General features: G+C 65.3%; 105 protein-coding genes, 1 tRNA gene and 2 pseudogenes (1 of these 108 only partly in view). 63 read left to right on the top strand and 45 right to left on the bottom strand.

Annotation, left to right across the window (positions count from 1 at the left end; all coding sequences use genetic code 11):
• The 10 genes from BRADO_RS20115 to BRADO_RS20070 form a co-directional block, all read left to right on the top strand.
• On the top strand, positions 1–1800 hold the 3' portion of the coding sequence (locus BRADO_RS20115) for an indolepyruvate ferredoxin oxidoreductase family protein (protein ID WP_011927184.1). Its footprint begins 1692 nt before the window's first position; 1800 of the gene's 3492 nt are visible here — the last part of the coding sequence; the start codon falls outside the window, past its left edge; it ends in the stop codon at positions 1798–1800.
• A gap of 206 nt (positions 1801–2006) precedes the next feature.
• Complete coding sequence (locus BRADO_RS20110; protein ID WP_041756756.1) at positions 2007–2507, top strand: DUF4262 domain-containing protein; 501 nt, start codon at positions 2007–2009, stop codon at positions 2505–2507.
• A gap of 971 nt (positions 2508–3478) precedes the next feature.
• Positions 3479–4627, top strand: a complete 1149-nt coding sequence (locus BRADO_RS20105; RefSeq protein ID WP_011927181.1) for a thiolase domain-containing protein — start codon at positions 3479–3481, stop codon at positions 4625–4627.
• Positions 4627–5016 carry a Zn-ribbon domain-containing OB-fold protein gene (locus tag BRADO_RS20100; protein ID WP_011927180.1) on the top strand — a complete coding sequence of 130 codons (390 nt, stop codon included), beginning with the start codon at positions 4627–4629 and terminating at the stop codon, positions 5014–5016. Before BRADO_RS20105 ends, BRADO_RS20100 begins: the two co-directional genes overlap by 1 nt.
• A gap of 250 nt (positions 5017–5266) precedes the next feature.
• Positions 5267–6127: a MaoC/PaaZ C-terminal domain-containing protein gene (locus BRADO_RS20095; protein ID WP_011927179.1), complete on the top strand. Its 861-nt coding sequence runs from the start codon at positions 5267–5269 to the stop codon at positions 6125–6127.
• 202 nt (positions 6128–6329) lie between these two features.
• Positions 6330–7208: an SDR family oxidoreductase gene (locus BRADO_RS20090; RefSeq protein ID WP_011927178.1), complete on the top strand. Its 879-nt coding sequence runs from the start codon at positions 6330–6332 to the stop codon at positions 7206–7208.
• 157 nt (positions 7209–7365) lie between these two features.
• Positions 7366–8319, top strand: a complete 954-nt coding sequence (locus tag BRADO_RS20085) for a dihydrodipicolinate synthase family protein (RefSeq protein WP_011927177.1) — start codon at positions 7366–7368, stop codon at positions 8317–8319.
• Between the two features lie 2 nt (positions 8320–8321).
• On the top strand, positions 8322–9125 hold the full coding sequence (locus BRADO_RS20080; protein WP_011927176.1) for an NUDIX hydrolase: 804 nt from the start codon (positions 8322–8324) through the stop codon (positions 9123–9125).
• 112 nt (positions 9126–9237) lie between these two features.
• The gene (locus BRADO_RS20075) at positions 9238–11919 is read left to right on the top strand and encodes a PAS domain-containing protein (protein ID WP_011927175.1); all 2682 of its coding nucleotides are present in this window, start codon (positions 9238–9240) and stop codon (positions 11917–11919) included.
• 144 nt (positions 11920–12063) lie between these two features.
• Positions 12064–12519, top strand: a complete 456-nt coding sequence (locus tag BRADO_RS20070; RefSeq protein ID WP_041757615.1) for a hypothetical protein — start codon at positions 12064–12066, stop codon at positions 12517–12519.
• Between the two features lie 12 nt (positions 12520–12531).
• Here BRADO_RS20070 and BRADO_RS20065 read toward each other — a convergent pair whose 3' ends face one another.
• Complete coding sequence (locus tag BRADO_RS20065) at positions 12532–12915, bottom strand: VOC family protein (protein WP_011927173.1); 384 nt, start codon at positions 12913–12915, stop codon at positions 12532–12534.
• Positions 12916–13134: 219 nt separating this feature from the next.
• Here BRADO_RS20065 and BRADO_RS20060 point away from each other — a divergent pair, with 219 nt between their 5' ends.
• The 4 genes from BRADO_RS20060 to BRADO_RS20045 all read left to right on the top strand — a co-directional run bounded on the left by BRADO_RS20060 (position 13135) and on the right by BRADO_RS20045 (position 15500).
• Positions 13135–13836, top strand: a complete 702-nt coding sequence (locus BRADO_RS20060) for a hypothetical protein (protein ID WP_173363509.1) — start codon at positions 13135–13137, stop codon at positions 13834–13836.
• A gap of 117 nt (positions 13837–13953) precedes the next feature.
• Complete coding sequence (locus BRADO_RS20055) at positions 13954–14430, top strand: hypothetical protein (RefSeq protein ID WP_011927171.1); 477 nt, start codon at positions 13954–13956, stop codon at positions 14428–14430.
• 160 nt (positions 14431–14590) lie between these two features.
• Positions 14591–15004, top strand: coding sequence for a DUF3775 domain-containing protein (locus BRADO_RS20050; RefSeq protein ID WP_011927170.1), 414 nt, complete (start codon positions 14591–14593; stop codon positions 15002–15004).
• A gap of 49 nt (positions 15005–15053) precedes the next feature.
• Complete coding sequence (locus BRADO_RS20045) at positions 15054–15500, top strand: host attachment protein (RefSeq protein ID WP_011927169.1); 447 nt, start codon at positions 15054–15056, stop codon at positions 15498–15500.
• A 56-nt stretch (positions 15501–15556) separates the two neighbouring features.
• Here BRADO_RS20045 and BRADO_RS20040 read toward each other — a convergent pair whose 3' ends face one another.
• Both BRADO_RS20040 and BRADO_RS20035 read right to left on the bottom strand, forming a co-directional pair.
• Positions 15557–15763, bottom strand: coding sequence for a hypothetical protein (locus tag BRADO_RS20040; protein WP_011927168.1), 207 nt, complete (start codon positions 15761–15763; stop codon positions 15557–15559).
• Positions 15764–15903: 140 nt separating this feature from the next.
• Entirely contained in the window at positions 15904–16086 is a 183-nt protein-coding gene (locus BRADO_RS20035; protein WP_011927167.1) for a hypothetical protein, read from the bottom strand.
• Between the two features lie 397 nt (positions 16087–16483).
• Between BRADO_RS20035 and BRADO_RS36020 the strand changes: the two genes are divergently transcribed.
• Positions 16484–16723: a hypothetical protein gene (locus tag BRADO_RS36020; protein ID WP_083794924.1), complete on the top strand. Its 240-nt coding sequence runs from the start codon at positions 16484–16486 to the stop codon at positions 16721–16723.
• 66 nt (positions 16724–16789) lie between these two features.
• Here the strand turns inward: BRADO_RS36020 and BRADO_RS20030 are convergent, their stop codons facing one another.
• The 3 genes and pseudogenes from BRADO_RS20030 to BRADO_RS34195 form a co-directional block, all read right to left on the bottom strand.
• Complete coding sequence (locus BRADO_RS20030) at positions 16790–17011, bottom strand: hypothetical protein (protein ID WP_011927165.1); 222 nt, start codon at positions 17009–17011, stop codon at positions 16790–16792.
• A 125-nt stretch (positions 17012–17136) separates the two neighbouring features.
• The gene (locus BRADO_RS20025) at positions 17137–18324 is read right to left on the bottom strand and encodes an acyltransferase (protein WP_011927164.1); all 1188 of its coding nucleotides are present in this window, start codon (positions 18322–18324) and stop codon (positions 17137–17139) included.
• Between the two features lie 469 nt (positions 18325–18793).
• Positions 18794–19251 (bottom strand): annotated as a pseudogene (locus tag BRADO_RS34195) (IS5 family transposase); the annotation flags it as partial.
• 603 nt (positions 19252–19854) lie between these two features.
• Here BRADO_RS34195 and BRADO_RS20015 point away from each other — a divergent pair.
• Positions 19855–20061 carry a hypothetical protein gene (locus BRADO_RS20015; RefSeq protein ID WP_011927162.1) on the top strand — a complete coding sequence of 69 codons (207 nt, stop codon included), beginning with the start codon at positions 19855–19857 and terminating at the stop codon, positions 20059–20061.
• A gap of 30 nt (positions 20062–20091) precedes the next feature.
• A complete protein-coding gene (locus tag BRADO_RS20010; RefSeq protein ID WP_011927161.1) occupies positions 20092–21030 on the top strand; it encodes a TauD/TfdA family dioxygenase in 939 nt (312 codons plus the stop codon).
• 38 nt (positions 21031–21068) lie between these two features.
• Here the strand turns inward: BRADO_RS20010 and BRADO_RS20005 are convergent, their stop codons facing one another.
• Entirely contained in the window at positions 21069–21350 is a 282-nt protein-coding gene (locus BRADO_RS20005) for a hypothetical protein (protein WP_011927160.1), read from the bottom strand.
• Positions 21351–21734: 384 nt separating this feature from the next.
• Between BRADO_RS20005 and BRADO_RS19995 the strand changes: the two genes are divergently transcribed.
• The 5 genes from BRADO_RS19995 (at position 21735) to BRADO_RS19975 (ending at position 26381) form a co-directional block, all read left to right on the top strand.
• Complete coding sequence (locus tag BRADO_RS19995; protein ID WP_011927158.1) at positions 21735–22580, top strand: CmcJ/NvfI family oxidoreductase; 846 nt, start codon at positions 21735–21737, stop codon at positions 22578–22580.
• 152 nt (positions 22581–22732) lie between these two features.
• The gene (locus BRADO_RS19990; RefSeq protein ID WP_041756750.1) at positions 22733–23857 is read left to right on the top strand and encodes a methionine ABC transporter ATP-binding protein; all 1125 of its coding nucleotides are present in this window, start codon (positions 22733–22735) and stop codon (positions 23855–23857) included.
• The gene (locus BRADO_RS19985; RefSeq protein ID WP_011927156.1) at positions 23847–24512 is read left to right on the top strand and encodes a methionine ABC transporter permease; all 666 of its coding nucleotides are present in this window, start codon (positions 23847–23849) and stop codon (positions 24510–24512) included. The genes BRADO_RS19990 and BRADO_RS19985 overlap by 11 nt, the downstream gene beginning before the upstream one ends.
• 21 nt (positions 24513–24533) lie before the next feature.
• Complete coding sequence (locus BRADO_RS19980) at positions 24534–25346, top strand: class II aldolase/adducin family protein (RefSeq protein WP_256374628.1); 813 nt, start codon at positions 24534–24536, stop codon at positions 25344–25346.
• Positions 25347–25604: 258 nt separating this feature from the next.
• Entirely contained in the window at positions 25605–26381 is a 777-nt protein-coding gene (locus tag BRADO_RS19975; protein WP_011927154.1) for a MetQ/NlpA family ABC transporter substrate-binding protein, read from the top strand.
• On the opposite strand, the gene BRADO_RS19970 is transcribed toward BRADO_RS19975, so the two are convergent.
• Positions 26363–27787, bottom strand: a complete 1425-nt coding sequence (locus tag BRADO_RS19970; RefSeq protein WP_041756748.1) for an FAD/NAD(P)-binding protein — start codon at positions 27785–27787, stop codon at positions 26363–26365. The two genes, BRADO_RS19975 and BRADO_RS19970, sit on opposite strands and share 19 nt — an antisense overlap.
• A gap of 449 nt (positions 27788–28236) precedes the next feature.
• On the opposite strand from BRADO_RS19970, the gene BRADO_RS19965 reads away from it, so the two are divergent.
• The 4 genes and pseudogenes from BRADO_RS19965 to BRADO_RS19950 all read left to right on the top strand — a co-directional run bounded on the left by BRADO_RS19965 (position 28237) and on the right by BRADO_RS19950 (position 32411).
• The gene (locus BRADO_RS19965; protein ID WP_011927152.1) at positions 28237–29832 is read left to right on the top strand and encodes an FAD-dependent oxidoreductase; all 1596 of its coding nucleotides are present in this window, start codon (positions 28237–28239) and stop codon (positions 29830–29832) included.
• The gene (locus BRADO_RS19960; RefSeq protein ID WP_011927151.1) at positions 29829–30203 is read left to right on the top strand and encodes a ferredoxin family protein; all 375 of its coding nucleotides are present in this window, start codon (positions 29829–29831) and stop codon (positions 30201–30203) included. The genes BRADO_RS19965 and BRADO_RS19960 overlap by 4 nt, the downstream gene beginning before the upstream one ends.
• A pseudogene (locus BRADO_RS19955) lies at positions 30200–31417 on the top strand (LLM class flavin-dependent oxidoreductase). Before BRADO_RS19960 ends, BRADO_RS19955 begins: the two are co-directional and overlap by 4 nt.
• 139 nt (positions 31418–31556) lie before the next feature.
• Positions 31557–32411 carry an NADPH-dependent oxidoreductase gene (locus BRADO_RS19950; RefSeq protein WP_011927148.1) on the top strand — a complete coding sequence of 285 codons (855 nt, stop codon included), beginning with the start codon at positions 31557–31559 and terminating at the stop codon, positions 32409–32411.
• A gap of 51 nt (positions 32412–32462) precedes the next feature.
• Here BRADO_RS19950 and BRADO_RS19945 read toward each other — a convergent pair whose 3' ends face one another.
• Positions 32463–33290 carry a MetQ/NlpA family ABC transporter substrate-binding protein gene (locus BRADO_RS19945; RefSeq protein ID WP_011927147.1) on the bottom strand — a complete coding sequence of 276 codons (828 nt, stop codon included), beginning with the start codon at positions 33288–33290 and terminating at the stop codon, positions 32463–32465.
• 87 nt (positions 33291–33377) lie between these two features.
• Positions 33378–34721, bottom strand: coding sequence for an LLM class flavin-dependent oxidoreductase (locus BRADO_RS19940; protein ID WP_011927146.1), 1344 nt, complete (start codon positions 34719–34721; stop codon positions 33378–33380).
• Between the two features lie 88 nt (positions 34722–34809).
• Between BRADO_RS19940 and BRADO_RS35090 the strand changes: the two genes are divergently transcribed.
• A complete protein-coding gene (locus BRADO_RS35090) occupies positions 34810–35142 on the top strand; it encodes a hypothetical protein (RefSeq protein ID WP_011927145.1) in 333 nt (110 codons plus the stop codon).
• Positions 35143–35198: 56 nt separating this feature from the next.
• Here the strand turns inward: BRADO_RS35090 and epsC are convergent, their stop codons facing one another.
• Genes epsC through BRADO_RS19905 form a run of 6 tightly spaced genes read right to left on the bottom strand, consistent with a single transcriptional unit; the run spans position 35199 to position 40660 of the window.
• The gene (gene epsC / locus BRADO_RS19930; protein ID WP_011927144.1) at positions 35199–36158 is read right to left on the bottom strand and encodes a serine O-acetyltransferase EpsC; all 960 of its coding nucleotides are present in this window, start codon (positions 36156–36158) and stop codon (positions 35199–35201) included.
• A gap of 24 nt (positions 36159–36182) precedes the next feature.
• A complete protein-coding gene (locus BRADO_RS19925) occupies positions 36183–36749 on the bottom strand; it encodes a flavin reductase family protein (RefSeq protein ID WP_011927143.1) in 567 nt (188 codons plus the stop codon).
• A 35-nt stretch (positions 36750–36784) separates the two neighbouring features.
• The gene (locus BRADO_RS19920; RefSeq protein ID WP_011927142.1) at positions 36785–38014 is read right to left on the bottom strand and encodes an acyl-CoA dehydrogenase family protein; all 1230 of its coding nucleotides are present in this window, start codon (positions 38012–38014) and stop codon (positions 36785–36787) included.
• A gap of 37 nt (positions 38015–38051) precedes the next feature.
• On the bottom strand, positions 38052–39068 hold the full coding sequence (locus tag BRADO_RS19915; RefSeq protein WP_011927141.1) for an NrtA/SsuA/CpmA family ABC transporter substrate-binding protein: 1017 nt from the start codon (positions 39066–39068) through the stop codon (positions 38052–38054).
• 18 nt (positions 39069–39086) lie between these two features.
• Positions 39087–39806 (bottom strand): ABC transporter ATP-binding protein, encoded by a 720-nt coding sequence (locus tag BRADO_RS19910; protein WP_011927140.1) that lies wholly within the window; start codon positions 39804–39806, stop codon positions 39087–39089.
• The gene (locus BRADO_RS19905) at positions 39803–40660 is read right to left on the bottom strand and encodes an ABC transporter permease subunit (RefSeq protein ID WP_011927139.1); all 858 of its coding nucleotides are present in this window, start codon (positions 40658–40660) and stop codon (positions 39803–39805) included. The genes BRADO_RS19910 and BRADO_RS19905 overlap by 4 nt, the downstream gene beginning before the upstream one ends.
• Positions 40661–40954: 294 nt before the next feature.
• On the opposite strand from BRADO_RS19905, the gene BRADO_RS19900 reads away from it, so the two are divergent.
• From BRADO_RS19900 to BRADO_RS19860, 9 genes are all read left to right on the top strand, one after another.
• Positions 40955–42049 carry an LLM class flavin-dependent oxidoreductase gene (locus tag BRADO_RS19900; protein WP_041756744.1) on the top strand — a complete coding sequence of 365 codons (1095 nt, stop codon included), beginning with the start codon at positions 40955–40957 and terminating at the stop codon, positions 42047–42049.
• A gap of 231 nt (positions 42050–42280) precedes the next feature.
• Entirely contained in the window at positions 42281–42682 is a 402-nt protein-coding gene (locus BRADO_RS34185) for a transposase (protein WP_011927137.1), read from the top strand.
• Positions 42679–43536, top strand: coding sequence for an IS3 family transposase (locus BRADO_RS19895; protein WP_011926979.1), 858 nt, complete (start codon positions 42679–42681; stop codon positions 43534–43536). Before BRADO_RS34185 ends, BRADO_RS19895 begins: the two co-directional genes overlap by 4 nt.
• 1085 nt (positions 43537–44621) lie before the next feature.
• On the top strand, positions 44622–45578 hold the full coding sequence (locus tag BRADO_RS35805) for a DUF4129 domain-containing protein (protein WP_244422851.1): 957 nt from the start codon (positions 44622–44624) through the stop codon (positions 45576–45578).
• Positions 45575–46810 carry a hypothetical protein gene (locus tag BRADO_RS19880; protein ID WP_011927133.1) on the top strand — a complete coding sequence of 412 codons (1236 nt, stop codon included), beginning with the start codon at positions 45575–45577 and terminating at the stop codon, positions 46808–46810. The genes BRADO_RS35805 and BRADO_RS19880 overlap by 4 nt, the downstream gene beginning before the upstream one ends.
• A complete protein-coding gene (locus tag BRADO_RS19875; protein WP_011927132.1) occupies positions 46779–47735 on the top strand; it encodes a MoxR family ATPase in 957 nt (318 codons plus the stop codon). The genes BRADO_RS19880 and BRADO_RS19875 overlap by 32 nt, the downstream gene beginning before the upstream one ends.
• Positions 47732–49045 (top strand): DUF58 domain-containing protein, encoded by a 1314-nt coding sequence (locus tag BRADO_RS19870; protein ID WP_011927131.1) that lies wholly within the window; start codon positions 47732–47734, stop codon positions 49043–49045. The genes BRADO_RS19875 and BRADO_RS19870 overlap by 4 nt, the downstream gene beginning before the upstream one ends.
• Entirely contained in the window at positions 48964–50100 is a 1137-nt protein-coding gene (locus BRADO_RS19865; protein ID WP_083794920.1) for a stage II sporulation protein M, read from the top strand. Before BRADO_RS19870 ends, BRADO_RS19865 begins: the two co-directional genes overlap by 82 nt.
• The gene (locus tag BRADO_RS19860; protein WP_011927129.1) at positions 50084–50989 is read left to right on the top strand and encodes an RDD family protein; all 906 of its coding nucleotides are present in this window, start codon (positions 50084–50086) and stop codon (positions 50987–50989) included. Before BRADO_RS19865 ends, BRADO_RS19860 begins: the two co-directional genes overlap by 17 nt.
• Positions 50990–51017: 28 nt before the next feature.
• On the opposite strand, the gene BRADO_RS19855 is transcribed toward BRADO_RS19860, so the two are convergent.
• Positions 51018–51758: a hypothetical protein gene (locus tag BRADO_RS19855; protein WP_011927128.1), complete on the bottom strand. Its 741-nt coding sequence runs from the start codon at positions 51756–51758 to the stop codon at positions 51018–51020.
• 324 nt (positions 51759–52082) lie between these two features.
• Here BRADO_RS19855 and BRADO_RS19850 point away from each other — a divergent pair, with 324 nt between their 5' ends.
• From BRADO_RS19850 to BRADO_RS19830, 5 genes are all read left to right on the top strand, one after another.
• On the top strand, positions 52083–52289 hold the full coding sequence (locus tag BRADO_RS19850) for a hypothetical protein (RefSeq protein WP_011927127.1): 207 nt from the start codon (positions 52083–52085) through the stop codon (positions 52287–52289).
• Between the two features lie 238 nt (positions 52290–52527).
• Complete coding sequence (locus BRADO_RS19845; RefSeq protein ID WP_041756743.1) at positions 52528–53403, top strand: class I SAM-dependent methyltransferase; 876 nt, start codon at positions 52528–52530, stop codon at positions 53401–53403.
• 123 nt (positions 53404–53526) lie between these two features.
• Entirely contained in the window at positions 53527–54435 is a 909-nt protein-coding gene (locus tag BRADO_RS19840; RefSeq protein WP_011927125.1) for a GyrI-like domain-containing protein, read from the top strand.
• A 433-nt stretch (positions 54436–54868) separates the two neighbouring features.
• Positions 54869–55378: an SPOR domain-containing protein gene (locus BRADO_RS19835; RefSeq protein WP_244422850.1), complete on the top strand. Its 510-nt coding sequence runs from the start codon at positions 54869–54871 to the stop codon at positions 55376–55378.
• A 160-nt stretch (positions 55379–55538) separates the two neighbouring features.
• Positions 55539–57170 (top strand): caspase family protein, encoded by a 1632-nt coding sequence (locus BRADO_RS19830; protein WP_011927121.1) that lies wholly within the window; start codon positions 55539–55541, stop codon positions 57168–57170.
• Between the two features lie 18 nt (positions 57171–57188).
• Here BRADO_RS19830 and BRADO_RS19825 read toward each other — a convergent pair whose 3' ends face one another.
• The 8 genes from BRADO_RS19825 to BRADO_RS35470 form a co-directional block, all read right to left on the bottom strand.
• Positions 57189–58748 carry an oleate hydratase gene (locus BRADO_RS19825; protein WP_011927120.1) on the bottom strand — a complete coding sequence of 520 codons (1560 nt, stop codon included), beginning with the start codon at positions 58746–58748 and terminating at the stop codon, positions 57189–57191.
• Between the two features lie 114 nt (positions 58749–58862).
• Positions 58863–60419: an oleate hydratase gene (locus tag BRADO_RS19820; protein ID WP_011927119.1), complete on the bottom strand. Its 1557-nt coding sequence runs from the start codon at positions 60417–60419 to the stop codon at positions 58863–58865.
• A gap of 572 nt (positions 60420–60991) precedes the next feature.
• Entirely contained in the window at positions 60992–62467 is a 1476-nt protein-coding gene (locus BRADO_RS19815) for an ABC transporter ATP-binding protein (RefSeq protein WP_085972889.1), read from the bottom strand.
• 50 nt (positions 62468–62517) lie between these two features.
• Entirely contained in the window at positions 62518–63201 is a 684-nt protein-coding gene (locus BRADO_RS19810) for a cysteine hydrolase family protein (RefSeq protein WP_011927117.1), read from the bottom strand.
• 229 nt (positions 63202–63430) lie between these two features.
• The gene (locus tag BRADO_RS19805) at positions 63431–64357 is read right to left on the bottom strand and encodes an ABC transporter permease (RefSeq protein ID WP_011927116.1); all 927 of its coding nucleotides are present in this window, start codon (positions 64355–64357) and stop codon (positions 63431–63433) included.
• 3 nt (positions 64358–64360) lie between these two features.
• Positions 64361–65470, bottom strand: coding sequence for an ABC transporter permease (locus BRADO_RS19800; RefSeq protein WP_011927115.1), 1110 nt, complete (start codon positions 65468–65470; stop codon positions 64361–64363).
• Positions 65467–66576 (bottom strand): BMP family ABC transporter substrate-binding protein, encoded by a 1110-nt coding sequence (locus tag BRADO_RS19795; protein ID WP_011927114.1) that lies wholly within the window; start codon positions 66574–66576, stop codon positions 65467–65469. The genes BRADO_RS19800 and BRADO_RS19795 overlap by 4 nt, the downstream gene beginning before the upstream one ends.
• 417 nt (positions 66577–66993) lie before the next feature.
• A complete protein-coding gene (locus tag BRADO_RS35470) occupies positions 66994–67149 on the bottom strand; it encodes a hypothetical protein (protein ID WP_011927113.1) in 156 nt (51 codons plus the stop codon).
• 233 nt (positions 67150–67382) lie between these two features.
• Between BRADO_RS35470 and BRADO_RS19790 the strand changes: the two genes are divergently transcribed.
• Complete coding sequence (locus BRADO_RS19790) at positions 67383–68351, top strand: SDR family oxidoreductase (RefSeq protein ID WP_041756741.1); 969 nt, start codon at positions 67383–67385, stop codon at positions 68349–68351.
• Positions 68352–68615: 264 nt separating this feature from the next.
• Here the strand turns inward: BRADO_RS19790 and BRADO_RS19785 are convergent, their stop codons facing one another.
• From BRADO_RS19785 to BRADO_RS19770, 4 genes are all read right to left on the bottom strand, one after another.
• Positions 68616–69095 carry a GcrA family cell cycle regulator gene (locus tag BRADO_RS19785; RefSeq protein ID WP_011927111.1) on the bottom strand — a complete coding sequence of 160 codons (480 nt, stop codon included), beginning with the start codon at positions 69093–69095 and terminating at the stop codon, positions 68616–68618.
• A 77-nt stretch (positions 69096–69172) separates the two neighbouring features.
• Entirely contained in the window at positions 69173–69370 is a 198-nt protein-coding gene (locus BRADO_RS19780; RefSeq protein ID WP_006614936.1) for a hypothetical protein, read from the bottom strand.
• A 1117-nt stretch (positions 69371–70487) separates the two neighbouring features.
• Positions 70488–71414, bottom strand: a complete 927-nt coding sequence (gene ppk2, locus BRADO_RS19775; RefSeq protein ID WP_011927110.1) for a polyphosphate kinase 2 — start codon at positions 71412–71414, stop codon at positions 70488–70490.
• A gap of 108 nt (positions 71415–71522) precedes the next feature.
• Complete coding sequence (locus BRADO_RS19770) at positions 71523–72464, bottom strand: acetamidase/formamidase family protein (protein ID WP_011927109.1); 942 nt, start codon at positions 72462–72464, stop codon at positions 71523–71525.
• A 130-nt stretch (positions 72465–72594) separates the two neighbouring features.
• Here BRADO_RS19770 and BRADO_RS19765 point away from each other — a divergent pair, with 130 nt between their 5' ends.
• Positions 72595–73383 (top strand): YdcF family protein, encoded by a 789-nt coding sequence (locus tag BRADO_RS19765; RefSeq protein ID WP_011927108.1) that lies wholly within the window; start codon positions 72595–72597, stop codon positions 73381–73383.
• On the opposite strand, the gene BRADO_RS19760 is transcribed toward BRADO_RS19765, so the two are convergent.
• The gene (locus BRADO_RS19760) at positions 73380–75227 is read right to left on the bottom strand and encodes a tetratricopeptide repeat protein (RefSeq protein ID WP_011927107.1); all 1848 of its coding nucleotides are present in this window, start codon (positions 75225–75227) and stop codon (positions 73380–73382) included. The genes BRADO_RS19765 and BRADO_RS19760 overlap by 4 nt on opposite strands.
• Positions 75228–75427: 200 nt before the next feature.
• Here BRADO_RS19760 and BRADO_RS19755 point away from each other — a divergent pair, with 200 nt between their 5' ends.
• Together BRADO_RS19755 and BRADO_RS19750 are read left to right on the top strand one after the other, a co-directional pair.
• Positions 75428–76213: a DUF169 domain-containing protein gene (locus BRADO_RS19755; RefSeq protein WP_011927106.1), complete on the top strand. Its 786-nt coding sequence runs from the start codon at positions 75428–75430 to the stop codon at positions 76211–76213.
• A gap of 118 nt (positions 76214–76331) precedes the next feature.
• Positions 76332–77510 carry a trans-acting enoyl reductase family protein gene (locus tag BRADO_RS19750; RefSeq protein WP_011927105.1) on the top strand — a complete coding sequence of 393 codons (1179 nt, stop codon included), beginning with the start codon at positions 76332–76334 and terminating at the stop codon, positions 77508–77510.
• On the opposite strand, the gene BRADO_RS19745 is transcribed toward BRADO_RS19750, so the two are convergent.
• The 3 genes from BRADO_RS19745 to BRADO_RS19735 all read right to left on the bottom strand — a co-directional run bounded on the left by BRADO_RS19745 (position 77507) and on the right by BRADO_RS19735 (position 81688).
• On the bottom strand, positions 77507–78778 hold the full coding sequence (locus BRADO_RS19745) for an O-antigen ligase (RefSeq protein WP_011927104.1): 1272 nt from the start codon (positions 78776–78778) through the stop codon (positions 77507–77509). The genes BRADO_RS19750 and BRADO_RS19745 overlap by 4 nt on opposite strands.
• Positions 78779–78871: 93 nt before the next feature.
• On the bottom strand, positions 78872–80401 hold the full coding sequence (locus tag BRADO_RS19740; RefSeq protein ID WP_041756739.1) for an undecaprenyl-phosphate glucose phosphotransferase: 1530 nt from the start codon (positions 80399–80401) through the stop codon (positions 78872–78874).
• 153 nt (positions 80402–80554) lie between these two features.
• Positions 80555–81688 (bottom strand): glycosyltransferase family 4 protein, encoded by a 1134-nt coding sequence (locus BRADO_RS19735; RefSeq protein ID WP_011927102.1) that lies wholly within the window; start codon positions 81686–81688, stop codon positions 80555–80557.
• A gap of 344 nt (positions 81689–82032) precedes the next feature.
• Here BRADO_RS19735 and BRADO_RS19730 point away from each other — a divergent pair, with 344 nt between their 5' ends.
• Positions 82033–84339: an exopolysaccharide transport family protein gene (locus tag BRADO_RS19730; protein WP_011927101.1), complete on the top strand. Its 2307-nt coding sequence runs from the start codon at positions 82033–82035 to the stop codon at positions 84337–84339.
• On the opposite strand, the gene BRADO_RS19725 is transcribed toward BRADO_RS19730, so the two are convergent.
• Positions 84336–85556 (bottom strand): GNAT family N-acetyltransferase, encoded by a 1221-nt coding sequence (locus BRADO_RS19725; protein WP_011927100.1) that lies wholly within the window; start codon positions 85554–85556, stop codon positions 84336–84338. The two genes, BRADO_RS19730 and BRADO_RS19725, sit on opposite strands and share 4 nt — an antisense overlap.
• Before the next feature lie 284 nt (positions 85557–85840).
• On the opposite strand from BRADO_RS19725, the gene BRADO_RS19720 reads away from it, so the two are divergent.
• A complete protein-coding gene (locus tag BRADO_RS19720) occupies positions 85841–86902 on the top strand; it encodes a polysaccharide deacetylase family protein (RefSeq protein ID WP_011927099.1) in 1062 nt (353 codons plus the stop codon).
• Here the strand turns inward: BRADO_RS19720 and BRADO_RS19715 are convergent, their stop codons facing one another.
• Positions 86903–87121, bottom strand: coding sequence for a DUF2842 domain-containing protein (locus BRADO_RS19715; RefSeq protein WP_011927098.1), 219 nt, complete (start codon positions 87119–87121; stop codon positions 86903–86905).
• Positions 87122–87224: 103 nt separating this feature from the next.
• Between BRADO_RS19715 and BRADO_RS19710 the strand changes: the two genes are divergently transcribed.
• The gene (locus tag BRADO_RS19710) at positions 87225–88313 is read left to right on the top strand and encodes a COX15/CtaA family protein (protein WP_011927097.1); all 1089 of its coding nucleotides are present in this window, start codon (positions 87225–87227) and stop codon (positions 88311–88313) included.
• An 846-nt stretch (positions 88314–89159) separates the two neighbouring features.
• Here the strand turns inward: BRADO_RS19710 and BRADO_RS19705 are convergent.
• The 4 genes from BRADO_RS19705 to BRADO_RS19690 form a co-directional block, all read right to left on the bottom strand.
• The gene (locus BRADO_RS19705) at positions 89160–89498 is read right to left on the bottom strand and encodes a hypothetical protein (RefSeq protein ID WP_011927096.1); all 339 of its coding nucleotides are present in this window, start codon (positions 89496–89498) and stop codon (positions 89160–89162) included.
• An 843-nt stretch (positions 89499–90341) separates the two neighbouring features.
• On the bottom strand, positions 90342–91625 hold the full coding sequence (locus tag BRADO_RS19700) for an O-acetylhomoserine aminocarboxypropyltransferase (protein ID WP_011927094.1): 1284 nt from the start codon (positions 91623–91625) through the stop codon (positions 90342–90344).
• Between the two features lie 226 nt (positions 91626–91851).
• A complete protein-coding gene (locus BRADO_RS19695) occupies positions 91852–92436 on the bottom strand; it encodes a CoA-binding protein (RefSeq protein ID WP_011927093.1) in 585 nt (194 codons plus the stop codon).
• 118 nt (positions 92437–92554) lie between these two features.
• On the bottom strand, positions 92555–93376 hold the full coding sequence (locus BRADO_RS19690) for an enoyl-CoA hydratase (RefSeq protein WP_041757609.1): 822 nt from the start codon (positions 93374–93376) through the stop codon (positions 92555–92557).
• A 70-nt stretch (positions 93377–93446) separates the two neighbouring features.
• On the opposite strand from BRADO_RS19690, the gene BRADO_RS19685 reads away from it, so the two are divergent.
• The 6 genes from BRADO_RS19685 (at position 93447) to BRADO_RS19660 (ending at position 97959) form a co-directional block, all read left to right on the top strand.
• Positions 93447–93875, top strand: a complete 429-nt coding sequence (locus BRADO_RS19685) for a PaaI family thioesterase (RefSeq protein ID WP_011927091.1) — start codon at positions 93447–93449, stop codon at positions 93873–93875.
• A gap of 158 nt (positions 93876–94033) precedes the next feature.
• Complete coding sequence (gene rplM / locus BRADO_RS19680; protein ID WP_008966110.1) at positions 94034–94498, top strand: 50S ribosomal protein L13; 465 nt, start codon at positions 94034–94036, stop codon at positions 94496–94498.
• A gap of 1 nt (position 94499) precedes the next feature.
• Positions 94500–94982: a 30S ribosomal protein S9 gene (gene rpsI / locus BRADO_RS19675; protein WP_006611043.1), complete on the top strand. Its 483-nt coding sequence runs from the start codon at positions 94500–94502 to the stop codon at positions 94980–94982.
• Between the two features lie 787 nt (positions 94983–95769).
• Positions 95770–96996: a diguanylate cyclase gene (locus BRADO_RS19670; protein ID WP_011927090.1), complete on the top strand. Its 1227-nt coding sequence runs from the start codon at positions 95770–95772 to the stop codon at positions 96994–96996.
• A 63-nt stretch (positions 96997–97059) separates the two neighbouring features.
• Positions 97060–97362, top strand: coding sequence for an antibiotic biosynthesis monooxygenase (locus tag BRADO_RS19665; RefSeq protein WP_011927089.1), 303 nt, complete (start codon positions 97060–97062; stop codon positions 97360–97362).
• A 33-nt stretch (positions 97363–97395) separates the two neighbouring features.
• A complete protein-coding gene (locus BRADO_RS19660) occupies positions 97396–97959 on the top strand; it encodes a phosphohydrolase (protein WP_011927088.1) in 564 nt (187 codons plus the stop codon).
• 5 nt (positions 97960–97964) lie between these two features.
• Here the strand turns inward: BRADO_RS19660 and BRADO_RS19655 are convergent, their stop codons facing one another.
• A complete protein-coding gene (locus BRADO_RS19655; RefSeq protein WP_011927087.1) occupies positions 97965–99245 on the bottom strand; it encodes an MFS transporter in 1281 nt (426 codons plus the stop codon).
• A gap of 494 nt (positions 99246–99739) precedes the next feature.
• Between BRADO_RS19655 and BRADO_RS19650 the strand changes: the two genes are divergently transcribed.
• A complete protein-coding gene (locus BRADO_RS19650; RefSeq protein ID WP_011927086.1) occupies positions 99740–100909 on the top strand; it encodes a M20 aminoacylase family protein in 1170 nt (389 codons plus the stop codon).
• 11 nt (positions 100910–100920) lie between these two features.
• Here the strand turns inward: BRADO_RS19650 and BRADO_RS19645 are convergent, their stop codons facing one another.
• A complete protein-coding gene (locus tag BRADO_RS19645; RefSeq protein WP_041756737.1) occupies positions 100921–102069 on the bottom strand; it encodes an AI-2E family transporter in 1149 nt (382 codons plus the stop codon).
• Positions 102070–102288: 219 nt separating this feature from the next.
• Between BRADO_RS19645 and BRADO_RS19640 the strand changes: the two genes are divergently transcribed.
• From BRADO_RS19640 to BRADO_RS35795, 4 genes are all read left to right on the top strand, one after another.
• Positions 102289–103059, top strand: coding sequence for a gamma-glutamyl-gamma-aminobutyrate hydrolase family protein (locus tag BRADO_RS19640; protein WP_011927084.1), 771 nt, complete (start codon positions 102289–102291; stop codon positions 103057–103059).
• A gap of 78 nt (positions 103060–103137) precedes the next feature.
• A complete protein-coding gene (locus BRADO_RS19635; RefSeq protein ID WP_011927083.1) occupies positions 103138–103749 on the top strand; it encodes a hypothetical protein in 612 nt (203 codons plus the stop codon).
• A 35-nt stretch (positions 103750–103784) separates the two neighbouring features.
• Positions 103785–104072, top strand: coding sequence for a hypothetical protein (locus BRADO_RS35800; RefSeq protein WP_011927082.1), 288 nt, complete (start codon positions 103785–103787; stop codon positions 104070–104072).
• A 36-nt stretch (positions 104073–104108) separates the two neighbouring features.
• A complete protein-coding gene (locus BRADO_RS35795; RefSeq protein ID WP_011927081.1) occupies positions 104109–104387 on the top strand; it encodes a hypothetical protein in 279 nt (92 codons plus the stop codon).
• Positions 104388–104526: 139 nt separating this feature from the next.
• Here BRADO_RS35795 and glnA read toward each other — a convergent pair whose 3' ends face one another.
• Entirely contained in the window at positions 104527–105936 is a 1410-nt protein-coding gene (glnA, locus tag BRADO_RS19625; protein ID WP_011927080.1) for a type I glutamate--ammonia ligase, read from the bottom strand.
• 227 nt (positions 105937–106163) lie between these two features.
• Entirely contained in the window at positions 106164–106502 is a 339-nt protein-coding gene (locus tag BRADO_RS19620; protein WP_009027873.1) for a P-II family nitrogen regulator, read from the bottom strand.
• 545 nt (positions 106503–107047) lie between these two features.
• On the opposite strand from BRADO_RS19620, the gene BRADO_RS19615 reads away from it, so the two are divergent.
• Complete coding sequence (locus BRADO_RS19615) at positions 107048–108547, top strand: bifunctional ADP-dependent NAD(P)H-hydrate dehydratase/NAD(P)H-hydrate epimerase (protein WP_011927079.1); 1500 nt, start codon at positions 107048–107050, stop codon at positions 108545–108547.
• Positions 108547–108738 carry a hypothetical protein gene (locus BRADO_RS19610; RefSeq protein WP_041756736.1) on the top strand — a complete coding sequence of 64 codons (192 nt, stop codon included), beginning with the start codon at positions 108547–108549 and terminating at the stop codon, positions 108736–108738. The genes BRADO_RS19615 and BRADO_RS19610 overlap by 1 nt, the downstream gene beginning before the upstream one ends.
• Here BRADO_RS19610 and BRADO_RS19605 read toward each other — a convergent pair.
• Both BRADO_RS19605 and BRADO_RS19600 read right to left on the bottom strand, forming a co-directional pair.
• A complete protein-coding gene (locus BRADO_RS19605; protein ID WP_011927078.1) occupies positions 108726–109808 on the bottom strand; it encodes an enolase C-terminal domain-like protein in 1083 nt (360 codons plus the stop codon). The genes BRADO_RS19610 and BRADO_RS19605 overlap by 13 nt on opposite strands.
• A gap of 24 nt (positions 109809–109832) precedes the next feature.
• Positions 109833–111140 (bottom strand): multicopper oxidase domain-containing protein, encoded by a 1308-nt coding sequence (locus tag BRADO_RS19600; protein ID WP_011927077.1) that lies wholly within the window; start codon positions 111138–111140, stop codon positions 109833–109835.
• A gap of 175 nt (positions 111141–111315) precedes the next feature.
• Here BRADO_RS19600 and BRADO_RS19595 point away from each other — a divergent pair.
• Together BRADO_RS19595 and tig are read left to right on the top strand one after the other, a co-directional pair.
• Positions 111316–111400 (top strand) — tRNA-Leu (locus tag BRADO_RS19595).
• 173 nt (positions 111401–111573) lie between these two features.
• Positions 111574–112929: a trigger factor gene (gene tig, locus BRADO_RS19590; RefSeq protein WP_011927076.1), complete on the top strand. Its 1356-nt coding sequence runs from the start codon at positions 111574–111576 to the stop codon at positions 112927–112929.
• The last annotated feature ends 207 nt before the right edge of the window (positions 112930–113136 follow it).

The following is a 113136-nucleotide window of genomic DNA, read 5'->3' as shown; positions in this document are numbered from 1 at the left end:
CTGGTCTCGGAAAATCCGGACTCGTATCCGAGCGACAGCATTGCGCCGGGCGTCAAGCTCGCGCATCGCGACGAGCTCGACAACGTCATGAAGACCCTGCGCCAGACCAAGGGCGCCTCCGCCATCGTGTTCGTGCAGACCTGCGCCGCCGAGAAGCGCCGCCGCCGCAAGCGCGGCACGATGGAGGATCCGCAGCGCCGCGTGTTCATCAACCCGGCCGTTTGCGAAGGCTGCGGCGACTGCTCGGTGCAGTCGAACTGCATCTCGGTCGAGCCCTTGGAGACCGAGCTCGGCCGCAAGCGAATTATCAACCAGTCCTCGTGCAACAAGGACTATTCCTGCGTGAAGGGCTTTTGTCCGTCCTTCGTCACCATCGACGGCGGCAAGCCGCGCTCGCGCGCGCCGGCCGAGCTCGGCGACATCGGCGAGATGCCGGAGCCGCTGGAGAAGCCCTCGCTCGACCGGCCCTACAACGTCGCCGTCGGCGGCGTCGGCGGCACCGGCGTGCTGACGATCGGCGCGTTGCTCGGCATGGCCGCCCATATCGAGGGCAAGGCCTCGATGATCCTCGACATGTCCGGCCTTGCGCAGAAGGGCGGCGCGGTGCTCAGCCACGTGCGTCTCTCCGAGAACACCGCCGACGTGACCTGCTCACGCATCGTCACCGGCACCGCCGATCTCGTCATCGCGGCCGACGAGGTGGTGGCCGGCGCCAAGGAGACGATCACGCTCTGCGACTCCGAGCGCACCCATGGCGTGATCAACAGCCATCTGATCCCGACCGCCGACTTCGTGCTCAACCGCGACTTCAACTTCCAGAACCGCAAGGTCACGAGCCTCCTGGAGACCGCGCTGCGCAAGGACGCCACCTTCTTCGACTTCACCAAGCCGGCCGAGGCGCTCCTCGGCGACTCCATCGCCACCAACATGATGATGATGGGGTATGCCTATCAGAAGGGCCTGCTGCCGCTGTCAGCCGAGGCCATCGAGAAGGCGATCGCGATCAACGGCGTCGCGGTCAAGATGAACACCGAGGCCTTCCGGCTCGGCCGTCTCATCGTCGTCAATCCCGAGCGCGTCGCGGGCATGATGACCGGCCAGGACGAGACGGTGCCGCCGAAATCGCTCGACGCGATGACGCTCGACGAGATCATCGCCCACCGCATGGCGCACCTCACGTCGTATCAGAACGCCCGGCTCGCCAAGCGCTACCGCAAGCTGGTCGACCAGGTCCGCGAGGCCGCCGACAAGGGCGGCTATGGCGAGGCGCTGCCGCGCGCGGTCGCGATCAACTACGCCAAACTGCTCGCCTACAAGGACGAGTACGAGGTGGGGCGGCTGTTCTCCGACGGCACCTTCGCGAAGCAGCTCCACGACGCCTTCGAGGGCGACTACAAGGTCTCCTTCAACCTGGCGCCGCCGATCTTCAACTCAGGCCTGGACCCGCAGGGCCGCCCGAAGAAGAAGAGCTACGGTCCCGGCATGATGAAGATGTTCCGGCTGCTGGCGAAGCTCAAGGGCCTGCGCGGCACGCCGCTCGACATCTTCGGCTACTCCGCCGAGCGCAAGATGGAGCGCGACCTGATCGCCGGCTACGAGAAGGACGTCGCGACGGTGCTCGGCCTGCTGTCGCCGGCGAATGCCGAGATCGCGGCCGAGTTCTTGTCTCTCCCGGACAAGATCCGCGGCTACGGCCCGGTGAAGGACAAGGCCGTACAGGACGCCAAGGTCCGCTACGCGCAGTTGGCCGCCGACCTCGCCAACCCGCCACCCGCGCCGCGCCAGATGGCGGCGGAGTAGGGCCGTAGGGTGGGCAAAGCGCCGCCGAGGGCGGCGCGTGCCCACCGTCGGACCGTCGCCTGGGAGCCCTATGGTGGGCACGTCGCGCCGCTTCGCGTCGCGCCTTTGCCCACCCTACGGCCTCACCGTCCTTGCGAGGAGCGCGGCGACGAAGCAATCGTTTGGAGCATCGCGAGCAGTCTATGAGTCGATTTGGGGTAGGGCAGATGCGCACGGCGCTCGATGCTGATCCGGATATGCTTGATGAAAAAGAGCAAAGATTCGTTGCGAAAATCCGCGAGCATGGCTGGTTCGCGATTCATGTCGGCGCGGATGAAGAAGGACCAAGCTTTACCTATACGACCGGCTTCTGTCTGAAATTCGATCACCCCGAGCTGATCGTGTTCTCGCTGCCAATGCAGATTGCCCTCGACACCTTCTGGCATTTGTACCGCGAGCTTGACGCCGGACGACGTATTCCTGTCGGCGCTCCCTCATCCGATATATTCATGAACGCTCCCGCCATGCTGCTCCCGGTCTCGAGACGGCACTACGCCGATCATCTGGGATGGAGCCGCTGGTTCTATGGCGGTGATCGATTCGAATGCCTGCAACTGATCTACACCGATCGTGACGGCTGCTTTCCGTGGTCGCCGGTGGCATCGGCGCAGTTCAGGACGGCTCAGCCTGACCTGACCGAGAGTCACTGGTCCGGCATGGCTCACTAGCCGGCGAGCCCGGCAGCGGTCGCAGCGCAGCTCTGCGCAAACTGCCCGTCGGGCAGATTTATCTTTACGAAAACCAGAAAACGTGTTTTGTTGTCCCCATCCCGCCTCACTCGGAGGGGCGTTGCGCGCGATCGTCACGACACGCGGGGCGGGGAGCGATGGCCGCGATCGAGCCGCAGCGTAGCTTGCTACGTGGACGAACGGTTTGGCCGCGGACGTGAAGTCGCAGCGTGCTGGCACCCCGATGCTGGTGCTACGTCCGTCACGGCGCTTGCGCGCCGCGCGGACCATGGTGGCCAACAAGCCCGGCGCACCAGGCAGACTGCGTATAAGCGTGAAGACCATCGCGCAGGGAAGGCCGGGCGTTTCTCGGCTGCACCTGTGGTACCTGCCGCCTGCTTTTTTTCGCAGGCGGGCCGCAGGCGTCAGCCGACGCCTGGCCTTCCCTGCGCCCTCCGACTGATGAGGGTGAAAGAGATCAGCATAACTCGGGCTGAGGTGTCGCGAGGCCGCGGACGTGTGTTTGATGCGACGGTTGTCACCAAGCCCTCAGATGTCATCGCCCGGCTTGACCGGGCGATCCAGTACGCCGCGGCCCATCGATTCAATCACTGCGGTCTCTGGAATACTGGATCGCCCGGTCAAGCCGGGCGATGACAGCGGGGGTGAAGTAGCGGGCAATGTACTACTTCGTGGCTCGCTCGCGCGTCATCGCTGGTGTCGTCCCGGGCTTGACCCGGGACCCATAACCACAGACGGGTGTGAGAGTGCTCGCTGGTCGACCATCGAATCCAACAACATCCGCCGCTGAGTATGGATCCCGGGTCAAGCCCGGGACGACGGCTTAGTGCGAGGTGGCACCGGTGGCCATCTCCACCCTGCGGAATATTTTCCGCGCTTGCCAAGCCACCTGCAACGGTCCAGAAAATCTCCAACCATCGGGCTGGAAACGACGACAAGCGGAGACGGAGTTGACCATCAAGGGCAAGGCCTACATTGCCGGGATCTACGAGCATCCGACTCGGCACGCACCGGACAAATCGACCGCGCAGCTGCATGCCGAGGTTGCCAAGGGCGCGCTGGAGGATGCCGGGCTGAGTGCCAAGGATGTCGACGGCTATTTCTGCGCCGGTGATGCGCCGGGCGGCGCCTGGCCGATGGTCGATTATCTCGGGCTGAAGGTGCGGCACATCGACTCCACCGAGACCGGTGGCTGCTCCTATCTGATCCATGTCGGCCATGCCGCCGAGGCCATCGCCGCGGGCAAGTGCTCGATCGCGCTGATCACGCTCGCCGGCAAGCCGCGCACCGGTCCGATGCCGCCGCGCGCGGCGGGAACCGAGGCCGATTTCGAAGCCGCCTACGGCGCCACCACCCACAACGCCTACGGCATGTGCGCCATGCGCCACATGCACGACTACGGCACCACCTCGGAGCAACTCGCCTGGATCAAGGTCGCGGCCTCGCATCATGCGCAGTACAATCCGCATGCGATGCTGAAGGAGGTGGTGACGGTCGAGGACGTCATCAACTCACCGATGATCTCCGATCCGCTGCACCGCATGGATTGCTGCGTCGTCACCGACGGCGGCGGCGCGCTGATCGTCACGACGCCGGAGATCGCCAAGAGCCTGAAGAAGCCGCTGGTGCGGCTGATCGGCCATGGCGAGGCGATGAAGGGCCCGCGCGGCGGCAAGGATCTCGACCTGACTTACTCGGCCGGCGTGTGGTCCGGCCCGCGCGCCTTCGAGGAAGCGGGGATCACGCCGAAGGACATCAAATACGCCTCGATCTATGACAGCTTCACCATCACCGTGCTGATGCAGCTCGAGGATCTCGGCTTCTGCAAGAAAGGCGAGGGCGGCAAGTTCGTCAGCGATGGCAACCTCATCTCCGGTGTCGGCAAGCTGCCGTTCAACACCGATGGCGGCGGCCTGTGCAGCAACCATCCCGTCAACCGCGGCGGCATGACCAAGGTGATCGAGGCCGTGCGCCAGTTGCGTGGCGAAGCCCATCCCAAGGTGCAGGTGCCGAACTGCGATCTTGCGATTGCTCACGGCACCGGTGGCCTGCTCGGCGTGCGCCACGCCGCCTCGACCTGCATTCTGGAGCGCGTCTGATGTCTGAAGCCAAGAAACTGCCGGCCCCGATCACCAATCCCGAGACCAAGCCGTTCTGGGACGCCGCCGCCGAGGGCAAGTTCCTGATCAAGCGCTGCACGTCGTGTGGCGAGGCGCACTACTTCCCGCGCTCGATCTGCCCGTTCTGCTTCTCCGACCAGACGGTGTGGGAGCAGAGCACGGGCGAGGGCGAGATCTACACGTTCTCGATCATGCGCAAGTCGCCGACAGGACCGTATGCGATCGGGTACGTGACGTTGAAAGAGGGGCCGTCGCTGCAGACCAATTTCGTCGATTGTGATTTCGATGCGTTGAAGATCGGCCAAAAGGTGAAGGTGGTGTTCAAGCCGACCGACGGCGCGCCGCTGCCGTTCTTCACGCCGGTGTAGGCGGGGGCGCACATGCCGCCGCGCGTCATTGCGAGCGCAGCGAAGCAATCCAGGGTGATTTCCACGACTCTGGATTGTTTCGTCGCTTCGCTCCTCGCAAAGACGATAGTGGCTCGAGCTGTGAGCCCGATGAAAAGTGCGTAGGGTGGGCAAAGGCGCGGAGCGCCGTGCCCACCGTGGTCGTTGCTAAGAAGACGGTGGGCACGCTCGCTTTGCCCACCCTACGAAGAAAGAAATTGGGGGAGGCGACATGCCGGTCAACTACGATGAGCTGATGGCGATGAAGGCGATCGGGCAGCCCTATGCCTACACCGATCGCGACGTGATGCTGTACGCCTACGGCATCGGCATGGGCGCCGATCCGATGGATGAGCGCGAGCTTGCCTTCGTCAACGAGGCCACGGCCGAGCCGCGGCTGCTGAAGGTGGTGCCGACCTTTGCGTCGGTCGCGGCGTGGGGCGCGGGCCCCGGCGACATGAAGCTCAACCGCGTGCTCGTGGTCGATGGCGAGCGCGACATCACCTTTCACAAGCCGCTCGCGATCGCTGCGAAGATCACCGCGGACTCCTCCGTCCTCGCCGTGTCCGACAAGGGCAAGGACAAGGGCGCCGTGATCCGCCACCAGACCATCCTGCGTGACGAGAGCGGCGCGCCGCTGGCGACCCTCGTCGCTTCGCGCTTCGCCCGCGGCGACGGCGGCTTCGGCGGTCCGGCCAGTGGCATCCCCGATCCGCATCCGGTGCCGTCACGCGCGCCGGACCGCAGCGTCGACATTTCGACGCGTCCCGATCAGGCGCTGATCTACCGCCTCTGCGGCGACCGCAACCCGCTGCACTCCGATCCCGAATTCGCCCGCCGCGCCGGCTTTGTCAGGCCGATCCTGCACGGCATGTGCACCTACGGCCTGACCTGCCGCGCCGTGCTGCAGACCTATGCGGACTACGACGCGTCGGCGTTCAAGCAGCATGCCGCACGGTTCTCCTCGCCGGTGTTTCCGGGCGAGACTGTCACGGTCGATCTGTGGAAGGACGGCGATGTGATCTCGTTCGAGGCGCGGGTGAAGGACCGCAACATTACCGTCATCAAGAACGGCAAGACGGTGCTCAGTTAGTAAGGTGGCCACTGGCCGTCGGCTCCCTCTCCCCGTTCTTTACGGGGAGAGGGTGGGGTGAGGGGCGGCCACGCCCACCGGACTCGCGGAGAGTCCCCCTCACCCGGATTGCATCTTCGATGCAATCCGACCTCTCCCCGCACGCGGGGAGAGGTGAACAAACGGCAGCGGGGCTGCAACCGTAAAGCGCAGGAGGACACCCATGGGACTACTTGATAGCAAGGTGGCGCTGATCACCGGCGCAGGTGGTGGCCTCGGCGAGGCCTACGCAAAACTGTTCGCGCGCGAGGGCGCGGCGGTGGTGGTCAATGATCTCGGCGGCCCGCGTGATGGCTCCGGCTCCGATCTGTCGATGGCCGAGCAGGTGGTCGCCGCCATCAAGGCCAAGGGCGGCCGGGCGGTTGCCAATGGCGCCGACATCTCGACCATGGCCGGCGGTCAGTCGGTGTTCGACGATGCCATCCGGCATTTCGGCCGCGCCGACATCCTGGTTAACAATGCCGGCATCCTGCGCGACCAGACCTTCGCCAAGTCGAGCGAGGCCGACTGGGACAAGATCATCCAGGTGCACCTCAAGGGCACCTTCTGCTGCACGCTGCCGGTGTTCCGCTGGATGCGCGACAATGGCGGCGGCGTCATCGTCAACACCTCGTCGACATCGGGCCTGATCGGCAATTTCGGCCAATCGAACTACGGCGCGGCGAAGGGCGGTATCTGGGGCCTGTCCAACGTGCTGGCGATCGAGGGCCGCAAGTACAACATCCGCGTCTGGACCCTGGCGCCGGGCGCGCTGACCAGGATGACCGCCGACCTGCCGCGCTACAAGGAGAACCCGGGCGCGGCGCTGACGCCGGAGGGCATCGCGCCGGCCGTGCTCTACATGGTCAGCCACCTCTCCGGCGACCAGACCGGCAAGGTGCTCGGCGTCTCCGGGCCGCGCGGCGTGCGCGAGTTGCGCATGATGGAAATGGACGGCTGGAAGCCGCCGTCCTCGTCCTGGAAAGCGGAGGACATCGCTGAACATGCAGGGGAGATATTCTTTTCGGAGGACGAGATTCGAAAGTCCGCGCGGCGGTTTTGATGTATGTCTGGCGCCGATCCGGACCGCCCGCCCAAACTCGGAGAGCGAGGCGAAAGACAGGTTCCGGAATCCAGAACGATGATCGGCCGTACGCGAGTCCGCGCCTGCGCCGGGCAGCGCCTTCCGAAACGAGGCCAGAGAGATTGGAGACCAGACGATGAAGCTCACCGCCGCCGCCAAGGGCACCTTCGCGATCGCGCCGACGCCGTTCCACGATGACGGCCGCATCGACGAAACCTCGATCGACCGCCTGGTCGATTTCTATGCCGAGGCAGGCTGCGACGGCATCACCGTGCTGGGCATCATGGGCGAGGCGCCGAAGCTGGACGCGGCTGAGTCCGCCGAGGTGGCGATCCGCTTCGTCAAGCGCGCGAAGACCATGCAGATCATCGTCGGCGTGTCATCGCCGGGCTTCGCCACCATGCGCGCGCTGGCCCGCGCCACGATGGATGCGGGCGCCGCCGGCGTCATGATCGCGCCGCCGCCGAGCCTGCGCACCGACGACCAGATCACCGGCTATTTCAAGCAGGCTCAGGAGGCGATCGGCGAGGACATTCCCTGGGTGCTGCAGGACTATCCGCTGACCCAGCAGGTCCAGTTCACGCCGGCCGTCATCCGCAAGATCGTCATGGACAGCCCGTCCTGCGTGATGCTCAAGCACGAGGACTGGCCCGGCCTGGAGAAGATCTCGGCGCTGCGCGGCTTCCAGAAGGACGGCTCGCTCAAGCCGCTGTCGATCCTGTGCGGCAATGGCGGCCTGTTCCTCGATTTCGAGATGGAGCGCGGCGCCGACGGCGCGATGACCGGCTACGCTTTTCCGGAGATGCTGGTCGACGTCGTCAAGCTGTCGCAGGCCGGCAAGCGCGATGCCGCGCATGACCTGTTCGACGCGCATCTGCCGCTGGTGCGCTACGAGCAGCAGCCGGGGGCAGGGCTCGCCGTGCGCAAATACGTGCTGCAGAAGCGCGGCGCGATCGCCTCCGCCGCGCAGCGCAAGCCGGCGTCCGCCATCAGCGCCGCGGCCAAGGCCGAGGTCGACTATCTGCTGTCGCGCGTCGCCCGCTACGACGCCCGTGCCAACCTGCAACCCCGGGCCACTGCCGCGGAGTAACCATGACTGAGGCTGCCGCCGTTCGTCCCGCCTCGACCGTGCTGCTGCTGCGCGACAGCGCGGCCACTCGCGAGATCGAGGTATTCATGATGGTGCGTCACCATCAGATCGAGTTCAACTCGGGCGCCCTGGTGTTTCCGGGCGGCAGCGTGGACAAGGATGATCAGGAGATCGCCGGCACTCCCGAACTCTATGCCGGTGGCCAGGGTCTCGACGCCGAGGCGCTCGGCTTCCGGATTGCCGGCGTCCGCGAGACCTTCGAGGAGAGCGGCATCCTGCTGGCGCGCCGCAAGGGCGCGGTGGCGTTGATCGAGGCCGAGGCAGCCCGTCAGATAGAGGCGGCGCATCGCCTTGCGCTGTGCGAGAGCAAGATCAGCTTCCGCGAAGTCATCGAGAGGCATGGCCTCGTGCTGGCGCTGGATGCGCTTGTGCCTTATGCGCACTGGATCACGCCCGAGGGCATGCCGAAGCGCTTCGACACCTGGTTCTTCCTGGCGGCCGCGCCGCCGGATCAGCTCGGTGCCCATGATGGCCGGGAGTCGACCGACTCGATCTGGGTGTCGCCGCGCGAGGCGCTCGCAGGCGGCGACGACGGCCGCTTCAAGCTGCCGTTCCCGACCACCCGGAACCTGATCCGGCTCGGCAAGCAGCCGGCGGTGGCCGATGCTCTTGCCGCGGCGCGTGTCATGGATATCGTGACGGTGATGCCGGTCATGACCAAGACCGCCGACGGCGGTCGCGAACTGCGCATTCCGCGCGAAGCCGGTTATGATGGGGAAGTGTTCGCGTTCGGTGCGGCAGGTTAACCGCACACGTCATTTTTCGTCTGGCCGTGATGCCCAGATGCCCATTGTTCCTGATTTGTTCTAGTTGCCGCGTGGCGGCTCGTATATACTGCGGTTCCGACAATCGGATCCCATGAGTAAAAACGTTGATTTCGGCTTGGCCTGTGATCGTCTCCGATCTCTCACGATCGGGCGGATGATCTTTGGCAGTTTTTTGCTGCTGCTGGCCGTCATCACCGCGACCAGCATGGCGAGCGTGATCGCCATCCGCCACATCGATTCGACCTTTGCCGAGCTGCAGCGGCTGCAGGGCGTCGGCGATCTCGCCGAGGAGATCGATCAGCGCATGAACGAGCTGCGGCTCGCGGCGCGCGATTTCGTCACCGATCCCGCCTCGCGCTCCGATCGTGTGATGGAGGCTGCGACCGAGCTGAGCGCGCTGCTGAAGAAGACGCGGCTGCAGCTGGCGCCGGAGCAGCAGGCGACCATCGACGGCGTCTCGCAGCGGTTGACGAACTACCGCGAAGGCATCGGCCGGATCAGTGCGTTGATCGCACTGCGCGCCGAGCTGCTCTCCGTTCTGCCGGCGGCGCGCGAGGGGTTTGAAGCGGCGATCGCCGGTGTCACCGATCGCGGCACTGCGCGGGCCCTGTTCCAGGTGCAGAACCAGGTCGGAGCGGCGCTGCTGGCGCGTGATCCGGCCGGTGCCGAGCAGGCGGCCCGCAGCATGCGTGCGCTGCCGATCGAGGATGCGACGTTGCGCAAGGCTGTGGACCGCTATGCCGAGGCGATCATCGAGATCTCCGGCACCGAGGACGAGATCGGCCGGCTCGACAAGGAGGTGCTCGGCATCGAGGGCCGGCTGATCGGCCGCGTCACCGAGCTGTTGCGGGCGCTCAGCGCCAGCCAGGGCAAGGTGCTGTCGCGCGACTTCGCGCGCACGCTCGCGGAAACGAAATGGCAGAGCATCCTCTTCGGCACGTCAGGCGTGCTGATCGGCATCTTTGCCGCGTGGTTCGTGGTACGCCGGACGGTGAAGCCGCTGGCCTCGATCGCGCGCTCGATCCGCGCGCTGGCCGCCGGCGAGAAGGCGGCCTCGATCCCGCAGACCGACGTCCAGAACGAGATCGGCGACATCGCGCGCGCCGCCGAAGTGTTCCGGCAGACGCTGCAGGATGCCGATGCCGCGCGCGAGGCGGCGGTGCGCGCGCTCGCCGAGCAGCGGCTCGCCGAGGAGAGCTATCGCAAGCTGTTCGAAGCCTCGATTGACGGCATCTATGTGACCACGCCGAGCGGCCTCGTGCTCAATGCCAATCCGGCGTTGGCGCGCATCATGGGCTACGAGTCTCCGAGCGAACTGATCCAGAGCGTCAACGACATCGCCGACACGATCTATGTGCATCCGCTGGCGCGCGAGCGCTACCAGCGGCTGATGCGGCGCGACGGCATGGTCCGCGAGTTCGAATACCAGGTGCGCCGGCGCAATGGCGAGATTCGCTGGCTCTCGGACAGCGCCACTGTGGTGCGTGACGAGAGCGGCGAGGTCGTGCGCTACGAAGGCGTCGTTCGCGACATCACCGACCAGAAGCGCGCGGAAGATGCGATCGCCGAAGGACGGCGCCTGCTGCAGCAGGTCATCGACACCGTGCCAGCCGTGATCAACGTCAAGGATCGCGAGCTGCGCTACGTGCTGATGAACCGCTACATGGCCGGAATCTTCAACGTCGAGCCTGAGGATGCGCTGGGGCGCACCACGGGCGAGCTGATGTCGCGCTATGGCGCAAGCAAGACCGACGGCAACGACAAGCGCGTGCTGGCGACCAAGGCCGGCCTCGGCTTCTACGAGGAAGAATACCTGGATTCCTGCAACGTCATGCGCCAGTGGCTCGTCAACAAGCTGCCGCTGCTCGATGCCGACGGCGAGGTCGACAAGATCGTCACCGTGGCGCTCGATATCGGCGAGCGCAAGAAGAGCGAGCACGAGATGCGCAAGGCCAAGGAGGCAGCCGAGACGGCGCTCCGGAACCTGCGCGAGACTCAGGCCTCGTTGATCGAGGCGGAGAAGCTCGCGGCGCTCGGACGCATGGTCGCGGGCGTTGCGCACGAGGTCAACAACCCCGTCGGCATCAGCCTGACGGTGGCATCCGCTCTCGAGCGCAAGACCGAGCGCTTCAGCGAAGCGGTCACGCGCGGCGAGCTTCGGAAATCGAGCCTCAATGAGTTCATCGAGACCAGCCGCAATGCTGCCGCTCAACTGGTCGCCAACCTCAACCGCGCGGCCGAGCTGATCCAGTCGTTCAAGCAGGTCGCGGCGGACCGCAACTACTCCGACCAGCGCAGCTTCGATCTCGCCGATCTCACCGAGCAGGTGGTGATGAGTTTGCGCCCGGGCGTGCGCAGACAGAACCTGACGGTCAATGTCGACTGTCAGCCCAATCTGCTGATGAACAGCTATCCCGGCCCTTACGGCCAGGTCCTGACCAATCTGTTCCTCAATGCCGTCGCCCATGCGTTTCCGGACGGCCGCGGCGGCACGATCGAGATCAAGGCGCGCGAGTCCGGGCGCGACAATGTCGAGATCATCTTTTCCGACAATGGCTGCGGCATGTCGCTCGATGTCCGCCGCCGCGCTTTCGATCCGTTCTTCACGACGCGGCGCGACCAGGGCGGCACGGGGCTCGGGCTGCACATCGTCTACAACATCGTCACCAACAGGCTCGGCGGCCGGCTCGATCTCGAGTCGGAGCCCGGCGCGGGCACGCGTGTTCAGATCATTCTGCCGCGCACGGCGCCGCTGGAGCAGGCGGCCGAGTAGTCACGATCGCGCTTTCGCGATCGGCGCGGCGCAACTACGTCGATCCCCGGATTGACTCTCACGAAGCTGCGATCGAATCAAAATCTGGCCCGGTTGATGCATCATCATTGGCGCACCCTGGAGTGGTGCAGGAGCCAGATGGAAATGAGCAAATGGATCGTGTCACGCGGCCATGCGCCGCATCGCGCTGAGTGTTCGGTTGTCAGTCACACCGCTTCAAGGCGGCAGCAGTCTGGACGCTGGAAGCCTCCCATTCAGATGACGGGCGCGGCACTGCTGATCGCGCTCGCCGCGCCGCCCGCACAGGCGCGTGACCGTGGTCAGTGGGCGAACTCATCGCCCGACATCAAGGCTTGGTTCGACGGATTGCGCAGCGGCAAGGGCCCATGCTGCTCCGATGCCGACGGCAGCGCCGTAAGCGATGTCGATTGGGAGAGCAAGGGCGGCCACTATCGGGTCCGTATTGAGGGCGAGTGGTTCGACGTTCCGGATGACGCCGTGATCACCGAGCCCAACCGCGTCGGCCGCGCCATGGTCTGGCCGATGCGCGGTTATCAGGGTCTCTCGATCCGCTGCTTCATGCCGGGCAGCATGACGTAGGCGGGACCGCGCTCAGGTGTATTTCTTGTCGCGCTCGAGGAGCTCGATCGAGATGCCCTCGGGCCCGCGGATGAAGCAGATGCGCACACCGGGGCGGATCGTCGTCGGCTCGGTCGTGAAGGTGACGCCCTTGGCCTTCAGCTCGGCCGCCACGGCGTCGATGTCCTTCACGCTGAGGCCGAAATGATCGAGGCCCTGGTGTGGCGTCACCGGCGGCGCATGGACGCCGTCGCCAGGCTCGACCTTGGCGATGAACACGCTCGCGCCGCCGAGCTTGACGTCGATGCGGCCGGGATTGCGGACGATCTCGCCGCCGAGAACGTCCTGGAGCCAGGTCGCGGTGGCGTCCGGGTCCGGGCTGCGCAGATGGATGTGGTCCCAGGTGACTTGCAGCATCGTCGAGATCTTTCGAACAGTGAACCGCCAGGGCAGCGGCCGCGTTTGGGCTAGGTCGGCAACAAAGCGCCTGTTTACTGGCTCGCCGGCGGCTACGCCAGTGTGGCTCTGCCGATATCCGGGCCTGCCCTCCAATTGTCGGCTTTGCATGACACACGATGAACATTCGTCAATCGTAGCCCCAAACGCCTCGCCGGGCAGCCGATGGTGCAGACAGCAATGAGCGCGGCTCTCTCTCGTGTATTGAGACGAAAGCTCGGCACGAGGGCGTCACCAGCCGCAAGCCGGCGCGGCGGCGTGCAAATTCCGCTCGAAATCGGATTGCTGGGACTGCTGGCGCTCGCGCTGATCATGTCGGGCGTGGTCGCGTGGCTGGTGCTGTCCATGGACGACGCCGACACGGCCGACGGCAATCTCGCGCAGCTCGTCATGAGCCATGAGCGCCCGCAATATGCGGGTGACGAGGATGGGACAGGTCCTTTGCGCGGCTTTCCGCCTGTCGTTCCGGCCATGCCAGAGAGTTCCAGCGTGGCCCCGGCTTCGCTGGGCGCCGCGCACAGTCCGATGGACGCCAATGCGAGCCTGAGGTCGGTGGCGCAGCCCGAGCGGCCCGCGGCCGTCAATTCGGACGTGTTGTCCGGTCTGCGGATCAGCTCCCAGTCGTGGCGGCGGGGCGGTCTGGGGTCGAAGGCTCTTGTCACCTTCACGCTGCGGAACACGAACGATTTCGCCGTCAAGGACGTCGAAATCAGCTGTGCCTTTAACCGGCGCGACGGCGGCCATGTCACCGACCGCCGCCGCATTGTTCCGGGAGAGGTGCGGTCGCAAAGCCGCAAGACCTTCGCCGCAGTCCATGTCGGATTTGTCAACGTTAATGTCAGCACGGCCAAATGCGCGCTGGTTGCAGCGACGAAAATCTAATTATGTCGCGCTAGTTTCCGTTGGTCGTTGAACCTGATCGGTTGACCCGGGAACATACTGTCATGGCCTCCGTTAAGGTGGATGGTCGGCTCGATCGAGCCGACGGAGCGGTGAATTATGCCTATCTTGCGTTACTTTTTGTGTGTCGGCGGTGCTTTGTTCGCCCTGCTGGTCCTCGCTGACGCCGTCCTTCCCAGCGTACCGCTCCCGGCGAATATCACCTCGGCTTCTGATCTGCCCGCGGTCCGCATCAAATCCAGCCGCCAGTGGCCTGAGCGCATTGTCATGGATACCTCGATCCCGGCGCCGACGCCGGTGACCGTGGCGAAGGCCGAGCAACCTGCGCCCATCTCGGGCGAGCCCAACCGGTCCAACCCGCGCGAGGCTTTCGCACAGATGCATGCCGCCGACACAAAGCGCGAGACGATCGCTGCGGCAGCGGTTGAGGGTCCCCGTGCAGCGACGAAGATGTCAGAGAGCGGCAGCAAGCCCGCAGACAGCAGGAAGCGGAAAGCCGCGAAGGCTCACCCTGGCAAGCCCATGATCCTGGTCGCGCAGCAGCCTCATTTCGGCGGATTCTTCTCGACCTGGTAACAACGCCATGTTCATGGCAGCGCTGATCGCCCGCAGCTGAGAGCGGCCCTTTGCGCCGTCGGACTGCCTTGATCTTGCGCAAAGTGCGCTCCCTTCAGAGCGCCTAGCGTCACCTCGATGGGACAAAGGTGCATTCCCCTTGGCCCCAGGGAGACGCAAAATGACGACCAGCCCGCCCAACCTGTCCATCTCGCCGGAGAAGGTGGCCTTCGTCGTGACGAAGGCTCATCAATATGAGATGGAAGCCGCCGAGCCGGATCTGCTCGCAGATCTGACGGACGACGATTCGGCGCCGGGGACTGGCGGGCGCGGTCACAGCACCGACCGCTCTGAACTCGTCAGCTTCATCAAAGGTCTCAATGTCGACGAACAGATCGACCTCGTCGCGTTGACATGGCTCGGCCGTGGCGATGGCTCGCTCGAGAATTGGGATGAGCTTCGCGCGCAGGCCGCTCAGGCCCATAACAATCGCACGGCCACTTATCTGATTGAGACGCCGATGCTCGGCGACTATCTGGAGGAGGCGCTGTCGGCGTTCGGTCTGTCGCTGGAAGATTTCGAAGAAAGCCTCTAGGGCTTGGCTCGCGTCGCCCCAAGGGCCCGCGCTATGACGGAGTAGGCTCATGGACAAGATGAAGGTCGGAACGGGCGACTGGGTGGTTGTTTGCGACGGGCGCAAGGCGCTGATCCTGGAGAATATCGGCGACAGCATGTTTCCGAACCTTCACACCAAGGAGGTCCACGAGCAGGACAACGACCGGACGAGCGCGCAGGGGACCGATGCGCCCGGCTCGGTACATCAGTCGTTCGGTCATGCTCGCAGCTCCGTGGAGCAGACCGATTGGCATGATCAGGCCGAGCGCGCCTTCCTCAAGCAGATCGCGGACCGGCTTCATCATGCTGTCCTTGCCGGTGAGACCAAAGCCTTGACGATGGTGGCGTCGCCAAGAGCGCTCGGCATGATTCGAGCTGATTATTCCGAAGCCGTGCGCAAGGCCATTCATGGCGAGGTCCAAAAGGACCTGGTCAAGCTGCCGGTCTACGAGATCGAGAAGCAGCTATTGGCGTGAGCGATCAGGTCCACAGCGACCTTCTCTTGGCAATGGCCTCGCCGGTGGTTATCGGGTCAGCCGCTGCGAGACAATTCAGATCTCTCCAATAGCGGCGGCTCGTCTTCCGTTGCAGGGACCAGGCTCGCGTCCGGATGCGCCGCCTTCTCGACGATCTCGTAGCCACAATCGTCAAGCCAAGCGATGAGCCGGTCGGCCATGGCGTAGTCCCAGGTCGGATATGAGCGGGCGATCGCTTGGCGGGGTGTGAGCTTGCGAGACATGCGTTGTCCTTGATCCCGTGACGTTCAATGGCGCTCGGTCATGCTTTGCCTGTTGAACCCCCGGAGAGGTGGCTCGTTCCTGCGACCGCTAAATCTCATGCATCATTTGGCGTCGATCAGCGCACTCGAACTGCTCATCGTCATGCGTCGACCACCTCCGCATGCAACTCGCGCGTGACAGCCTTGGCAGCCAGCTCCTGCCTCTTTTTGACGATTTCATACCCGCAGTGATCAAGCCATGCGATCAATCGATCGGACATGGCAAAATCCCAACTGGGGTAGGATCTCGCGATAACTTCGCGTGGCGTGAATTTTCGAGCCATGATGTTGCCCTGGTGAGCGCTTCACCCCGGTCCATCCGAAACTGTTGTCGCTTCGTGGTGGAAATCAGTTCTTTTTGTTACGTTTGATGTGAAGAGGTGACGTTCACCGTGCCATCGTGTCCAGCCCCGCCATCCGACGTACTATGATTCACATATTTTCGCCGTACCGAACTTTGGCAGATTTCCATATTTGGTTGTGGCTTTGTCATGTAGAGAACAAGGCCGATCTGTGACGGCCTGCGCGGTGTTTCGTCACATGCAACTGGCAGACTTCCCAGCCCGAATGAGGCGCCCTCGAATCGGAGACGTCTTATGTTTTTGCTGGAACGGTCCGAGCACTTTGTGCTTGCCGATAATGCGAGGGAATGAGCCGACCGGCTGACCTTGGAGCAGATCGATGAGGCTGATGTTTCTTGCCGCGGTGTTGATGGGCCTTGCGGCAGAAGGGACGACTGCGATCGCGAACGAGTCCTGTGGTCCCGGATGCCATGTCGCGCGCAACGGCGGCTGCGTCGTAGACGGCTGGGAGACTGGGTCCCCGGTTTGGAATGAATGCCCGGCAGGGACTAGGCCCAGGCCTCCTTGTGGGGCCGGATACAGATGGAGCCGCCAAGCCAGGGCTTGTATCATCAGGTGAATGATCCGGCCCAGGGAATGCGGGCTGGTCGGGGCGCTTCAGGCCTGCCTCCAGGTGCGCCCCGATTTACGCCCCCGCGACTGACCACGCAGGTTCAGCGGTGCCGATGTCGAGCGTGAATAGGCGCTGGTTCTCGACATCGTCGGAAGAGGCAAGAACCTTTTTAAGAAGCCCGATGACGGCGGTCGCGCGCGCCTGCTGATCACTGTCGTCGTAGCAGGTGGCAGCCAGAATCGATCCGTTGGCCTCGCACATCGCCGTGATCTGAACAATCATCGCTTCATCCATGCCTTTCCAATGCGGCGGACAATGCAGTGATCGTCTTAAATTCGTGCAAAATGTTCCGAATAATTTCTCGGTATCATAGTGCGTGATGCACTGTGTTTGACATCGCCTATTTTAGGCTTCTGGTCTCAACCGGCTTTGGCCTGCATGACGTCGCGAGGTGCGCTTGTACCGAAGGCTTGGCGAATTTTGGCCCGCGCGGGAGCCTCGATCAGGACGTATGTGATCCAAGCGACTGCAGTGATGATCGCAACGAACAGGGCAAGCCGCAGGAGGAGTTCAATGACATTCGGCTCGTCGGGCTTGCCGATCATGGCAAGCCGGATCAGGAAAGGATGTAGCAGGTAGATCGAATAGCTGCATTCGCCGCCGAGAATGATGGGACGGGACGACAGCCAGCGAGCATGACCGTAATGGCTGGCGGCGACGAAGAGGATCGAGAAGCCAACGATCTCGATCAGCCTGACCGCGAGTTCGATCGAAAATGACCAGCCCGGTGGCCGCGGCTGCGCGAACAGCAGAACCGGGGCGCAGGCCAGGCTCGCGAGAGACAGCCAGAACAGCGCCGTAACACTGTAGCGGTCGGCCGCGCTGTGTTCGGCGAGTGCCCGGTTTTGATGGATCATCGCCGCAAAGCAACCAACCAGAAACTCTGCTACGTGCAGATAGGGCGCATAATAGGTGAGCCACTGCATGCCGTTATGTTGAAGGCTCGGCGCGAGCACTCGAAGCGTAGCGTCGCCGAACGTGAAGAATGCCAGGATGGCGAGCGCGAACGCCAGGATGTTCAAGGCCGCGAGCAAGATGATCGTCGCGAGTCGCTCGACGCCTGCCAAGAGGACACAGATTAATGGAAAGAGCAGGTAGAAGAACAACTCGACGCTGATCGACCATAGGTGCGTCAATGACGGAACCACGGCCACAAGCATCGTGCCGTTCAAAACCGGAAACCAAGCCTGCGTCATCGTGAGAATGAAGCCGAGCGAGGGAGCGGACAGCCCGCGAGCGATCGAGAGGTAGGCGACGATAGCCACCACCAGGGCAGCGTACATCGGATAGAGGCGGGCGAAGCGGGCGATTGCGAATTCCCGAAGGGCGCCTCTGATGGAAGGCCCTTGAAACCGATGCGCATCATTCAGCCAGAGGACGAACCCGCTCAACACGAAGAACATGGTCATGCCGATGCTGCTGACCTGCGCAATCAGCTCTGCAGGCCAACCGCGACCCAGCGAGGGAGCGCCGTGTCCCACTGCCACCGTCGCTGCGGCGATGAAGCTCAGCCCGGTCAACGACCCGATGAAACGTTGATCACTCACGAAAGACGGAATCCTGCCTTTGGGCGGCCGAGGCAGCCTGCTTGTTCTCGTCGTCGCGTTGTAGAAACACTTGCGTCCGCAGCCGATTCGAGAGCGGCAGCCGGAAAGCGTGTGTGGCCGGACATGTCGCGCTTGCAAATCGACACTTGGCCGTGGGGATCGGCGGCGCAGGCCCTCGTCCTTGATCAATCAAGGATGCTAGCTAACTGTTAGATCTTCGCACGGGGCGGGGGTGGAGCGGCGGACCGCCTTGGCGGCTGCCGAGGGTGCTTCTTCTCTGAGCTAGAACCGCAGGGGTGTCGTCCGGGATGGTAATTGCCGCTTCGTTTTTGCCGGCCTCTTGATAGAGAAGGTGACATTTCCGTCAGGCATGCTGCTTCCTCTTTGCTGCGCGTTTCGTGCCTTTCGGTCGTGTTGCAACCGTATTCTTGCCTCCCCGCGGCTTCACACCCCCGGGTGGTGGCCTCCCCGCAACAATATCTGCGTCCTGGCCCGGAGTGAGATGAAATGCGCAAGGCCTGCAGTCGGGATCGCTCAGCGCGTGGATTTTCGTGGTCCGTCCGCCGCGCGAGCGGCCGATCGCCTGTTCATACTCCCCCCTTTTCCGCCGCTTGCCGAGCGATGTGCCTTGATCGAGGTGGGGTCGATGGACAAGGTCACTCCGTCCTCGCTGCAGCGGGCGAGCGCTTCAAAGATCGCCTGCCAATGTCCGCGCTTGGCCCAGCGGTTGAACCGATTGTAGACCGTCGTGTAGGGGCCATAGTCTGGCGGGCAATCGCGCCAACGCGCTCCGCACTGAAGCATATGTACGATGCCGCTGATGATGCGCCGATCGTCGTCGCGCGCCGGGCCTGTTTGGTTCGTTGGAAGATGCGGCTCGACACGAGCCCACTGCCTATCGCTCAGCCAGAACAGTCCTTTGCGCATCGAATTCCCCTGAGCCGAATCATTTCGGTCCAACAGAATCAGAATGCATCAATTAGGTACAGACCCTATGACGACGTCGCCGCGATCCATCTGGTCGCGCCGGATGGCGTGACGCTGTTCAGCAAGAAGGTCAGGAACCACACGCTCGGCGTGACCGGGATAAATGCAAGCTTCGCCGACGTCTATCTCGACAAATAGACGTCCAGATCCACTTGTCGCCTCGTTCCTGCTTCATGCGGCTCGGAGGCGATCAGGCACAGACGCGACTTCGTCGCAATCCGAACTGGCAGCTCGATCAGCGACAATTTGCTTCGGCATGTCCGGTTCTGAAACAAACGATGCGCGGGCTCGCGATCTTTGAAGTTCCATTTCATTGACCGCACGCGGGCCTGCGACGATATTCACCGCCATCCTCCTTCAACCACGGATCGCCAGATGAGAACCCGAACCGCAGCCCGTTGCCTGGTGCGCAAGCGCCTCGCCGGACGCTGCTTCTCGGCGGCGACCGGGGCCTGTTGCTGATCGCTGCAGCCGAATTCACCTCATTCATCGATTTGCAGATCCGACAGGAGCGCCGCTGTGCAAGGCGGCGAATGATCACCCATGCCGACAGCCTTTGTCATCGAAGTCTTCAACCGCACCGCGGGCATCGTCACGGCCGACGAACGCGGCTTCAGCTTTTTTTCGTCCGAGCGCGCGTTCGACAGCCTGGAAGGGCAATCCTTCACATCGGCACGCGACGCCGAACGCGCCGCTCGTGCGCTCGTGATCAGCGGTCGCGGACATCTGCGCCGCCGCGGCTCCCTTTAACACTTCCATCGCCATCGAAGGACATCACTCATGAGCTTCTATAGGGACTTCAACGACAAGCTCGCCATCCAGGCCTGGAACGGCCGGAAGCGCGAACCTTATGAGACGATCGAGGTCAGGCAACTCGGTCCGACCGTCGGCGCGGAGATCGGCGGGGTCGATCTTGCAAAGGATGTCTCCGAGGCGCAGTTCGCGGAGATCCACCGCGCGCTGGACGAAAACCTGGCGATCGTGTTCCGCGATCAGGACATCTCCAAGGAGGACCACAAGCGGTTCGCGCGGCGCTTCGGCAAGTCGCTGCACCGGCACGAGCTGGCGGCGACGCGTTTCCGTCATGATGGGCCGTTCGATCCGGAATTCCTGTCGTGGAAGACCGACGCCAATTCGCGCTTCACGGCCGGCGACGGCTGGCACCCTGATGTGTCCTGCGACCCGAGCCCGATCGCGGTCTCGCTGCTGCGGGTGACGAAGACCCCGCCGCTCGGCGGCGACACGGCGTTTGCCAACATGTATCTCGCCTATGAATTCCTGTCGGATCCGATCAAGCAGCTGCTCGACGGCTTGACCGCGATCCATGACGGATCATTGGCGTGGACGGCCGGCTATGGCGCCAAGCCCGACCCGGGGAAGACCTATCCGCAATCCGAGCATCCGGTGGTCGTGACCCATCCGCGCACCGGCCGCAAATTCCTTTACGTCAACGCGTCCTTCACGTCGCACATCGTGCAGCTGACGCGGCGGGAGAGCGACGCGCTGCTGCAGCTCCTGTTCCGCCATGTCGAAAGCCAGCTCGCGCTGCAGACGCGCGTGCAGTGGCGGCCCAACTCGCTGCTCGTCTGGGACAATTGGGCGAGCCAGCACCATGCGGTGTGGGACTACTATCCCGAGGAGCGCTGGGGCGAGCGGGTGTCCGTGGTGACCGGCGAGGTGCCGCAAGCGCGGCTCGATTTCAGCGAGGCCGCGGAGTAGGGCGCTTGTGCCGCGGCGGGCACGAGCTCTCCGCGGCGTCAGCCCGGGCCGAGATGAACCAGGAGCAGGCGGGAGATCGCCTCGCAGGCCAGCTCGTCGGCCCGATCGAGATAGATCGCCGCCTCGCCATGGTTCGCTTCGCGGAGCGCGAGCCGTTCCGCCTGCGCGGGACGCCTCAATCGGCAGAAGGCGTCGATCGCACGCAGCAAAGCCGGTGATCGCACCAGGCTCTGCGCCGTCACGTGATCCTTCGCGGCAAACACGAAGGCCGGACGCGGGCCTAGGTCGATGACGAAGACCTGCGGGGCTGCGGCTGACATTGGAAGTGTCGGATGGTGTCTGTTGGGCGTGAGTGCGATCTGTCGATGAATGTAGAAGGATGGCGAATGTCGTCAATGAAATGGGACAGGCGAATTTCAGGATGATCGTGCAACTATCTTCTGCTGAAGCAATCAGCGCTCGATTGCACGAGGACATGATGACCCGCAGGAGCTGGCCGCGGTCATGTCATGCCAGCCATGTCCTGGCGTCGGAGGTGGAGCCCGGAAGAATACCATGGTCGCGAGCCTCCTCCAGCAGGCAAGCTCCTTCTACGCGGGGCCGCCCCGGAAGCAGGAGCGTTGCTATTTCGGGCAGCTGCTTGTTCTGTCCGCCGACGCCGCCCAAGCTCCATGCAATCGCATGAAACTGCCCGGAGACATCCCATGAGCCTGGTCGAGAGAAAGATCGAAGCGCTTCCCTTCGTGCTCGCCGAGCTGAACTACCTCGCGCCCACCGCAACCAAGCCGCGGACCTACGCGTTCGACCCGCCGCCGGGCGAGCCGAAATCGACGGCGCTGCCTGAGCCGCACCGCGTGCCGGTGTTCGACGGCCGCCCGATCGCATCGTCGTTCTCGCTCGATCGCGAGGGCTTTGCGCTGGTGCGGCACCCGACTTTCGTGCGTGACTTCACCAACGAAAAGGAAGTCCGCTCCGTCTACTATCCGGCGGCGGAGGCTTTCATTCGGGCGACCTTGCGCGCCGATCGAGTCGTCATTTTCGATCACACGGTGCGCAAGCGTGTGCCCGGCGCCGCCGATGTCCGCGACGGCGGGCCTAGGCAGCCGGCGACGCGCGTCCATGTCGACCAGACCGTGACATCGGGCGCCAATCGGGTGCGCGAGCACCTCGGTGACGAGGCTGATGCGCTGCTGCGCGGGCGGGTTCAGGTGATCAATCTCTGGCGCCCGATCATCGGTCCGCTGCGCGACAGTCCGCTCGCGATGTGCGATGGCACCACCGTCGCGCCTGAGGATCTCGTCGCCTCCGACCTGATCTATCCGAACCGCAACGGCGAGACCTACTCGGTCACCTATAACCCAGCGCATCGCTGGTTCTATTTTCCGGACATGACGGTGGACGAGGCGCTGCTGCTGAAGTGCTACGATTCGGCGACCGACGGCCGCACCCGGTTCGGGCCGCATACCGCCTTCGTCGATCCGACCACGCCTGCGGATGCCGCGCCGCGCGAGAGCATCGAGCTGCGGACGCTGGTGTTTCACTACGACTGAGTATGCGCGAGGGAGCATGATGTTTCACGGTGCGCCATCAAACGAGAAGCTTTGTCCATGACTTCAGGCATTTCTGAAATTGCCTCGGGACCGATCGCAGGCGATGGTGAATTGAATGCGTGCGCTGCAGCACGTCAAGTCAAGGTCCCCTCATGAATGCCCACTCGTCCCTCGCTGTCGCCGAGCCGATCCGGCCAACGGAGCCGGTCGTGCCCGAAGCAGCCGTCGCGGCGCCAATGGTCCGCTTCGAGGCGCTCTCCAAGACCTATCCCGCCTATCGCGACAAGCCGGCCGTCGAAGCGCTCAAGGAGATCGATTTTGCCATCGCGCGCGGCTCGATCACTGGCGTCATCGGGCGCTCCGGCGCCGGCAAGTCGAGCCTGGTGCGGCTGATCAATGGGCTGGAGAAGCCGAGCACCGGCTGCGTCATTGTCGATGGGCGCGAAATCTCCGCGCTGAGCGGACAGCAGCTTCGGCTCGCGCAGCGCTCGATCGGAATGATCTTCCAGCACTTCAATCTGCTGTCCTCGCGCACCGCCGCCGACAACATCGCGCTGCCGCTCGAGATCGCCGGCTGGTCGAAGGCCGATATCCGAACGCGTGTCGGTGAGCTGCTCGAGCTGGTCGACATCGCCGACAAGCACGACCGCTATCCGTCGGAATTGTCCGGCGGGCAGAAGCAGCGCATCGGCATTGCGCGCGCGCTAGCCACGCGGCCGGACGTGCTGCTGTCGGACGAGGCGACCTCGGCGCTCGATCCGCAGACCACGCGCGCCATCCTCGACCTGCTCGCCAACATCAACCGCGAGCTCGGCGTCACCATCATCCTGATCACCCACGAGATGTCGGTGGTCCGCCAGCTCGCCAAGGAGGTCGTCGTGATCGATGACGGCCGCGTCGTCGAGCGCGGCCATGTCGCCGACATCTTCACCCATCCGAAGCATCCGACGACGCAGACCTTCCTGTCAGAGGTGCTCGGCGATGCCGTGCCGGTGTCGCTGGCGAGCCGCCTCGTGCAGGAGCCGTCATCGATCGGACAGGCGGTCATTCGCGTGCAGGTGCGCGGCACGGATGCCGGCGACACCCTGGTCGCACGGCTCGCCCGCGAGCTGTCAATCGACGTGGGGCTGTTGTCGGCGCGTATCGATGAGATCGGCGGCCAGCATGTCGGCTCGCTGATCCTCGGCATTCCCGGCGGCGAGGCCGCGGCGCGGCAGACGCTCGCTTATCTTACTCAGCATCGGTTCGCAGCGGAGCGTCTCGGCTATGTCGCCTGAACTCATCAACCTGATCGTCCAGGCCACCGGCGAGAGCCTCTTCATGGTGTCGACTGCGGCGCTGGTCGCGACCGCCCTCGGCCTGCCGCTCGGCGTCTTCCTGGCGACCAGCCGCACGGGTGAGTTGTTCGCGGCTCCCGCCGTGAACGCGGCGCTCGGGGTGGTCGTCAATGCCACGCGCTCGACGCCCTTCATCATCCTCGTCGTCGCGATCATCCCGTTCACGCGACTCGTCGCCGGCACCTCGATCGGCTCGGGCGCTGCGATCGTGCCGCTGACGGTGGCGGCGACCCCGTTCATCGCGCGGCTGGTCGAGGCGGCCATCCGCGAGGTCGATGCCGGCCTGATCGAGACCGCGTCCTCGTTCGGCGCGACGCCGCTGCAGATCGTGTTCAAGGTGCTGATTCCGGAAGCGCTGCCCGGCCTGGTGCTGGCGCTGACGCTCGCGGTGGTCAGCCTGCTCGGCTACTCCGCGATGGTCGGCGCCGTCGGCGGCGGCGGCCTCGGCGATCTCGGCATCCGCTATGGCTACCAGCGCTTCATGCCGGAGATGATGCTGGCCGTGGTGGTCGTGCTGATCGCGCTGGTGCAGACGGTGCAGACCATAGGCGATCATCTCGCGCGCCGGCTCAATCGCCGCTTGAGGCAGCGCTGAGCTGACGCAGACACGGATACAATCGTCGCAGCCGAGCAGGAGGAAACGACCATGAACGAGATCGTCGAACGACCCAGGAAGTTTGCGCTGGTCGAGCGCGCGCCCGCAGCCACCTTCGAGGAGGAGCGGCTGCACCGCAAGCAGCGCCTTGCGGCGACCTTCCGCCTGTTCGCGCGCTACGGCTTCGATCAGGGTCTGGCCGGCCACGTCACCGTGCGCGATCCGGAATTCCCGGACCGGTTCTGGATCAATCCGCTATCGACGCATTTCAGCCAGATCAAGGTCTCCGACCTGCAACTCGTCGATCACGACGGCAACATCCTGATCGGCAACAAGCCGATCAACCAGGCCGGCTTCGTCATTCATTCCGCGATCCACGCCGCCCATCCGCAGGTGATCGCTGCCGCGCATACGCATTCGACCTACGGCAAGGCGTTCTCCGCGCTGGGTCGACTGCTCGATCCGCTGACGCAGGATTCCTGCGCCTTCTACGGCGACCACGTGCTCTTCGATCCGTTCACCGGCGTGGTGCTCGATGCCGAAGAGGGCAAGAAGATCGCGGCCGCGCTCGGAGCCAAGAAGGCTGCGATCCTGCAGAACCACGGTCTGCTGACGGTGGGACCCACCATCGAGGCGACGGCCTGGTGGTACATCGCGATGGACAACGCCGCGCGGACGCAATTGCTGGCCGAGGCGGCCGGTCCCACCAAGCCCATCCCGCATGACATCGCGAAGCACACTTCGGGGCAGGTCGGCACCCACAAGGGCGGCTATTTCAGCTTCCAGCCGCTGTGGGACTGGATCACGGCGCAAGAGCCGGATCTGTTCAACTGAGTCGAACCCCCGTAGCCCGCATGAGCGCCAGCGACATGCGGGTTCTCCTCGGCAGCTCGTTTGATCCCGGATGTCGCTTCGCTCATCCGGGCTACCGGGAGGAGCATGAATCGCTCGGTAACTCGGAAAATAAAGAACGTTCGTACGCGAACAACAATAACGGCAGCTAGTCCATTGTTTTGTTCGCAGCTGCGATTGATCCTCCGCAGCGCCAGGGCTAGTCACCAACGGAACTCAATTGTTTGGTTGGAGACTTGAATGTTACGTCCCGTTGTTGCGCTTGCCGCGTTACTGTCCGTCGCGCTTCCCGCGCATGCCGAAACCATCCGCGTCGGTGTCACCGCCGGCCCGCATGCCGAGATCATCGATGTCGTGAAGAAGGTCGCCGCCGAGCGCGGACTCGACATCAAGGTCGTCGAGTTCACCGACTACGTGATCCCGAACCAGGCGCTGGCGCTGAAGGATCTCGAGGCGAACTCGTTCCAGCACGAGCCCTACCTGAAGAACCAGATCTCCAAGACCGGCTGGAAGATCGTCAAGGTCGCCACCACGATCGCCTCGCCGCAGGGCGTCTATTCGCAGAAGTACAAGACGCTCGCCGAGCTTCCTGAGGGGGCCAAGGTCGCGATCGCCAACGATCCGTCGAACGGGGCGCGCGGGCTGATGATCCTGGCGCTGCATGGCGTGATCAAGCTGAAGGATCCGGGCAATGTCGCCTCGACGGTCGCCGACATCACCGACAATCCCAAGAAGCTGAAATTTGTCGAGCTCGACGCCGCGCAACTGCCGCGCGCGCTGGCCGATGTCGATCTCGTCTCGATCAACAACAATTACGCGGTACAGGCCGGGCTCAATCCCGCCAAGGACGCGATCGCGCGCGAGAATGCCGAAGGGCCGTGGGTCAACATCCTCGCGGTGCGGGAGGAGGACAAGGACAAGCCGTGGGTCAAGCGGCTAATCGAGGCCTATCACTCCGAGCCGGTCAAGGCGTTCCTCGACACCCGTTTCAAGGGCACCTACATCGCGACCTGGTGATCCGGAGCGCCGGCGAGAGCCGGCGCATCGACCGGCAGCATGGTGATCGGGCGTGCCTGAAGCAGCCGGTTCGCAAGATCGGCGCATTGGCTCCGGATGTCGGGGATCGCAATGATCTCCCAGAACGCGGCCCGCGTCAGCGGGCCGATCGCGAACAGGCGCTGCGAGGGCGTGCCATCGGCGCCGACGATGGCGCAATCGGCCGTGACCTCGATGCCGATCCGCAAGGCGTCGCAGCGTGCCAGCCCCTGGTCGAACAGGCTGCGGACCGCGGGATTGGCGGTGGCGCGCGGATCCTTCACGATGCCCGTGCAGTCGATCACAGCCCCGACCTCGAGCGTCTCGATCTCGCTGCGGCCGCGCCGGCGATAATGCGCGCGGGCGCCCTGCGTGCCACCGTCGATCTTGACCAGCTTGGCGGCGGCGACGTGGAGCTGGCCGTCTTCGATCGCCTTGGTGATGCGCGCCTCGACCTCGGGCGCCATGCGGTGGCGATGCACGTCCCACCACGCCCGCGCATGCTCCAGGAAGCTGCGCTTGGACGCCGGCGGCAGGTCCTGCCACAGCCGGTGGCTGAACGGCCTGACGGCATCGATGACGGCGCGCCAGTCGCCGCCCTCGGCGATGTGGGCGGCGATCCGTTGCCGGAACCAGCGCAGCAGAACGCTGCCGCGCGCACCGAACGGAACTTCGTCCTCGCTGATCCTGCACGGGGCGATGCGGCGATGTCCCCTGGCCATCAGGCCGCGGCGCGAGATTGCGAGGATCGGGCCGCGATGGCCCTCGCGCAGCAGCGACAGCACGTAGTCCGCCATCGTCAGGCCGGCGCCGAGAATGAGCACCGCCGAGTCGCGGCTGAAGCCGGGTACGGACGGGTTGATCCAGGGATCGGCATGCCAGGCCGAGCGCGGAATCGCAGCGTCATGGCCGGTGGCTAACACCGCGACGTCGGCGAGCTGGCGCGTGCCGTTGGCGAGGCTGACGGTGACCCCATCGCGGCCTTCGCTGACCGCCACGCATTCGCCCTGGATGATAGCGAGCCGCTGTGCACCGTCCACCGTCGCAAGGTACGGCGCGATCAGGCTGGCGATGTAGTCGCCATAGAGGCGGCGAGGAACGAAGCAGAACGGATCGGGACAGAGCTGAAGGCCGTGCTCATGGCTCGAAAGCCAGCGCCAGAAATGGTCGGGATCATCCGGCAGCGCGCTCATGTTGGCTGCACGCACATTGAGCAGGTGATCGGCATTCCCGGTGTGATAGGCCAGCCCACGGCCGACCTCCGAACGCTTCTCGATCAAGGTGACGCGGATATCGGAGTCCGGGTGTTGCAGCAGCTGATAGGCGAGAAGAACGCCGGATGCGCCGCCGCCGACGATGATGATATGTCGTTCCGGAAAACGGCTCATGCAAAGATGCCTTTTCTCTCGCGCGCGGTCGATGCGTAACATTCATAATCTAGCACGTAAATCGGCGGCCGGATTCGGAAAGACGAATATTCTATTTGTTGGCGTGTTCCGGTCGACTTTGTTCCAATGAAGTCCAGATTGTTGTTCCGAGTGTGTCGTCGCGGGTATCTGCGCGTTAGAATTATTACACGCGTCGAGTGATCTGCCGGGCCGCGACGGCGGCGAGGAATGCTCGACCGAATTCTTCTCCGATCACGGATCGCGGCGAGAACAGAGCGTTCGAAAATCGCGCAATTCTGAAATTGCCAGCGGCGGTGCGCTGGATGACCATATCAGCGCATGTGCGTCGTTTGCGCGCAGGGCTGCGGAGTTCGGACCATGATAGCGCGGGCGATGACGGCAGGAACAGCGGGAGCGCGCGCCTTGCGGATGCCGCGTCGGGTCGCCTCGTGACCGCTTCTGCAACTGATCCACTTGCGCTCACCGCTGACGTGCTCGTGATTGGCGGCGGCATGGCCGGCGCATGGGCCGCGGTCTCGGCTGCGCGTGCTGGCGCGCGGGTGATCCTCGTCGACAAGGGCTATTGCGGCACCAGCGGCGTCACGGCCGCGGCGGGCCCGGGCCATTGGTGGGTGCCGCCTGATGCGCGCGCGCAGGCCGTCAGCCAGCGTCTCGCCGCCGGGCTCGGGCTCGGCGAGGCCGCTTGGATGCACGCGATCATCGACGAGACCTGGCGCACGCTGCCGACGCTCGCGAGCCACTATGCGTTTGGCATCGACCATGACGGGCAGACCAATTATCGCGCCGTTCGCGGCCCCGAATACATGCGGGCGCTGCGCGCGGTCGCGCGGGAGAGTGGCGTCACGATCCTCGACCATTCGCCGGTGCTGGAGCTGCTGGCGCGCGGCGACGGCACGATCGGCGGCGCACGAGGCCTTCGCCGGCAGGACGGCGATCGGCCTTACGAGATCGCCGCAGGCGCGACCGTGCTGGCGGCCGGCGGCACCAGCTTCCTGTCGCACCTCCTGGGATCGCGCACCAACACCGGCGACGGCTATCTGCTCGCGGCGGAGGCGGGCGCCGAGCTGTCGGGCATGGAGTTCACCGCGGCCTACACGATCGCGCCGGCGCATTCGACCATGACGCGCAGCATGGCCTATGCGTTCGCGACCTATTACGACACTGACGGCCGGGAGCTCGATCTCCCGTTCGGACCGCAGCAGACGATCGGGTTGGCGAGAGCGCTGCTCGCGGGTCCCGTGTTCTGCTCGCTGCATCGGCTGCCCGACGATATCAAGGCCCGGCTGCACACGATCTCGCCGAACGTGCCGCTGGTGTTCGATCGCTGGGGCATCGATCCCTGGCGCGATCGCTTCGAGGTCACGCTGCACAATGACGGCACCATCCGCGGGCTCGGCGGCGTCAGGGTCGACGACGTCGATGGCCGCACGTCGGTACCGGGGCTGTTCGTCGCCGGCGACAATGCCTCGCGCGAGAAGGTGGCCGGTGCGATCTCCGGCGGCGGCAACATCAATTCGGCCTGGGCGCTGACCTCCGGCGTCCGCGCGGGACAGGCCGCCGCGCGGCTGTCGCGTAGCATCGGTGCAAAAGCCTCGACCTTGACGCCGCTCGGGAAGGCCGGCCTGCGGCCGCACTTGCGGACCCGTGCGCTCGATCACGACGCCATCAGGGCCGGCGTCCGCGCCGAGATGCATCCCTTCGACAAGACCCTGTTCCGGAAGGAGTCGACGCTGGCGGCGTCGCAGCGCGCGCTCGATGGTCTCTGGCGCGAGATCTCCGACCATGCGGGCGGCGATGTCATGCGCTCGCGTGAGACGGCGGCGCTGGTCGCCACGGCACGCTGGTCGGTCGCGACCGCGCGCCGCCGGACCGAGAGTAGGGGCCTGCATCGCAGGATCGATCATCCCGGCCTCGACCCAAACCTGGCGGTGCGCCTCGTCAGCCGAGGCCTCGATCGGGTCGAGATCACAGCCGACACGTGCCACGCGGCGGACGCTCCGATCGAGCTGGAAGCCGCGTCATGATCGAGCTCATCCTTGCCGATCGCTGCACGGATTGCGGCGCCTGTGTCGACGTGTGCCCGACCAACGTGCTCGACCGCGCGGTGTCGGGGCCGCCGCTGCTGGCCCGGGTGGAGGACTGCCAGACCTGCTTCATGTGCGAGCTGTATTGCCGCGCCGATGCGATCTATGTCGCGCCGGATTGCGACCGCCGCGTCGCGACCACACCGGACGAGGCGCTGGCCTCGGGACGCCTCGGTCAATATCGCAAGCATTCCGGCTGGGACGAATGGGCCGGGCAGTTTCCCAACGAGCAATGGCTGATGGAAACGGTGTTTCGTCGCGCCGGCGAGGCCGTGCGCGCAGCCGAGACGGACGACAAGAGGACAGCATGACCATCATCACCCACCGGCCGGGCGCGCTGGTCGGCCTCGACGGCTTTCCCGGGCCTTCCGAGCGGCCGGACAGCCCACTATCGCAAGCGCTGTAACAGCCGCTGCTGCTCGGCCTGTTCCTGCCGATCCAGGCCGGTGGCTGGAGCGCCTCGACGTTGCCGCGCACCACGTCATGGCACTTCGACTACAATCGAGACCTCGTGCTGGCCGCCGAGGACCTCGGCTTCGATCTGGTATTCGCGCTGTCGCAATGGCTGCCGAAGGGCGGCTATGGCGGCGTGTTCACGGGCGAGGCGCTCGACTCCTTCATGACCACGGCCGCGCTGGCGGGCTTGACCCGGCGGATCATCCTGATCTCGACGATCCACGTGCTCTACGGTCCCATGCACCCGCTGCATCTGGCGAAATACGGCGCCACGCTCGACCACATTTCCAATGGCCGCTGGGGCATCAATGTCGTCACCGGCCACCGTGCCGCCGAGCACGAGGCGTTCGGCTGGAGCCGGATCGATCACGACCGCCGCTACGAGCTCGCGGCCGAGTTTCTCGAAGTGCTGCAGCGGCTGTGGGGCGACAGCGAGAACTACTCGTTCTCCGGCCAGTCGTCCTGGAAGCTCAACGGCGCTTTCGTGACGCCGAAGCCGCGCTTCGGCCGTCCGGTGCTGGTCAACGCCACCGGCTCGGATGCCGGCATCGCCTTTGCCGCGCGCTATTCCGACATCGTCTTCATCACGAGCCCCGCCGGCTCGAGCTTCGAGAGCGCGATCCCTGCGTTGCCGGCGCATACCGCGCGGGTGAAGCAGGCGGCGCGCGACATCGGTCGCGAAGTGCGCACTCTTCTCAATCCGATGGTGATCTGCCGCGAGACCGAGCGCGAGACCTGGGCCTATCACGACGCCATCGTCGCCCATGCCGACCCTGTCGGCGACTTCCATCGGCTGGACAGCGACGCCCATGCCTGGCGCGGCCGTGTCGGCGTCGATGCGCCCAAGCGCCGGGCGATCGGCGGCAACATCGAGGTGATCGGCACGCCCGAGCAGGTTGTCGAGCAGTTCGTGCAGCTCAAGAAGGCGGGCGTCGACGGCCTGCAGCTGTCGTTCTACGACTTCAAGCCGGATCTCGACTTCTTCGGCCGTCGCGTGCTGCCGCTCATGGAGCAGGCGGGTTTGCGCAAACCGGTGATTGATCCCACCGCGGCGCAGGCGGCCGAGTAGCTGGGCCTTTCGACATCGCACGCATGATCCGTCGGGGGATTGCCGTTGTCCTCGGGGTCGGCTTTGCTAGGCGGCGACGCGCACGCACTTATCGAATATCGGCCGTCACAATGACGTACGGGCCGGCATGGGGACAGGAATGACGATCATCGAAACGAGGGCACCGACCACTCCAAGCCACGACATCACGGCGGCGCTGCGCAAGCGCTACGGCACTGACATCCCCGCCGTAGCGGCCGGCGCCGATGACATCCTCGGCCATCTCCTGGCGCACCGCTCGATCCGCAGCTACCGCCCCGATCCGGTGCCGCCGCACACCGTGGAAACGCTGGTGGCCGCGGCGCAGTCGGCGGCGTCGTCGTCGAACCTGCAGACCTGGAGCGTCGTCGCGGTCGAGGACCCCGCGCGCAAGCAGCGCCTGTCGGAATTCGTGGGCAATCAGAAGCACGTCCGCGAGGCACCGCTTTTCCTGGTCTGGCTCGCCGATCTGTCGCGCGCCGAGCGGCTGGCGCGGCGGGAAGGGCGCCCCGATGACGGCATCCATTTCCTGGAGACGCTGTTCGTCGCGATCATCGACGCAGCGCTCGCTGCGCAGAATGCCGTCGTCGCGCTCGAGGCGCTCGGCCTCGGCTCGGTCTATATCGGCGCGATCCGCAACCGGCCGCAGGCGGTGGCTGAGGAGCTCGGCCTGCCGCCGAACGTGCTCGCCGTGTTCGGCCTCTGCGTCGGCTATGCCGATCTCGCGGCCGGCGAGGACGTCAAACCGCGCCTGCGCCAGAGCGTGGTTCTGCATCGCGAGCGCTATGCGCCGACCGATGAGATCCACGGCATCGCCGCCTATGACGAGACTTTGCGCGCGTTCCAGACCAGCCAGGGCGTGGCGCCGGTCGGCTGGCGGGACACGGTGCTCAACCGGCTCGGCTCGGCGAAGGCGCTCAATGGCCGCGACAAACTGGCTGAGGCGCTGCGCGCGCTCGGCTTCGGATTGAAGTAACTGCGGACCCGGAGAGATTCGCGGCGACCCGGGACGGACCGCCGCGATGGCTCACTTCATGTAGTCGGGCAGGGTGAAGCCGTCATAGAAGCGATCCGCGAGGATGGCCGCCTTGAAGCCCGGTGACTTGTAGCCGTCGACGATGTCCTTGGCCCAGGCGGTCTCGGCATTGCCGCGCTTGACGGCGACCACGTTGATGTAGGGCGTCGTCATCTTCTCCAGCGCGAAGGCGTTGGTCAGCTTCAGGCCGCTGAAGATCGCGAAATTGCCCTGGATGGCGGCGAAGTCGACATCGTCGAGCGCGCGCGGCGCCTGTGCCGCCTCGAGCGGGACGATCTTGATGCCGCCGGGGTTCTTGATGACGTCGAGTTCGGTGACGTCGATCGGCTTGGAGTCGCGGATCTCGATCAGGCCGAGATCGCGCAGGATCCACAGCGCGCGCTGCAAATTGACGGGATCGTTGGGGACCGCGATCTTGGCGCCCTGGCCGATCTTGGTGCCGAGCGGGTGCTTCTTGGAGTAGATCCCCATCGGCGGCGTCGGCACGTGCACGATGCCGGTGAGGTCGGTGTTCTGCCGCTCATTGTAGGAGTTCAGAAAGATCGTGTGCTGCATCACATTGGCGTCGATCTCGCTCTTGAACACGGCATTGTTGGCCTCGAGGCCGGTCGAGAACTCGACGTAGCGGATCTGGTAGCCCTTCTTTTGCAATTCGGGCGCGACGCCGATCTTGAACTCGTCGATGTAAGGACCCGGGACGAAGCCGACCTTGAGCTCCTTCTTCTCGGAGGCTTGCGCCCATGCGCCGCTGACCGAGACGATCAAGAGGACGGAGGCGGCGAGCAGGCCGACGAATTGCGATCTGGTGATGTGATGCATGTGACTTCCAAGGCTTGATAAGGCTTGAACCAAACGAAAGGCGGCGCGGGCGCCTGTTGGCATTCCGCGCCGCCCGTGAAAAGGCGCTCAGGCGATGGCCTGGACCGGATGGCTGTAGAGGCTGGCGGGTCGATCCAGCCCGTAATGCTCGCGCAAGGTCGTGCCGGTGTACTCGGTGCGGAACAGGCCGCGCTTGCGTAGGAGCGGCACGACGTGCTCGGCGAACAGGTCGAAGCCGCCGGGCAGCCAGGGCGGCATGACGTTGAAGCCGTCGGCGGCGCCGCTCTCGAACCAGCTTTGGATGTTGTCGGCGATCTTGTCCGGCGTGCCGGCGATCACCCAATGGCCGCGGGCACCGGCGAGGCGCTGGATGAGCTGACGGATCGTCGGCTGCTCGCGGTCGACGATGTCGACGACGAGCTTGAAGCGGCTGGCGACACCGCGCGCGCCATCGGTCTCGATCAGATGACGCGGGAATGGCCCGTCGAGATCGAAGCCGGAGAGGTCGAGCCCCAGCATCTGGCGCAGTTGCACCAGCGAGTACTCCGGCTGGATCAGGTCGTTGAACTCCTCCTGCAGCCGGTCGGCCTCGGCCTGCGTCGAGCCGATGAACGGGCTGATGCCGGGCAGGATCTTGACGTGGTCGGGATTGCGATCGAGCGCGCGCGCCTGGCGCTTGATGTCGGCATAGAACTCCTGCGCGCTCGCCAGCGTCTGGTGCGCGGTGAAGATCGCTTCAGCAAAGCGCGCCGCGAAGGCGCGGCCGTCCTCGGACGAGCCGGCCTGGACGTAGACCGGCCGGCCCTGCGGCGAGCGCGGCACGTTCAGCGGCCCGCGGACGCGAAAATACTTGCCGACATGATTGAGCGGATGGACCTTGTCGGTGTCGGCAAAGATGCCGGACGCCTGATCATTGACGACGGCGTCGTCCTCCCAGCTGTCCCACAGCGCCGTGACGACGTCGAGGAACTCCTTGGCGCGCTCGTAGCGCTCGTGGTGCGGCGGATGCTCCGGCAGCCCGAAATTCTGCGCCGCCTGTGCCGCGCTGGTGGTGACGATGTTCCAGCCGGCGCGGCCGCCGCTGAGATGGTCGAGCGAGGCAAACAGGCGGGCGAGATTATAGGGCTCGTGATAGGTCGTGAATGCCGTGCCGATCAGGCCGATATGGCTGGTAGCGGCGGCGATCGCCGACAGCCAGGTGATCGGCTCGAAGCGGAAGCGCTGCGCGTAGCGGACGTTGTCGGCCAGCGCCGGGCCATCGGCAAAGAAGATCGCGTCGAACTTGGCGTGCTCCGCCGTTCGGGCGAGCTGCTGGTAGTAGCCGATGTCGAGCGCGCGGCTGGCGGATGATCCCTTGTAGCGCCACGCCGCCTCGTGATGACCACCCGGATAGATGAAGAGATTGAGGTTCAGTTGACGACGCTGGCTCATGGGGCCCTCGTGGGCTGGATTGTCGGGGGACGCGAAACGATGGCTGGGGGTTCGGCTATCGCGGCGTGGCGATCACGCGGCTCGGCGATTGCGGCCATCGCAGGCGCCGTGCGAGCTCGACCGCAAAACACCCGATGCCGACGCCGAGATTGCGACCGCGCTGGTGAAGCTCGCGACGCAGCGGCCTCGGCTCGGCGGACGTGCTGTGGCGAAGCGCATCGCTGCCATCCGTGGGCGGATCCTGGTGAAGGCTGATCATGGCGAGAGGGTCGAACATCACGGCATCCGTCGAAGCGCGAACATGACGGCATGGCTGATGCCGGCCGCGCGATTGCGAAAATCTAGCTTTTGTGGGCTGAAGCTGTCGATGAAATGGATTTGCATTGTTGTCCGCGGCACGAGCATGAATTTGTCGGGCTGATCAGCAAGCGTGGATCTCCATTTCGACCGCGGGTCTCCGGCAGATCCCACGACGGCTCAGGACTTCTGCAGGTTCGGTCCGCCGACCTTGTTGCGGAGCGTGGCCTGGGTCACGATGCTGTTGGGCGGGACATCGTGTGTCAGCCAGACATTGCCGCCGATCGTCGATCCCTGTCCGATCGTGATGCGGCCGAGGATGGTGGCGCCGGCATAGATCACGACGTCGTCCTCGACGATCGGATGGCGCGCGTCGCCCTTGATCAGCGTGCCGTCCTCCTCGGTCGGGAAGTGCCGCGCGCCGAGCGTGACCGCCTGGTAGATCCGAACATTGTCGCCGATCACGGCCGTCTCGCCGATGACGACGCCGGTGCCGTGATCGATGAAGAAGCCCGAACCGATCTGCGCGCCCGGATGAATGTCGATCCCGGTTCGGGCGTGCGCGATCTCGGCAATCAGCCGCGACACCAGGCGCGCGCCGTGACCGTAGAGCAGATGCGCGAGCCGGTGGTGAATGATCGCGGTCATGCCGGGATAGCCGATCAGGATCTCCGGAAAGCTCTTGGCGGCGGGATCACCGACGAAGGCGGCGCGCAGGTCGCTGATCAGGATTCCGCGCAGCCCAGGCAACCCCTTTGCGAAACTGTGCGTGAGCTCGACGGCGTCCGGCTGGCGAAAGCCGGGGATCAGCTCGTCGCCGACGAACAAGGCGGCGCGGTGGATCTGGTCGGAGAGCAGGTCGAGGCCGATGCTGAGCCGGTGGCCGACGAAATAGTCGATATTCTCGCTATCGAGGTCGTACTGGCCATAGTGGCGCGGAAACAGCGCCTCGGTCAGCGCGGCGACGACCTGCGCCAGCTTCTCGCGCGATGGCGGCCGGTGGATCGTGCCGTCCTTGCGGATGCTATGGGTTTCCTCGCGCGAGACGCGCAGCTCCGCCACCAGCCGATCGAGGCCCCAGCGTTCGCCCGCCGGTGCAGGCGTCTCCGCGCCGGAGCCCGTCACAGGACGATGTCTCATGCCGTCTCCCCCAAAGGTGCGCTGTCACCGCACATGCGCCGGCGGCACGCCGACTTCTGCCAGCAGGTCGAGATCGGCATTGCGGTCGACCTCGACATATTGCTCGTTCCAGTACAGCAGGCTCGACAGCCGCGGCGCCAGCTCGATCGTGTCGGGCCGGCCGACGATGATCGCATGGTCGTAGCGCTCGATGATCTCGTCGACCTCGCAGGCGATCGCCGCCTGCGCATGCTGCAGCAGTGGCACACCGGCCGCGTGACGCGACCACTCGATGCCGTCGAATTTCTGCCGCCCGACGAGGTGCGGGCTGCTGAAGCGGTCCGCCAGCGCGAGCTGATCGGAGCTGAGCACGTTGATGCCGAACCAGCCGTCGCGGGCGATGAGCGGAAACGCGGATGATTGCCGGCCGAGATTGATCATGAGCCGGGGCGGCTCGACCGAGAGCGAGACGAGCGACGCCGTGGTCACGCCGGTGATGTCGTCGCCGTGCCCGGCGGTCACGATGCTGACGCCGGCGGCGACGCGGCGGAGCGCCGAGGAGAAGTGCAGGGGAGTGGACGCAGTCAGCAGATGGAGTCCATGCTTGCTCATTCGTCGCCTCCTTCGGCAGGCAATCCGTGGTCCGGTCAGAAAAATCCCTTGGCCGGGAGCGGCGTGCCGTTGATCAGATATTGTCCGATCGCCCGCTGCTTATAGGTGACCGGATTATGCGACGACAGCGTGCGCGCATTGCGCCAGTGCCGGTCGAAATTGGTGGCCTTCTTGGTCGACGACGCGCCGCCGACGTCGAAGATCAGCCCGCCATTGCGGATGGCGGCGTCGTCGGCGACGATCTTGGCTTGCGCCGACAGCAGCGCGGCCCGATGGGCCAGTGCTTCGGCATCGTCGCGTCCGGCATCGAACGCCTCGGTGGCGGCGTCGAGTGCCTCGGCGGCGACGAGCACGACTGTTTCGGCGGCGTGCGCGGACGCGGCGATCTGGCCGACGGTCTGCTGCAGCAGCGGGTCCTCGGTCGGCTTCTCGTGCGGCGCGTAGTAGAAGGTGCGCTTGCGCGAGCGCACCAGCGCAATGGCATCGCGCAATGCGGCGCGGCTGATGCCGGCCACGGCCGCGGTCAAGAACAGCTGCGCGAACGTGTTGGAGTAGGGCACGCCATAGCCGATATCAGGCGCGTCGAACACGATCTCCTGCCGCTTGACCCGGACGTTGCGAAAATGGGTGGTGCCGGTTGCGGTCAGCCGCTGGCCCATGCCGTCCCAGTCGTCGACCAGCTCGATGCCGGCGCGATCGAGCGGCAGGATGGTCGCGCCGGGACGCCCGGTGGGATCAGCCGCGCGTACCAGGACGAGGTCGGAATAGAGCGTGCCGGTGCTGTAGTACTTGGTTCCGTTCAGCAGGTAGTCATCGCCATCCGGCGTGAAGGTCGTGTTCGGCGTGATGTTGCCGACCTGCGGGCTGTCGAGCTCGGTGGTGGCGAGGCCGATGATCGCGCCGGCTGCGACGCGCTGCTGCCACGCCCGCGCCTGATCATCGCGGGGAATACGCACGAGCCGTTCGACCACGCTGAAATGGTTGCGCAGGATATGGGCGACATTGGCGTCGGCCTCGGCGAGCCGGATCACCATTTCGAACAGCTGGCGGATCGTGCTGCCTGAGCCGCCTGCGGCGACGGGCAGGCGCAGCGCACCGAGCCGGGCCTGTTTGATCAGCGCGATCTGCTGATGTGGCAGGATCCGCTCGCGCTCACGCTCCGATTCGCCATCGGCGATGGCCGCCAGCAACTGATCGAGGGCCTCCGAGGCCAACGGCAATGGTGTTTCGGTGGTGAGTGTCTTGCTGGAGAGCGGCTTGTTCATGACGGACCGGAACAGTTGAAAGGAGAGGGAAGACGGCTCAACGCTGCGGCACCGTGTCCTCGATCGAAGCGAGGTGATCGGCGACCTTGACCGGCTCGGGCAGCACCTTGCGCTCCGCCAGCCAGTCCGCAGCCTTTTGCAGGTCGGCGACGAACTGCTTGTCGTTGACCGAGAAGTAGCGGTACTGGCGGTTCATCGCGATGAACTGGTCGCGCACCGTGTCGCTGTATTTGCCGGCCTTCTGCGCGATGTATTCGGCGTCCTTGCTGTTTTCCGAGATCCATTTGCCTTCGGCGCGGAACGCGTCGTTGACCGCGCGCACCAGGGCCGGGTTCTCGGTCGCGAATTTGCGCGTTGTCAGATAGGACGTGTAGTCGATCTGAAACTCGAGATCGCGGCCCTCCAGGAAGATGTCGTGCGCCTTGTAGTCGAGGCGGGCGATGTCGACGCCCGGGCTCCACATCGACCAGGCATCAACCTTGCCGGAGGCGAGCGCCGGAGCTGCGTCCGGCGGGTTGAGATAGACGAATTTGACCTTGGAGCGGTCGACCTTGTGCTTCTCAAGCGCGGCGACCAGCAGGAATTCGCCGAGGCCGGAGCGGTTCACCGCGACCGACTTGCCGATGAGGTCCTCGACCTTGTTGATGCCGGAATCGTCGCGCGCGATGATCGCCGTGGTGCGCGGCTCGTAGACGACGAACTGGGTGAACACCAGCGGCGAGCCGGCGATGATCGCGGCCAGCGCTGGGGTGGTCGAGCCGCCGAATGAGAAATCGGCGGTGCCGCCGGTGACGGCCTGCAAGGTCGGCGCGTGGTTAGGGAACGGGCCGAGCCATTCGACCTTGATGCCGTCCTTGGCGAGCAGCTTCTCGAACTCGCCGCGCTCCTTGGCGATGTTGTTCAGACCGGCGAGGCCCCAGGTCAGGCGTACCGTGTCAGTGACGCGGCCGGATGCCGACCAGGCCTCATCCGTCAGGGTGAAGCCGGCAAGCGCGCCGATGCCGAAGGCGGCGGTGCCGAGAAACTGGCGGCGGGAGAAGTCATCCATGGACATGTCGATCCTTCCAAAAAATTAACCGTGAGCGGGCGCTGCAAGCACGCCGAGCTCGGCCAGCAGGTCGCCCCGGGCAATCGGGGCGCTGTCGTTCGCGCGGTGCTCATAGGCGATCCGGCCGTCGCGCATCACCAGGACGCGGTCGGCGAGCGTGATCGCCTCGTCGACGTCGTGCGTGACCAGCAGCACGCCGGGATGATGGTTGGCGACGAGCTCGCGCACCAGCGCATGCATGCGGATGCGGGTCAGCGCGTCGAGCGCCGCAAACGGCTCGTCGAGCAGCAGGAGCTCCGGCTGCTGCACCAGTGCGCGCGCGAGCGCGACGCGCTGCGCCTGGCCGCCGGAGAGGTTGCGGGGCCAGTCGTCGATCCGGTCGCCGAGGCCGACCTCGGCGAGCGCGGCCGCCGCGCGTTGCCGGGCATCGGGCACGTCGAGGCCGAGCGCGACGTTGCGCCAGAGGCTGTCCCACGGCAGCAGCCGGTGCTCCTGAAACACCACGGCAGGGCGCTTCGGCGCGATGATCCGGCCGGCCTGGATCGGATCGAGCCCGGCGAGGGCGCGCAGCAAGGTGGTCTTGCCGCAGCCGCTCTCGCCGAGCAGCGCGACAAACTCACCGCGTTCGATGCGCAGGTCGAGGCCCTCGATCACGGTGCGGTCGCCATAGGCGCGGCGCAGGCCGTTGACGATCACCGCGGGCGCGGGGGCGCTCTGGGACGGAGGCGCGAACTGGACGGTCATCGCGCCGCTCCATAGTTCGGGTGCCAGGCGAGCAGACGCCGCTCCAGCCAGCGCGCGATCAGGTCGGCGCCGACGCCGATCAGGGCGTAGATCACGATCGTCAGCACGATGACGTCCGTGCGCAGGAACTCGCGCGCGTCCATCGCCAGGAAGCCGAGCCCCGATTGCGCGCCGATGGTCTCGGCGACGACGAGTGCGAGCCAGGCGGTCGCCAGCGCATAGCGGACGCCGGTGAGGATCGAGGGCAGGGCGCCGGGCAGGATGATGCGGCGGATCAGCTGCAGCGTCGACAAATCCTGCACGCGGCCGAGCTCGATCAGCTTCGGATCGACCTGGCGGATGCCGAGCGTGGTGTTGATGTAGATCGGGAAGGTCACGCCGAGCGCGACGAGGAACACTTTCTCGGCCTCGCCGACGCCGAGCCAGACGATCACCAGCGGCAGCACGGCCAGGAACGGGATCGCGCGGATCATCTGGATGCTGCGGTCGATCAGCGCCTCGGCGACCGCTGAGAAGCCGACGAGAATGCCGAGCGCAAAGCCGGCGGCGCCGCCGATCGCAAAGCCGGCAGCGGCGCGCAACAGGCTGACGCCGAGATCGTTCAGCAGGGTGCCCTGCGTCGTCAGCTTGACGGCGGTGCGCACGATCTTGCTGGGCGCGGGCAGCACTTGAGGTGAGAGATAGCCGCCCTGCGCCAGCGCCTCCCAGACCACGATCAGCAGCAGCGGCGCGAGCCACGACAGCGCCTGTAGAGCCGTGGGGCTCAGCGCGCGGCGTCGGCCGGCGCCGGAGCGAGCACCCTGACTGGCTTGCGGCAGCTCGATCGTTCCGGCGGCCTGTTCGAGATTGCTCAAGAGTGCGTCGTCCTCGCCATGTCATCCTCTGCCGATCGGGATCGCGTCAGATACGTCGACCGGATGCGCGCAGGCCGCCGTGTGACGCAGCTGCGTTGCGCGCCGGCAAAATGTCCCACGAAACATGGCTGATCGGAATAGAGCCGTTTTCCAATTGTCGTTGCGTTCGGAGTTTTTCGATTTCCCGCGCGGCTCAAAAGCGGCAAGAACTTCTTTTCGCGATTTGTTAGTACGGTGGCCGACGACGCACCGTCGGGACGACGATGCGGGACGTTGAGATCGCGAGGCTCGACGATGACACATCCGCTCCGTTTCGGCATTTGGGCCCTCGTCCATGGCCCGCGGGCCGCGCATCAGGATCCGGAAGAGCCTTACGACGCCTCGTGGGAGCGCAATCGCGATCTCGTGCTCAAGGCCGAGGCGCTTGGATTCGATTCGACGCTGGTCGCCCAGCACACCATCAATCCGCATCAGGAGGATCTCGATCAGCTGGAGGCCTGGAGCGCGGCGGCGGCGCTCGCCGCACTCACCAGCCGGATCGAGATCATCACGGCGATCAAGCCCTATCTCTATCATCCCGTAGTGCTCGCCAAGATGGCGCTCGGCATCGAGAACATCAGCCGCGGGCGCTTTGCGATCAATCTCGTCAACGCCTGGAACAGGCCGGAGCTGGAGCGGGCCGGCATCGGCTTCGCCGAGCACGATGAGCGCTACGCCTATGGCCGCGAATGGATCACGGTCGTGTCTCGGCTGCTGCAGGGCGAGCGCCTGACGCACAAGGGCCGGTATTTCGACGTGCAGGACTACGCACTGCGGCCGAAGGATCTCTATCGCGCGCGGCCGCGCATCTATGTCGGCGGCGAATCGCAGCCGGCCCGCGCCCTGGTCGCCGATCACGGCGATGTCTGGTTCATCAATGGCCAGCCGCTCGATGACGTCGCCGGTTTGATCCGCGATGTCGCGGAGCGGCCGAGGGGCGCGGCGCCGCCGCTCGGCTTCGGTCTCTCGGCCTTCGTGATCGCACGGCCGACCGCCGACGAGGCCGAGGCGGCGCATCAGCGTCTACTTGTTCTCGCCGAGAAGGATGCGCCGATGAAGGCGATCCAGAAGCAGAACACCGACCCCAAAGTCGTGATGATGCAGACCATGCAGAAGAGCGCGCGCGTCGGCAGCAATGGCGGCACGGCCGCCGGGCTGGTCGGCAGCTATGAGGAGGTCGCCGACCGCATCATTGACTTCCACGCTGCCGGCATCGAGCTGTTCATGCTGCAGTTCCAGCCGTTCGAGGCGGAGATGAAGCGGTTCGCGGAGCAGGTGATTCCGCTTGTCCGGCAGCGGCAGCGTGATGCAAAACGTGAGAACGCCGAGGCCGGCCGCCGGGTCGGATGATCGCCCGCGAAGGGCCGCACCGGGCTTTATGATGTTCGCGACCGGCAACTCAACCTCGGATGTTTTCATAATTGGGGAAACAGAAAGCTATCAGAAGTTGAATTTCAATGAAGGCCGAAAAGGGGCCAAGCCTCGAAGGAGGGTTACGGTGCGGGTTACGGTGACAGTGCTGGACTGCACCCCTCAAGTGAGACACGATAATCTCAGTGACAGGCATTCCGAGGATGACCTGTGGCAGCAAGAGGGAAGACCCGTCGGTTTCCGACGGCTTACAAATTGAAGGCGATCAAGCGTGTCGAGCGAGGCGAAGGCGTTCTGCCTGTGGCTCGGGACCTTGGGATATCGCGTAAGATCCTGCATGACTGGATCAAGGCCTGGAAGGCGCAAGGTCCGGACGGATTGAACCGCAAGCCGGGACCGAAGCCCGGTCCCCGGAAGCTCAAATCTCTGGCGACCTATGACGATAAGCGGTCAGCACTGGCACGGGCCAATGCCCGCATTGCCGAACTCGAACGGCTTGTCGGCCGTCAGCAGATGGACCTCGATTTTTTTCGGCAAGCCTTGCGCGCACTGGAGCGGCCGGCAGCGCAAGGCAAACCCGTATCCGCATCATCGAAGTCATCAAAAGCATGACCGCGCAGACAGCCGACTCCAGCGCTCATGTGCAGCGCCTCTGCGCTTTGGCAGGGTTGCCTCGAGCGACTTATTACCGGCATCTCAATCGACGCAGCCGCGCCGAGGCCGAGTGCGAGTTGCGCGACCAGCTCCAGCGCATCTGCCTGAAGCATCCGTTCTACGGCTATCGACGGGTGACCGCCGCTCTTCGGCGTCTGGGGATGGCCGTCAATGCCAAGAAAGTCCTGCGGCTCATGCGGCAGGATAATCTTCTCGCGCAGCGCAAGACGCCGTTCCTGAAGCCGCCGACTGAGAGGCCGACTGACGTGATCGTCGTCCCCAACCTGATCCGTGGCCTGGCGCCATCGGCTCCGGATCAGATCTGGGTCGCTGACATCACCTACGTCCATCTCGCCAAGACGTTCGCCTATCTCGCCGTCATTCTCGACGGCTTCTCCCGCAAGGCGGTCGGCTGGGCATTTGACAACACCCTCGACGCCTCGCTCGCCATCGCGGCGCTCGACAAAGCGCTCAAATCCCGGAATCCCAAGCCGGGCAGCCTGATCCACCACTCCGACCGCGGCGTGCAATACGCCTCGATCGCTTATCGCCAGCGCCTCGCCGATCGCGAGATCAAGATCAGCATGAGCAGTCCAGGCAACCCCTTCGACAACGCCAAGGCCGAAAGCTTCATGAAGACGCTCAAGGCCGAGGAGGTCAACGGCAAGACCTTTGCCGACGTCAACGACGCCCGGCGCCGGATCAACAGCTTCATCGCCGAGATCTACAACAAGGAGCGCTTGCATTCGGCCCTCGGCTATCGATCTCCCCTTGAGTTCGAAGCCGCGTTCAAGCAAAACACAATGCGATGACTTCACCCACTGTCACTGAGATTATCGTGTCTCACTTGAGGGGTGCAGTCCAGTGCATCAAACTGACGTCGCATCGCTCATACCGCCCAGTCCAGGACCTGGAGGCCGGGGACGCGACTGAACTGGCCGGTGTTGACGGTCACCAAGGTCTGGCCGGCGCGGCGCGCCTGGCCCGCAATCAGCACGTCCTAGAGACCCGATGGGCGTGCCTTGCCGGTTTAATGAGCGCGGATAACGGCCGCCTCGGCTGAATCCGCATCGCGACTCCTGATGAACAACTCCCGCTCGCGGCGAGTGATATTCCCAAGCGCAGGCGTCTCGGCACCAACCGTCGATTTCCGATGCCGTGGATCGCTTCGATAGCAACGATCATTTCAACGCCGGCATCGGGATTGATCACTACCGGTTACGGTGACAGTGCACGAAAACTGCTGTTGCAGAGCGGCGCTCGCGATGGAGAAGAGGCACCCCACGCGCCGAGCAGGGTCCGGTGGTGTGGCCTGTCATCTCACTTATCATCTGCCCGACGGGCAATCCTCGTATGCCCCGCATGCATCAACTGCCCGTCGTGCCAGTTTGTCGCGCGCTTCCCCCTTGTCACGTCGGGCAAATCACCTCCACATTTCGTCGCATCCCGGCTCGCTGAAGAGGGACGTTTCGCGATCGTCATGAAGCGTCGAGCCGGAGAGGCGACGGGCGCGTTGCTCCGCAGCCGGGTGTCACAGCCCGTGCCGACGAACGGAGCGAGGCGACGGCGAAATGGTGTGGTCCTGGTCTCCCGACGCTGAGACCAAGCCGGTGGTCATGATGATCCGCTGGTGACGGGGGCAAGACAGCCGGTCCCCGGGGAGAGCGCCTATAAGTCGCAAAACCGCCGCGCAGGGAAGGCCGGATATTGGGCTGAACCTGTGGTTCTACCGCGTGCTTATATGCTGCACGCGGACCGCGGGTGTCAGCCGATACCCGGTCTTCCCTGCGCCTCTTCCTCGGAAGAGGAGGTTCACCTGAGGACACAACTCGGGCGGAGTTCGCCGCGAGATCGCTAAACCGTGCCTGTCGATTGAAACGTAGAGAATGCGCACGGCATGATGTCCCGGGCCGGCGCGACCGCTGCCCGGACGGCGCATTCAACCGCCGGAACAAGTTTCGCCTGGAAAAGAGTTGGGAGCAACGTCAGGCGAAACCGCGATATTTTCTTCGGAGTCCTGCATGCAAGGATTGCCTTTCCGGACCGCCGGGCCAGAATACGTCGGCCCTTTTCTAGAGCGTTCGCCCTTCGTGTGATGGCGGCTGAGCCGGATTGCAACTCTTCGATTATGCCAAGATTCGTTTCGTTGTCTTTGGTTGCATTGCTGCTCCTGGTCCTCGCCGGCTTCTCTGCACCGGCGGCCACCGATCAGCGGGCGCTGATCCGCGACGCTGTCGATCGGTACCGGCTGCAGACGGAGATGCCGGGCTCTGAATGGCGCGGGGGCGAACTGGCGCCTGCGCCGGGGTCGTCGGCGGACGCACCGTCCTCGTCGTCAAGGCCTGGCGGCGGCGATGATCCGAGCCGCGAAAGCGAGTTCGAGCTTCCGCCAGAGCTAGTCCGGCTGCTGCTGTGGGGCGCCGTGATCGTCGGAATGCTGGTCATTGCCTGGTCGCTCCGTGACAGCCTGCCGGTGATCAGCCGTTCCAGGCGGGTGGTGGCCCGCGACCCGGATGCACCGCCGCAGACCCAGGCCGATCGGATGGACGAGGCCCAGGTCGAGGCCGATGCGCTTGCTCGGCAAGGCCGCTACGCCGACGCCATGCACGTGCTGCTGCTGAACAGCCTGAGCGAGATCCGCGCGGTGCTCGGAACGAGCTTCGCCGTCTCCCTGACGAGCCGCGAGATTCTCCGCCGCGTCCAGTTGTCGGATATGGGCCGGCAAGCGCTGGCCGCGATCGTGCGCTCGGTCGAGCGGACCTATTTCGGCGGCGGGCATGCCGGCCTCGGCGACTACGCGGCGTGCCGGCAGAGCTTCGAGACGCTGAAACATTCGCTTGCGACCGCTGCATGACCGATCAATCGCCCTTCGAGCCGAGGATCGTCGCAGCGCTTGTCGCCGTCGGCGTTGCGCTGTTTGCAGCCTCGCTGCTGCTGACGGGCAGCACGGAGCATCGCGAAGTCGGCAACCGGGCCGGAGCCAACACTTATTCCAGCTCCGCGGTCGGTCACCTCGGCCTGTTCGACGTGCTGAAGAAGCTCGACTACGAGACCGTTCGCGGCGAGCGCGAGGTCCTTGCGCTGCTTGGCCGCAACGGGATCCTTGTGCTGGCGGAGCCGACCAGGGGGGTCATCGGTGGCGGCAGCGGCGACAATCTGCTCGGCGCCGAGAAGATTCTGGTGGTTCTTCCCAAGTGGACCGTTCAGCGCAGCGCCGAACGTGACGGCTGGATCGCAAGCGCGCAGTTGATCCCCGAGGCGAGGGCCCGGAGCGTCTTCTATTCCGTTGCCGGTGCCGGCGAGATCGTTCGCCTCGAGAGGCCGCCGACGTTCAAGACGAGCCTTTCGATTCCGCTTCCGACCATCGACCGGCAGGTTCAGCTGATCAAGGAGTCCAAGCTGAGCCCGCTGGTGTCCGCCGATGACGGCATCTTGCTCGGCGAGCTGAAGGAAGGTCAGCGCACGATCTGGGTGCTCGCCGATCCCGATCCGATCGAAAACCACGGCTTCGGCAAGGGCGACAATCTCGCTTTCGCCGCCACGATCTTCTACCGGATGCTGGCCGGGAAGCCCGGGGCGCTGGTCTTCGACGAGACGCTGCACGGCTTCAGCCACACCGCGCCGAGCGCGCTCTCCTTCCTGCTCGAGTTTCCCTACAATCTGATCGCGCTTCAGATCGTCGTCAGCGTCGTGCTGCTCTTGATGGCCTCGACCGCGCGGTTCGGAAAGCCGGAGCTCCCGGACCGGGCGTTGCAGACCGGCAAGCGTGACCTGATCAGCAACGCCGCGGTCCTGCTCGACCATGCGGGTCATCACGCGTCGGTGCTGCGGCGCTATGTCGGCATGGTCGTGCAGGACATGGGGCGATTGCTCCGCTCTCCGGCTGGACTGAACGACGAGGAGCTGGCCGCGTGGTTGGACAAGACCGCGGCGCAGCGCGGTTGGCGGACCGGCTGCGCCGCTGCGCTCGCGCGCGTCGCGGCAGCTTCATCGGATCCCGCGTCGCTCCTCACCGAAGCGCGCATCATGCATCATCTGCGGAAGGACATGCTCCATGGAATTTCAGGACGTCTTGGCGATCACTGACCGCATCCGCCAGGAGATCCGCAAGACGGTGGTCGGGCAGGACGATGTCATCGATCTGATGCTGACGAGCCTGTTCTGCGGCGGTCACGTCCTGCTCGAGGGCGTGCCGGGCACGGCGAAGACCCTGCTGGCGCAATCCTTCGCCGCCACCCTCTCGCTGAAGTTCGGCCGCGTGCAGTTCACTCCGGACATGATGCCCGGCGATCTCCTTGGCACGAACCTCTTCAACTTTCAGACCTCCAGCTTCTCACTGACGCAAGGACCGATCTTCACCGACGTTCTGCTCGCCGACGAGATCAATCGCACGCCGCCAAAGACCCAGGCCGCGCTGCTGCAGGCCATGAACGAACGCAACGTCACCGTGGACGGCGTGACCTATGACCTGGGCGACGCCTTCATGGTGGTTGCGACCCAGAACCCGATCGAGCAGCAGGGCACCTATCCGCTGCCGGAAGCACAGCTGGATCGATTCCTGTTCAAGGTGCTGCTCGGCTATCCCAGCCGGGAAGAGGAGTGCGAGATCGTCACCCGGCACGGCACGCGCGCGGCGATGCCGACGCTTGCGGAGTTCGGCCTCGCGCCCGTGGTGTCGCGCGATCATCTGCTGGAGGCGCGGGCCATGGTCGCCGAGATCAGGCTGGGCGATCCGTTGGTCACCTACATCGTCGATATCATCCGCTCTACGCGCAACCACCCGGCGATCGAGACCGGCGCCTCGACGCGCGCTGCGAACATGCTGGCGTCGGCCAGCAGGGCGCAGGCCGCCACGCAGGGCCGCGACTTCGTGATACCCGACGACATCAAGTTCCTGGCGGTGCCGCTGCTGCGGCACCGGCTGGTGCTGGCGCCCAATGCCGAGATCGACGGCCTGACGAGCGATGCGGTCGTGATTGAGATTCTCGATCAGACCGCGGCTCCGAGATGATCCGGCCGACGCTCCGGGCGGTGCTGCTGTTCGCCGCGACGGTGCCGGCGACCCTCGTCGTGCTGGTGCTGAGGCCTGAGCTCTGGGCTGTTGCGATCGATCTCGGGCTGTTCGTGGTCGCGCTCATCGGTATCGATGCTTTGCTCTGCGTCCGGTTCCGCAATCTCGACATCGCCTGTGACGCGCCCGCGCGCCTGTTCGTCGGCACGGAAGCCGAGCTTTGGCTGACGATCACGCTCGACACCGCGGCGCGCGCCGTCACCTTCGAGGCACTGCTCGAGCAGCGGGGAGAGCTCGCGCCGCCCGCGCTCCGGCGTCTGACCGGCGCGCCGCAGCAACCGGCGTCCGCTTCTTTACCGATCGTGCCGAAGCGTCGCGGGCAGATCTTCTTCGATGCGCTGTGGCTGCGCTGGCGCGGTCCATTGGCGCTGGCGGAGCGGATGCGGCGCATTCCGCTCGACAGGACCATTGATGTGCTGCCGGACGTGCGCGGCATCTCCTCCGCCGCCGTGCAGTTCTTCAGCCGCGATGCGATCGAGGGTGTGAAGGTCCAGCAGCAGCGCGGGGAGGGTACCGAATTCGAGTCGCTGAGGGATCATGCCGCCGGCCTCGACAATCGCTTCATCGACTGGAAGCGCTCCGCAAAGCATCTCAAGCTGTTGTCCAAGGAGTTCAGCGTCGAGCGCAACCACCAGATCGTGCTGGCCTTCGACACCGGGCATCTGATGGCCGAGCCGATCGACGGCCTGCCGCGGCTCGATCACGCGATCCACGCCGGCTTGCTGCTCGGATGGATCTCTCTGCGCAACGGCGATTACGTCGGCAGCTTCGGTTTCGACGCGCAGGTTCGCCAGTTCCTGCAGCCTTCGCGGGGGATGTCGTATTTCCTCAAGCTGCAGGCCGGCTCGAGCCAGCTCGCCTATCAGACCGAGGAGACCAATTTCACCCTCGGGCTGGCCGAGCTCAATCTCCGGCTGAAGCGTCGTGCCCTGGTGGTGATGTTCACCGAGTTCATCGATACGACGACAGCCGAGCTGCTGCTCGAAAGCGTGCATCGGATGGCAAACCGCCATGCCGTCATCTTCGTCACCTTGCGCGATCCGATGCTGCCCAACCTGGTCGAGGCGCCACCCCGGCAGTTCCGCGACGCTGCCGAGGCTGTCGTGGCACACGACCTTTTGCGCGACCGTGCCGTCGTGCTCGAACGTCTGGCCCGGATGGGCGTGCATTGCCTGGAGGTGCCGCCGCGCGGCCTCGCGGTTGGCCTGGTCAACCGCTATCTGACAATCAAGAAGAGGGGGCTGCTATAGAGACGATCGCACCCGCCGAAGCCGCGCCGGACGCGTCCGGGCCGAAGATCACGCTGCGCAGTGCCGAATTCCGCAAGAGCCGCGAGGCGGCGTGGCGGACGCTGGATGACCTGATCTCGCGCGTCGAGGGCAAGGGCATCACCCAGCTGTCGGCCGAGGAGTTGCAGAGCCTGCCGCTGCTCTATCGCGCGACAGCGTCGTCGCTGTCCGTGGCGCGCTCGATCGCGCTCGACCGCAACCTGATCCTCTATCTCGAGAACCTCGTGCTGCGGGCGTTCTTCGTCGTCTATGGACCGCGGGTCGGACTCATGGAGGCCCTCGGACACTTCCTGCGCAAGGGGTTTCCGCAAGCGGTACGAGGCGCCGTCTGGCACCTCCTGCTGGCCGCCGCCACCATTGCCGCCGGCGTGGTCGTCGGCATGGTGCTCGTGAAATCGAACGAGGCCTGGTTCATCGCTCTGGTGCCCGACGGGCTCGCGGGCGGCCGCGGGCCGGCGAGCACCGCAGCCGACCTGCACGACAAGGAGATCTTCGCGCCCTGGCCCGGGTTCCTCACGTCGTTCGTGGTGTCGGCCAACGCGCTGTTCAGGCACAACGCCACCATCGGCATCATGATCTTCGGGCTCGGCATCGCCGGCGGGGTGCCGACCCTTCTGCTGCTCGGCTATCAGGGACTGGTGCTCGGCGCCTTCCTGGCGCTGCACGAGGAGCGGGGGCTGCTGATCGACTTCATCGGCTGGATCTCGATCCATGGCGTGACCGAGCTGGGCTCGCTGGTCGTATGCGGCGCGGGCGGCCTCGTCGTCGCCGAGAAGATTCTCTTCCCGGGCCGCTATACGCGCCTCGCCAATCTGGCCCGGCACGGCACCCTCGCGGCGACGCTGGCCGGCGGTGCGGTGCTCATGCTGTTCATCGCCGGAATCATCGAAGGCGGCCTGCGGCAATTGGTCGGCAGCACGCCGGCACGTCTGTCCATCGGGCTCCTGACCGGGGCATTCTGGATGGCCTACTTCCTGTCGAACCGCGAGAGCACGGGCCATGGCCCAGCGACTTGACCGCATCAACAATTTCCTCGAAGGCATCGCGCGCAGCCGCCGCGAGATCGTCAGCCCCGAGGGCATCGTGCTGGACGTCGATGTCGCCAGCCACGGCGAGCGGCTGATCGCATTCATCATCGATTTCATCTTCTGGATGCTGGCGACGGGCCTGCTCTTCCTGATGCTGGCGCTGACGATGGTCGAACGCGTGAGCGGAGCAGTCGCGACGACGATCGTGCTGTTCATCGCCTTCCTGCTGCGGAACCTGTATTTCATTCATTTCGAGCTGGCCTCGCAGGGCTCGACACCTGGCAAGCGGATCACCCATCTCAGGGTGATCGACCGCGCCGGCGGCCCGCTGCTTCCGGGCGCGATCGTCGCGCGTAATTTGACGCGTGAGGTCGAGATCTTCCTGCCGCTCGGCCTGTTTCTCTCTCAGCCGCCCGCCTCGGCCGGAGCATATTTCTGGTACTCGGCAGCCTGCCTCGGCTGGGTGCTGCTGATCGCGGCGCTCCCCTTCTTCAATCGCGATCATCTGCGGGCGGGCGATCTGATCGCAGGCACCATGGTGATCTCGGTGCCGCGCCGACAACTGCTCGCGGAATTGGTCGCGGTGGAGAGCAGATACGCGTTCAGCCGAAGCCAGCTCGACGTTTACGGCGCATTCGAATTGCAGGTGCTGGAGGAATTGCTGCGCCGCCCGATGTCGCTCGACACCTCACAGGTGCAGCAGCAGGTCTGTCGCAAGATCTGCGGCAAGATCGGCTGGACCGAACCGGTGCGGCCTGAGGAAACGGTCGAATTCCTGAAGGCGTTCTACACGGCCGAACGCGCCCATCTGGAGCGCGAACAGCTGTTCGGACGGTTCCGAGCCGACAAGACCGAATTGCCCGCGGCGCGACGGTAGCGGTTCGGCAATGGAATTTGGTTCAGCCTCAGTCGAAAACGAGGGCCAGGCTGTCGACGTCGATGCCTTCCTTCGCCACACGCAGGTCGTGATAGACGACGGCCGCCAGCACCGCGCTGAATGCGGTGGTGACGACCTGCCAGGCGAAATAGGGCAGCCCGCCCCACAATGTGACGCCACCGAACCAGCCGAACAGGATCAGGATGATGAAGGAGACGATGTACACCAGCAGGATCAGACCGAAAATCTGCCAGCGATAGCCCTTCGTCAGGTCGGAGCTGCGGTTGATGCTGTCGAACACGGCCGTCTTCTCGATCACGCAGGCGGGAACGGCGACATAGAGCGCGCAATAGACCATGAGTCCGGGGATCAGGAAGAACAGGGATGCGATTCCGATTCCCAACGACGACAACAAGGCCACGCCGATCACCGGAAAGCACCGGCCGAGACCTGCGCTCAAGGATTGCGCGACGCTGAACGGCTTGCCACCCATCTGCTGATAGGCCGCATAGAGCGTGATCGCCTGCGCGACGATGCCCAGCAGGAACGTGGCAATGCCCGCCACTCCTCCCAGCCAGCCGAAGCGCACAGAGGCCGGGCCGGCGGACGCCATGATCTTGATGACGAGCACGGGGGTGAGTGGAATCAGCGCGAGCAGGAGAAAGCTGCCTGGGCTCCCGCCGAGCACAGAGAAGGTCTTGCTGAGCGCCGAGCCGATGCGAAACGGCGTACCGACCGCAGTCACGTCATTGATAGAAACGTCGCTCATCCGTTCACATGCCCCCATGTTTGGCAAACATCTGACACGGCGGGCGGCCGATTTGCAAATTCGATTTCGGAATTCTGGGGGATGATAACCCGGTTGCTATTTTGTGGAGATGCAACCGTCAAAGTTCTCGGTGTGACCGGTGGTCACCCCGACGTCGCGGGCCGCCAGAGTGTCCCGAAGTGACCGCGGAGCGGTCGTGTTTCCCTTGGAACCGACCCCGTTTCGCGCTATTGTTCTTTCATCCCCGGCTGAAGGCTCTGCCCGTAGGCGCTGGGGGCTGAGAGACCGATTGCGCTCCCGCCTGCATGATCAGGGAGCGCCGCTATGCGGAAGCATGTCCATTTTCCATTGAAGATCGATGCCGAGAACGTCGACCGGATCCGCAAGGCTCTGGCGGAGTCTCTCGAGCTTCTGAAGCAGAATCGACCGGATACGTTTCTGGGTCGAAAGAGCTACGAGCCTTTCCCGAACGAAGCGGCGTCGGACGAGGCTTCAAGCGAGACCGACGGCAGCGGCAACTCTCCGGCCTAGGTCCGGTGGCGGATGAACCCTCTGCCGTCCGCGCCCGGTTCGCGATCGAAGAGACCGCCGAAATGACCGCCTCGGAGCGAGCGGTTGCGCCAAGATGCCCGCTTTTGAAGACGCCGGCTTGTCGAGACGCCGGCTTTTCAAGGCGCCGGGCGCCGCCTAAACTCCCCGAACCCTGGCGTCCGGTGCTCGTTTGGCGGCGGCGCTCGATATTTTTGTTTGATGAATGGTCCAAGCTCTCATGGATGCCGCGGTCGTCGACACTTCCTTCGGGCATTTCGAGAACGCCGAGCAGATCGCCTTCTGGAACGGCGCCGGCGGGGCGCGCTGGGTCGCGCGCCGCGCGGAGATCGATGCGATGCTGGCGCCGGTGCAGGAGGCGCTGCTGGAGCGGGCGGCAATCCGGGAGAACGAGCGGGTGCTCGACATCGGCTGCGGCTGCGGCGCCACCATGATCGCTGCGGCGGAGAAGGTCGGGCCGGGCGGCAGCGTGCAGGGTCTCGACGTATCCGCAGCCATGCTCACCGCCGCCCACGAGGCCGCGCCCGCAGAAGCGCCGGTCAGCTTCGTGCAGGGCGATGCCATGGTGCATCACTTCAAGGCGGCGAGCGCCGATCTCGTGATGTCGCGCCTCGGCGTGATGTACTTCGCCGATCCCGTTCGCGCCGTGCTGAACATTCGCAACGCGCTGCGCTCGGAAGGGCGGGTCGCTTTTGCCTGCTGGGGCGAGCTGCGCGACAACCCCTGGGCGCTCGAGCCGCTGCAGGCGGCCTATGACCACGTGCCCAAGCTTCCGGGGTTGCGGCCGCATGCCCCGGATGATTTCGCCTTCGGCCCGCCCGGGTGGGTCGAAACGGTCATGACCGATGCCGGGCTGCGCCGCGTTCGCCTGGAGCGCTGCGACATCGCGCTCGATCTCGGGACCGGTGGCGGTCTCGATGCCGCCGTGCAGACGGCGCTTGCCATCGGGCCCGCCGGCCGCGCCGTGGCCGGGCAGGCGGCCGAGCCGATGGAAGCTGCCACTGCGGCGGTGAGGAAGGCGCTGGCGCGCTATGCCAGGGGGCAGGGCGTCATGGTCCCAGCCTCGTTCTCTATAGTGACGGCCGTCGATCCCTAGATGTCGACCCCGGGATCAGGGCGAACACCACCACAGCTCCGCGCTTCGCCATAAATCCGCAAGATCGATCGAGCACGGCCGATCCGAGCCTGCTTAAGCTTTGCTGCCACGGAGCACGGACCGATGAAGGCGGCACTGCAGAGCTACCACGCCCGGATGCAGCGGGTGCTTGATCACATCGAGCGCAATCTCGATGACGATCTGACTTTGGACACGCTGAGCAGTATCGCAGCCTATTCGAAGTACCACTTCCACCGCCAGTTCACCGCGACCTTCGGCCTGTCAGTGCATCGCTATATTCAGCTCGCCCGCATGAAGCGGGCATCCTACCAGCTGGCCTATCACGATGCGCAGACCGTCACCGACGTCGCGATGGAGGCCGGCTATGATGCACCGGACGCCTTCGCCCGCGCCTTCCGCCAGCGGTTCGGGCAATCGCCTTCAGCCTTCCGGAAGTCTCCCGACTGGGAGCCGTGGCTTGCGGCCTTCGGGCCTCTCGACGAAGCGAGGAGCAAGCTCATGCAGACGACCTTCACCAATACGGACGTGATCATCCGCGACGTGCCGTCCACGCGCGTGGCGATCATGGAGCATCGCGGCGATCCCGCCTCGCTCGGTGCCACGATCCAGCGGTTCATTGCCTGGCGCAAGGCCGCAGGTCTGCATCCCACAACGAACCCGACCTTCACGATCTGGCGTTCCGAACGACGTCCCGCATCACCCGCCGACTACAGCGTGGATCTCTGCGTCGGTACCGACGAGCCGATGATCGCAGATGGCGATCAGGTCAAGCTCGGCGAAATTCCCGGCGGGCGATGTGCGGTGCTGCGGGTGGTCGGCAACACCCACAATCTGGAACCCGCCGCCCTCTATCTCTACCGCGACTGGCTGCCGGCCAGCGGCGAGGAGGCGCGCGACTTCCCGATCTACTGCCAACGGCTGAGCTTCTTTCCCGAGGTGCCGGAGCATCAGACGGCCGCGGACCTGTTTTTGCCGCTGAAGGCGCGCGCCGATCAGCCGCGGCCAGTCTAGACGGGTTCCAGTTCCCTTCGGGAACTCGGCTTAAGCGTCGACGTTGATGCTGCGGCACAACCAGGGCCACACACCCTGGCATTGAACCTTTGCGCCGACGCGCGCACCAACCTGATGTTCCGGGGCTCGTAAGCGACCCGGATGTTTTCAGGAAATTTTGGACCGGCATCGGGGTTTGTCCCGAAGCAAGAGATCGTGAAGGAGGCGCGTATGGTCCTCAAGACGTTGAAAGTCTCGTTATCCGTATTTGCCGCCGCGACGTCCGTCGTGTCGCTGTTTGCGGTGGGTTGGGTCGGACTTGCCCTGCTGGGCTATTAGTCTCCAGTGCAAGCGAGCGTACTGCACCTTGGCGTGCAGAGTAAGGAGGATGTGGCGCGGATCAGCCTGTACCGCTTCGTGCTGCGGCGCCACACGTTCATCCATGGATTGTCGCTTGCCCGTCATCCCCATCACGAACTTTGGACTGCTGTCTGATGCTGACCCGGATATGCTGCCGGCGCGTTGTTCATCAGGAGAGGTCATGCCGGCCTTGCGGTCCTTCATCATGGTTCTGGTTGCGTCCTTGATCGGTTGCAGTTGGGCGCAGGCCGGGATCACCGTGCCATATCGTGACGTCATTCCTCCGGGGAGCGTGGAAGCCCGGTCGGATCAAACGGCTCAGGCCGTCGCGGCAGGACCTGCGACCGGCGGCGGTTATCCGGTAGCGATCTCGTCGCAGCCCAGCGAGGCCGAGGCCCTGGCATCCTTCAAGGTCCTCCAGGTCAAGTACGCGGCCGTGCTCGGCCAATACCAGCCCATCATCAAGCGGCTCGATTTCGGCGACCAAGGGGGTGTCCGATTCCGTGTCGCCGTCGGCCCGTTCGAGACCAAGCAGCAGGCGAGCGCGATGTGCGGATCGTTGAAACTGGCCGGTGGACAGTGCTTCCCATTCGGCAACCCTTAGGGCCGTCTCATCGCTCCTCACAGGCCTGGATTGCCGGACCGTTCGACCGTCACACGGGTCGACAACGATATCCGACGTGATCCGTGTCACAGACCTTTCGACTGGCGTCTAATCATCTCCCGGCTATGCTGTTCTGCAACTGAATGTCGGGGGACATGGGATGCATGCGCTGCGGTCCATCGCCGTCTTGCTGTGGGCGTTCTGGATCGGCTGCAGTGCCGCGCACGCCGAGCGGAAAGTGGCGCTGGTCATCGGCAATTCCGCCTATCGGAATGTCGCCAAGCTCAAGAACCCTGTGAACGACGCGGCTCTCGTCGCGACGATGTTCAAGAACGCCGGCTTCGAGTCCGTTACCAGCCGGTTCGATCTCAACCTGAATGAGATGCGAAAGGCCCTCCGCGAGTTCGGCGCCAAGGCCCGCGACGCACAGCTGGCCGTGATCTATTATGCCGGCCACGGCATCGAGCTCGACGGCACGAACTACCTGATTCCGACCGATGCGACGATCGAGAGCGATACCGACGTGCTGGACGAGGCGCTGTCGCTCGATCGGATGCTGGTGGCCGTGGAGCCTGCCAAGCAGCTCAGGCTCGTCATTCTCGATGCCTGCCGCGACAATCCGTTCGCGAAGACGATGAAGCGGACGATCGCGTCGCGATCGATCGGCCGAGGTCTCGCGAAGGTCGAGCCCAACGCACCGAACACGATGATCGCCTTCGCGGCCAAGGCCGGATCGACAGCCGCCGACGGTGACGCGGCCAACAGTCCTTTTGCCCTCGCGATCACCGAGCATTTGCCGAAGCCCGGGCTCGATCTCCGCAAGGCGTTCGGCTTCGTGCGCGACGACGTGCTGAAGAGCACCGGCAACAGGCAGGAGCCTTATGTTTATGGCTCGCTCGGCGGCGACGACGTCTCGATCGTGCCGGCACCCGCCGCGCCGGTTGCCGCGCCGAACACGGCGGACAACGCGCGCCGCGATTACGAGCTCGCGCTTCAAGCCAGCGACAAGGATGCCTGGGAGGCCTACCTCCAGCGCTATCCAACCGGATTCTACGCCGACCTCGCGCGCGTGCAGCTGAGAAAGGCGGTCGCGGAGGAGACGCGGCTCAAGGCGGAGCGGGCGAAGCCACAGGAGCCGGGACACGGCGAAGGTGAGAAGCCAATGGTTGTCGACGCCCGGGCGAGGGACGATGGTGGCTCCGGCGAGAAGGTCGCCGCGCTCGCGATGCCGCCGGCTCGGCCGCCTTTCTCCGACTCCGAGCTCGCGACCTCGCTGCAGTTGGAGTTGCGGCGGCTCGGCTGTCTCGATGCAGCTGTCAGTGGCGATCGGGATGCCGCCTCGGCGCGCGCGCTCGGCCAGTTCAACGGCATCGCGCGCACCAGCTTCGAAACGGCGACGCCAAGCCTCGCCGCGCTCGATGCGCTCAAGGCGCGGAGTTCCAGGATATGTCCGCTGTCATGCCAGTCGGGCTATCGCGTCGATGACGACAGCTGCGTGAAGATCGTGTGCCCAAGCAGTTCGGAGCTGCGCCCGGACGGCAGCTGCGCGCGCAGCGAGAAGCCGGTTGCGAAGCGTGACAATGCGCGTCCCGAACCGGCGCCGCGGCCCGCGCCGGCTGCGATCGATCTGAGCCGTCCCCAGCCCGGCGAGCCGCCGCCGGGCTCGCTGTCACTCGGCGCCCGGGTGACCATTCAGAGCAGCGCCTGCGGTCCCGGGAAGGTGCTCGAACTGATCGGTGGCTCCAACCGCGCCAACATTCCGCGGCAGCGGCGCTGCATCGCCGCTAACTGAACACGCGCCTCGCACGGCTCAGGCGAACGCCTTCTCCACGGTCTCGATCAGCACCCGCAACGACTTGTCGTGGCGGGTGATCGGTGGGATCGCGCGGGTGATGTCGAGCAGCTGATACACCGCCATCTGCGCCGCGCGCACCGAATACTCAACCGTGAACACGACGTCGTCGGGGATCTCGACGAACTGGCTGACGAAGGCGAGATTCTTGGAGTTCGCCGGCACAGGCAGGGGACGGTCGGTTTTGTGGCGCGGCATGAACATGCTGGTGATGTAGGGCAGGCGGCAGGGCACGCAGCTCGCATTGTCGAACACCGAGAGCTCGAAATTCAGGTGACCGCAGAGCTCCTTGAGAACCTCGACGCCGCTGCAATCCGCCATCGACTTGGGCACGAAGTTGCCGATGCGGTCCGGATGAAGCGCATAACCCCAGAACACCTGCACGCCCTTCGGCTGTCCGACGAAATGCGGCTGGTGATATAGCACGATCGACATCAGCCAGTTGGAGTCAGTGAAGGTGACGAGGCCGCCGGTGCCGGCCTTGTTGCCGCTGAACGCCTCCATCGCGTCGAAGAAGCGCGGATTCCGGCAGGTGACGGTGAACGACTCCCAGCATGTTTCCGGGATCGAGGAGTTGAAGGCGGCGGGGTTGCCGAACTCCGGACGTCCTTGCGCGATCTTCTCCCATAACGCCCAGCCCTTGCTCTCACGCTTGGTCAGCCGCGGCGGCGGCGCGTATTGCGAGCCGAGGCTGGTGGCGTCGGTCATCGAGCCGTTCTGGAAGAAGACCAGATCGTCGGCCGACAAGGTAAGCGCCTCGGTCCGGCCGTTGCGATCGAGCGTCAGCTGCTTCACGACATGCTTGCCGGCCTCGGTCGCGATCGCCATGTCGGTGACGTCGACGTCGCCCTCGAAACGCGCGCCATGGCCCTCCAGCCATTTCACCAGCGGCACGACGATGGCATCGTACTGATTGAACACCGTGCGCTTGACACCGGCCAGCGTCTCGATACGCGCGAACTCGTTCATGAAGCGGTGCAGATAGCGCTTGAACTCGACCGCGCTGTGCCAGGGCTGGAAGGCGAAGGTCGTCTGCCACATGTACCAGAAGTTCGTAGTGAAGAACGGCGGCGACAGCCAGTCGGTGATGCGCGAATTGCCGAGGCTGTCCTCCGAGGCGTCGGTCAGCTTGACGAGTTCGAGCCGGTCCTGCATCGAGAACCCCATCGTCGAGACGTCGACCTTATGCCGATTACGGTCGACGAGGCGCGCCTGCGAATGCGCGACGTGGTCCTTGTTGAAGGCGATCGTCTCGTCGCGCACGGTGCGCTTGGGGTCGCTCGCGCCCGGGATCGTCGACAGCAGATCCCACGTGCATTCGTAGTGGTCGGTCGTCAGCATGCGCCCGCCGCGCAGCGAGAACGAGCCGTCGGGCAGTTGCGTGCCGTCGAGGCTGCCACCGAACGGCAGGTTCTTCTCGAAGATCGTGATGTCGCGCCCGGCGACGCCGCCGTCGCGGATCAGAAATGCCGCGCCGGCTAGCGCGCCGATGCCACTGCCAATGAAATACGCTTTCATGAGAGGTCACCCGGATCGTTGTTTCGATCCGGAATTAGCGTCTGCGATGTCCCGCGGAACTGATTCAGATCAACGCGCCATCAGCCGTGGCGATCACGATCGCGCGCACGGGGCTCAAGCAAAGGATTTCACCACCGACTGCAAGAGGACCTTCAGCGACTTGTCATAGGGCGTCACCGGCGGAATGGCGCGGTCGATCTTCATGAGCTGATAGACGGCGTGCATGGCCCCGCGCACCGAATATTCGATCGTGAACACGGCATCCTCCGGCAGTTCGACGAACTGGCCGAGGAAGGCGAGGTTTTGCGAGGTCGACGGCACCGGCAATGGCCGGTCGCCCATGCTGCGCGGCATGAACTCGCTCATGATGTAGGGCATCCAGCACGGCACGCAGGTGGCGTCGTCGAACACCGTGAGCGGGAAGCGCAGGTGCCCGCACAGCTCCTTCAGGATCTCGGCGCCGCTGCACTCGGACATCGGCTTGGGCACGAAATTGCCGACGCGGTCGGGATAGAGCCCATAGCCCCAGAAGATCTGGATGCCCTCCGGCTGATCCGGGAAATAGGGCTGGGCGTACAGCACGATCGACATCAGCCAGTTGGAGGCGGTGAACGACACGAGCGCGCCGGTGCCGGCGACATTGCCGCTGAAAGTCTGCATCGCATCGAAGAAGCGCGGATTGCGGCAGGTGACAGTGAACGACTCGAAGCTCGACTCCGGGATGTTGGAGTTGAAGATCGCGGGATTGCCGAATTCGGGCCGGCCGGCGGCGAGCTTCTCCCACAATGTCCAGCCGTGGCTGTCCTCCTTGGTCAATTGCTTGGGCGCGCTGTCGTGGCTGCCCAGGCTGGTCGCATCGGTCATCGAGCCCGCCGTGTAGAACACGAGATCGTCGGGGGCGAGATCGATGCTGCTGCTGGCGCCGTTCTGTGTCAGGTCGAGCCGCGTGGCGCGATGCCGGCCGTTCTCGGTGACCAGCGCAATGTCGGTCACATCGGCGCTGCCGACGAAGTTGACGCCGTGGTCCGCAAGCCAGCGCATCAGCGGCTTCACGATCGAGTCGTTCTGATTGTAGACGGTGCGCTTCACCCCGCCGAGCGTATTCATCGTCGGGAATTCGTTCATGAAGCGGCGCATGTAGCGCCTGAACTCGACCGCGCTGTGCCACGGCTGGAAGGCGAATGCCGTCTGCCACATCAGCCAGAAATTCGTAGTGAAGAACGGCGGCGACAGCCAGTCCGAGATCAGCGAGTTGCCGAGCTTGTCCTCCGACGTCTCGGTAAGCCTGGTCATCTCGATGCGGTCCTGCATCGAGAAGCCCATCGTGGTGACGTCGACCTTGTGCCGGTTGCGGTCGACCAGCCGCGCCTGCGCATGCGTGACGTGCAGCTTGTTGAACATCTCGGTTTCGCTGAGGATGTTCTCGGACGGCTGGGAGGCGCTCGGGATCGTCGACAAGAGATCCCAGGTGCACTCGTACTGCGTGGTGGTGAGCATGCGCCCGCCGCGCATCGAATAGGAGCCGTCCGGCAGCCGGGCGCCATCCAGGCTGCCGCCATAGAGCCGCTTCTCGAAGATGGTGATGTGCTGCCCGGGCACGCCGCCGTCCCGGATCATGAACGCTGCGCCTGAAAGTGAGCCGATGCCACCGCCGATGAAATAGGCCTTCATGATGTCGACCTGCTATTTAAAGGTTTGAAGAAAATGAGAAAAATGCCGGCAGGGGTGGTCAATGACCGGCCTTGCGAAAACCCGCCGCTGCACACTTTACCGCAACGGGATAAATTAGTCGTCAACACGTCGAGGTCGTTTGTCCGGGTGCGGCGCAATGTCCCGGCATGTAGCGCGCACCGCCTCGCCACCCTCATTGCGCCGTACGGTGTGCTCGCAATGACCGTGCGGTAGGGTGGGCAAAGGCGCGCCCGAGATACTATTGACAGGACCTTGTCCATCGCGCGCCGTGCCCACCGCGATCCCTCGGTCGATCATGGTGGGCACGGCGCCGCAGCAGCGTCGCGCGTCGATGCAGCGGAGGAGGGCGCCTTTGCCCACCCTACGTGCTCATAGTTTTGTACTCGGTCGTTCCCCACCGTCATTGCGAGCGCAGCGAAGCAATCCAGGGTGGTGTGCGGGACTCTGGATTACTTCGCTGCGCTCGCAATGACGTGGGGCAGAGAGCTACTACGCCATCAGCAGCTTGGCAGACTGAGAGTATCGATTGTCGGTGGATGCGGACCGCGCGCTCAATGTCCCGCCATATGCCGGCCGATCTCGGTGAGGTCGGCCTCGCCGGCGCGAGTCTCGTACACCAGCTGGCCGTGAAACATCACGACGAGGCGGTCCGACAGCTCCAGCAGCTCGTCGAGGTCCTCGCTGACCAGCAGCACCGCGGCGCCGCGGTTGCGGGCGGCCATGATCTCGGCGTGGATCTGCGCCACCGCCGCGAAGTCGAGGCCGAAGCAGGGATTGGCGGCGATCAGCACCTCGACGTCGTGGGCCAGCTCGCGCGCCAGCACCGCGCGCTGCACGTTGCCGCCCGACAGCGCCGAGATCGGCGTATCCGGTGTGCGGGTCTTGATCTTGTAGCGGTTGATCTTGCTGGTGGCGTCCTTGCGGAACGCCGACTTGTTGAGCCACCAGCCGCCGCTGGCAAACGGCGCGCGGTCGAACTCGCGCAGCGCGATGTTGTCGGCGACGCTCATGCCGCCGACGCAGGCGTTCTTCAGCGGCTCCTCGGGGAGCAGAGACATCTTGTGCCGGCGCATCTCCTCGCGGCTCGCGGCGTAGGGCGCGCCGGAGACGCGGACGGCGCCGCTCTCGGCCTCGCGCTGGCCGGCGAGCACTTCGACGAGTTGGCGTTGACCGTTACCGGACACACCGGCAATACCCACGATCTCGCCGGCACGCACGGTGAGCGAGAGGTCGTGCACGGCGAGGCCACCGGCATCGTCGCGCGCCACCAGCTTGTCGACCTCGAGCCTGACCGTGCCGGCTTCGCCGGTGCGCGATGGCTGCACCGTGAGCTGCTCGGCGCCGATCATCATCCGCGCCATGTCGTCGGGCGTGAGCTCGGACACCTTGCCGCTGCCGGCGAGCTTGCCGCGGCGGAGGATCGTCACCTCGTCGGCGAATGCCATCACCTCACGGAATTTGTGGGTGATCATAAGGATGGTCAGCTCGCCAGCCTCGACCATCTTGCGCAGCATGCCCAGCACCTCGTCGGCCTCGCCCGGGGTCAGCACCGAGGTCGGCTCGTCCAGGATCAGGAAGCGGCGCTTGAGATAGAGCTGCTTGAGGATCTCGCATTTCTGCCGCTCGCCGGCGGAGATGGCGGACACCTTGGCATCCAGCGGCACGCGGAACGGCATGCGCGACAGGAACGCCTCAAGCTGCTGGTTCTCCTTGGCCCAGTTGACCACCGCCGGCACGTCGTCACGCGCCAGCACGAGGTTCTCGGCCACGGTCATTGCCGGCACCAGGGTGAAATGCTGATAGACCATGCCCAGGCCGAGCGCGTGGGCGTCCTTGGGGTTACTGATCGCGCGCTCGCGCTCGGCGATCAGCACGTCGCCCTCGGTCGGGCGGTAGTAGCCCATGATGCATTTGACGAGGGTCGACTTGCCGGCGCCGTTCTCACCCAGCAGCGCGTGGAACGAGCCGGGGCGCACTTTCAGCTCGACATTGTCGAGCGCGGTGAACGCGCCGAAGCGCATCGTCATCGCGATGGCCTCGACGCCGAACGCGCCCGTCGGCGTCGGATCGTCGCCGATCACGACAGCGCCTCGATCAGCGCGGAGGAGGTCGCGACGGCGCCGAACACGCCGCCCTGCATCTTGATCATCTTCAGCGCGTGGTCGTGGTTGCCCTTGTCGGTGGCGCCGCAGCAGTCTGACAGCAGCACGCATTCGAAGCCGCGGTCGTTGCCCTCGCGCATCGTGGTGTGGACGCAGACGTCGGTGGTGATGCCCGTGAGCACGATGTTCTGGATGCCTTTCAGGCGCAGGATCAGCTCGAGATCGGTGGCGCAGAACGAGCCCTTGCCGGGCTTGTCGATGACGGTCTCGCCGGGCAGCGGCGCCAGATCCGGGATGATGTCCCAGCCCGACTCGCCGCGCACCAGGATGCGGCCACACGGCCCGGGATCACCAATGCCGGCGCCGATCTGCTGCGAGCGCCAGCGCTTGTTGGCGGGCAGGTCGGACAGATCGGTGCGATGGCCCTCGCGGGTGTGGATGATGAGGAAGTCTTGCGCACGCATTACGCTGAGCAGCTTCTTGATCGGCTCGATCGGGGCGCGGGTCAGCGAGAGGTCGTAGCCCATTTTGTCGACATAGCCGCCGACACCGCAGAAATCGGTCTGCATGTCGATCACGATCAGCGCGGTGTTCTCGGGGCGCAGATCGCCGTTGTAGGGCCAGGCATAGGGTTCGGAGCGGATTGTGCGCTGGGTCATGGGTGGGCTCCAATAGAGTTCGAGGCCATCGGTATTTAGCGTTGCGGCGCCGTCTCGGGCCTCATGGTTCGAGACGCGTCGCAAGGGCGACGCTCCTCACCATGAGGGTCTGGTCCGTGCTTCGCCGCGGAAACAGTCCTCGTCCTGAGGAGGCCGCCGCAGGCGGCCGTCTCGAAGGATGGCCGCAGCAAGATCGCCTGCTCCAACATCTTCAGCGTGCGCACTCACATCACCGCGTGATCGACAGCTCGGCCGGCGCGCCGCTGAGAGTGCGTTTCGGCGAGCAGGTGATGATCATGATGAGAAGCGTCAGGATGTAGGGCGCGGCGTTGAACAGATGATAGCCCGAGGTGACGCCGACCGATTGCAGTGCGGGTCCGAGCGCGGCGGCGCCGCCGAAGGCGAGCGAAGCCCACAGGCAGAGCATCGGGTCCCAGCGCGCGAAGATGACCAGCGCGACGGCGGTGATGCCTTGTCCTGATGACAGGCCCTCGTTCCAGCTGCCGGGATAGAACAGCGACAGGAACGAGCCGCCGATGCCGGCGAGGAAGCCGCCGGCCATGGTCGCGCGCAGGCGGATCATCAGCACCGAATGGCCCATCGCGCGCGCCGCGTCGGCGCTCTCGCCGGCGGTGCGGATCAACAGGCCCCAGCGCGTTGTCCTGAACGCCCAGAACAGCACCGGCGCCATGATCACGCCGAACAGGAACAGCACATTGATGCGCAGCGCGGCGCGGACCTGCGGCACGTCACTCCACCAGCCGAAATCGATCGCCGGCAGCCGCGCCGCGGTCGGCTCGATCAGCGGCTTGCCGAGGAAGAACGCCAGCCCGGTGCCGAACAGCATGAGAGAGATTCCGACCGCGACGTCGTTGACCCGCGGCAGCGAGCAGATGCCGGCATGCAGCGCCCCCAGCAGCGCGCCGGTCAGGCCGGCGGCGAGCACCCCTAACCATGGCGAGCCCGAGAGATAGGAGATGCCGTAGGCGCTCATCGCGCCCATCACCAGCGTGCCCTCGAGGCCGAGATTGATGCGGCCGGAGCGCTCGGTGATGCATTCGCCGAGGCTCACAAACAGGAACGGCGTGGAGACGCGGATGGCGCCGCCGAGCACCGCGAGCGGCACGGTCCAGAGTCCGATGTTGCCGTCAGCCATGTCCTACGACTTTCCCTTGAGGAAGCCGATGCGCCCGTAGAGCGCGTCGCTCGCCAGCACCGAGATGAAGATGATACCCTGCAGCACCAGCACCGAGGCATCGGGCAGACCGAGCCGGCGCTGCAAGAGACCACCGGACGCATTGATGCCGCCGAGCAGGATCGCCACGGGAATGATCGCCAGCGGATTCTGCCGCGCCAGGAACGCGACCAGAATGCCGGTGAAGCCATAGCCGACCGCGAGATTGGCGTTGGTGCGGCCCTGCACCGCCGCGACCTCGACCATGCCGGCCAATCCGGCGCAGGCACCAGCGAGGAAGCACACGGTGAGGATCAGCTTGCCGACCGAGAGGCCGACGATCTTGGCGGCGCGGATGTTGCCGCCGGCGACACGCGCGGCGAAGCCGAAGGTGGTGTGATAGATCAGCACATAGGACGCGATCGCCAGCATCAGACCGAACACCAGGCCCCAATGCACGTCGGTGCCCGGGATCGTGCCGATCATGTTGGCGGCGCCGATCTCGCGCGTCGACGGCTTGTTGAGGCTGGCCGGATCGCGCATCGGGCCTTCGACGAGATGGTTGAGAATCGCGAGCGCGATGTAGACCAGCAGCAGGCTGGAGATGGTCTCGTTGACCCCGCGATACTGCCGCAGTCCGCCGGACAGCAGGATCCACACGCCGCCGCCGGTCATGCCGGCGATCACCATCGCGATCTGCACCAGGAGCGGCGGCATGCCCTGGAGAGCGAGTGCCACGGATGTCGCCGAGAGCGCGCCGATCAGCAGCGCGCCTTCGCCGCCGATGATCACCATGCCTAGCTGCGCGGGCAAAGCGGTGCACAGCGCCGTCAGGATCAAGGGGGCCGCACGGCTCAGCGTGTTCTGCCAGGAGAACCAGGTGCCGAACGCGCCGTAATACATGTACCAATAGAGATCGAGCGGGTTCTTGCCGTACAGCGCGACGAAGAGGCCGAACACCAGGAGCGCGGCGACCAGCGCCGCGCCCGGAATGAGAATGTACTCAATGCTCGCGCCGTAACGCTGCAGAAAGCCTGCGTCGGCGGCCGGCGCGATGGCGGCCGCATCAACCGGATCGGCCGCCTCCGTGGTCACGACGTCGCTCCGATCACGCCCTCGACCAGGTAGTCCATCTTCTCGAGCTCAGGATCCTTCTGACCGCGCTCGGTGCCTGCGGTGATCACGGTGTTGCCCTTGTTGTCCTTGATCGGGCCCTTGAAGATCGTATAGCCCTCGCCGAGGAATTTGGCCTTGATCTCGTCGGCATGCTTGCGCGCCTGCTCGGAGACAGCCTCGCCATAAGGCGACGTCTTCACCAGCTCTTCCTTGAGACCGCCGCGATAGAAGTTCGGAATGCTCTCGCCGGCGGCCAGCATCTTGACGAACTTCGGATACAGCGCCTCCCAATTCCATTCGGCGCCGGTGAGATACGCCTTCGGCGCCAGCGGCGACTGGTTGACGTGATAGCCGGTGACGAAGGCGCCGCGGCGCGCCGCGTTCTCGACCATCGTCTTCGGACCGTCGACATGGCAGGTGAGAACGTCGACGCCCTGGTCGATCAGGCTGTTGGTCGCCTCGGCTTCCTTGACCGGCATCGACCAGTCGCCGGTGAAGATCACCTGCGTGGTCGCCTTGGGATTGGCGAGCTGCGCGCCGAGCGTGAAGGCGTTGATGTTGCGCAGTACCTGCGGGATCGGCTTGGCGGCGACGAAGCCGAGCTTGCCGCTCTTGCTGGTGTAGCCCGCAACGATGCCGGACAGATATTGCGCCTCGTCGATGTAGCCGAAATAGGAGCCGGCGTTCTTCGGATCCTTCTCGCTCCACAGGCCGCCGCAGTGCTCGAAGCGCAGCTTCGGGTACTTGTTGGCCATCTTGATCATGTGCGGATTGTAGTAACCGAATGAAGTCGGGAACAGCAGGCTGGCGCCGTCGAGATTGATCATCGACTCGATCGTCTTCTCGACTGCGTCGGTTTCCGGCACCTTCTCCTCTTCGATCACCTTCAGCCCGGGCAGCTTCTTCAGCGCCGCCGCGCCCTGCGCATGCGCCTGGTTGTAGCCGTAGTCGTCGCGCGAGCCGACATAGATGAAGCCGATCGTCGTCTCCGCCGCGAAGGCCGGCCGCAGGCCCGCGGCTGCGCCGAGCGTCAGCGCCGCGCCACCCTGCAACAGATGCCGTCGTGAAATCCTGCCAAAGTCCATTGGTGTGCTCCCTCGGCGAGCCCTGGCCCGCGCCCTGTCATCTCGGCTACACCGGCACGGCGGAGCCTCAAGGAAGGAGCTTTTCAAGCTTTGTGCCAGGGGGCTTGGGATGCGCGGGGGAGGTAAGTCATTGAGGAATAGAGATTTTATGATTGACCGCAAAATAGGCGGCGAAGCCCGGAGGCGAAATGTAGCCCATGATTTAATCAATCGACTTTAATTGTATGCAACGAGTTCAGCCAGTCGGGACGCCAGAAGCGAGCCTCCGGAGGGGCAGCCGCATGTTCGCGAACCACGGTTGTGAGCCTGTGTGCGCGGCGGACGGAGATCTCGCAATGACGGAGGAAACGGCAGCGCATACGATGCAGGTCGCGCCTGTCGCGGCCCGTCTCGTCATGATGATGCGCGTCGCGCCGGTCAGATGCCGAGCAGCCAGACGGCGACGATGGTGCCGATCACGGCGAGCCCTGAGATCGTCCAGCCGGTGACATAGGCGCCGTCGCCGGATGCAGCCGGATCGACCATCGTGTCGCGCCAGCTCTCGTTCTGCCAGTGCCCCTGTTGGTACGCCATGCGAACCTCCTCGAGCCTGCCTCCCCGTGGAATAAGTCGGACGACGGCTCGGCGGGTTCAACCCCCGTTCAACCCCAAGGCGAATGTGTTTGCTCGTGCATTGCAGCACAGGTCACCGCCATCGGCTCTGGTCTCGCCCGCCAAACGCCCTAAGCTGCGCGCGCGTTCCGCGAAGAGAACGAGGAAGTCGCCGGGGCGGCCTTGGCTGTTCCGCAGCAGGGAAGGATGACCCAATGAAGGATTTTGCCGGCAGGACCGCTGTGATCACCGGGGGCGGCACGGGCATGGGCCGCGAGCTCGCGCGCCAGCTCGTCGCCGAGGGCTGCAACGTCGCGATGTGCGACGTCTCGACCGAGGCGATGGCCGAGACCAAGCGGCTGTGCGAGGCGGAAGGACTGCCGCAGGGCCTGCGCGTCACCACCCATGTCGCCGACGTCTCGATCGAGGCGCAGCTGCAGCGTTTCCGCGATGAGCTTGCCGAGCAGCAGGCCACCGACAGGATTCATCTCCTGTTCAACAATGCCGGTATCGGCGGCGGCGGAAGCCTGTTCACCAACTCCAGGGAGCAATGGGAGCGCACCTTCAACATCTGCTGGGGCGGCGTCTATCTCGGCGTCCGCACCTTCCTGCCGATGCTGCTGAAGGCCGACGAGGCGCACATCGTCAATACGTCGAGCGTCAACGGCTTCTGGGCCTCGGTCGGCATGGGCGTCTCGCACACCGCCTATAGCGCGGCGAAATTCGCGGTGAAGGGTTTCACCGAGGCACTGATCAACGACCTCCGCCTCAACGCCCCGCACATCAAATGCTCGGTGGTGATGCCCGGTCATATCGGCACCTCGATCGTATCGAACTCGCGGAAAGTGCAAAGCGGCGGCGGATCCGATGAGCTCAGCGAGACCGAGATCGCGTTAGCCCGCCAGCGCATGAAGGGCATGGGCATCGACGTCTCAGCGATGAGCGACCAGGACATCCAGAACGCCGCCCGCGAGCGCGCCCGCAGCTTCCTCGAGGACGCGCCGACGACGGCGGCGCAGGCGGCGAAGATCATCCTCGACGGCGTCAAGGCCGAGCAATGGCGCATCCTCGTCGGCGAAGACGCCAAGCTCCTGGACATGCGCGTGCGCCAGTCGCCGGAGCAGGCCTACGAGCCGGAGTTCTTCCAGCGCTTCGCGCAGGAGGCGGGGTGGAAGCTGGGGTAGGGGATTGCTGTTAGTTGGAGCAATCCGCACGCTGCGCGGTGCCAGCGACTGTGCCCTCTCCCCTTGTGGGAGAGGGCTACACCGACATCAGCGTCATACTCGCTCGGGTGAGGGGTTGTTTCCGCAGCATCACTGCCCGTGTCGAGAGAAACCCCTCACCCGGCTTCGATGCTGCGCATCGAAGCCACCCTCGCCCGCAAGGGGAGAGGGGGCACCGTGCGCTCGGCGCGAGATGTATTTCAAATAATTAGTTGTTAGCTGATCTTACCGCGACGACGCCACCCGATACGCCATCCGCGTGTGGCTCGGACAATACGGCAGGCCCTCGATCGGCTTCGAGCCGCAGAAGCAGAAATCATCCGCGCCGGGAGTCGAGATCGGCCAGCGGCAGCGTTCCTTGGAGAGTTCGAACAGCGAGCAGCCGTTCTCGACCGGGCCGGCCGGCGGCTCCTCGATCACGATCGGCGGCGGATCGTTGGGCACCGCGCGCAGGATGCGGCGGCGCAGTTTCGGCACCGGGCGGCGGGCGCCGTCGCGCGTGGTTTCGGCGCGGACCACGCGCCGGCTGTCGCCGCCATTGTCGCGCGTCAGCGCGAGGCGGGAGATCTTGCCGATCACGGCATTGCGGCTGACGCCGAGCTCGGCGGCGATCTCGCGGCAGGTCAGCCCGGCTTCAAAGTGCTGCTTCAGGGCCCGGAGGCGTTCCTCGGTCCAGGTGGGTTGGGTCTGTCGTTCGGCGGGCATTGTGTCGCTTCCAAGTTTGATCCGTCCTGGATCGTCCTGGCCGACGGCCGTCCGAAACTGCTCGCTGATGTCCCTGTTTAAGCCCGTCCGTTGTCGCGAATCGACAGCAGCCCGTCCTTGATGGCGAGCCGGATGCCTTCTTCAATCAACGTTCTGCAGACACCCGGAACGCTGGTGCCGTGGGTGCCCTGTTTCACGAGCTTTTCGAGATAGCCAATGGTTGCCAGGGCCAGGGTTACGGGGATGCGGTCAGTCTCGGCTTTTTCCGTCGCCATGCCTAAAAGCTAGTCCGTAACCGGTGTACAGAAAAGTAACTTTTTAGACTCTATTAGGAATCCGATTGGTTGTACAGCGGGTTGGGGATAACTGGTTAAGATATTGAATTTTATAGAAATATGACGAATCGGTCGACGCGTGGCCGTGACTCTCCGCGCGGTCCGCGAGTCCGGGGCCGGAATGGTACGGTGCACGAGCCGGTGGAGGGGATTCGCGCTGCAACCACCGTCACTCCTCCGAGGGCTGGTCCACAGCCGATCGAACGTCTCCTGCGATGGGTCCCGACGCACCGGGGCCCCGGCCGGCGCTGCGGCGGCGGTTCGCCGAACGGTGATTTCTACAATTCAGAAAATAGCGCTTTCGCTTTTCCGAAAATCATGCTCTACTGCGCGCATCCCACCTCACTCGGTAGGGGCGTAGCGCGCGATCGTCACGACACGCGAGGCGGGGAGCGATGGCCGCGATCGAGCCGCAGCGTGTCCGAGAGGATGCGCGGACGAACGGCTTGGTCACGGACGTGAAGTCGCAGCGTGCTGGCACCCCGATGCTGGTGTCCCGCGCAATGCGCAAGCATTGTTGCGAATGGTGGCCAACAAGCCGGCGCACCAGGCAGACTGCGTATAAGCGTGAAGACCATCGCGCAGGGAGGGCCGGGCGTTGTCCGGCTGCACCTGTGGTACCTGCCGCCTGCATTTTTTTCTCGCAGGCGGGCCGCAGGCGTCAGCCGACGCCTGGCCTTCCCTGCGCCCTCCGGAATTTGCGAGGGTGAACAAGATCAGCATGACCCGGGCAGAGATGTCGCGGGACTGTAAGCGTGCGACTGATGCGAGGTGCCGGCCGGTTGTTCGGTGTCATCGCCCCGCTTGACCGGGCGATCCAGGACGCCGCGGCCATTCGATCCGATCATCGGCGTCTCTGGAATACTGGATCGCCCGGTCAAGCCGGGCGATGACAGCGGAGGCTGCTTGAAGGTGCGCAGCGCGACGGAGGAAGACGACATGAACCGATCTCCCCGCGTCATTGCGAGCGTAGCGACGCAATCCAGTGTGGTGAGCGGGACTCTCGATTGCGTCACTTCGCTCGCAATCACGGAGGAGAAAGCGTGCGTCGTTCGCCTCAATACAGCGACGGCACGTACAGCTCCGGTGGGATCTGCTCGCGGCGATAGTCCGGGCTGCGGACGCGCTCGGGCAGGACGACCGGCTCGTGTTGCACCTCGCCATAGGGGATCTGGCTGAGGAGATGCGAGATGCAGTTCAGCCGCGCGCGCTTCTTGTCGACGGCCTCCACCACCCACCACGGCGCCTCCGGGATGTGCGTCCGGTGCAGCATCTCCTCCTTGGCCTTGGTGTACTGCTCCCAGCGGCTGCGCGCCTGCACGTCCATCGGGCTCAGCTTCCACTGCTTGAGCGGATCGTGGATGCGCATCAGGAAGCGGAACTGCTGCTCCTCGTCGGTGATCGAGAACCAGTACTTGATCAGGATGATGCCGGATCGCACCAGCATGCGCTCGAACTCCGGCACCGAGCGGAAGAACTCCTCGACCTGGTCCTCGGTGCAGAAGCCCATCACGCGCTCGACACCGGCGCGGTTGTACCAGGAGCGGTCGAACAGCACGATCTCGCCGCCGGCCGGCAGATGCGTCGCATAGCGCTGGAAATACCATTGCGTGCGCTCGCGCTCGTTCGGCGCCGGCAGCGCCGCCACGCGGCAGACGCGCGGGTTGAGCCGCTGGGTGATGCGCTTGATGGCGCCGCCCTTGCCGGCGGAATCGCGGCCCTCGAACAGCACCACGACCTTGAGCTTGTTGTGCTGAACCCAGTCCTGCAGCTTCACCAGCTCGCCCTGCAGCCGGAACAGCTCCTTGAAATACACCCGGCGGTCCATGCTCGGATGCGCCTGATGGCCGAGCTCGAGCCGGCGAAACTCGTCGAACTGGTCGTCGCCGAGCTCGAGCTCCAGCTCCTCGTCCATGCTGTCGCGGAAATCCTCGTCGATCAGCTCGCGCAGCGCGCGCTCGTCGGTAGTCTCGCGTTCGCTCATCGGTATCGTCCCCATGCTCGATGTGGCCGTGCAAATTGCCTCACGGCCATTGACAGGGGTGTGACATGCGACTGCGACGCGATTTCCGCGGCCGGACCGGCAAGGGCCTCAGCCGTGCACGACCGATTTCGCGATCACGCAGTGAATGCCCTTGGAGCCGTTGACCGTCTGCGTCACGCGCAGATCCGCCGCCAGGCTGCACAGCGTATATGCATCCTCACGCGACAGATTACGCTTCTCGCCGAGCAGCACGATCATGTCGCGCAGCGCCTTGACCACGCACTGGTCGAGATCGGGGTCCATCGCCATCGTCATGTAATGCGTCGGCGTCTCGGCGCGGGGGTAGTCGAAACTGAGGTCCTTGCGCACGGTGAGGCGGAAGCGGCCCTGCAGCGCGGTCTCGATCGCGGTGACGCAGACCTCGCCGTCGCCCTGCACGCCGTGGCCGTCGCCGCAGGAGAACAGCGCCCCCGGCACGAACACCGGGAGATACAGCTTCGCGCCGGCACCCAGCTCCTTGTTGTCGAGATTGCCGCCCATCGCGCGCGGGATCAGCGAAGTGATGCGGCCCCAGGCCGACGGCGGCGCCGTGCCCATGACGCCGAAGAATGGCGCCAGCGGCAGCTCCAGCCCCCACGGCATCCGGCCGACCATGCGCTCGCGATCGAGCGGAATGTTCATCAGCCGGGTTTGGTGGAAATCGTCGGGCAGTGTGCCGGCCAGCGGGCGGATGAAATTGTAGCCCCAGTCCTGGCGCAGCTGGACGTCGAGGATGTCGACCTCCAGCACGTCGCCGACCTCTGCACCCTTCACGGCGATGGGCCCCGTCAGGATGTGGCCGGGCACCATGCGCTCGGATTTGGCGTGGACCTCCAGCAATTCCGGCGGAATGTAGAACTTGCTCGCATCCGGCAACACGTCGGGTCCGCCGCTGATCGAATCGATCGTGACCTCGTCGCCGCTGTCGATCGTCAGAACCGGCTTCAGGCGGGATTCGAAAAAGCCCCAGTGACAGGTTTCGGGGCTGGCGTGCAGGTGATGATGGGCCATGATCCTCTCATTCGTGCCGGTTCGGGCCTGAGCATAGCGCATCACACGGCGTTCGCAGAGAGATGGCAACGCATGCCGGCTCTCGTGTATGAGGGCGGCCGTAAGATCTCACCCCGCGCCGGAGCCCGGAATGTTCTTCGTCCTGTCCAAGACGCTCGGCCTCCTGGCACTGCCGACCAATTTCATGATTGCGCTCGGTCTCCTCGGCGCCATCCTGATGCTGACGCGGTTTGCCGTGCTGGGTCGCAGGCTCGTGGCGTCGGCGATGCTGCTGCTCGCGATCGTCGGCCTGACGCCGCTTGGCAGTCTGATGCTCTACCCGCTGGAGAGCCGGTTTCCGAAATGGGATCCGGCCAAGGGGGCGCCGGACGGCATCATCGTGCTCGGCGGTCCGGTCGATTCCGATCTGTCGGCGATATACGGCATGCCGGTGACGGTGGCCGGCGCAGACCGGGTGATCCAGGCGGCGGTGCTGGCGCGGCGCTATCCGAATGCCCGCGTCCTGTTCACGGGCGGAAGCGCCAACCTGATCGCGACGGACGCCAAGGAGGCCGATGTCGGCGCCGAGATCCTGGAAAGCCTGGGGGTCGCCAAGCAGCGGCTGCTGCTCGAGCGGCAGTCGCGCAACACCTACGAGAACGCGATCTTCTCGAAAGCGATGATCGCGCCCAAGCCGGGCGAGCGCTGGCTGCTGGTGACCTCGGCCTATCACATGCCGCGCTCGGTCGGACTGTTCCGGAAGGCGGGATTCCCGGTCGAGCCTTATCCGGTGGACTGGCGGGTCGGCCGCGTGCTCGACTTCGACGGCGTCTCGCTCCAAGGCCTTCGTCGTGCCGACATCGCCGTGCGCGAATGGGTCGGGCTCGTGGCCTACCGTCTTCGCGGACGCACCGACGACTTATTTCCCGGTCCGACTTAAACGCGCGGCTGAATGAGAGTCGCCGCCTTCGCCGCCAGCTCGCCCCGCACGCGCGCGACGACCGGCTCAAAGCGGCGGCCGGCATCCTGCCGGAACAGCCGCGCGCTCGGATACCACGGACTATCCTCTCGATCCCGGAGCCAGCGCCAGTCGGCGAGGTAGGGCAGCATGATCCAGGTCGGCCGTCCCAGGGTCGCGGCGAGATGCGCGGCGCTGGTGCAGACCGTCACGACGACGTCGAGACAGGTCATGAGAGCCGCCGTCTCGGCGAAATCGGTGAGATCAGCGGTGACGTCGCGGATTTTTCTCTCTTGTGCGAGCAGCGCCTTGTCGGCCGGCCGCAGCTCTTTCTGCAGGCTGATGAAGTCCGCCTCGACCTCGAGCAGCGGCAGCAGCGTCGACAGGGGCATCGAGCGGTTGCTGTCATTGGCCTGGTGCGGGTTACCGGACCAGACGAGGCCGACCCGCAGCCGGTCGTGCGATCCCAGTCGCTGCTCCCAGGCTGCGACACGATCAGCCGGCAGAGGCGGCAGGTAGCCGGCTGGCGGGATGGTCTCGAGCGTGGTGCCGAACGCGAGCGGCAGGCTCATGATCGGGCAATGCATGTCGAAGGCCGGCCGCTGCAAATCCGGCGTGAAGGCGAGGCACTGCGACACGCCTTCGACGCCTGCCATCAGCTGTCGCAGCGGCTCGCGCACCACCAGGATCACCTTGGCGCTGCGGGCCGCGACCATCGGCAGATAGCGCGCGAACTGGATGTTGTCGCCGAAGCCTTCATCCTCCTCGATCAGGATGGTCCTGCCGGCGATATCCTCCCTCCCCAGCCATTTCGGCTGCGAGAAGCGCGGATAGTCGGGCGAAAAATCGGGCATGGCCCAGCGCGCCTCGCGTCGCGCCCAGCCTGCCTGGTAGTTGCCGCATTGCAGCTCGACATGTGCGAGCTGCCAGGCCGCCTTGGCATTGTCGGGCTCGCGCGCGAGGATGTCGCGGTAGACAGTGGCAGCCTCCTCGAAGCGCAACAGTTGCAGCAGCGCAAAGCCCCTGTTCAGCAGCACGTCGACGAAGCCTGGCCGCAGCGCCAGCGCCCTGTCGAACCAGACGAGCGCCTCTTCGTAACGGCGCAGACAGACGAAGGCGTCGCCGAGATTGTTGCAGGTGAGCGGATCGTCCGGTGCCAGCGTCCGGGCCCGTTGACAATCGGCGAGGCAGTCGTCGTAGCGCCGCAGCCTCCGAAAGGATCTGGCGCGCATCTGCAACGAGGGCACATCGGTCGGCTGCTGCGCAAGGCACAGCGTGAACGCGTGCACCGCCTCTTCGTCGCGCTGCCCCTCTTGCAGCAGCAGCCCGCACTGCCAGGCCGCTTCCCGATGCGCGGGATTGATCTTCAGCGCATGCTGATAGCTCAGCAGCGCGTCGGCACCGCGATTCTGCGCGAGCAGCACGCCGCCCATATGCTTCCACAATTCGGCATCGTCCGGCTTGAGCTGGATCGCCTTGTCGAACACCGCGAGCGCGTCATCGAGCCGGCCCATCTGCTTGAGCGTGAAGCCGAGGCTGGTGAGATAGTCGATCTTCGGGTTCTGCCGGATGGCACGCGAGAACCATGCCACCGCATGGTCGTGCTGGCCGGTCTGCAGGGCGATGATGCCCATCAGCGCGAGGCTGTCGGCGTGGTTCGGGTCGGTCGCGAGCGCCTGTTCGCAACACATCTGGGCGTCGAGCAGACGGCCGCTTCCGAGATGCTGCAGACCGGCCTCGTACAGAACGCCCGCCGACACCGGCGGCGGCGCTTTCGGGCCGGGCTTCGCGCTGTCCGCGCCCTTGTTCCGGTCACTGCGGCCCATCGCTCGATCCTGGCTGGAGATGGGAAATTCATAAGTGATTCCTGGGGGATCGAGAAGGATCATGGTAGGCAGGCGAACTCGGGGGGCAGAGGGGCTGGCCTCCCGGGCCGCGAGCGTCTAACAAGCGCCCCGAAGTCGAACCACGCCTCGCAATGACATGCGACGCGGGCTCAGACCGTGCGACAGGGAGGGAGCGCCACATGCAGCAGACGAACGCCTCCGAACGGCTCGATCTGGCGGCGATCGTCGCCGATCTCAATGCCTTGCTGCGGCTGAAGACGACCGTGATCGGCATCAAGATGTTCGCCCGCGTCGAGGACATGGAAGCGGTCGAGAAGATCCGCAGGCCCAACGCGGTGCACACCACGGACCAGATCGTCAGCATGGCCGCGCGGCTCGGCTGGACCGTCGGCATCACCGGCGACGACCTGGTTGGCGCCCAATGCCGCGCCGTGATCGGACTTGGCCCGCAGGACGACAGCTGGCTCAGCGGTCAGGGTTACGTCGGCGTCTGGCATGGCACCGCGGAGGATGCGCGCAAGCGCCAGGAGGCGCTCGACGTCGTCCCGTTCGGCCGCTATCAGGCGATGGCGGTCAGTCCGCTGGCCAGCGGCCGGCTCGATCCGCCCGACATCTGCCTTGTCTATGCGACGCCGGGCCAGATGATCATCCTGATCAATGGTCTGCAATATGTCGGCTACAAGAAGTTCGAATGGGGTGTCGTCGGCGAGACGGCCTGCGCCGACTCCTGGGGGCGCGCGCTGAAAACCGGCGAGCCCAGCCTGTCGCTGCCGTGCTTCGCCGAGCGCCGCTATGGCGGCGTGCCGGATGAGGAAATGCTGATGGCGCTGAAACCGGCTGATCTCGCCAAGGCGATCGCCGGGATGAAGCAACTCGCGAAGAACGGCCTGCGCTACCCGATCGCGCCTTACGGCATCCAGAACGATGTCCGTGCCGGCATGAGCGTGTCGTATCGGAAGAAATAGATGATCGTCATTGCGAGCGAAGCGAAGCAATCCAGAGTCCCGTCCCCCGCCCTGGATTGCTTCGCTTTGCCCGCAATGACGGGGCAACCGTTTTGCAGCTGATCTCCAGGGAACAAGAATGACGTCATCCAAGTTCGACCTCGTCGTCTACGGCGCCACCGGCTTCACGGGCAAGCTCGTCGCCGAATATCTTGCTACGCAGTATCGCCACGACGGCTCGCTGCGCTGGGCGATGGCCGGCCGGAGCCTGGACAAGCTCGCCGCCGTGCGCGACGAGATCGGCGCGCCGGCCGACACGCCGCTGATCGCGGCCGATGCATCGAATCCTGCATCGTTGAAAGCCATGGTGGCGCAGACCAGGCTGGTGCTCACCACCGTCGGTCCCTATCAGCTCTATGGCAACGAACTGGTCGCGCTCTGCGCCGAAACCGGCACAGACTACGTCGATCTCTGCGGCGAGCCGGTGTGGATGCGGCAGATGATCGACAAGCACCAGGCGACCGCCGAACAGAGCGGCGCCCGCATCGTGTTCTCCTGCGGCTTCGATTCCGTGCCGTTCGAGCTCGGCGTCTACTTCGTTCAGCAGCAGGCGAAAAAGGTCCTCGGCGCCCCGGCCGCCCGCGTGAAGGGCCGCGTCCGCGGCATGAGCGGCACGCTGTCGGGCGGCACGGCCGCGAGCGCCAAGGCGACCTTCGATGCGGTGGCCCAGGATCTCAGCCTGGTGGCGATCCTGAAGGATTTCTTCGCGCTGACGCCGGGCTTCAAGGGCCCCAAGCAGCCGGCCGGCAACAAGCCTGTTTATGAGGAGGATCTGCAATCCTGGGCGGCGCCTTTCATGATGGCGCTGATCAACACCCGCAACGTCCACCGCTCCAACATGCTGATGGGTTTCCCCTACGGCCAGGACTTCGTCTACGACGAGATGGTGCTGACAGGTGCGGGCGAGAAGGGCGAGGCCAACGCCAAGAAGGTGATGGCGGCGAATGCCGAGAAAACCGGCCCGAACGCGCCGAAGCCGGGCGAGGGCCCCTCCAAGGAGGAGCGCGACAACGGCTACTACAACATCCTCTTTGTCGCGATCGGCCCCGACGGCCGCCAGGTCCGCGCCACCGTCAAGGGCGACCGCGATCCCGGCTACGGCTCCACCTCGAAGATGATCAGCGAATGCGCCATCGGCCTTTTGCGCGATGGCGCCAGTGTGAAGGGCGGCTTCTGGACCCCGGGCGCCGCGCTGCAGGACAGCCTGATCAAGCGTCTGGTCGACAATGCCGGCCTGACGTTCACGGTGGAGGATTAGGAGACCGCGTGCGAGCCGATCGATGCTGATCGGCTCGCCTCCGCCTGGTGTGCGCGGGTGGCGGCGATCATGCCCCACATCGTGCCGAGCATCAGGAAGAAGTGGCGCCAATGGTCGGTGTCGATGATGAAGCTCTCGCCGACGGTGCCGAGGAACGCGGAGAACACGGCGATGTAGGTGCGCTGCCACGGCACGCGCGCGAACAGGTAGCGGAAGCCGAGAATGACGGTGGTGAAGACGAGCGCGGGATAGCAGATGCCGGACAGCCAGCCGCCGGACATGAAGGCGTTGAGATAGGAGTTGTGTGTGTCCTCGGGAAAGTAGTTGTGGAACTGCAACGGTCCGATCCCGAACGGCAGATCGAGCGCCATGTCGGCGCCGAGGATGTGACGGCCGAAGCGGCCGAAGCGGCCCTCGTCGTAGCTCTGGTCGAAGCTCGCCCGCTGCTTGAACATGTCGGCGATGGAGTCGATGGAGAGCAGAATGCCGATCAGGACGACCCCCGCGACCGCCGCGGCGAGCGTCATGACGATGATGCGCGACCGCTCGCCCCGGGTCTGGCTGGTGAGCACCATCAGCACCAGCATGAAGGCGGCGGTGAGCACGAGGCCGCCCCAGGCCGCGCGCGAAAACGCGAGCAGGATGGCGAGCGCCATGATGCCGAGCGCGAAGCTCGCCCGCATCGTCGCGGCGAGGCGCGCAGTGACCACGTTCTGCAGCGCCAGCAGCGCCGGCAGGATCAGGAACGCGCCGAGCACGTTCGGATCCTTGAACGTGCCGCGTGCGCGGCCATACAGCGTAAGGAGGTCGGTGCCGCCGGGCACGAGATGAAAGTAGCCGGCAATGCCAGCAAGACCGGCCATCGCGCCGCCCATGACGAGGCCACGCCGGAGCATATCGAGGCGCGCGGCGGTATCTTCTGCCGTGACCATGGCCAGCAGCAGCGCCGTGACCGCCATGTACCAGGAGGTCGCGATCCAGCTTGCGATCTTGGAGTCGTCCAGCAGCGGTACGGCGCTGACCGTGTAGCCGAGATTGATCAGGAAGAGGAGAAGAAGGAGAAAAAGAAATACGGCGCGCAACCTGATCCCGGTCGCGACGAAGACCGCGGCGGAGGCGAGCGTGACGAGCTCGTACGGGCTCGGTTCGATGAACACGATGGCGCCGGCGGCCCCGATCAGCCAGACGAGCGCGCGCTGGAGGCCGATCACGCCCGGAGGAGCGATCGGCCTCGACGCAAACTCTCCGGCCGCGGCCGTGTACGCCATTACGAACTCACACTCACACTCATACGCAACGATTGGCGGGGTCCGCCAATCACACGCACGAAGCGGGCTGATGCTCGCTCCGGATCCCTGACATCAGTAAGCGTTCTCGCTCCTGGTCATCAGCGCCAGTGGCGTCTTCAACAGGATGTAGAGGTCGAACAGCACGGACCAGTTCTCGATGTAATAGAGGTCCAATTCGACGCGCTTCTGGATCTTTTCCTCGTTGTCGATCTCGCCGCGCCAACCATTGATCTGCGCCCAGCCGGTGATCCCGGGTTTGACACGATGGCGGGCAAAGTAGCCGTCGACGGCCTCGTCGAACATCCGGTTCTGCAGCTTGCCCTGCACGGCATGTGGTCTGGGTCCGACGAGGGAGAGATTGCCCTTGAAGACGACGTTGAAGAGTTGCGGCAACTCGTCGAGGCTGGTCTTGCGGATGAAGCGGCCGACGCGGGTGACGCGCGGATCATTCTTGGTCACCACCTTGGATGCGTTCGGATCGGCCTGATGGTGATAGAGGGAGCGAAACTTGAAGACGTCGATCCGCTCGTTGTTGAAGCCGAACCGCTTCTGCCGGAACAGCACCGGGCCGGGGCTGTCGAGCTTGATCGCGAGTGCCACGAGCGCCATGACCGGAAGCGCAAGCAGCAGGATCAGGCTGCCGACCAGTCGATCGAACAGCTGTTTCATCACCAGATCCCAATCGGTGATCGGAGCTTCGAACACGTCGAGCGTGGGGACCGCGCCGAGATAGGAATAGGAGCGAGGACGGAAGCGGAGCTTGTTGGTGTGGGCCGAGAGGCGGATATCGACCGGCAGCACCCACAGCTTCTTCAGCATGTCGAGGATGCGGGTCTCGGCCGAGATCGGCAGCGCGAACAGCACGAGGTCGACGCGGGTCCGGCGGGCGAACTCGACGATGTCGTCGACCTTGCCGAGCTTCGGTGCGCCGGCGCAGGTATCGAGCGCGCGCGAGTCGTTGCGATCATCGAACACGCCGAGGATCTCGATCTCGGAATCGTCCTGCGCCCGCAGCGCTCGCACCAGATCCTCGCCGCTCTGGTCGGCGCCGACGATGATGGTCCGGCGGTCGAGGCGGCCCTGGCGTGCCCAGCTGCGAATGAGGTTGCGCAGCACGACGCGGCTCGCGATCAGCGCGCCAAGCCCGACGAAGAAGAAGGCCGCAAGCCACAGGCGCGAGACTTCGCTGCCGATCTTGGCAAAGAACGAGAGGCCGATGAACAGCAGGAACACGAAGCAGTAGGAGGAGATCATCCGGGTCATCTGCCGCACCTGGGCTCGGAAGACCTGGAGCTGATAGATGTCCGCGGCCTGGAAGCAGACGACGGTGCTCACGGCGAGACCGAGGATCGCGACGAGATACTCCCAATGAAAGCCGCTGAGCGGCACGACATAGCCGAAATAGATCGCACTGCCGACGATGCTCAGCAGCACAAAATCCGTGATACGCACAATGCCGGCGAGAACGATTGGCGAGTAAGCGCGGTGAACCTTCTGATTGGCGACAGCCAGCGCAGCAGGCGACAGGCGGCGACGCCTTTCAATGGCCGGCTGTCCGGCTCCGACGGTCGACGCGGCCGAGGCCGCGGCAGCATCCAGCATCGAGCGAGCGTTGATCGGTTCCACAGTTCTACAAGCCCGGATTATGTTTGTTAGTATGTATGATCATGTAAGCGCAGACAGCGCCGGGGGAAATTCCCTACCGACGGGATTAGGCGGCAAATCGGAAGAAACGGTTAGCGATGGTAAATGAGGTCAGGTCTTGGTAAACGCTTCACGGTAGCTGTCGAGCACGCCCTCGACCATGGCTTTCTGCGAAAAATGCTGGAAGACGCGCTCGCGCAGCGCCTTTGCTCGCAGCTGCGCGGTAGCGGGGTCGTCGAGGGCCGCCGCGATCGCGTCGGCCATTGCGGCGGCGTTGCCGGGCATGAACAGCGACTCGCTCTGCGGCCCGAAGATCTCGGGAATGCCGCCGACCCTTGCCGCGATCATCGGGACACCGGCGGCACCGGCCTCGATCACGACGTAGGGCATGGAGTCGCCGCGCGACGGAACGACCAGCAGGCGCCCCTGGGCGAAGCCGTCGCGGGCCCTCACGTGGCCGATGAAGCGCACCGCGGATGTCAGTCCGAGCCGCTCGACCTGAGCCTGGAGGCGCTTCATTTCCTCGCCGTCGCCGCCGAGCGTGAGCGTCAGCGGCCGGCCCTTGGCGCGCAGCTGCGCGACGGCGTCGATCAGGAGGTCGGCGCCCTTGATGTGCCGGAACTCGCCGACATAGGCGAGATCGGTCTGATCCGCAGCCGGCGGGACCGGGTCGAATTCACCGGCGGTCACACCGTTGAAGACGCAATGCACGAGGCCCTGCGGATGGCCGATCATGCGCTCATAGGTGTCGCGGGCGAACACGCTCTCGAACAGGAAGAGGTCGGTGCGGTTCATCAGCGCACGTTCGAGCTGCCCATACAGCGCCCCCTTCAGCGTAGTCCGCGGATAGTGCAGGGATCCGCCATGAGGCGTGTAGATCCGAAGGGTGCCGGGCCGATGCCGGAGCAGGCGAACGAACGCGCCGGCCTTGGCGCCGTGACCGTGCAGAACGTCCGGTTCGAGCCGGCGCGACAGACGCTGGAATTGGCTGATGGCGATGACGTCCGTTGGCCACGGCTCGCGGTGAATGGCAATGCGATGAACACCGAGCTTCAGGCGCGGCGCAATTTTCGCCAGTGCCGCATCGGCGCGCTCGCCGCCCGTCAGGCTGTCCGCCACGATGCCGACGTCGTGCCCGCGATCGACTTGACCATTGGCGAGGTCGAGAATGTGCCGAAAGATGCCGCCGACCGGAGCTCGGACTGCGTGGAGGATCTTCAACGGCCTATCCGGCGAGCGCGCCATGCCGGGCTCGTCGTCGGCACCGGCTCGCGCCTGATCGTGCCAGGCGTTGGTGCGCGAGCTGATCTGACGACTGGCAGATTGAGGGAGCACGGGCATCTCTCGCGCGAATACTTTCAGTGAATCACTTGAATAGATCGTTGATGGTTAACAAAGCATCATTTCTCGTGGCTGATCAGGACTCGTTTCGACATTGTGACTATCTGCTCCACCTCTGGCTGGCGGCGCCGGGCGGGTTATGTTTTGGCTGTTCGGAACGCGTCCTCTGATTAACCGGTCGGCAACCTTAATAGAGTGTAATCGTACCACGTAGTGTCGCAGCGTGGCGTGTGTCGCGGGAGTGGATGATGCGGTTGGCGTTCTGGCGTGCCGACAAGAAGGTCCGGGCTGAAAAGGCGTCCGTTCCGTCTCGGGCGAACGCGTCTGCGGCTGGGGAGCCCCTGGCATCGGGGGACCTCGACGTGCGGCTGATCGGCCGCGCGTTGGCGCGAAAGCGCGCGTTCATTCTTCTGCCGACGCTGCTCGCCCTGGCGCTGGCCGTCACCGCAGTCAACATGATCACCCCGCGCTACAAGTCCGAAGCGCGCATTCTGATCGACGGCCGCGAAAGTCCGTTCCTGCGACCGAGCGGAGAGCGGGCGGAGGAACGCACCGCGCTCGACGCCGAGGCGGTGACGAGCCAGGTGCAGCTGGTGCTGTCGCGCGATTTGGCGCGTGACATCATCCGGAAGAACAAGCTCGGCGATCTTCCCGAGTTCGATCCCGTGCTGCGCGGCGTGTCGCCGGTGAAGTCGATCGCGGCGCTGGTCGGGCTGGTCAAGGATCCCCTCGCGATGACGCCCGAGGAGCGCGTCATGGATGCGTATTACGAGCGGCTGACCGTCTACGCGGTCGACAAGTCGCGCGTCCTGGTCGTGGAATTCCAGTCGCAGGATCCATCGCTTGCAGCGCAGGTCGCCAACTCCATCGCCGACGGCTACCTCGTCCTTCAGCAAAACGCGCGCCAGGCGCAGGCGAAGTCGGCCAGCCAGTGGCTCGCGGGTGAAATTCAAAGCCTCCGCAAGAAGGTCGAGGAGGCGGAATCGCGCGTCGAGGAGTTCCGCACCAAGTCGAATTCGTTCATGGGCACCAACAACACATCGCTCTCCAACCAGCAGATGGGCGAGGTGAGTACGCAGCTGAACAATGCGCGTGCGCTGAAGTCCGATGCCGAAACCAAGGCTCGGCTGATCAGGGAGATGCTGCAGAGCGGACAGCCGATCGAGGCCTCCGAGGTGCTCAATTCGGAGCTGATGCGGCGGTTGTCGGAGCAGCGTGTGAACCTGCGCGCGCAGCTCGCGGAGCAATCGTCTACGCTGCTCGACAATCATCCCCGCATCAAGGAGCTGAAGGCGCAACTGGCCGATCTCGATCGCCAGATCCGCGACGAGGCCGGCAAGATTTCGCGCTCGCTGGACAGCGATGCGCGTATCGCCGACGGACGGGTGCAGATGCTCGGTCAGAGCCTCGAACAGGCCAAGAAGCAGGCGGCGTCCACCAATGGCCAGGATGTCCAGCTCCGCGCGTTGGAGCGCGAGGCCAAGTCGCAGCGCGACCTGCTCGAGTCTTATCTGGCCAAGTACCGTGAGGCCAACACCCGCGAGACGCTCGACACGCCGCCGGCGGAGGGCCGGATCATTTCGCGGGCGGTGGTGTCGAACACGCCGGCCTATCCGAAGAAGCTGCCGATCGTGCTGATCGCGACGCTGGCCACGCTGATGCTGACGGCCGGCGTCGTCATCACCGGCGAGCTGCTGCGTCTCACCGCGCCGCGCGCCGTGACCGCCTTGGTACCCGCGGCTTCCGTCGTCCCTGCGGCGCAGCCTGAGCGGGCAGAGCCGGTCATGGCGGCACCCGCAGCCCCGGTTCATCCCGCCGTTTCCGTCATTGCTCCCGCCGTGGCGGCAGCGCCGCCGGTTGCCCCCCAAATTGTTCCTCCAGCTCCTGTTGCCGTCGCTCCGGTGCCGGCCGCCGTGACGCCGGTGTCGGAGCCGGCGAAGCCTGCATCGCCCCTCAACGAGATCGACCAGCTCGCCGCGGGTCTCCTGGCGGCGGGTGAGGGCGCCCGCAAGGTCACCGTGCTCGGCACCGCCGGTGGACAGGCGGTCACCACTACGGCGCTGTCGCTGGCCCGCATCATGGCCCGGGACGCCCGCGTCGTGCTCGTCGACCTCGCCGGCAGCCCGCAACTGCTCGCCAGCCTCTCGGTCGATCCCGCGGCGCCCGGGCTGATCGAGCTGATGCTGGGCGAGGCGTCGTTCGCCTCCATCATCACCAAGGACCAGACCTCGCGGTTGCACCTCGTCAATGCCGGCCAGCCCGGGGCCGACCGCAATCAATTGCAATCGCCGCGGCTTGCGCTTGCGATCGACGCGCTGCTGCGGGTCTACGACCACGTGCTGCTCGACGCCGGCAATGCTTCCGACCTGCCGGCCGAGCTCTTGACCGCCGGCGCGCGCGCCGTTGTCGTGCCCGATCCCGCCATGCCTGCCGAGGCGCGCGGCCAGATGAGCGAGCAGCTGCGGCAGGTGGGCTTCGGCGCCGTCACCATGCTGAAGACGCCCGCCGGCGGCGCCAACCGCATTCAGCCGGGGCCGCGCGGCGTCGCCGCCTAGTCGTCGTCCTTCGCGGAGTCCGTCTTCGGCTGCAGCGCGCCGCGCAGGCGTTGCGCGAGACGAAACAGGGCAGGGCTATGTTTCACGGCATGCTTCGCCCGTCCGATCGCCGCCATGGCGGTCGCGGCCGCGCGGCCCCGCGCGGTCACATCGATGAAGCTGTCGAAGATCGGCTCGTCGCCCTTGCAGAAGATGCGCTTGTAGCCGTCCGACCCGATACCAAGGTCGAGCGCGCGATAGTCTCTCTGTGCGTAGTGGTCGATGATCGAGCGCATCAGGATCAGCCCGGGGCTCCAGCGGGCATTCTCCGACAGCGTGTAGGTGTTGAACATCATCGAGAAGCGCGTGCCATCGGCGACGCCCGCAAACATCGCGATGATCTCGTCGTCGCAGCGCAGCGCATGAATCTCGATCGCGCGATGTCCGCAGGGCAGCCGGGCCATGCAGGCGCTCCGCACGAAGGCCTCGACGCCGGCTTCCGCAAACACGTTCGGCAGCTTTTGCTCCGCCATGCGGATCGGCTTTGTCCGGAAGAACCAGTCGAGCGTCTCGGCAATCTCCGCGTCGCTCTCCGCGATCATGTAGCGGTAGCCGGACAGCGCCTGCAGCTTCTTCTCCTTGCTCTTGAGCCGCTTACGGAACGAGTTTGACAGCAGTGCCGTCGGCGCGGCGCCTCTCGGCATGAGCAGCACCGGGCAGTCGTTCACCGACGGCTGGTGCGGCCACTGCGCCATGGGATTGGCGAGGTCGCGCCAGTGTTTCGGCTGCTGGGACAGGGCGAGAACGTCAATTCCACCGTGATCACGGAGGCCGGCGAGCAGCGCCTCGAGATCGCGATGATCGGCGCGCGCGGCGAACTCGCGGTCCATCAGCGGCATGTTGAAGGTCGTGTGCTTGCCGCCCATGAAGCTGGCGATGCGGATGCCGAAGGTCCTCCGCAATGTCAGCGGCAGCAGCAGAAGGGGACGCTGCTCCGGGTCGCGCGCCACAACGATGAACGGCCTCGCTTGCTCCTGCGCAGCGACATCGCGCTGCCAGGCGCCGAGCAGGTCGAAGCGCTGATAGGGCGTCGAGACATAGTCGGGAGATTCGATCGCGCGCCAGACGGGTTCGGCCGCGGCAAGATCGGAGATGATCTCGATCCGCGCGATTCCGGATACCAGCCGCTGCGCGGGCGCCTGCGCCGTCCGGCTCTCGATCACGGCGGCCATGGTCATCGCGCGACTCGCGTTGGTGTTAGCGGTGTCTTGGAATTTTGTTGCTCTGGGTCGTTTGACCCTCGCAAAGAAGTCTCAACAAAAGGTAATGGCAATGAACGCGTCCCAAAACGGGAAGGATGTCGGCAAAAGATCTGTTCAAATCGGCGCCGGCCACGCGATCTTAAGGGCGAGCCCTTAAAGCTTAGGTGACGGCGGACGACGTAATCGCGCCATCGTCGCTCAGCATCAGGTGGGCGCGCAGATTTGCGTTTCAAGTGGACGGTTCGGAAGGGGCGCAGGATTTGTCGTCGGACAACAGGTGGCTGCGGAGCGCCCGGCTCGAACTGGCCTATTTCAGCGGCCGCACGCTCACGGCCTGGCGCGCGACCGGCGGCGCCGGCGCCATTCTGCGCTTCGAGCGGGTCCGGCCGCGGCGCAAGGGGCCGTTCCAGCCGCTCAGGCACGCCGAGATTACGCCGCGCTTTCTCGACCAGGTCATCCGCAAGCTCAAGCGCTGGGGCTATGACATCGTCTCGCTCGACGAAGCCTGCGCCCGTGCCGTGCAGCTTCCCGAAGCCAGGCGCTTCGCCTGCCTGACCTTCGACGGGGGCTGGAAGGACCTCATCGTCCACGCCTATCCGGTGCTGGCGCGCCATGGCGTGCCGTTCACCGTGTTCGTTCCCACGGCGTTTCCAGATGGGCTCGGCGAAGCCTGGTGGCTGGCACTCGAAGCCGTCATTGCGCGCGAGGTCCGCATCAGCCTGGTGATCGAGCATCGCGAGCAGCGCTTCTCGGTGTTCAAGCCGGCCGAGAAGGCCGAACTGTTCGCCTATCTCTCGGGCTGGCTGCGCAAGCTGCCGCCGGCTGAGCTGTCGGTCGCGATCCGCGATCTCTGCTCGCGCCACTCGGTCGACCTCGCCGCGCTGTCGCGCGAGGCCGCGATGGACTGGGCCGACATCAACAGGCTCGCCGCCGACCCGAACGTGACGATCGGCAGCGCCACGGTGCACTATCCCATGCTCGCCCACCTCAAGGATGCCGACGCGCAGCGCGAGATCGCGATGGGCAAGGCGGTGCTGGAGACGGCGCTGCGGCGTCCGGTCCGGCACATGGCGTATCCGTTCGGCGATCCCGAGTCGTTTCGCCGCAGCGACGCCGTGCTCGCGGAGCGGGCGGCCTTCATCAGCGCGGCCACCACGATCGGCGGCGTCGTCCAGAGCGAGGGCCGTACCAACCTGCACATGCTGCCGCGCATCGCCTGGGACGGCCGTTCGCGCTCGCTGCGGGCCTTGAAGGTGCTGATGGCCGGGGTGACGCTGCCGCGGCAAAAATTCGCGCCTCAGCCGACGCTCGATCTCGGCTGATCAGCCTTCTTGCGCCGGGTCAGGGCGCAGCATCCAACTGACGATCGGCATCGCCGGCAGCACCCAGCCCATCCCGACCACCACGTAATACACCGCCTGCATCCAGCCCGAATTGGCGATCAATGGAAATTGCGCCAGCACCATGCCCATCATCGACCAGGCGAAGGCGAGCAGCAGCAGCGCGACGGCGCCGATCAGTTTTCGGGTACGGATCGTCATGACGGAAATGTCAGCCTGCGTTTGAGGGCGGCGCGGCTTGCGCGCAAATTCACTGGGATTATAAGGGCCTGACAGTCCCGCTTCAATCGAGCGTTCAACCTCCATGACCACGGTTCCCCCCACCCGAGACACCGCCGCGATCCGTATCTGGCTCTCGATCGTCGCCGGCCTGATCGCGCTGATGGTGCTGGTCGGAGGGGCCACCCGGCTGACCGAATCCGGGCTGTCGATCGTCGAATGGAAGCCGGTCACGGGCACCTTGCCGCCGCTGTCGGAGCAGGCCTGGAGCGACGCCTTCGAGGCCTACAAGACGATCCCGCAGTACCGGCAGATGAATGCCGGCATGACCCTGCACGAGTTCAAGACCATCTTCTGGTGGGAATGGGCCCATCGGCTGCTCGGCCGCGTCATCGGCATGGTCTATCTGCTGCCGTTCCTGTGGTTTCTGTGGCGTGGCGCCGTGTCCGGCCCGCTCGGGCGCAGGCTCTGGCTGATCTTCGGTCTCGGCGCGCTGCAGGGCGCGGTCGGCTGGTGGATGGTGGCCTCGGGGCTGACCGAGCGCACGGAGGTCGCGCCGGTCCGGCTCGCGACGCATCTGTCGCTCGCGCTGCTGATCTTCGCGTCGATCGTCTGGACCCTGCGGCGGCTCAAGCCGCGCGACGAAGCCGAGGTGCCGGGACGGCTGCGGCTGACGGCCTGGGCGCTGGTCGGCGTCACCTTCGTGCAACTCTATCTCGGCGCATTGGTCGCTGGCCTGCGCGCCGGGCTCGTCTACAACACCTGGCCGGAGATTGACGGCGGCCTGATCCCGGCGGCGGCCAACCTGTGGGCCCATGCGCCGTGGTGGATCAATCTGTTCGAGAACCATCTGACGGTGCAGTTCATGCATCGCATGACCGCCTACACGCTGCTCGCGCTGGCGGCCTGGCACGCCTTCGATGTGATGCGCGCCGGCGCTGGCCGCGACGCCGTGCGCGGCGCGCACCGTCTGCTGGCGGCGATCCTGGTACAGGCGGTGCTGGGCATCGCGACCCTGTTGATGGTGGTCCCGATCTCGCTGGCGCTGCTGCATCAGGGCACGGCGCTCATCGTGCTGACCTTCGCCGTGCTGCAGGCGGAACGCCTGTCGCCGCGACGGGTGGCTGCGGTGGCTGTCCCGCAGGCGGCGGTGGCCGCAGGGCAGGCGGGGTAAAGTCTCTCCTTCGTCATCGCGAGCGAAGCGAAGCAATCCAGAGTTCCGCCCACGACTCTGGATTGCTTCGTCGCTGAGCTCCTCGCAATGACGTGGAGAGAGTGAGCTTCTCTCGCAATGGCCGTCGCGCGGCGTTCGTGCCACCATCTCCGCTGTCATCGCCCGGCTTGACCGGGCGATCCAGTATTCCAGAGACGGTCGCGAGTCCTCGATGGGTCGCGGCGTACTGGATCCCCGCCTTCGCGGGGATGACGACTGAGTGTGACGTGCGGCCATCCGTCCTTTCAGAAGATGTCGGGAAGACATGCGCTCTCATTCTCGCGCGACGCTTACGCCGAGTCATGCCTATCGTCCCACCCTCGAAACACGCGAGGGCGCAGGGAAGGCCGGATGCCTGGCCGGCACCCATGGCCCGCGTGCAACAAGAAAAGCACGCGGCGGTCACCACAGGTACGGCCTGGAAACACCCGGCCTTCCCTGCGCGATGGTTTTAACGCTTATACGCGATCTCCCCGGGGACCGGGCTGTCTTGCCCCCGTCATCTCGTGCGATGTGCGAGCACCGCCACAAGACTTAGCGCCAGCATCGGGGCGCCAGGACCACGCGATTTCGCCGTCCGTGACAGACCGCTCGTCCGCGCCAGCATACGCCAGCGCACGCTCCGCCACGTCCACCGCATTCCCAATCCCACGCAACTGGACGATCCGGAAGCGCCCCTCGGCTGGACAGGAATGAACGCAGGATATGCTGATTTGCCGAAATGTGCAAGACTGTTAGGAGGTGCGCCGGGAAGTTTGCTTGTCGAGAACAGATAGGCAGAAGCAGTCCGATCAGAAATTGTTCCGCTCAGCAATACCCCGTCACGCCGCAGGCATACGGCAACCGGAACATGTAGTTCGTATAGCCTTCGCCGCCGTAATACGTGCCTTGATAGTCGTAGGAGAAGGCGCGGCCGTAATAGCCGGGGAGCTCCTGGCGGCCGAGCAGGAGGGGGGTGGAGGGCAGCATCGGCGAGATGAGCGAGTCCTGATCCTTGACGACGACCACCGCCGGAGGCGGCGCCTTGGCGGCGCGGCGGGCTTTGTAGTGGAGGACCTTCTCGTGAACGGCGGGGAGGTCGGCGGCGAGGACCACGCCGTTTGCCGCGGTGGCTGCCAGCAGCATCATGATGACCCGTGTACGCATCCTGCTTTCCCTTGCCTTCTGACAGATCGCGCGCGCCGATACCGTCTGGGTGCCTGCCGCGATTCCATGGGCGGCAGGATGAGCCGGGTATGGTTAACGAAAACTTTCCCGCGCCGGAACCCGGCCGCAATCCTCCGTAGAAGGACGGGCATTTTCAGCTTTTGTTAAGCTCTGGTGGTGCAAAGTTCCGCTTGTCGGCGATTTTGAAGGCCGGCCGGGCAAGGGCCAAAGCCCGCGCTCGAGGGGAAAATCTCTGCTGCATTTCAGCAGAGTCTCAGACCAGAAGGGTTCGAGCATGTCGGTGATCGTGATGTCAGCGTCCGCGCGCCACAGGCTTGTGACACGAACCGAAACATCCAATTCAGCTCTTGCCGCCGACGAGGACACGATCTGCCGCCAAGTCCGCTGGTTGCGGCGTCGCATAGCAGCTTCGAGCCTCGCGCTTGCAGGCGAGGCTCATGAGAGCGTGCTGCACCTGATGACATGACCAGGACGAGTTAACGAGGGCGCGGTCCGAGAAGCCGGCAACGGCCCGACCGTGGGACGAAGGAGAGCGCGGAAGCCCAGGGGGGGCCGGCCGCGCTCTCTTTGTTTTGCGCGGGGCTCGCGTGCGACAGCAGCCCGGGTCGCCTGAATGGTCGACGCCGCGGGAGAGCGGGGGCCTCCTGGTTCGAGACGCGCCAACAGGCGCTCCTCACCATGAGGGTCTCGGTCGGAGGACGCGGATGCCGCCGCAAAGCCAGACCTCGTCCTGAGGAGCCCGCTGAAGGCGGTCTCGAAGGACGCCGCAAGCGACTGCGAGAGATGCTTGCGGCGGCTATCGACCGCGTTCGTGCGCGAGCCTTACGCGCTCAGCGCCTGCTCGAGATCGGCGATCAGGTCTTCCTTGTCCTCGATGCCGACGGAGATGCGGACGATGTCGGGGCCGGCGCCCGCCTTGATCTTCGAGGCGTCGTCGAGCTGGCTGTGCGTGGTCGAGGCCGGGTGGATCACCAGCGAGCGGGTGTCGCCGACATTGGCGAGATGCGAGAACAGCTTCAAATTGGACACCAGCTTGACGCCGGCGTCGTAGCCGCCCTTCAGCGAGAAGGTGAACACCGCGCCGGCGCCCTTCGGCGAATATTTGCGGGCGAGCGCGTGGTACTTGTCCTCGGGCAGGCCGGCATAGCTGACCGAGGCGACCGCCGGGTGCTTGCTGAGATATTCGGCGACGGCCTTGGCGTTGTCGCTGTGCTTCTGCACGCGCAGCGGCAGGGTCTCGATGCCGGTGAGGATCAGGAACGCGTTGAACGGCGACAGCGCGGGGCCGAGATCGCGCAGGCCGAGCACGCGGCAGGCGATCGCGAAGGCGAAATTGCCGAAGGTCTCGTGGATGCGAATGCCATGATATTCGGGACGCGGCTGCGTCAGCATCGGATATTTGTCGCCGCTGCCGGCCCAGTCGAACGTGCCGGCGTCGACGATGATGCCGCCGATCGAGTTGCCGTGGCCGCCGAGGAACTTGGTCAGCGAGTGCAGCACGATGTCGGCGCCGTGATCGATCGGGCGGATCAGATAGGGCGAGGCCAGGGTGTTGTCGACGATCAGCGGCACGCCCGCTTTCCGCGCGACCTGCGCGATCGCCTCGATGTCGGTGATGGTGCCGCCGGGATTGGCGATGGACTCGATGAAGATCGCCTTGGTGCGCGGGCTCACCGCGGCCTCGAAGCTCGCGACGTCATCGGTGTCGGCCCACACCACGTTCCAGCCGAAGCTCTTGAACGAATGCGTGAACTGGTTGATCGAACCGCCATAGAGTTTTCGCGCGGCGATGAATTCGTCGCCGGGGGACAGCAGCTGCTGCAGCGCCACGACCTGCGCGGCATGGCCCGAGGCGACCGCGAGCGCGGCGGTGCCGCCCTCGAGGGCTGCGACGCGCTCCTCGAGCACGGCGTTGGTCGGGTTGCCGATGCGGGTGTAGATGTTGCCGAACGCCTGCAGCCCGAACAGCGAGGCGGCGTGGTCGGCGTCGTTGAAGACGAAAGACGTGGTCTGGTAGATCGGTGTCGCCCGCGCGCCGGTGGTCGGGTCGGGCTGGGCGCCGGCGTGAATGGCGAGGGTGGAAAATCCGGGGGCACGTTCGGTCATGTGTTTCCTCGTGGGCTTGTTTCCTCGCGCGGCGGCGCCGGCCGGCACGGGGATCGATGAGGGAAGACGGTGTCGATCGCGCGCTCGTCGCGGCTCCCTCGTCATCCCGGCTGAGGACATTTGCCAGCGGGCCATATGCCGTCAAGGTGGGCGGCGACGTCAGGGTAGATTTGAAATGCGTTGCTGTGTCGCGCCATGACCGCGACACGTTTCTTTCGCAGATGCGTCAGGTCGGATCGCTTCTGTCCTTCGCGGCGCGATCGGCCGCCGCGGTGGCGCCGCCACCGACGCTGGTGCGATTCAGCGACAATCGCATGCCTTGGGTCGGGATCGGCGCGCGCTTGGCGCTGATGGTGCGGGAGTTGACGCCCATCCAGGAGATCTCCGACGACAGCCGGCCATATTCGATCTTGGGGCAGCGGTTCATGACCACCTTCAGGCCGGCGGCCTCGGCCTTTTCGGCCGCGGCATCGTCGCGCGCGCCGAGCTGCATCCAGATCACCTTCGGCAAAGGGGAGAGCTTCATCGCCTCGTCCACCACGGGCATGATGTGCTGCGAGCTTCTGAAAATATCGACCATGTCGAGCGGACGGTTGATGTCGGCGAGCGAGGCGACGAACGGGCGGCCCATCAGGCTCTTACCGACATGACCGGGATTCACCGGAATCATGTCGTAGCCGCGCTGCACCAGATATTTGAAGGCGAAGAAGCTCGGCCGGATCTCGGACGGCGAGGCGCCGACCATCGCGATCACCTTCACGCCGTTGAGAATGCCGCGGATGTAGTCGTCGGGGTAGGTGTCGTGATTCATGGGGCACGCAATCTGTTAGTTTGCGTCATTGCGAGCGAAGCGAAGCAATCCAGGGGCTCGGGTGGGACTCTGGATTGCTTCGCTTCGCTCGCAATGACGTGGAGAGAGAGGAGAGCGGTCACTCATCCCGCCAGGTCGGCGTCCGCTTCTCGATGAAGGCGCCGATGCCTTCTTCCGCGTCGCGGGCGAGCATGTTTTCGGTCATAACCTCTGCCGCATAACGATAGGCGTCGGCAAGGCTCATCTCGGCCTGGCGGTAGAATGCCTCCTTGCCGAGCTTGATCGTATGCGCGGATTTGCGCGCGACTTGTTGTGCCAGCGCAATCGCCGTCTCGCGTTCCGTGCCGGGCGTTACCACGCGGTTGACGAGACCGATCTCGCGGGCGCGCGGCGCCGGAACCGGCTCGCCGGTCAGCAGCATCTCCATGGCCTGCTTGCGTGTGATGTTGCGCGACAGCGCCACCATCGGGGTCGAGCAGAACAGGCCGATGTCGACGCCGGGCGTGGCGAAGGAGGCGTGCTCGGAGGCCACGGCCAGATCGCAGCTCGCGACCAGCTGGCAGCCTGCCGCGGTGGCGATGCCCTGCACGGAGGCGACGACGGGCTTCGGCATGTGGACGATCGCCTGCATCATCGCGCTGCAGGCGTTCATCAGCCTGGCGAAGAAGGCGCGGCCGCGATCGGCGTCGGCTCGGCGCGCGGTGAGCTCTTTCAGATCGTGGCCGGCGCAGAAGGCCGGGCCATTGGCGGCGATCACGACGGCGCGCACCGCCTTGTCGGCGCCGATCTCGTCGAGCATCTGATGCAACTCGGCGATCAGCGACTCCGAGAGGCTGTTGCGCTGGGCGGGCCGGTTCAGCGTCAGCACCGCGACGGAGCCGGCCATCTCGCGCAGCAGGATCGGCGTGGCGGTCGCATCGGCGAGGGCAGGGGCGGACATTCCGATTTCCATATGGGCGTGTGGTTGCAGCTAATGTAACAGATCGCCAACAACCAGAGCAGGGGGAGACATGACGGCCAAGATGACCATTCCGGAGCTGGAGGAGTTCCTGCACGCGGAATTTCCGCAGGCCTTCCGGACCGGCGGCGACATCGCGATCGAGAGCGCCGACGGCAGGAGCTGCGCGCTGCGGCAGCGCTTCAACGAGCGCATGCTGCGGCCCGGCGGAACCGTGTCCGGGCCGACGCTGATGGCGTTGGCCGATTTCGCGATGTACGTGGTGCTGCTATCGGCGATCGGCCCGGTCGGGCTCGCGGTCACCACGAATCTCAACATCAACTTCCTGCGCAAGGGCGCCGCCGGGGCCGACGTGCTGGCCGAGGCGCGGCTGCTGAAGCTCGGCAAGCGGCTGGCTGTGGGCGAAGTCACTCTGCTGTCAGGGGAATCGCCTGATCCGATCGCCCACGTTACAGCAACCTATTCCATTCCGAACACGTGATGTTTTCGAGGGTATTATTACACCATATTTGCAAGTAACTGTTTTCGCTGGAGAAATTTTGCTTTGGTGGCGTTGACGAATGCGGGGCGCTTCTCTAGAAGCTGCGACCAGTTCGGCGCGCCAGCCGCGCCGCATTCTCCCTGTCACGGATATCTCTCATGAAAACCTTTTCGGCAAAGCCGGCCGAGGTCCAGAAGAAGTGGGTCGTGATCGACGCCAAGGGTCTGGTCGTCGGCCGTCTCGCCACGCTGGTCGCCATGCGGCTGCGCGGCAAGCACCTCCCGATCTACACCCCGCATGTCGATTGCGGCGACAACGTCATCATCGTCAACGCAAAGCATGCCGTGTTCACCGGCCGCAAGCGCGAGCAGAAGACGTACTACAAGCACACCGGCTTCGTCGGTCACGTCAAGGAGCGCACCGCGCGCCAGATCCTCGAAGGCCGCTTCCCGGAGCGCGTGCTCGAGAAGGCCGTCGAGCGCATGATCCCGCGCGGCCCGCTCGGCCGCGTGCAGATGGGCAATCTGCGTGTCTATGGCGGACCTGATCATCCGCACGAAGCGCAGAACCCCGAGAAGATCGACATCGCGAAGTTGAACCGCAAGAACACGAGGGCCGCATAAGATGGCCGAAAGCATCCAGTCTCTCGATCAGCTGTCGCAGCTCAAGGGCGCGGTCACCGCTCCCGACGCTCCGAAGTATGAGAAGAAGGTCGACAAGTTCGGCCGCGCCTATGCCACCGGCAAGCGCAAGGACGCGGTTGCCCGCGTCTGGATCAAGCCGGGCTCCGGCAAGGTCACCGTCAACACCCGCGACATCGAAGTCTACTTCGCCCGTCCGGTGCTGCGCATGATGATCGAGCAGCCGATGGTCGTCGCCGCCCGCAAGGGCCAGTACGACGTGATCTGCACGGTCGCCGGCGGCGGTCTGTCCGGCCAGGCCGGCGCGGTCCGTCACGGCCTGTCCAAGGCGCTGACGAACTTCGAGCCGGAACTGCGCAGCGTCCTCAAGAAGGGCGGCTTCCTGACCCGCGACTCGCGTGTCGTCGAGCGTAAGAAGTACGGCAAGGCCAAGGCCCGCCGCTCCTTCCAGTTCTCGAAGCGCTGATGTTGGCGATCCGGCTTCGGCCGGATCTGCTGGTCTCCCATACGAACGGGCGCCCTCGCGGGCGCCCGTTTTGTTTTTGCTTCGCGCGCTTCACCCATTTCCGCCACCGCCGGCCTGCCGATGCTGCCGCGCATCACGCAGCATCTCTGTGCGAACGACACCTAGACTAACAGCCCGAGCCGGCTGGCTGTCCGAGGATAACCACGACGATCGATAGCGACGTCCCGTGATGGTGGGATGCAGGCGCCGACATGCGTGCGCGGTTGGCCCGGCAGCAGACTCGCGCCGACGCGAGCGCCTAAGGACTTTATGGCGTTGCGCAGCAGCGTGCGGCGATCGGCGCTATCAGCCTGACGATCTGCCGTTGATTTTTTTTCGTTCTTGTCGTCGAAACATAGTCTCGTCCCCGCCTCGTGCGGCTGCTTGTCCGTTGCCGGATGGTGTTAGGCAGAGATAATCTCAAACTTGAGCAATTATTCTATCGTTTCGCTGAGTGTCGGCCGGCGCATGTGAAATGGCTCATATTGCAGGCGTCTGTTCTCAACTATCAATGAGCGTCGGTGGATCGGGCGCAATTACAACGAGCGTCACGCAGTTGGCTCCCGATCGGGTTTGATTCCTGTTTGCTGATTTTTTGCGCAGCATTTGCAGGCGAGTTGCGTCGAGCTTTTCGAGAAAACTTGGCATCCCAGGCAAACCTCTTCCCAACAGACCACCGGTTAGGTTGATCGCGATAAGGCGGCGCTAACCCTTTGTTCCCGCACCGCCGCAGCCACCGAGGTGACGCATGGCACTGGACAGCCTGACGCTCGACATCGTAGCGACAATGGTCGCGGCGCTGCTTGGCGCCATGTTGCTGTACTTTGGACGGCAGGAGAACACCCCGGCGCTGCGCTGGTGGGGCGCGGCCTACATCCTCGGCGCGGTCGCGATCGCGCTATGGACGCTGGTGGCCGACAGCTATGGCGAGGTCGTCTCGCTGTTCCTGAGTTCGATCGGACTGATCGCGACCGCCATGGTCTGGAACGCGGCGCGCGTCTTCCACGGCAAATCGCCGAGCGTGACGGGACTTGCGCTCGGCGCCATCGTGTGGATCGCCAGCGGCATGCTGCTCGATCCCGCGGCGCAGGCGCTGCGGCTCACCATCGGCGCCGCCATCGTCGTGATCTATGCGACCCTCACCGCGGCGGAGCTGTGGCAGGAGCGCCGGCGCACCCTGCAGAAGCGCTGGCCCGCGGTTCTGGTGCCGGCCATGCACGGCTTCGTCCTGATGCTGCCGATCCTGCTCGGCAACATGCTGCGCGATGCCAATGGCGCATTCGCCGCCGCCTGGGTGACGATCTTCTCGATCGAACTGGTGCTCTATGCCGTCGGCACGGTGTTCGTCATCTTCATGCTGGTGTCCGAGCGCATCGTCTCCGCGCACAAGCGCGCCGCGACCACCGACCCGCTCACCGGGCTGCTCAACCGGCGCGGCTTTGCGGATGCCTGCGCGCAACTGATCGAGCGCGAGGCGCGCGCGCAGCAGCCGGTCAGCGTGCTGATCTTCGACATCGATCATTTCAAGTCGATCAACGACCGCTTCGGTCATGCCGAGGGCGATGAGGTGCTGAAGATCTTCGCCGATGTTGTCGTGAATAATCTTCGCCTGACCGATCTGTCGGGGCGGATCGGCGGCGAGGAGTTCGCGGCGCTCTTGCCCTGCTCGATCGAGGAGGCGATGGTCGCAGCCGAGCGTGTGCGCGAGGCCTTCGCCGCGTCCGGCGTGGTCTGCGAGGAGAAACCCGTCGACACCACCGTGAGCATCGGCGTGGCCGGCGGGCCGGCCGGAACCGAGCTCGACGTGCTGCTCGCCGCGGCCGACACCGCGCTCTACAAGGCCAAGCGCTCGGGCCGCAACCGCGTCGAGGCCTCGGCGGAACTGCCGCTGTCGCTGGAGCGCTATCGCCGCCAGCGCGCGGCTGCCGCGACGGTCGCCGCATCACCGTCCGGCCAGGCTGTCATCTCCGGCTGACGCTTCCGCTCCCCTGAGGTCTGGGCTACACACACGGTCCAACATCAGGGGAGGACGACCAGCATGATCACGGAAATCGCCCAGATCGACGTCAAGCCCGGCACCGAGAAGGATTTCGAGGCCGCGGTTGCCAAGGCGCGCGCGGCCTTCGGCCGCTCCAAGGGCTTTCACGGCTTCGAGCTGCACAAATCGATCGAAAAGCCGCAGCGCTACCGCCTGATAGTGAAGTGGGAGACGCTGGAGAACCACACGGTGGATTTCCGCGGCTCGGAGAATTTCACCGAATGGCGCGGCCTGGTCGGGCAGTATTTCGCCGCGCCGCCGGATGTCGAGCACACCGAGACGGTGCTGACCTCGGCCGGCTGAGCGACCACGAAACGCCGTCGAGCGGAGTGCGCCATGACCCGTGACGATCTGATCGCCGCGTACTCCGCGGCAGGTCGGCACTATCATGATCTCAGCCATATCGAGGAGTGCCTGGCGCGCCTCGACACCGTGACCGGTTTGAGCGCGCGCGACCGCGAGATCCTGAGCCTCGCGATCTGGTGGCATGATGTAGTCTATGACCCCACGCGCTCCGACAATGAGGAGCAGAGCGCTGCTCTGGCCGAACGTCACGTCGCGGCTGAGCTGCGCGACGAGGTCGGCCGGCTGATCCGGCTGACCCGCACGCACGACGTCGCGCCGGACGACCGGCGCGGCGCGCTGCTCGTCTCCATCGATCTCGCCATCCTCGGCGCCGACGATGCGATCTATGACGGCTACGCGGAGGCGATCCGGCGCGAATACGCCGATGTGCCTGACGACGCCTATTGCGTGGGCCGCGCCGCGATGCTGGAGCGGTTCGCCAAGCGTCCCGTGATCTATCCGGATGCGACGTTTGCCGCCGCGCTCGACGAGCGGGCGCGAGCCAATCTCGCGCGCGAGCTGCGCGCGCTGCGATCGCAGCCGCGCACGCGCTGACGCGCTTATGTTCTCCTGCGGTACACGACCATCCCGAGCAGGCCGACCGCGGCGGCGGCGAGAATGTAGTAGACCGGCGCGGACTTGTCGCCGGTGGCTTGAACCATCCAGGTATTGATGAACGGCGCCAGGCCACCGAACAGCATCACGCCGAGATTGTACATCAGCGACGCCCCGGTCGCGCGCACGCCGACAGGAAAGATCTCGGTCATGAACGCCGGCACCGCGCCGCCGAGCACGCCGAGGATCAGGCCGACGGACTGGAGCTGCCACAGATGCGCGGTGGTCGGCTCCGCCACCAGCTGCCTGAACAACACCACGTAGAGGATGGGATAGAGCAGCAGCGCCGGCAAGATGACGCCACGCCGCCCGATGCGATCAGAGAGCATGCCCGACGCGAGACCCAGCGGAATGTTGCTGAGGCTGACCGCGAGCAGCCCGAGCTGCGCGTCGGCCAGCGGCAGCTTGAGCTCGCTCGCGGCGTAGGCCGGCAGGAACACACCGCCGACATAGTAGATCGCGGTGCCGGCCGCGATCAGGCCGAACGAGGCCATGAGCTCGCGCGGATGCTCCGCGAACAGCTGCCCGAGCGGGGTCTTTCTTGCAGGCGTGGCTCTTGCTGCACGTTCCGCCATATGGGTCCGGAATTCAGGCGATTCATCGCATCGGCGGCGCAGATACCAGCCGACGGGCCCGATCAGGATTCCCAGGATGAACGGCACCCGCCAGCCCCAGCTGGCGAAATCCGCGGGCGACAGCGTCTTGCTGAGCGTGACCGCCATCATTGCGCCGAGCGCGAAGGCGAGCGCCTGCGACACGGTCTGGAAAGCGCCATAGAACCCCTTGCGCCCTGGCGGAGCGAACTCGATCAGCATGGCGCTCGCCGAGCCGAACTCGCCGCCGGCCGAGAACCCCTGGATCAGACGCGCGAGCAGCAGCAAGAGCGGCGCGGCAATGCCGATCGATGCGAAGGTCGGCAGCACGCCGATCAGGCCGGTGCCGATCGCCATCATCGTGATCATCACGACCAGCGCCGCCTTGCGCCCGTAGCGGTCGGCGTAGAGGCCGAACACCAGTCCGCCGAGCGGGCGCGCGACGAAGGCGAGGCCAAATACCGCAAATGTCGAGAGCAGCGATGCCAGCGGATCGTCGGCGGGAAAGAACAGCTTGCTGATGGTCGCGGCGAACAGCCCGAAGACGGTGAAGTCGAACCATTCGAGCGCATTGCCGATGGTCGAGGAGATCACGACACGGCGACGCATCGCATCGGTTGGTGACGGCTGCATGGCTCAATCGTCCGTTGGAGTCACGTGGTCTCCCGAGCGTCATCCCGGCTGCACGCAGCCATGCCGCGACAGGCTGCGTGCCCGCAACGAACCGAGTTCAGCTGTGCCCGCGAAATGTCATCGGGTGTATGTTGGCCGTCATGCAATCACATCGTCTCGACGAGCAGATGATCAGGCACGGTTCTCGGCTGCGATCATCATCCGATCAGAGCATCGGATGCATTTCAAGCGCGGCGTCGGATAATAGTTAGCTGATCGTCTGAAGCCGCCAGCGTGAGGCCATCGATGCAACTGCCAGGAGAGCGCTCATCCGATGAGCTGCAGGAATGCAACCTGTGCAACAGGGCATGACCGAATATGGCTTGCATTTTGCAGTCGCTCAACGTGCAATGAGTCCGAACGCTCGAAGGGCCGCGCGATCTCCGCGCGCGACATGGCGTTCAATTCACACCAACAGTCCGAATCGAGCTGCGCTCGTCACTGGGAATATCGACATGCCGATCATCAACCGCGCCGCCGAGCTCGCCGAGGATGCCAAGGTCTGGCGCCGTGATTTCCACCAGCATCCCGAGCTGCAATACGAGGTGCATCGGACGGCCGCGCGCGTCGCCGAGCTGCTGACCTCATTCGGTGTCGACGAGGTTGTGACAGGCATCGGCCGCACCGGTGTCGTCGGCGTGATCCGCGGCCGCGAGCCGTCATCGCGGGTGATCGGACTGCGCGCCGACATGGACGCGCTGCCGCTGCAGGAGACCAGGGACATCCCGCACAAGTCGACCATTCCCGGAAGGATGCACGCCTGCGGGCATGACGGCCACACCGCGATGCTGCTGGGCGCGGCGCGCTACCTCGCGGAGACGCGCAACTTCGCCGGCACCGCCGTCGTGATCTTTCAGCCGGCCGAGGAGGGCGGGGCCGGCGGCCGCGCGATGGTCGAGGACGGCCTGATGGAGCGCTTCGGCATCGAGGAGGTCTACGGCCTGCACAATGCGCCGGGCGTGCCTCTCGGCAACGTCTCGACGCGCGTCGGCGCTGTCATGGCGGCCGCCGATACGTTCGAGGTGCGCCTCAAGGGCCTCGGCGGTCACGCCGCGCGGCCGAACAAATGCGTCGACCCGATCATCGCCGGCGCGCAGATCGTGACCGCGCTGCAGACGATCGTGGCGCGCAACGTCGACCCGGTCGAGAGCGCGGTGCTGTCGATCACGCGCTTCCATGCAGGCACTTCGGCCGACAACATCATCCCGCAGACCGCGGTCATCGGCGGCACCGTGCGCACGCTCGACGAGGAGGTCCGGCGTCTGATGGACAAGCGCTTCAAGGATCTCGTCACGGCGATGGCCAGCGGCATGGGTGTCGAGGTCGAAATCGATTACGAATGGGGCTATCCCGTCGTCATCAACCACGCGGAGCAGACGGCATTCGCGGCCCAGGTCGCGCGCAGCGTGGTCGGGCCGGACCAGGTCAGCACCGACATGCCGCCGCGGCTCGGCGGCGAGGACTTCGCCTACATGCTGCAGGCGCGGCCCGGCGCCTTCGTGTTCATGGGCATCGGCGACGGCGCGGGCGTGCATCACCCCGAATACGATTTCAACGACGACGTGATCCCGCACGGCATCAGCTATTGGGCCAAGCTCGTTGAGACGGCGATGCCGGCCGGCTGAACGCCCGGCGCTCAGATCGCCGCCGCGGCGTCCTCTGTGCGGCGGTCGCTCTTGAAATAGTCGATCATGACCTTGGCGATCGCCATCAGCGGCAGCGCCAGGGTCAGGCCCCAGACGCCGAACACGATGCCGAGCAGGATCTGGAACGCGAACAAGGTCGCCGGCGGGATATCGAGCGCCTGGCGCTGGATCAGCGGCGTCAACACATAGCTCTCCATCGCGTGCACGCCGAGGAACAGCACGAAGGCGGAGACGGCCGCGACCCAGCCGGAGGCGAGGCTCGCCAGCACCACGATGACGCCGGCGATGATGGCGCCGACCGTCGGAATGAAGGCGAGCAGGCCGGCCTGGATGCCGAGGATGAACGAGCTCTGCACGCCGATGATGGCGAGCCCGATCCAGGTGACGAGGAACACCGCGAACATCGTCGTGATCTGCGCGATCAGCCAGCGCTCGAGCGTGTAGCTGATGCGGTCGATGATCACGGTCGCCTGGTCGCGATACTTGGCCGGTGCGAGGAACAGCAATCCACTGCGGTAGACCGCCGGCTGCGCCGCGAAGGCGAGGCCCAGGAACAGCACGATGAAGAAGTTGCCGACGGCGCTCACGGTACCCAGCAGCAGCTTGAAAGTCTGGCTGACGATGGCGCCGCCGGAGGAGGCCAGCGCGCTCGGCGACGGCAGGCCGCCCGGCAATCCATGCGAGGTTGACTGCGTCGGCGTGGTCGAGCCGCCGTCGGGGGCGGAGGTCGCCTGCGTCCCGGCGTTGAAATCGAAGAAGCTCGTGTCGATGCCGTTGCGGTCGAGGAAGCCCTTGATGTTGCCGAGCTGCGACTTGATCGTGTCGCTCAGCACCTTGGCCTGATCCGCGATGGTGGTGCCGCCGAGGAAGACGATGCCGACGAGCAGGGCGGCCAGCGCCAGGCAGACGATGGCGAGCCGCAGCGGATGCGGCCAGGGCAGCACGCGGCCGAGCAGGGTGGTCATCGCATTGAGCGCGACGCCCAGCAGCATGCCGGAAAACAGCAGGAACAACGCGGCAGCGTAATACCAGCTGAAGGCGAGCCCGGCCATGAACAGGATCACGCCGATGCCGCCCACGGTAATGGCCCAGGCCAGGTCGCTGCGGGCCTGGAGGCGTGGGTCTGCGGGGGCGGTCATGTGGCGTCCTCTGTGCTGATCGGCCCCCACACATTGGCGAAAACCGCATGGGGATCAAGCGCAGGCGTGAGGAATGGTTTCGCGGATCAAAGCCCGCCGGGGCCCGGAATGGCATTGGGGACCCGCGCGCTCATCTGTTGATCCGGCTGTACGACACGGGCATGATTTGCGAAAGGCACGATTTGTGCCTTCCGCGGGAGAGAGACGGAAAAGAGGGTCATGAAGCGTCCGGTCGTCGGCGTGATCGGCAACAGCCATCGCGTCGAGAACAGATTTACGGTGCAGATGGTGGGCGAGCGCAATCTGAGCGCCGTGGCGGAGGTCGCGGGGGCGCTGCCTTTGATGTTTGCCGGCGTCCCGGAGATCACCGACATCGCCGCGCTGCTCGACGTTGTCGACGGCGTCGTGCTGACCGGCGCTCGCGCCAACGTGCATCCGACCCGGTTCAACACCGAGCCGAGCGTCAAGCATGAGCCCTACGACATCCACCGCGACGAGGTCGCCCTGCAGCTGTCCGAGGCCTGCGTTGCCCGGGGCATTCCGCTGTTCGGGATCTGCCGCGGGCTGCAGGAGATGAACGTCGCCTTCGGCGGCTCGCTGCATCCGGAGATCCGCGAGATACCCGGCCGCATGAACCACCGGATGCCCAGGCTGGAGAACGGCGAGATCCATCCCGACCCCAACGTCGTGTTCGCCGACCGCCATGAGGTCAAGCTGACACCAGGCGGCGCCTTTGCCTCCATCCTCGGCTGCGACTGCATCAAGGTGAACTCGCTGCACGGGCAGGGCATCCTCAATCCCGGCGACCGCGTGATCATCGAGGGCATCGCCGAGGACGGCACCATCGAGGCCATCCGCATCGCCGAAGCGCCGAGCTTTGCGCTCGGCGTGCAATGGCACGCCGAATACGACCCGCAGAAGAACCCGATCAACCGCAAACTGTTCGAGGCGTTTGGCGAGGCTGTGAGAAGGCGGCGGCTCGCGGCCTAACGTCGGGCTGAACCTGCCGTGCGGCGAAGCAGACGTAAGGCTGATTGCGTTGTCTCGTCGTCTCACAAAGGTTCATTGATGCGCCATCTCCTGACCGTCGCCGCAGCGCTGGCTGTTGCTTGTCCCGCTTTTGCTCAGACCACACCGCCGACGGAAGGGCCGATCACCTGCACGTTGCCAGTGGCCGCGACGGACACCGCCAACAGCCTCAAGCAGCGCTATGGCGGCGAGGCGGTGGTGCAGGATCTACCAGGCGCGGAAGGCGAAACTTACAAGGGCCTGGTGCTGTTTCCGCGCGCGATGGAGCGGCGCATCGAGGTCGGCTTCATCGAGGGAAAAGCGGCCACGGTCTCGGGCCTCACCTTGCGTGATACGGCCAAGTCGAGCCGCTGGAGCGTCGCCGGCATCAGCATCGGCGCCAGCCTCGCCGCGGTCCAGAAGGCCAACGGCAAGCCGTTCGTCATCGCGGGCTTCGGCTGGGACTATGGCGGCTATGTCACCGACTTCAAGACCGGCGCGCTCGGGCGCACGCTGCCGGGCGGCTGCTCGGTGACGGTGCGGTTCGGGATCAGCAAGGACGCGCCGCGTTCGCTCTCGGGCGATGGCGTGAAGGTGTCGTCCGACAATCCGGCTTTGGTGAAGCTCGCGCCTGTCGTGACCGAGATCGGCGTGAATTTCGCCGCGAAGTAGTGGCTGCATGGCTGGCTGGCCAGAGTGGGAAGCGCATGCGCCGAACGATCCTGTTGTTGATGTGTCTCGCAGAACCGTCATCGGCACAAACCGTGCCACCTGCTGAGGGGGCGATCACCTGTACCTTCCCTGTGTCCGTCGGCGATTCCGCAAAGAGCCTGCTGCTACGCTATGGCCAGGAGGCAGTGATCGACAAGGAGTTGTTCACTGGGGTGGAAGACATCACCTATGAGGGCGTCGCGCTGCAGCCACGATCGCCGGAGTGGCGCATCGAGATTGGCTTTGCCGACGAGACCATGCAGCGGGTTTCGCGGCTGACCTAGATCGACGCCAAGACGAGCCATTGGAATGTCTCCGGCGTGACGCTCGGTTCGACGCTGGCCGAGGTGCAAAAGATCAACGGCCGGCCATTTCTGATGCGCGAGTTCTTCACTGACGGTGGCGGCTTTGTCGTGGACTGGAAGGGCGGTGCGCTGGACCGTCCTCTGCCGGGCGGCTGCAGAATCTCGGTTCGATTTGGCAAGGGCAGGGACGAGAACGGGGTTCCCCAGGGAGACCGCATTTCGTCCGGCAACTTGCGAGCGCGCAAATGGGCTCCGGTCGTCGAGCAGATCGTCGTGCATTATCCCGACAAGTAGCGCGGCCGTCCTAACAGTCGGGCCTCATGCAGCCAAGCGTCTCGAGAGCCCGTGACCTCTCGCCACCGGACAGTTCGCCCCGGCAAACAAAAAGGCGCCCCGAGGGGCGCCTTCGTGATCCGCCGATCAATTGGGCTTGTCAGCCCGAGTAGTACATGTCGAACTCGACCGGGTGCGGGGTCATTTCGAAGCGCGCGACCTCGGTCATCTTCAGTTCGATGTAGCTGTCGATGAAGTCGTCGTCGAACACGCCGCCGGCCTTCAGGAAGGCGCGGTCCTTGTCGAGGTTCTCGAGCGCCTCGCGGAGCGAACCGCAAACGGTCGGGATCTGCTTCAGCTCCTCCTTCGGCAGGTCGTAGAGGTCCTTGTCCATCGCCGGACCCGGATCCATCTTGTTCTTGATGCCGTCGAGGCCGGCCATCAGCATCGCGGCGAAGCCGAGATACGGGTTGGCGAGCGGATCGGGGAAGCGGACCTCGACGCGCTTGGCCTTCGGCGAGGAGGTGTAGGGGATGCGGCACGAGGCCGAGCGGTTGCGCGCGGAGTAGGCGAGCAGCACCGGCGCCTCATAGCCCGGCACCAGACGCTTGTAGGAGTTGGTCGACGGGTTGGTGAAGGCGTTGATGGCCTTGGCGTGCTTGATGATGCCGGCGATGTAGGACAGGCAGGTCTCCGACAGGTCGGAATATTTGTTGCCCGCGAACACCGGCTTGCCGTCCTTCCAGATCGACTGGTGGACGTGCATGCCCGAGCCGTTGTCGCCGTACACCGGCTTCGGCATGAAGGTGGCGGTCTTGCCGTAGATGTGCGCGACCTGCTGGATGCAGTACTTGTAGATCTGCATCTGGTCGGCCATCAGGGTCAGCGTGTCGAACTTCATGCCGAGCTCGTGCTGGGCGGAGGCGACCTCGTGATGGTGCTTCTCGACCTTGACGCCCATGCGAGCCATTGCGCCGAGCATCTCCGAGCGCATGTCCTGCACCGAGTCCTGCGGCGGCACCGGGAAGTAGCCGGCCTTGGTGCGGATGCGGTGGCCGAGGTTGCCGCCCTCATACTCGGTATCGGAGTTGGTCGGCAGCTCCGAGGAGTCGAGGCGGAAGCCGGTGTTGTACGGCGAGGAGCTGTAGCGCACGTCGTCGAACACGAAAAACTCGGCCTCGGGGCCGACGAACACGGAATCGCCCACGCCCATCGACTTCACCATCGCCTCGGCCTTCTTGGCGATGCCGCGGGGGTCGCGGTTGTACGGCTCGCCGGTGGTCGGCTCGAGCACGTCGCAGGTGATGATCATGGTGGTTTCGGCGAAGAACGGATCGATCGTCGCGGTCACCGGGTCGGGCATCAGGCACATGTCGGATTCGTTGATCGCCTTCCAGCCGGCGATCGAGGAGCCGTCGAACATGGTGCCTTCAGCGAAAATGTCTTCATCGATCATGCTGACGTCGAAGGTGACGTGCTGCCACTTGCCCCGCGGGTCGGTGAAGCGGAGGTCGACGTATTTGACGTCGTTGTCTTTGATTGCTTTCAAGACGTCCTTGGCGGTCTTCATGAATACCCCTCTTGGCTGAAACGTCACGGCCCGGCGCGGGACGGCGTCCGCGGGTCATGCTCCATAGCCTCGCCCGGGGGCCAAGACAACATCGGAAACGCCAAAACGGCCGCGTCGAGGTGCCCCTGAGAGGACACACCGGCTGCCGTCGCGGCTGCTGTCGCAGCAAATTTTCTCCGTCCGCGGCTTGAGACGGGACGCCCGTTCCAAGCCGCGGGACGCGCGGGCTAGATCGCGTCGAGCCCCGACTCTCCGGTTCTGATGCGGATGGCTTCCTCGATGTTGGACACGAAGATCTTGCCGTCGCCGATGCGGCCGGTCTGGGCGGCGCGGCGGATCGCCTCGATGGCGCGCTCGACGAGGTCGTCGCCGATGACGATTTCGATTTTCACCTTGGGCAGGAAGTCGACGATGTATTCGGCGCCGCGATACAGCTCCGCATGTCCTTTCTGCCGGCCGAAGCCCTTGGCCTCGGTGACCGTAATGCCCTGCAGCCCCACTTCCTGAAGCGCTTCCTTCACCTCGTCCAGCTTGAACGGCTTGATGATGGCTTCGATTTTCTTCACTGAGCGCCTCCCGGGCATTCCTCTATAAAAAACAAGTGGGTCATCGTCAGGCTGCGCCAACGCGCAGGGTGTCTGATCATTCGTTACCGGGCCCGACGCGCTCCGGCGGAGGCCCGGTGATTGACAGCCCGTCTTGCCCCGTGCCGAAGTGGCTCCACAAAAGCAGGGTCTATGCCAAGTCGTTAACGCGGCTAAATCGAGCGGATATCCGCGCCTTTCGCGCTGGCCTAACGATTCCCCATGGGAAGGGATAGAATACCGGAGCCCCAGAATTAGGCAAACAGGCCACAAGTTGTGCAGATGTGGATGGCGCGTCTCCTCGCCGACCGAAATGCCCAGCGAAAGGGCGACGCTGCTGATGCGATCGGCGGTCCAAGAACGGGAAGGGCTCGTGAAGCACTCTTGGAACTTGCCGCCCATCGGGGCAATAGGAGGGGCGGGGCAGGGAATCGGCCCGCTCGCACGGGGCGCGGGGTTGCGGGGCGGGATCAGCCCAGAGATCGGGCCGCTGCTGGAGATCGCGGCTGCAGGGGATACGAGCAGCAATGGACGTGTTGACCACGAGTGAAATGGAGCGCGCCGACCGGCTGACGATCGCAGCCGGGACGCCGGGCTTCTCGTTGATGCTGAGTGCAGGCCAGGCGGTGGCCGCAGCCGCCATGGATCTGGTCGACGAGGGGCCGATCCTGGTCGTGTGCGGTCCCGGCAACAACGGCGGCGATGGCTTCGTTGCGGCGGCCGAGCTCGCCGCGCAAGGCCGCGACGTCTCAGTCATCCTGATGTGCGAGCGAGATGCGTTGCAGGGCGATGCGGCCTCCGCCGCCAGGGGCTGGAAGTTTCCGGTGCTGCCATTCACGCCGCAGGCGATCGGCAAGCCGGCGCTGATCATCGATGCGTTGTTCGGTGCTGGTCTCAGCCGCCCGGTCACGGGCGAGCCCTCCGACGTGATCGCCGCGATCAATGCCAATGGCGCGCCGGTGCTGGCCGTCGATCTGCCGAGCGGCATCAACGGCACCACCGGCGCGGTGATGGGCATCGCGGTCCGCGCCACCGAGACCGTCACGTTCTTCCGCAAGAAGCCGGCGCATCTGTTGCTGCCGGGACGCCAGCATTGCGGCCGAGTCCGGCTCGCCGACATCGGCATCGATCCGCATGTGCTCGAGGAGATTCGGCCGCTCGCTTTCGAGAACGAGCCGGAGCTGTGGCAGCCGCGCTTTCCGGTGCCACGCATTGACGGCCACAAATATGCGCGCGGTCATGTGCTGGCGATGTCGGGCGATGTCGCGGCGACAGGGGCCTCGCGCATGGCGGCGCGCGCCGCGCTGCGCGCCGGCGCCGGCCTGGTGACGCTGGCTTCGCCGCGCGATGCACTCGCGGTCAACGCGGCCGCGCTGACGGCGGTGATGGTGCGGGCGGCCGACAGCGCGATCGAGTTCGGCGAGCTGCTCGGCGACAAGCGCTACAACACTTGCATTATCGGCCCCGGCAGCGGCGTCGGCGAGCGTACCCGCGACCTCGTCTTCACGGGGCTTGGCGCGCAGCGTCATCTCGTCCTCGATGCCGATGCGCTGACCAGCTTCGCCGATGCGCCCGAGCGGCTGTTCGAGCAGATCCGGGCGACGGCCGACGCGCAGGTCGTGCTGACGCCGCACGAAGGCGAATTCCCGCGGCTGTTTTCCGACCTCAGCAACAAGCATCCCGGCCGCTCCAAGCTGGAGCGCGTGCGCGCCGCCGCCGCGCGCTGCGGTGCGGTGGTGCTGCTGAAAGGCGCCGACACCACCGTGGCCGCCCCTGACGGGCGCGCGGCGATCGCCGCCAACGCGCCACCCTGGCTCGCCACCGCCGGCGCCGGCGACGTGCTCGCCGGCATCATCGCAGGGCTGCTCGCGCAGGGCGTTCCGGCGTTCGAGGCGGCCTGCATCGGCGTCTGGATGCATGGCGAGGCGGGATCGGAGGCGGGGCCCGGATTGATCGCGGAGGACCTGACGGAGACGCTGCCTGCGGTGTTCCGGCGGCTCTATGACAGGTTTGGGATCGAGTACTGATGGATGAGGAGCGCTGCTGCTCAGCCACGACTGTCATGCCCGCGAAGGCGGGCATCCAGTACGCCGCGGCCCATCGATTCAATCAAAGACGCCTCGGCATACTGGATCGCCCGGTCAAGCCGGGCGATCCAGCTGAGTTTGCGGCGGCGTCGATGCGTCTCGCGGACGCCAGTATGGCTCACGTCACCTGATACTTCGCCACCGCGCTCTCGTTCCACGCAAGTCCGAGACCCGGGCCCTTCGCGGTCACCTTGCCGTCGATCACCCGCAGCGGCTCGGTGAGAATGGCCCCGGCGAAGTCGAGCACTTCGAGGAAATGCGCCGTCGGCGTCACCGGCAGCACATGGGCGCTGGCCTCGGGCAGGATGTGGCTCGACATCGGGATCGAGGCGGCGTCGGCCTGGCCGGCGACATTGAGCCAGCCGGTGATGCCGCCGACCTTCATCAGGTCGGGCATGATGAAGTCGGAGGCGCCGGCGGCGATCGCTTCGGCGAAGCCGCGCGGAAACCACCAGTTCTCGCCGGCCTGGATCGGGATCTCCGAGCGCTCGCGCACCGCGGCGTGGCCGGAGAGATTCTCCTGCGGCACCGGCTCCTCGATCCAGGTCAGGTCGTAATCCGCAAGACGCGCGATTCTGCGCGTGGCCTCAGCGGGATCGAGCGACTGGTTGAAGTCGAGCATCAGCGCGATGTCGGGCCCGAGCAAAGCGCGCAGGCCCTTGATCATCGCCTCGTCGGTGGCGAGGTCGCCATGGCCGCCCTTGCTCTTGATGGCGCGGAAGCCGTGCTCGTCGCACGCGGTGCGCAAGGTGCGCTCGTCGTCCCGGGCGTCGAGCACGCCGTAGCTGTCATAGGCGGGAATGGGACGAGCGCTGCCGCCGAGCAGCTCGACGACGGGCTTGCCCGCGAGCTGGCCGAGCGCATCCCAGAACGCCATGTCGAGCCCCGAGACGGCCATGCCGACCAGCCCCTGCCAGCCGAGCAGCCGGAATTTCGCGTCCATCGCCTTCATCAGATCGACCGGCACCAGCGCCTTGCCGGCGAGCTCGCGGCCGATATCCTCGACCAGATGCACGAGCGGCTTCAGAGCCAGCCTGGTGTAGGCGAAGAGATAGGAATGGCCGGTCACGCCCTGATCTGTCGTGACGTCGATCAGCACCAGCGGGCCTGAATCGATCACGCCGAAGGCGTTGCGCAGCGGGCGCTTCATCGGCGTGATGACGGCGCGCGCGGTGACGCCGGTGATGGCGGCGGTGGTCATGGGAGTTCTCCCTGGTTCGTTTCCTCACCCGATCTCATACCACCTGACGAGGCGTGGCGCCGCCCAGTCGGTGGCCATGCTCTCGACCAGGAACCGGCCAGCGGCTTCGGCTGAGAAGGCGATGCGCTGGGTCTGGCCGGCTTCGAGTGCCAGCGTGTCGAGCCAATATGGCTTCCAGCCATCGTCGAGCCGGTCGAGCAGGCGGAACGGCTGGCCGTGCAGATGAACCACCCTCGGTCCGGCCGCCTTATTGGCGAGCGCCAGCACCACGACGCGGCCGGGCTTGGCCTTGAAGGCGGGCGCGCTGCCTGGATTGAACTGCGCGGGCGGCCGCCATTCCGGACCGTCCAATGCAAGATCGGCGCGCATCGCGGAGCGCAGGTCGAGCTTGTCCGGCAGCCCGTTCGACGGCAGTGGCGCCGGCGCAGGAAGCGGGCCGGACCGTTGCGGCGGCTCTCCCGACAACGTCAGGCGGGCGATCGGCCGCGCGCTACTGCCGTCGTGCAGCAGCACCGGCAGCGGCGCCTTGGCGGGCATGTCGATGACCACGTCGGTGCGGCCGCCGGGTGGCAGCACCACCGCGCCGTTGCGGGCGAGGAACGGCTCTGCCGGCTGGCTGTCGATCGCGATCACCCTGATAGCCTCGACGTCGGCGATTTTGATGGCGATCACAGCGCGATGGCAGCCATTGATGAAGCGAAGCCTGACCCGCGCCTGCGCGCGCAGCGCAATGTCCGGCTGGAGCTGCCCATTAACGCTGTAGAGCAGCTCGGAGTCCTGGGCCGCAGTCCCCGGCGCGATCGCCTTGCCGTCGGGCTTGATGCGGAAGTCCTCGACCAGAAAAACCTCGTCGCGGTCGAAGGTTACCGGCAATACCTCGTCGACGATGACAGGCAGCGGCCGGATCGGGTCGGAGGCTCCGTCGGCCAGCAGCCGCAGGTCGAGCAGCCCGGTTCCGGAGCGCAGCGCTGTCGCCGCGATGCTGGCGCGGCCGCCGGGAGCGACCGGTCGGGCGACCAGCAGCGGCGCGGGCAAAGCGAGGCCGCGGCCCGACAGCGCGGCCGGTATCGCGAGGCCGTTTGCCATCGCCAGGTCGAATGCACTGCCACGGCCGAACCTGAGCACCGCGGCCCCGCCGGCGAGTTGCGAGACGCGCAAGGCCGACCGGCCAGGGGCGAGCGCGAGAGATTCGGCGCGGCCTTCCAAGGCGACGGACATCCGTTCGGCAGCCGGCGCGAGCCGCGGCCACGACACCGCGCAGGCTGCGGCAAAGCCGCCGAGCACGGCGCGGCGGCTGACTCCCTCCCAGCGCTGCGTCATGCGGCAAAACATTGTGCGTTGAGGGGGATGCGGATCATCTCGTTTTCCCTTATCTGTGCCGCGAGCTTGGCCGATCGGCCGGGTCGCGGGTGCGCTTTCGGGCCCATTTTTTTGCTGCGGACGGTTTCACGCGTGGTATAAGCCGCGCCGCCCGCGGCATCGCGGCCGGGCTATCGATGCAGTTCACGCGGGCGTGGCGGAACTGGTAGACGCGCTGGATTTAGGTTCCAGTGACGAAAGTTGTGGGGGTTCGAGTCCCTCCGCCCGCACCAAGCGCTTCCTTAGCGTTTGCCCAAAGTTTCACGGCGCAGCCGCGCTCCTGCGACAGGAGAGCGGCGGCACCGATCCCACCGGCGCAAGGCTCGTTGGCCGCGCGTCGTCCACAATTGAATCAGGTGTGTCCGGATCGCAAGGGTCCGGACCGTAGCGGAAGAAGATTGGCGCCATGCAGGTCACAGAAACCTTGTCAGAAGGCTTGAAGCATGAGTTCCAGATCAGCGTTCCCGCGGCGGATCTCGACGCCAAGGCGGATGCCAAGCTGGTCGATCTCAAGGACAAGGTCCGCATCAACGGCTTCCGCCCCGGCAAGGTGCCGGTGGCGCATCTGAAGAAGATCTACGGCAAGTCGGTCATGGCCGAGACCATCGACCAGACCATCCGCGACACCAACACGCAGATCTTCACCGAGCGTGGCTTCCGCCTCGCGACCGAGCCGAAGGTGACGATGCCGACCGAGGAGGCCGAGGTTGAGAAGATCCTCGCCGGCCAGTCCGACCTGACCTACAGCGTCGCGATCGAAGTGGTGCCGGCGATCACGCTCGCCGACTTCAAGACCTTCGCGGTCGAAAAGCCGGTCGCCGACATCACCGACGCCGACGTCGATGAGGCGATCAAGCGCCTGGCCGATGCCAACCGCAGCTATGCCGCCAAGGCCGAGGGTGCGAAGGCTGCGAGCGGCGACCGCGTCAAGGTCAACTTCAAGGGCACGATCGACGGCGTCGCCTTCGACGGCGGCACCGGCGAGGGTATCGACGTCGTGATCGGCTCGAACACCTTCATCCCGGGCTTCGAGGATCAGCTTGTCGGCATCGCCGTGGGCGAGACCCGCACGCTGAAGGTCACGTTCCCGACCAACTATCTCAACAACGAGCTGGCCGGGAAGGCCGCGGAGTTCGAGACCACCGCGACCGCCATCGAGGCGCCCGAGGACAAGGTCGTCGACGACGAGTTCGCCAAGACGCTCGGCCTGGAATCGCTCGACAAGCTGAAGGAGCTGATGCGCGACCGTCTCGCCGGCGAGTTCACCCAGGCGACCCGCCAGCGCGTCAAGCGCGCGCTGCTCGACCGTCTCGACGAGACCCACAAGTTCGATGCGCCGCCGTCGCTGATCGACGAGGAGTTCAACCTGATGTGGAACTCGGTCCAGGCCGAGATGAAGTCGAGCGGCAAGACCTTCGCCGACGAGAACACCACCGAGGACAAGGCCAAGGAAGAGTACCGCACCATCGCCGACCGCCGCGTGCGTCTCGGTCTGGTGCTGTCGGAGATCGGCGAGAAGAACAAGATCACCGTCACCGACGACGAGGTCAGCCGCGCCGTGATCGAGCGCGCGCGCTCGATGCCGGGCCGCGAGAAGGAGGTCTGGGACTTCTATCGCAGCAACCCGCAGGCGCTCGCACAGCTGCGCGCGCCGATCTACGAGGACAAGGTCGTCGACTTCATCCTCGAGCTCGCCAACGTCACCGAGAAGAAGGTCTCGAAGGACGAGCTGTTCAAGGACGACGACGACAAGGCGGCCTGATCGGGCCACCTCTCGTCGGGTTCGCGACATAAGCGGGAGTTAAGGTTGACCCGTGAAAGCGCGGGTCAGCCAAGTTCCGACGCTGGCCGCCGCCGCGGGAATCAGCTTGAACAGGACGGCGACCTCGCTCGCGGTCGGCCAGGAGACCCGGTCTTGTCACCGGGAAATTGGTCCATATCTCTGGGCTCGGTCTTGAAGTTCTGCATC

Source organism: Bradyrhizobium sp. ORS 278 (genome assembly GCF_000026145.1).
In the GTDB taxonomy this organism is placed as follows: domain Bacteria; phylum Pseudomonadota; class Alphaproteobacteria; order Rhizobiales; family Xanthobacteraceae; genus Bradyrhizobium.
This window is presented reverse-complemented; position numbering and strand designations above follow the sequence as displayed.

What these genes read in the sequence shown, in the direction of transcription:
- BRADO_RS20110 (WP_041756756.1), top strand. Translation starts at nt 2,007, where the DNA reads ATGCGCACGGCGCTCGATGCTGATCCGGATATGCTTGATGAAAAAGAG.
- BRADO_RS20100 (WP_011927180.1), top strand. Translation starts at nt 4,627, where the DNA reads ATGTCTGAAGCCAAGAAACTGCCGGCCCCGATCACCAATCCCGAGACC.
- BRADO_RS20095 (WP_011927179.1), top strand. Translation starts at nt 5,267, where the DNA reads ATGCCGGTCAACTACGATGAGCTGATGGCGATGAAGGCGATCGGGCAG.
- BRADO_RS20090 (WP_011927178.1), top strand. Translation starts at nt 6,330, where the DNA reads ATGGGACTACTTGATAGCAAGGTGGCGCTGATCACCGGCGCAGGTGGT.
- BRADO_RS20085 (WP_011927177.1), top strand. Translation starts at nt 7,366, where the DNA reads ATGAAGCTCACCGCCGCCGCCAAGGGCACCTTCGCGATCGCGCCGACG.
- BRADO_RS20080 (WP_011927176.1), top strand. Translation starts at nt 8,322, where the DNA reads ATGACTGAGGCTGCCGCCGTTCGTCCCGCCTCGACCGTGCTGCTGCTG.
- BRADO_RS20075 (WP_011927175.1), top strand. Translation starts at nt 9,238, where the DNA reads ATGAGTAAAAACGTTGATTTCGGCTTGGCCTGTGATCGTCTCCGATCT.
- BRADO_RS20070 (WP_041757615.1), top strand. Translation starts at nt 12,064, where the DNA reads ATGAGCAAATGGATCGTGTCACGCGGCCATGCGCCGCATCGCGCTGAG.
- BRADO_RS20065 (WP_011927173.1), bottom strand. Translation starts at nt 12,915, where the DNA reads ATGCTGCAAGTCACCTGGGACCACATCCATCTGCGCAGCCCGGACCCG.
- BRADO_RS20060 (WP_173363509.1), top strand. Translation starts at nt 13,135, where the DNA reads ATGAGCGCGGCTCTCTCTCGTGTATTGAGACGAAAGCTCGGCACGAGG.
- BRADO_RS20055 (WP_011927171.1), top strand. Translation starts at nt 13,954, where the DNA reads ATGCCTATCTTGCGTTACTTTTTGTGTGTCGGCGGTGCTTTGTTCGCC.
- BRADO_RS20050 (WP_011927170.1), top strand. Translation starts at nt 14,591, where the DNA reads ATGACGACCAGCCCGCCCAACCTGTCCATCTCGCCGGAGAAGGTGGCC.
- BRADO_RS20045 (WP_011927169.1), top strand. Translation starts at nt 15,054, where the DNA reads ATGGACAAGATGAAGGTCGGAACGGGCGACTGGGTGGTTGTTTGCGAC.
- BRADO_RS20040 (WP_011927168.1), bottom strand. Translation starts at nt 15,763, where the DNA reads ATGTCTCGCAAGCTCACACCCCGCCAAGCGATCGCCCGCTCATATCCG.
- BRADO_RS20035 (WP_011927167.1), bottom strand. Translation starts at nt 16,086, where the DNA reads ATGGCTCGAAAATTCACGCCACGCGAAGTTATCGCGAGATCCTACCCC.
- BRADO_RS36020 (WP_083794924.1), top strand. Translation starts at nt 16,484, where the DNA reads ATGAGGCTGATGTTTCTTGCCGCGGTGTTGATGGGCCTTGCGGCAGAA.
- BRADO_RS20030 (WP_011927165.1), bottom strand. Translation starts at nt 17,011, where the DNA reads ATGGATGAAGCGATGATTGTTCAGATCACGGCGATGTGCGAGGCCAAC.
- BRADO_RS20015 (WP_011927162.1), top strand. Translation starts at nt 19,855, where the DNA reads ATGCCGACAGCCTTTGTCATCGAAGTCTTCAACCGCACCGCGGGCATC.
- BRADO_RS20010 (WP_011927161.1), top strand. Translation starts at nt 20,092, where the DNA reads ATGAGCTTCTATAGGGACTTCAACGACAAGCTCGCCATCCAGGCCTGG.
- BRADO_RS20005 (WP_011927160.1), bottom strand. Translation starts at nt 21,350, where the DNA reads ATGTCAGCCGCAGCCCCGCAGGTCTTCGTCATCGACCTAGGCCCGCGT.
- BRADO_RS19995 (WP_011927158.1), top strand. Translation starts at nt 21,735, where the DNA reads ATGAGCCTGGTCGAGAGAAAGATCGAAGCGCTTCCCTTCGTGCTCGCC.
- BRADO_RS19990 (WP_041756750.1), top strand. Translation starts at nt 22,733, where the DNA reads ATGAATGCCCACTCGTCCCTCGCTGTCGCCGAGCCGATCCGGCCAACG.
- BRADO_RS19985 (WP_011927156.1), top strand. Translation starts at nt 23,847, where the DNA reads ATGTCGCCTGAACTCATCAACCTGATCGTCCAGGCCACCGGCGAGAGC.
- BRADO_RS19975 (WP_011927154.1), top strand. Translation starts at nt 25,605, where the DNA reads ATGTTACGTCCCGTTGTTGCGCTTGCCGCGTTACTGTCCGTCGCGCTT.
- BRADO_RS19970 (WP_041756748.1), bottom strand. Translation starts at nt 27,787, where the DNA reads ATGAGCCGTTTTCCGGAACGACATATCATCATCGTCGGCGGCGGCGCA.
- BRADO_RS19960 (WP_011927151.1), top strand. Translation starts at nt 29,829, where the DNA reads ATGATCGAGCTCATCCTTGCCGATCGCTGCACGGATTGCGGCGCCTGT.
- BRADO_RS19950 (WP_011927148.1), top strand. Translation starts at nt 31,557, where the DNA reads ATGACGATCATCGAAACGAGGGCACCGACCACTCCAAGCCACGACATC.
- BRADO_RS19945 (WP_011927147.1), bottom strand. Translation starts at nt 33,290, where the DNA reads ATGCATCACATCACCAGATCGCAATTCGTCGGCCTGCTCGCCGCCTCC.
- BRADO_RS19940 (WP_011927146.1), bottom strand. Translation starts at nt 34,721, where the DNA reads ATGAGCCAGCGTCGTCAACTGAACCTCAATCTCTTCATCTATCCGGGT.
- epsC (WP_011927144.1), bottom strand. Translation starts at nt 36,158, where the DNA reads ATGAGACATCGTCCTGTGACGGGCTCCGGCGCGGAGACGCCTGCACCG.
- BRADO_RS19925 (WP_011927143.1), bottom strand. Translation starts at nt 36,749, where the DNA reads ATGAGCAAGCATGGACTCCATCTGCTGACTGCGTCCACTCCCCTGCAC.
- BRADO_RS19920 (WP_011927142.1), bottom strand. Translation starts at nt 38,014, where the DNA reads ATGAACAAGCCGCTCTCCAGCAAGACACTCACCACCGAAACACCATTG.
- BRADO_RS19915 (WP_011927141.1), bottom strand. Translation starts at nt 39,068, where the DNA reads ATGTCCATGGATGACTTCTCCCGCCGCCAGTTTCTCGGCACCGCCGCC.
- BRADO_RS19910 (WP_011927140.1), bottom strand. Translation starts at nt 39,806, where the DNA reads ATGACCGTCCAGTTCGCGCCTCCGTCCCAGAGCGCCCCCGCGCCCGCG.
- BRADO_RS19900 (WP_041756744.1), top strand. Translation starts at nt 40,955, where the DNA reads ATGACACATCCGCTCCGTTTCGGCATTTGGGCCCTCGTCCATGGCCCG.
- BRADO_RS19895 (WP_011926979.1), top strand. Translation starts at nt 42,679, where the DNA reads ATGACCGCGCAGACAGCCGACTCCAGCGCTCATGTGCAGCGCCTCTGC.
- BRADO_RS35805 (WP_244422851.1), top strand. Translation starts at nt 44,622, where the DNA reads ATGATGTCCCGGGCCGGCGCGACCGCTGCCCGGACGGCGCATTCAACC.
- BRADO_RS19880 (WP_011927133.1), top strand. Translation starts at nt 45,575, where the DNA reads ATGACCGATCAATCGCCCTTCGAGCCGAGGATCGTCGCAGCGCTTGTC.
- BRADO_RS19875 (WP_011927132.1), top strand. Translation starts at nt 46,779, where the DNA reads ATGGAATTTCAGGACGTCTTGGCGATCACTGACCGCATCCGCCAGGAG.
- BRADO_RS19870 (WP_011927131.1), top strand. Translation starts at nt 47,732, where the DNA reads ATGATCCGGCCGACGCTCCGGGCGGTGCTGCTGTTCGCCGCGACGGTG.
- BRADO_RS19860 (WP_011927129.1), top strand. Translation starts at nt 50,084, where the DNA reads ATGGCCCAGCGACTTGACCGCATCAACAATTTCCTCGAAGGCATCGCG.
- BRADO_RS19855 (WP_011927128.1), bottom strand. Translation starts at nt 51,758, where the DNA reads ATGAGCGACGTTTCTATCAATGACGTGACTGCGGTCGGTACGCCGTTT.
- BRADO_RS19850 (WP_011927127.1), top strand. Translation starts at nt 52,083, where the DNA reads ATGCGGAAGCATGTCCATTTTCCATTGAAGATCGATGCCGAGAACGTC.
- BRADO_RS19845 (WP_041756743.1), top strand. Translation starts at nt 52,528, where the DNA reads ATGGATGCCGCGGTCGTCGACACTTCCTTCGGGCATTTCGAGAACGCC.
- BRADO_RS19840 (WP_011927125.1), top strand. Translation starts at nt 53,527, where the DNA reads ATGAAGGCGGCACTGCAGAGCTACCACGCCCGGATGCAGCGGGTGCTT.
- BRADO_RS19830 (WP_011927121.1), top strand. Translation starts at nt 55,539, where the DNA reads ATGCATGCGCTGCGGTCCATCGCCGTCTTGCTGTGGGCGTTCTGGATC.
- BRADO_RS19825 (WP_011927120.1), bottom strand. Translation starts at nt 58,748, where the DNA reads ATGAAAGCGTATTTCATTGGCAGTGGCATCGGCGCGCTAGCCGGCGCG.
- BRADO_RS19820 (WP_011927119.1), bottom strand. Translation starts at nt 60,419, where the DNA reads ATGAAGGCCTATTTCATCGGCGGTGGCATCGGCTCACTTTCAGGCGCA.
- BRADO_RS19815 (WP_085972889.1), bottom strand. Translation starts at nt 62,467, where the DNA reads ATGACGATGCGCTTCGGCGCGTTCACCGCGCTCGACAATGTCGAGCTG.
- BRADO_RS19810 (WP_011927117.1), bottom strand. Translation starts at nt 63,201, where the DNA reads ATGACCCAGCGCACAATCCGCTCCGAACCCTATGCCTGGCCCTACAAC.
- BRADO_RS19805 (WP_011927116.1), bottom strand. Translation starts at nt 64,357, where the DNA reads ATGGCTGACGGCAACATCGGACTCTGGACCGTGCCGCTCGCGGTGCTC.
- BRADO_RS19795 (WP_011927114.1), bottom strand. Translation starts at nt 66,576, where the DNA reads ATGGACTTTGGCAGGATTTCACGACGGCATCTGTTGCAGGGTGGCGCG.
- BRADO_RS35470 (WP_011927113.1), bottom strand. Translation starts at nt 67,149, where the DNA reads ATGGCGTACCAACAGGGGCACTGGCAGAACGAGAGCTGGCGCGACACG.
- BRADO_RS19790 (WP_041756741.1), top strand. Translation starts at nt 67,383, where the DNA reads ATGAAGGATTTTGCCGGCAGGACCGCTGTGATCACCGGGGGCGGCACG.
- BRADO_RS19785 (WP_011927111.1), bottom strand. Translation starts at nt 69,095, where the DNA reads ATGCCCGCCGAACGACAGACCCAACCCACCTGGACCGAGGAACGCCTC.
- BRADO_RS19780 (WP_006614936.1), bottom strand. Translation starts at nt 69,370, where the DNA reads ATGGCGACGGAAAAAGCCGAGACTGACCGCATCCCCGTAACCCTGGCC.
- ppk2 (WP_011927110.1), bottom strand. Translation starts at nt 71,414, where the DNA reads ATGAGCGAACGCGAGACTACCGACGAGCGCGCGCTGCGCGAGCTGATC.
- BRADO_RS19770 (WP_011927109.1), bottom strand. Translation starts at nt 72,464, where the DNA reads ATGGCCCATCATCACCTGCACGCCAGCCCCGAAACCTGTCACTGGGGC.
- BRADO_RS19765 (WP_011927108.1), top strand. Translation starts at nt 72,595, where the DNA reads ATGTTCTTCGTCCTGTCCAAGACGCTCGGCCTCCTGGCACTGCCGACC.
- BRADO_RS19760 (WP_011927107.1), bottom strand. Translation starts at nt 75,227, where the DNA reads ATGGGCCGCAGTGACCGGAACAAGGGCGCGGACAGCGCGAAGCCCGGC.
- BRADO_RS19755 (WP_011927106.1), top strand. Translation starts at nt 75,428, where the DNA reads ATGCAGCAGACGAACGCCTCCGAACGGCTCGATCTGGCGGCGATCGTC.
- BRADO_RS19750 (WP_011927105.1), top strand. Translation starts at nt 76,332, where the DNA reads ATGACGTCATCCAAGTTCGACCTCGTCGTCTACGGCGCCACCGGCTTC.
- BRADO_RS19745 (WP_011927104.1), bottom strand. Translation starts at nt 78,778, where the DNA reads ATGGCGTACACGGCCGCGGCCGGAGAGTTTGCGTCGAGGCCGATCGCT.
- BRADO_RS19740 (WP_041756739.1), bottom strand. Translation starts at nt 80,401, where the DNA reads ATGCTGGATGCTGCCGCGGCCTCGGCCGCGTCGACCGTCGGAGCCGGA.
- BRADO_RS19735 (WP_011927102.1), bottom strand. Translation starts at nt 81,688, where the DNA reads ATGGCGCGCTCGCCGGATAGGCCGTTGAAGATCCTCCACGCAGTCCGA.
- BRADO_RS19730 (WP_011927101.1), top strand. Translation starts at nt 82,033, where the DNA reads ATGCGGTTGGCGTTCTGGCGTGCCGACAAGAAGGTCCGGGCTGAAAAG.
- BRADO_RS19725 (WP_011927100.1), bottom strand. Translation starts at nt 85,556, where the DNA reads ATGACCATGGCCGCCGTGATCGAGAGCCGGACGGCGCAGGCGCCCGCG.
- BRADO_RS19715 (WP_011927098.1), bottom strand. Translation starts at nt 87,121, where the DNA reads ATGACGATCCGTACCCGAAAACTGATCGGCGCCGTCGCGCTGCTGCTG.
- BRADO_RS19710 (WP_011927097.1), top strand. Translation starts at nt 87,225, where the DNA reads ATGACCACGGTTCCCCCCACCCGAGACACCGCCGCGATCCGTATCTGG.
- BRADO_RS19705 (WP_011927096.1), bottom strand. Translation starts at nt 89,498, where the DNA reads ATGCGTACACGGGTCATCATGATGCTGCTGGCAGCCACCGCGGCAAAC.
- BRADO_RS19700 (WP_011927094.1), bottom strand. Translation starts at nt 91,625, where the DNA reads ATGACCGAACGTGCCCCCGGATTTTCCACCCTCGCCATTCACGCCGGC.
- BRADO_RS19695 (WP_011927093.1), bottom strand. Translation starts at nt 92,436, where the DNA reads ATGAATCACGACACCTACCCCGACGACTACATCCGCGGCATTCTCAAC.
- BRADO_RS19690 (WP_041757609.1), bottom strand. Translation starts at nt 93,376, where the DNA reads ATGTCCGCCCCTGCCCTCGCCGATGCGACCGCCACGCCGATCCTGCTG.
- BRADO_RS19685 (WP_011927091.1), top strand. Translation starts at nt 93,447, where the DNA reads ATGACGGCCAAGATGACCATTCCGGAGCTGGAGGAGTTCCTGCACGCG.
- rplM (WP_008966110.1), top strand. Translation starts at nt 94,034, where the DNA reads ATGAAAACCTTTTCGGCAAAGCCGGCCGAGGTCCAGAAGAAGTGGGTC.
- rpsI (WP_006611043.1), top strand. Translation starts at nt 94,500, where the DNA reads ATGGCCGAAAGCATCCAGTCTCTCGATCAGCTGTCGCAGCTCAAGGGC.
- BRADO_RS19670 (WP_011927090.1), top strand. Translation starts at nt 95,770, where the DNA reads ATGGCACTGGACAGCCTGACGCTCGACATCGTAGCGACAATGGTCGCG.
- BRADO_RS19665 (WP_011927089.1), top strand. Translation starts at nt 97,060, where the DNA reads ATGATCACGGAAATCGCCCAGATCGACGTCAAGCCCGGCACCGAGAAG.
- BRADO_RS19660 (WP_011927088.1), top strand. Translation starts at nt 97,396, where the DNA reads ATGACCCGTGACGATCTGATCGCCGCGTACTCCGCGGCAGGTCGGCAC.
- BRADO_RS19655 (WP_011927087.1), bottom strand. Translation starts at nt 99,245, where the DNA reads ATGCAGCCGTCACCAACCGATGCGATGCGTCGCCGTGTCGTGATCTCC.
- BRADO_RS19650 (WP_011927086.1), top strand. Translation starts at nt 99,740, where the DNA reads ATGCCGATCATCAACCGCGCCGCCGAGCTCGCCGAGGATGCCAAGGTC.
- BRADO_RS19645 (WP_041756737.1), bottom strand. Translation starts at nt 102,069, where the DNA reads ATGACCGCCCCCGCAGACCCACGCCTCCAGGCCCGCAGCGACCTGGCC.
- BRADO_RS19640 (WP_011927084.1), top strand. Translation starts at nt 102,289, where the DNA reads ATGAAGCGTCCGGTCGTCGGCGTGATCGGCAACAGCCATCGCGTCGAG.
- BRADO_RS19635 (WP_011927083.1), top strand. Translation starts at nt 103,138, where the DNA reads ATGCGCCATCTCCTGACCGTCGCCGCAGCGCTGGCTGTTGCTTGTCCC.
- BRADO_RS35800 (WP_011927082.1), top strand. Translation starts at nt 103,785, where the DNA reads ATGCGCCGAACGATCCTGTTGTTGATGTGTCTCGCAGAACCGTCATCG.
- glnA (WP_011927080.1), bottom strand. Translation starts at nt 105,936, where the DNA reads ATGAAGACCGCCAAGGACGTCTTGAAAGCAATCAAAGACAACGACGTC.
- BRADO_RS19615 (WP_011927079.1), top strand. Translation starts at nt 107,048, where the DNA reads ATGGACGTGTTGACCACGAGTGAAATGGAGCGCGCCGACCGGCTGACG.
- BRADO_RS19610 (WP_041756736.1), top strand. Translation starts at nt 108,547, where the DNA reads ATGGATGAGGAGCGCTGCTGCTCAGCCACGACTGTCATGCCCGCGAAG.
- BRADO_RS19605 (WP_011927078.1), bottom strand. Translation starts at nt 109,808, where the DNA reads ATGACCACCGCCGCCATCACCGGCGTCACCGCGCGCGCCGTCATCACG.
- BRADO_RS19600 (WP_011927077.1), bottom strand. Translation starts at nt 111,140, where the DNA reads ATGTTTTGCCGCATGACGCAGCGCTGGGAGGGAGTCAGCCGCCGCGCC.
- tig (WP_011927076.1), top strand. Translation starts at nt 111,574, where the DNA reads ATGCAGGTCACAGAAACCTTGTCAGAAGGCTTGAAGCATGAGTTCCAG.